The organism is Sphingobacterium corticibacterium, from assembly GCF_004208525.1.
In the GTDB taxonomy this organism is placed as follows: Bacteria; Bacteroidota; Bacteroidia; order Sphingobacteriales; family Sphingobacteriaceae; genus Sphingobacterium; species Sphingobacterium corticibacterium.
Map to the genome: position 1 here is coordinate 57,206 of NZ_SGIT01000006.1, position 111,406 is coordinate 168,611.

General features: G+C 39.7%; 109 protein-coding genes and 1 tRNA gene (1 of these 110 only partly in view). 52 read left to right on the forward strand and 58 right to left on the reverse strand.

The genetic code is table 11. The features are described from left to right. Positions 1-431, forward strand: the 3' portion of a protein-coding gene (locus tag EWE74_RS19870; protein WP_130143412.1) for a YoaK family protein. Its footprint begins 307 nt before the window's first position; the window shows 431 of its 738 coding nt (coding positions 308-738); the start codon falls outside the window, past its left edge; its stop codon occupies positions 429-431. On the opposite strand, the gene EWE74_RS19875 is transcribed toward EWE74_RS19870, so the two are convergent. The 8 genes from EWE74_RS19875 to EWE74_RS19905 form a co-directional block, all read right to left on the reverse strand. Continuing rightward, a complete protein-coding gene (locus tag EWE74_RS19875) occupies positions 428-721 on the reverse strand; it encodes a helix-turn-helix domain-containing protein (protein ID WP_130143413.1) in 294 nt (97 codons plus the stop codon). The two genes, EWE74_RS19870 and EWE74_RS19875, sit on opposite strands and share 4 nt — an antisense overlap. After that, positions 702-1,013, reverse strand: coding sequence for a helix-turn-helix domain-containing protein (locus EWE74_RS19880; protein WP_130143414.1), 312 nt, complete (start codon positions 1,011-1,013; stop codon positions 702-704). The genes EWE74_RS19875 and EWE74_RS19880 overlap by 20 nt, the downstream gene beginning before the upstream one ends. 184 nt (positions 1,014-1,197) lie before the next feature. Further along, complete coding sequence (locus EWE74_RS19885) at positions 1,198-1,362, reverse strand: RteC domain-containing protein (protein WP_449448558.1); 165 nt, start codon at positions 1,360-1,362, stop codon at positions 1,198-1,200. A gap of 19 nt (positions 1,363-1,381) precedes the next feature. Beyond that, complete coding sequence (locus EWE74_RS21470) at positions 1,382-1,516, reverse strand: hypothetical protein (RefSeq protein WP_262708796.1); 135 nt, start codon at positions 1,514-1,516, stop codon at positions 1,382-1,384. Positions 1,517-1,647: 131 nt separating this feature from the next. Next, entirely contained in the window at positions 1,648-3,237 is a 1,590-nt protein-coding gene (locus tag EWE74_RS19890; RefSeq protein WP_130143415.1) for an MFS transporter, read from the reverse strand. Continuing rightward, a complete protein-coding gene (locus tag EWE74_RS19895; RefSeq protein WP_130143416.1) occupies positions 3,237-4,286 on the reverse strand; it encodes an HlyD family secretion protein in 1,050 nt (349 codons plus the stop codon). The genes EWE74_RS19890 and EWE74_RS19895 overlap by 1 nt, the downstream gene beginning before the upstream one ends. A gap of 10 nt (positions 4,287-4,296) precedes the next feature. Then, entirely contained in the window at positions 4,297-5,631 is a 1,335-nt protein-coding gene (locus tag EWE74_RS19900) for a TolC family protein (protein WP_130143417.1), read from the reverse strand. Continuing rightward, positions 5,618-5,878, reverse strand: coding sequence for a hypothetical protein (locus EWE74_RS19905; RefSeq protein WP_130143418.1), 261 nt, complete (start codon positions 5,876-5,878; stop codon positions 5,618-5,620). Before EWE74_RS19905 ends, EWE74_RS19900 begins: the two co-directional genes overlap by 14 nt. A 92-nt stretch (positions 5,879-5,970) precedes the next feature. Between EWE74_RS19905 and EWE74_RS19910 the strand changes: the two genes are divergently transcribed. Further along, a complete protein-coding gene (locus EWE74_RS19910; RefSeq protein ID WP_130143419.1) occupies positions 5,971-6,750 on the forward strand; it encodes an AraC family transcriptional regulator in 780 nt (259 codons plus the stop codon). Positions 6,751-6,835: 85 nt separating this feature from the next. Here EWE74_RS19910 and EWE74_RS19915 read toward each other — a convergent pair whose 3' ends face one another. From EWE74_RS19915 to EWE74_RS19930, 4 genes are all read right to left on the reverse strand, one after another. Next, positions 6,836-7,222, reverse strand: coding sequence for a VOC family protein (locus EWE74_RS19915; protein ID WP_130143420.1), 387 nt, complete (start codon positions 7,220-7,222; stop codon positions 6,836-6,838). A 29-nt stretch (positions 7,223-7,251) separates the two neighbouring features. Beyond that, a complete protein-coding gene (locus EWE74_RS19920) occupies positions 7,252-8,016 on the reverse strand; it encodes a helix-turn-helix domain-containing protein (protein ID WP_130143421.1) in 765 nt (254 codons plus the stop codon). A gap of 170 nt (positions 8,017-8,186) precedes the next feature. Then, a complete protein-coding gene (locus EWE74_RS19925; RefSeq protein ID WP_130143422.1) occupies positions 8,187-8,642 on the reverse strand; it encodes a DinB family protein in 456 nt (151 codons plus the stop codon). A gap of 197 nt (positions 8,643-8,839) precedes the next feature. Next, positions 8,840-9,796: a helix-turn-helix transcriptional regulator gene (locus EWE74_RS19930; protein WP_130143423.1), complete on the reverse strand. Its 957-nt coding sequence runs from the start codon at positions 9,794-9,796 to the stop codon at positions 8,840-8,842. Between the two features lie 87 nt (positions 9,797-9,883). Here EWE74_RS19930 and EWE74_RS19935 point away from each other — a divergent pair, with 87 nt between their 5' ends. Beyond that, positions 9,884-11,056: an FAD-dependent oxidoreductase gene (locus tag EWE74_RS19935; protein WP_130143424.1), complete on the forward strand. Its 1,173-nt coding sequence runs from the start codon at positions 9,884-9,886 to the stop codon at positions 11,054-11,056. Positions 11,057-11,232: 176 nt separating this feature from the next. Here the strand turns inward: EWE74_RS19935 and EWE74_RS19940 are convergent, their stop codons facing one another. The 20 genes from EWE74_RS19940 to EWE74_RS20035 form a co-directional block, all read right to left on the reverse strand. Continuing rightward, complete coding sequence (locus EWE74_RS19940) at positions 11,233-11,394, reverse strand: hypothetical protein (RefSeq protein WP_239018730.1); 162 nt, start codon at positions 11,392-11,394, stop codon at positions 11,233-11,235. A 55-nt stretch (positions 11,395-11,449) separates the two neighbouring features. Then, positions 11,450-11,899, reverse strand: a complete 450-nt coding sequence (locus EWE74_RS19945) for a DUF3872 domain-containing protein (RefSeq protein WP_130143425.1) — start codon at positions 11,897-11,899, stop codon at positions 11,450-11,452. A gap of 11 nt (positions 11,900-11,910) precedes the next feature. Continuing rightward, positions 11,911-12,471 carry a conjugal transfer protein TraO gene (locus EWE74_RS19950; protein WP_130143426.1) on the reverse strand — a complete coding sequence of 187 codons (561 nt, stop codon included), beginning with the start codon at positions 12,469-12,471 and terminating at the stop codon, positions 11,911-11,913. Positions 12,472-12,497: 26 nt separating this feature from the next. After that, positions 12,498-13,391: a conjugative transposon protein TraN gene (traN, locus tag EWE74_RS19955; RefSeq protein WP_130143427.1), complete on the reverse strand. Its 894-nt coding sequence runs from the start codon at positions 13,389-13,391 to the stop codon at positions 12,498-12,500. A 24-nt stretch (positions 13,392-13,415) separates the two neighbouring features. After that, positions 13,416-14,750 carry a conjugative transposon protein TraM gene (gene traM / locus EWE74_RS19960; RefSeq protein ID WP_130143428.1) on the reverse strand — a complete coding sequence of 445 codons (1,335 nt, stop codon included), beginning with the start codon at positions 14,748-14,750 and terminating at the stop codon, positions 13,416-13,418. After that, positions 14,737-15,024, reverse strand: a complete 288-nt coding sequence (locus tag EWE74_RS19965) for a nitrogen regulatory IIA protein (RefSeq protein ID WP_130143429.1) — start codon at positions 15,022-15,024, stop codon at positions 14,737-14,739. Before EWE74_RS19965 ends, traM begins: the two co-directional genes overlap by 14 nt. A gap of 20 nt (positions 15,025-15,044) precedes the next feature. Next, complete coding sequence (locus EWE74_RS19970; protein ID WP_130143430.1) at positions 15,045-15,476, reverse strand: hypothetical protein; 432 nt, start codon at positions 15,474-15,476, stop codon at positions 15,045-15,047. A 10-nt stretch (positions 15,477-15,486) separates the two neighbouring features. Beyond that, positions 15,487-16,110 carry a conjugative transposon protein TraK gene (gene traK, locus EWE74_RS19975; protein WP_130143431.1) on the reverse strand — a complete coding sequence of 208 codons (624 nt, stop codon included), beginning with the start codon at positions 16,108-16,110 and terminating at the stop codon, positions 15,487-15,489. Between the two features lie 22 nt (positions 16,111-16,132). Then, the gene (gene traJ / locus EWE74_RS19980; RefSeq protein WP_130143432.1) at positions 16,133-17,128 is read right to left on the reverse strand and encodes a conjugative transposon protein TraJ; all 996 of its coding nucleotides are present in this window, start codon (positions 17,126-17,128) and stop codon (positions 16,133-16,135) included. Positions 17,129-17,130: 2 nt separating this feature from the next. Further along, complete coding sequence (locus tag EWE74_RS19985; RefSeq protein WP_130143433.1) at positions 17,131-17,763, reverse strand: DUF4141 domain-containing protein; 633 nt, start codon at positions 17,761-17,763, stop codon at positions 17,131-17,133. A 27-nt stretch (positions 17,764-17,790) separates the two neighbouring features. After that, entirely contained in the window at positions 17,791-20,295 is a 2,505-nt protein-coding gene (locus EWE74_RS19990; RefSeq protein WP_130143434.1) for a TraG family conjugative transposon ATPase, read from the reverse strand. After that, positions 20,292-20,621: a DUF4133 domain-containing protein gene (locus EWE74_RS19995; protein ID WP_130143435.1), complete on the reverse strand. Its 330-nt coding sequence runs from the start codon at positions 20,619-20,621 to the stop codon at positions 20,292-20,294. Before EWE74_RS19995 ends, EWE74_RS19990 begins: the two co-directional genes overlap by 4 nt. Positions 20,622-20,632: 11 nt before the next feature. Further along, complete coding sequence (locus EWE74_RS20000; protein ID WP_078677414.1) at positions 20,633-20,938, reverse strand: DUF4134 domain-containing protein; 306 nt, start codon at positions 20,936-20,938, stop codon at positions 20,633-20,635. Between the two features lie 199 nt (positions 20,939-21,137). Beyond that, positions 21,138-22,043, reverse strand: a complete 906-nt coding sequence (locus EWE74_RS20005; RefSeq protein WP_130143436.1) for a hypothetical protein — start codon at positions 22,041-22,043, stop codon at positions 21,138-21,140. Then, on the reverse strand, positions 22,031-24,322 hold the full coding sequence (locus tag EWE74_RS20010; protein WP_130143437.1) for a Piwi domain-containing protein: 2,292 nt from the start codon (positions 24,320-24,322) through the stop codon (positions 22,031-22,033). The genes EWE74_RS20005 and EWE74_RS20010 overlap by 13 nt, the downstream gene beginning before the upstream one ends. 4 nt (positions 24,323-24,326) lie before the next feature. After that, positions 24,327-24,620, reverse strand: a complete 294-nt coding sequence (locus EWE74_RS20015; RefSeq protein WP_072885921.1) for a helix-turn-helix domain-containing protein — start codon at positions 24,618-24,620, stop codon at positions 24,327-24,329. 158 nt (positions 24,621-24,778) lie between these two features. Continuing rightward, positions 24,779-25,414 carry a conjugal transfer protein TraD gene (locus EWE74_RS20020; RefSeq protein ID WP_130143438.1) on the reverse strand — a complete coding sequence of 212 codons (636 nt, stop codon included), beginning with the start codon at positions 25,412-25,414 and terminating at the stop codon, positions 24,779-24,781. 2 nt (positions 25,415-25,416) lie between these two features. Then, entirely contained in the window at positions 25,417-25,692 is a 276-nt protein-coding gene (locus EWE74_RS20025; protein ID WP_130143439.1) for a DUF3408 domain-containing protein, read from the reverse strand. A 10-nt stretch (positions 25,693-25,702) separates the two neighbouring features. Beyond that, positions 25,703-26,113 carry a DUF3408 domain-containing protein gene (locus EWE74_RS20030; protein WP_130143440.1) on the reverse strand — a complete coding sequence of 137 codons (411 nt, stop codon included), beginning with the start codon at positions 26,111-26,113 and terminating at the stop codon, positions 25,703-25,705. 12 nt (positions 26,114-26,125) lie between these two features. Beyond that, positions 26,126-26,893 (reverse strand): ParA family protein, encoded by a 768-nt coding sequence (locus tag EWE74_RS20035; protein WP_130143441.1) that lies wholly within the window; start codon positions 26,891-26,893, stop codon positions 26,126-26,128. Positions 26,894-27,576: 683 nt separating this feature from the next. Between EWE74_RS20035 and mobA the strand changes: the two genes are divergently transcribed. Both mobA and mobB read left to right on the forward strand, forming a co-directional pair. Next, positions 27,577-28,014, forward strand: coding sequence for a conjugal transfer protein MobA (mobA, locus tag EWE74_RS20040; protein WP_130143442.1), 438 nt, complete (start codon positions 27,577-27,579; stop codon positions 28,012-28,014). Between the two features lie 2 nt (positions 28,015-28,016). Further along, positions 28,017-29,300: a conjugal transfer protein MobB gene (gene mobB, locus EWE74_RS20045; RefSeq protein WP_130143443.1), complete on the forward strand. Its 1,284-nt coding sequence runs from the start codon at positions 28,017-28,019 to the stop codon at positions 29,298-29,300. 28 nt (positions 29,301-29,328) lie between these two features. Here mobB and EWE74_RS20050 read toward each other — a convergent pair whose 3' ends face one another. Next, complete coding sequence (locus EWE74_RS20050; RefSeq protein WP_130143444.1) at positions 29,329-29,886, reverse strand: hypothetical protein; 558 nt, start codon at positions 29,884-29,886, stop codon at positions 29,329-29,331. Between the two features lie 214 nt (positions 29,887-30,100). Between EWE74_RS20050 and mobC the strand changes: the two genes are divergently transcribed. From mobC to EWE74_RS20075, 6 genes are all read left to right on the forward strand, one after another. Further along, positions 30,101-32,095: a conjugal transfer protein MobC gene (mobC, locus tag EWE74_RS20055; protein WP_130143445.1), complete on the forward strand. Its 1,995-nt coding sequence runs from the start codon at positions 30,101-30,103 to the stop codon at positions 32,093-32,095. Positions 32,096-32,290: 195 nt separating this feature from the next. Then, the gene (locus EWE74_RS20060; protein ID WP_130143446.1) at positions 32,291-33,169 is read left to right on the forward strand and encodes a helix-turn-helix domain-containing protein; all 879 of its coding nucleotides are present in this window, start codon (positions 32,291-32,293) and stop codon (positions 33,167-33,169) included. An 89-nt stretch (positions 33,170-33,258) separates the two neighbouring features. Then, the gene (locus EWE74_RS20065) at positions 33,259-33,933 is read left to right on the forward strand and encodes a hypothetical protein (RefSeq protein WP_130143447.1); all 675 of its coding nucleotides are present in this window, start codon (positions 33,259-33,261) and stop codon (positions 33,931-33,933) included. A gap of 447 nt (positions 33,934-34,380) precedes the next feature. After that, the gene (locus tag EWE74_RS21150) at positions 34,381-34,551 is read left to right on the forward strand and encodes a hypothetical protein (protein ID WP_165384778.1); all 171 of its coding nucleotides are present in this window, start codon (positions 34,381-34,383) and stop codon (positions 34,549-34,551) included. Further along, positions 34,548-35,144, forward strand: a complete 597-nt coding sequence (locus tag EWE74_RS20070) for a superoxide dismutase (RefSeq protein WP_130143448.1) — start codon at positions 34,548-34,550, stop codon at positions 35,142-35,144. The genes EWE74_RS21150 and EWE74_RS20070 overlap by 4 nt, the downstream gene beginning before the upstream one ends. A 17-nt stretch (positions 35,145-35,161) precedes the next feature. After that, entirely contained in the window at positions 35,162-35,602 is a 441-nt protein-coding gene (locus EWE74_RS20075; protein WP_206365314.1) for a tetratricopeptide repeat protein, read from the forward strand. Between the two features lie 730 nt (positions 35,603-36,332). On the opposite strand, the gene EWE74_RS20085 is transcribed toward EWE74_RS20075, so the two are convergent. Continuing rightward, positions 36,333-37,001: a metal-dependent transcriptional regulator gene (locus EWE74_RS20085; RefSeq protein ID WP_130143451.1), complete on the reverse strand. Its 669-nt coding sequence runs from the start codon at positions 36,999-37,001 to the stop codon at positions 36,333-36,335. A gap of 222 nt (positions 37,002-37,223) precedes the next feature. Between EWE74_RS20085 and EWE74_RS20090 the strand changes: the two genes are divergently transcribed. The 11 genes from EWE74_RS20090 (at position 37,224) to EWE74_RS20140 (ending at position 52,381) form a co-directional block, all read left to right on the forward strand. Continuing rightward, positions 37,224-39,509, forward strand: coding sequence for a TonB-dependent receptor (locus EWE74_RS20090; RefSeq protein ID WP_130143452.1), 2,286 nt, complete (start codon positions 37,224-37,226; stop codon positions 39,507-39,509). A 14-nt stretch (positions 39,510-39,523) separates the two neighbouring features. Beyond that, positions 39,524-39,991: a thioredoxin family protein gene (locus EWE74_RS20095; RefSeq protein ID WP_130143453.1), complete on the forward strand. Its 468-nt coding sequence runs from the start codon at positions 39,524-39,526 to the stop codon at positions 39,989-39,991. A 46-nt stretch (positions 39,992-40,037) separates the two neighbouring features. After that, entirely contained in the window at positions 40,038-40,862 is an 825-nt protein-coding gene (locus tag EWE74_RS20100; protein WP_130143454.1) for an RteC domain-containing protein, read from the forward strand. 563 nt (positions 40,863-41,425) lie between these two features. After that, on the forward strand, positions 41,426-42,565 hold the full coding sequence (locus tag EWE74_RS20105; RefSeq protein WP_130143455.1) for an efflux RND transporter periplasmic adaptor subunit: 1,140 nt from the start codon (positions 41,426-41,428) through the stop codon (positions 42,563-42,565). A 14-nt stretch (positions 42,566-42,579) separates the two neighbouring features. Beyond that, on the forward strand, positions 42,580-45,708 hold the full coding sequence (locus tag EWE74_RS20110) for an efflux RND transporter permease subunit (RefSeq protein WP_130143456.1): 3,129 nt from the start codon (positions 42,580-42,582) through the stop codon (positions 45,706-45,708). 3 nt (positions 45,709-45,711) lie between these two features. After that, positions 45,712-47,115: an efflux transporter outer membrane subunit gene (locus tag EWE74_RS20115; protein WP_130143457.1), complete on the forward strand. Its 1,404-nt coding sequence runs from the start codon at positions 45,712-45,714 to the stop codon at positions 47,113-47,115. After that, complete coding sequence (locus EWE74_RS20120; RefSeq protein WP_130143458.1) at positions 47,116-48,219, forward strand: sensor histidine kinase; 1,104 nt, start codon at positions 47,116-47,118, stop codon at positions 48,217-48,219. A 2-nt stretch (positions 48,220-48,221) separates the two neighbouring features. Further along, on the forward strand, positions 48,222-48,983 hold the full coding sequence (locus tag EWE74_RS20125; RefSeq protein ID WP_130143459.1) for a LytR/AlgR family response regulator transcription factor: 762 nt from the start codon (positions 48,222-48,224) through the stop codon (positions 48,981-48,983). Between the two features lie 421 nt (positions 48,984-49,404). Beyond that, positions 49,405-49,803 (forward strand): DoxX family protein, encoded by a 399-nt coding sequence (locus EWE74_RS20130; RefSeq protein WP_130143460.1) that lies wholly within the window; start codon positions 49,405-49,407, stop codon positions 49,801-49,803. 85 nt (positions 49,804-49,888) lie between these two features. Continuing rightward, positions 49,889-51,145 (forward strand): MFS transporter, encoded by a 1,257-nt coding sequence (locus tag EWE74_RS20135; protein ID WP_130143461.1) that lies wholly within the window; start codon positions 49,889-49,891, stop codon positions 51,143-51,145. Positions 51,146-51,556: 411 nt separating this feature from the next. After that, complete coding sequence (locus EWE74_RS20140) at positions 51,557-52,381, forward strand: RteC domain-containing protein (protein WP_130143462.1); 825 nt, start codon at positions 51,557-51,559, stop codon at positions 52,379-52,381. 9 nt (positions 52,382-52,390) lie between these two features. Here EWE74_RS20140 and EWE74_RS20145 read toward each other — a convergent pair whose 3' ends face one another. Both EWE74_RS20145 and EWE74_RS20150 read right to left on the reverse strand, forming a co-directional pair. After that, positions 52,391-57,769, reverse strand: a complete 5,379-nt coding sequence (locus EWE74_RS20145) for an N-6 DNA methylase (RefSeq protein WP_130143463.1) — start codon at positions 57,767-57,769, stop codon at positions 52,391-52,393. Further along, positions 57,756-58,193, reverse strand: coding sequence for a DUF1896 domain-containing protein (locus tag EWE74_RS20150; RefSeq protein WP_130143464.1), 438 nt, complete (start codon positions 58,191-58,193; stop codon positions 57,756-57,758). Before EWE74_RS20150 ends, EWE74_RS20145 begins: the two co-directional genes overlap by 14 nt. Before the next feature lie 164 nt (positions 58,194-58,357). Between EWE74_RS20150 and EWE74_RS20155 the strand changes: the two genes are divergently transcribed. The 3 genes from EWE74_RS20155 (at position 58,358) to EWE74_RS20165 (ending at position 60,738) form a co-directional block, all read left to right on the forward strand. After that, the gene (locus tag EWE74_RS20155; protein ID WP_130143465.1) at positions 58,358-59,170 is read left to right on the forward strand and encodes an alpha/beta hydrolase; all 813 of its coding nucleotides are present in this window, start codon (positions 58,358-58,360) and stop codon (positions 59,168-59,170) included. 88 nt (positions 59,171-59,258) lie between these two features. Further along, a complete protein-coding gene (locus tag EWE74_RS20160) occupies positions 59,259-60,467 on the forward strand; it encodes a serine hydrolase domain-containing protein (RefSeq protein WP_130143466.1) in 1,209 nt (402 codons plus the stop codon). A gap of 94 nt (positions 60,468-60,561) precedes the next feature. Beyond that, positions 60,562-60,738, forward strand: a complete 177-nt coding sequence (locus EWE74_RS20165) for a histone H1 (RefSeq protein WP_130143467.1) — start codon at positions 60,562-60,564, stop codon at positions 60,736-60,738. Between the two features lie 30 nt (positions 60,739-60,768). Here EWE74_RS20165 and EWE74_RS20170 read toward each other — a convergent pair whose 3' ends face one another. From EWE74_RS20170 to EWE74_RS20195, 6 genes are all read right to left on the reverse strand, one after another. Next, on the reverse strand, positions 60,769-61,620 hold the full coding sequence (locus EWE74_RS20170) for an ORF6N domain-containing protein (protein WP_449448557.1): 852 nt from the start codon (positions 61,618-61,620) through the stop codon (positions 60,769-60,771). A 26-nt stretch (positions 61,621-61,646) separates the two neighbouring features. Then, on the reverse strand, positions 61,647-63,731 hold the full coding sequence (locus EWE74_RS20175; protein ID WP_130143469.1) for a type IA DNA topoisomerase: 2,085 nt from the start codon (positions 63,729-63,731) through the stop codon (positions 61,647-61,649). Positions 63,732-63,737: 6 nt separating this feature from the next. Then, positions 63,738-65,216, reverse strand: coding sequence for a DUF3945 domain-containing protein (locus tag EWE74_RS20180; RefSeq protein WP_130143470.1), 1,479 nt, complete (start codon positions 65,214-65,216; stop codon positions 63,738-63,740). A gap of 99 nt (positions 65,217-65,315) precedes the next feature. After that, entirely contained in the window at positions 65,316-65,606 is a 291-nt protein-coding gene (locus EWE74_RS20185) for a helix-turn-helix domain-containing protein (RefSeq protein ID WP_130143471.1), read from the reverse strand. Positions 65,607-65,617: 11 nt separating this feature from the next. After that, positions 65,618-65,971 (reverse strand): helix-turn-helix domain-containing protein, encoded by a 354-nt coding sequence (locus EWE74_RS20190; protein WP_130143472.1) that lies wholly within the window; start codon positions 65,969-65,971, stop codon positions 65,618-65,620. Between the two features lie 248 nt (positions 65,972-66,219). Further along, positions 66,220-67,065 carry an RteC domain-containing protein gene (locus EWE74_RS20195; RefSeq protein WP_130143473.1) on the reverse strand — a complete coding sequence of 282 codons (846 nt, stop codon included), beginning with the start codon at positions 67,063-67,065 and terminating at the stop codon, positions 66,220-66,222. 510 nt (positions 67,066-67,575) lie between these two features. Here EWE74_RS20195 and EWE74_RS20200 point away from each other — a divergent pair. The 4 genes from EWE74_RS20200 (at position 67,576) to EWE74_RS20215 (ending at position 69,540) form a co-directional block, all read left to right on the forward strand. Then, entirely contained in the window at positions 67,576-68,172 is a 597-nt protein-coding gene (locus EWE74_RS20200) for a hypothetical protein (RefSeq protein WP_130143474.1), read from the forward strand. Between the two features lie 77 nt (positions 68,173-68,249). Next, the gene (locus EWE74_RS20205) at positions 68,250-68,636 is read left to right on the forward strand and encodes a hypothetical protein (protein WP_130143475.1); all 387 of its coding nucleotides are present in this window, start codon (positions 68,250-68,252) and stop codon (positions 68,634-68,636) included. Beyond that, positions 68,555-69,136, forward strand: coding sequence for a CHAP domain-containing protein (locus EWE74_RS20210; RefSeq protein WP_239018731.1), 582 nt, complete (start codon positions 68,555-68,557; stop codon positions 69,134-69,136). The genes EWE74_RS20205 and EWE74_RS20210 overlap by 82 nt, the downstream gene beginning before the upstream one ends. Further along, positions 69,133-69,540, forward strand: coding sequence for a hypothetical protein (locus EWE74_RS20215; RefSeq protein WP_165384779.1), 408 nt, complete (start codon positions 69,133-69,135; stop codon positions 69,538-69,540). Before EWE74_RS20210 ends, EWE74_RS20215 begins: the two co-directional genes overlap by 4 nt. 29 nt (positions 69,541-69,569) lie before the next feature. Here the strand turns inward: EWE74_RS20215 and EWE74_RS20220 are convergent, their stop codons facing one another. After that, the gene (locus EWE74_RS20220; RefSeq protein ID WP_130143477.1) at positions 69,570-70,604 is read right to left on the reverse strand and encodes a LacI family DNA-binding transcriptional regulator; all 1,035 of its coding nucleotides are present in this window, start codon (positions 70,602-70,604) and stop codon (positions 69,570-69,572) included. Positions 70,605-71,060: 456 nt separating this feature from the next. Between EWE74_RS20220 and EWE74_RS20230 the strand changes: the two genes are divergently transcribed. Continuing rightward, a complete protein-coding gene (locus EWE74_RS20230) occupies positions 71,061-72,062 on the forward strand; it encodes a 3-keto-disaccharide hydrolase (protein ID WP_130143479.1) in 1,002 nt (333 codons plus the stop codon). A gap of 42 nt (positions 72,063-72,104) precedes the next feature. On the opposite strand, the gene EWE74_RS20235 is transcribed toward EWE74_RS20230, so the two are convergent. Continuing rightward, the gene (locus EWE74_RS20235) at positions 72,105-73,382 is read right to left on the reverse strand and encodes a hypothetical protein (RefSeq protein ID WP_130143480.1); all 1,278 of its coding nucleotides are present in this window, start codon (positions 73,380-73,382) and stop codon (positions 72,105-72,107) included. 52 nt (positions 73,383-73,434) lie between these two features. Next, positions 73,435-75,822 (reverse strand): TonB-dependent receptor plug domain-containing protein, encoded by a 2,388-nt coding sequence (locus EWE74_RS20240; RefSeq protein WP_130143481.1) that lies wholly within the window; start codon positions 75,820-75,822, stop codon positions 73,435-73,437. A 139-nt stretch (positions 75,823-75,961) separates the two neighbouring features. Here EWE74_RS20240 and EWE74_RS20245 point away from each other — a divergent pair, with 139 nt between their 5' ends. Genes EWE74_RS20245 through EWE74_RS20275 form a run of 7 tightly spaced genes read left to right on the forward strand, consistent with a single transcriptional unit; the run spans position 75,962 to position 83,022 of the window. After that, positions 75,962-77,101: an alpha/beta hydrolase gene (locus tag EWE74_RS20245; protein WP_130143482.1), complete on the forward strand. Its 1,140-nt coding sequence runs from the start codon at positions 75,962-75,964 to the stop codon at positions 77,099-77,101. A gap of 37 nt (positions 77,102-77,138) precedes the next feature. Then, positions 77,139-78,179, forward strand: coding sequence for a YncE family protein (locus EWE74_RS20250; RefSeq protein ID WP_239018732.1), 1,041 nt, complete (start codon positions 77,139-77,141; stop codon positions 78,177-78,179). A 54-nt stretch (positions 78,180-78,233) separates the two neighbouring features. Further along, positions 78,234-79,217 (forward strand): ABC transporter permease, encoded by a 984-nt coding sequence (locus tag EWE74_RS20255; protein WP_130143483.1) that lies wholly within the window; start codon positions 78,234-78,236, stop codon positions 79,215-79,217. Continuing rightward, positions 79,214-80,167, forward strand: coding sequence for an iron chelate uptake ABC transporter family permease subunit (locus EWE74_RS20260; RefSeq protein ID WP_130143484.1), 954 nt, complete (start codon positions 79,214-79,216; stop codon positions 80,165-80,167). Before EWE74_RS20255 ends, EWE74_RS20260 begins: the two co-directional genes overlap by 4 nt. Further along, positions 80,140-80,922, forward strand: a complete 783-nt coding sequence (locus EWE74_RS20265) for an iron ABC transporter ATP-binding protein (protein ID WP_130143485.1) — start codon at positions 80,140-80,142, stop codon at positions 80,920-80,922. Before EWE74_RS20260 ends, EWE74_RS20265 begins: the two co-directional genes overlap by 28 nt. 1 nt (position 80,923) lies before the next feature. Beyond that, positions 80,924-81,871 (forward strand): siderophore ABC transporter substrate-binding protein, encoded by a 948-nt coding sequence (locus tag EWE74_RS20270; RefSeq protein ID WP_239018733.1) that lies wholly within the window; start codon positions 80,924-80,926, stop codon positions 81,869-81,871. Between the two features lie 50 nt (positions 81,872-81,921). Then, entirely contained in the window at positions 81,922-83,022 is a 1,101-nt protein-coding gene (locus EWE74_RS20275) for an L-dopachrome tautomerase-related protein (RefSeq protein WP_130143486.1), read from the forward strand. On the opposite strand, the gene EWE74_RS20280 is transcribed toward EWE74_RS20275, so the two are convergent. The 10 genes from EWE74_RS20280 to EWE74_RS20325 all read right to left on the reverse strand — a co-directional run bounded on the left by EWE74_RS20280 (position 83,017) and on the right by EWE74_RS20325 (position 91,801). Continuing rightward, entirely contained in the window at positions 83,017-83,322 is a 306-nt protein-coding gene (locus tag EWE74_RS20280; RefSeq protein WP_130143487.1) for a Smr/MutS family protein, read from the reverse strand. The two genes, EWE74_RS20275 and EWE74_RS20280, sit on opposite strands and share 6 nt — an antisense overlap. A gap of 18 nt (positions 83,323-83,340) precedes the next feature. Then, positions 83,341-83,733 carry a group III truncated hemoglobin gene (locus EWE74_RS20285; protein ID WP_130143488.1) on the reverse strand — a complete coding sequence of 131 codons (393 nt, stop codon included), beginning with the start codon at positions 83,731-83,733 and terminating at the stop codon, positions 83,341-83,343. 54 nt (positions 83,734-83,787) lie between these two features. Further along, positions 83,788-84,156: an aspartate 1-decarboxylase gene (gene panD, locus EWE74_RS20290; protein ID WP_130143489.1), complete on the reverse strand. Its 369-nt coding sequence runs from the start codon at positions 84,154-84,156 to the stop codon at positions 83,788-83,790. 16 nt (positions 84,157-84,172) lie between these two features. Further along, positions 84,173-85,243 (reverse strand): DUF6695 family protein, encoded by a 1,071-nt coding sequence (locus EWE74_RS20295; protein ID WP_130143490.1) that lies wholly within the window; start codon positions 85,241-85,243, stop codon positions 84,173-84,175. Between the two features lie 2 nt (positions 85,244-85,245). Further along, positions 85,246-86,235, reverse strand: coding sequence for a PLP-dependent cysteine synthase family protein (locus EWE74_RS20300; protein WP_165384780.1), 990 nt, complete (start codon positions 86,233-86,235; stop codon positions 85,246-85,248). A 103-nt stretch (positions 86,236-86,338) separates the two neighbouring features. Then, the gene (locus EWE74_RS20305; RefSeq protein WP_130143492.1) at positions 86,339-87,361 is read right to left on the reverse strand and encodes a cytochrome-c peroxidase; all 1,023 of its coding nucleotides are present in this window, start codon (positions 87,359-87,361) and stop codon (positions 86,339-86,341) included. A 64-nt stretch (positions 87,362-87,425) separates the two neighbouring features. Next, positions 87,426-88,277 carry an MbnP family protein gene (locus EWE74_RS20310; protein ID WP_130143493.1) on the reverse strand — a complete coding sequence of 284 codons (852 nt, stop codon included), beginning with the start codon at positions 88,275-88,277 and terminating at the stop codon, positions 87,426-87,428. 82 nt (positions 88,278-88,359) lie between these two features. Next, entirely contained in the window at positions 88,360-90,348 is a 1,989-nt protein-coding gene (locus EWE74_RS20315) for a TonB-dependent receptor plug domain-containing protein (RefSeq protein ID WP_130143494.1), read from the reverse strand. Between the two features lie 4 nt (positions 90,349-90,352). After that, on the reverse strand, positions 90,353-91,279 hold the full coding sequence (locus EWE74_RS20320; RefSeq protein WP_130143495.1) for a hypothetical protein: 927 nt from the start codon (positions 91,277-91,279) through the stop codon (positions 90,353-90,355). Between the two features lie 225 nt (positions 91,280-91,504). Then, entirely contained in the window at positions 91,505-91,801 is a 297-nt protein-coding gene (locus EWE74_RS20325) for a hypothetical protein (protein ID WP_130143496.1), read from the reverse strand. 345 nt (positions 91,802-92,146) lie between these two features. Here EWE74_RS20325 and EWE74_RS21475 point away from each other — a divergent pair, with 345 nt between their 5' ends. From EWE74_RS21475 to EWE74_RS21480, 8 genes are all read left to right on the forward strand, one after another. Next, complete coding sequence (locus EWE74_RS21475; RefSeq protein WP_130143497.1) at positions 92,147-94,567, forward strand: TonB-dependent receptor; 2,421 nt, start codon at positions 92,147-92,149, stop codon at positions 94,565-94,567. 56 nt (positions 94,568-94,623) lie between these two features. After that, entirely contained in the window at positions 94,624-95,106 is a 483-nt protein-coding gene (locus EWE74_RS20335) for a DUF4625 domain-containing protein (RefSeq protein ID WP_206365315.1), read from the forward strand. A gap of 89 nt (positions 95,107-95,195) precedes the next feature. Further along, a complete protein-coding gene (locus EWE74_RS20340; protein ID WP_130143499.1) occupies positions 95,196-96,221 on the forward strand; it encodes a DUF4625 domain-containing protein in 1,026 nt (341 codons plus the stop codon). 77 nt (positions 96,222-96,298) lie between these two features. Further along, positions 96,299-96,526, forward strand: a complete 228-nt coding sequence (locus EWE74_RS20345; RefSeq protein WP_130143500.1) for a hypothetical protein — start codon at positions 96,299-96,301, stop codon at positions 96,524-96,526. Positions 96,527-96,538: 12 nt separating this feature from the next. After that, the gene (locus EWE74_RS21385; RefSeq protein WP_317125974.1) at positions 96,539-96,772 is read left to right on the forward strand and encodes a GTP-binding protein; all 234 of its coding nucleotides are present in this window, start codon (positions 96,539-96,541) and stop codon (positions 96,770-96,772) included. Continuing rightward, positions 96,772-96,945, forward strand: a complete 174-nt coding sequence (locus tag EWE74_RS21390; RefSeq protein ID WP_239018734.1) for a GTP-binding protein — start codon at positions 96,772-96,774, stop codon at positions 96,943-96,945. Before EWE74_RS21385 ends, EWE74_RS21390 begins: the two co-directional genes overlap by 1 nt. 17 nt (positions 96,946-96,962) lie before the next feature. Further along, positions 96,963-97,958 (forward strand): NAD(P)/FAD-dependent oxidoreductase, encoded by a 996-nt coding sequence (locus EWE74_RS20355; protein WP_206365316.1) that lies wholly within the window; start codon positions 96,963-96,965, stop codon positions 97,956-97,958. Between the two features lie 36 nt (positions 97,959-97,994). Continuing rightward, positions 97,995-98,129: a hypothetical protein gene (locus EWE74_RS21480; RefSeq protein ID WP_262708797.1), complete on the forward strand. Its 135-nt coding sequence runs from the start codon at positions 97,995-97,997 to the stop codon at positions 98,127-98,129. A 255-nt stretch (positions 98,130-98,384) separates the two neighbouring features. Here the strand turns inward: EWE74_RS21480 and EWE74_RS20360 are convergent. The 3 genes from EWE74_RS20360 to EWE74_RS20370 form a co-directional block, all read right to left on the reverse strand. Then, a tRNA-Pro gene (locus EWE74_RS20360) sits at positions 98,385-98,458 on the reverse strand. Between the two features lie 836 nt (positions 98,459-99,294). After that, positions 99,295-99,705, reverse strand: coding sequence for a hypothetical protein (locus tag EWE74_RS20365; protein ID WP_130143501.1), 411 nt, complete (start codon positions 99,703-99,705; stop codon positions 99,295-99,297). A gap of 145 nt (positions 99,706-99,850) precedes the next feature. Beyond that, complete coding sequence (locus EWE74_RS20370) at positions 99,851-102,415, reverse strand: ATP-dependent Clp protease ATP-binding subunit (RefSeq protein WP_130143502.1); 2,565 nt, start codon at positions 102,413-102,415, stop codon at positions 99,851-99,853. Between the two features lie 178 nt (positions 102,416-102,593). Here EWE74_RS20370 and ettA point away from each other — a divergent pair, with 178 nt between their 5' ends. From ettA to ccoS, 7 genes are all read left to right on the forward strand, one after another. Next, entirely contained in the window at positions 102,594-104,276 is a 1,683-nt protein-coding gene (gene ettA, locus EWE74_RS20375; RefSeq protein WP_130143503.1) for an energy-dependent translational throttle protein EttA, read from the forward strand. A gap of 5 nt (positions 104,277-104,281) precedes the next feature. After that, entirely contained in the window at positions 104,282-105,466 is a 1,185-nt protein-coding gene (locus EWE74_RS20380; RefSeq protein WP_130143516.1) for a PAS domain-containing sensor histidine kinase, read from the forward strand. 12 nt (positions 105,467-105,478) lie between these two features. Continuing rightward, positions 105,479-106,549: a response regulator gene (locus EWE74_RS20385; protein ID WP_130143504.1), complete on the forward strand. Its 1,071-nt coding sequence runs from the start codon at positions 105,479-105,481 to the stop codon at positions 106,547-106,549. Between the two features lie 99 nt (positions 106,550-106,648). Continuing rightward, positions 106,649-107,092 (forward strand): Rossmann-fold NAD(P)-binding domain-containing protein, encoded by a 444-nt coding sequence (locus EWE74_RS20390; protein ID WP_130143505.1) that lies wholly within the window; start codon positions 106,649-106,651, stop codon positions 107,090-107,092. Next, the gene (hemN, locus tag EWE74_RS20395; protein WP_130143506.1) at positions 107,076-108,431 is read left to right on the forward strand and encodes an oxygen-independent coproporphyrinogen III oxidase; all 1,356 of its coding nucleotides are present in this window, start codon (positions 107,076-107,078) and stop codon (positions 108,429-108,431) included. The genes EWE74_RS20390 and hemN overlap by 17 nt, the downstream gene beginning before the upstream one ends. A 43-nt stretch (positions 108,432-108,474) precedes the next feature. After that, positions 108,475-110,889: a heavy metal translocating P-type ATPase gene (locus tag EWE74_RS20400; RefSeq protein ID WP_130143507.1), complete on the forward strand. Its 2,415-nt coding sequence runs from the start codon at positions 108,475-108,477 to the stop codon at positions 110,887-110,889. A gap of 86 nt (positions 110,890-110,975) precedes the next feature. Further along, positions 110,976-111,131: a cbb3-type cytochrome oxidase assembly protein CcoS gene (gene ccoS / locus EWE74_RS20405; RefSeq protein ID WP_130143508.1), complete on the forward strand. Its 156-nt coding sequence runs from the start codon at positions 110,976-110,978 to the stop codon at positions 111,129-111,131. Positions 111,132-111,406: the final 275 nt, after the last annotated feature.

Consider the following 111,406-nt stretch of genomic DNA (forward strand, 5'->3'; position numbering starts at 1 on the left):
TATCAATATTCTCGGCAATTACCATTTCAACATTTTTAGTGCCGAAAGAATATTCCGGATTTTCAATGATTTTATCATCTGCTCTGCTTTTCGCTATGGGATTACAAAACGCATTAGTAACGAGGGTATCCCAATCGGTGGTAAGAACAACACATCTAACAGGTTTGTTCACTGACCTGGGAATAGAACTGTCACAACTGTTCTTTTATAAAGACCGCCCAGCACGGATACAATTGAATAAAAGTATCTTCTTAAAGCTGGCGATTATTTGCTGTTTCTTTTTGGGATGTATTATAGGCGGTTTTACTTATGCGTATTTTGAATTACGAACCCTTTTATTTCCAGTAGGATTACTATTTTTCGCTCTGTGGTATGACCGTATACTATTTCGGTATTATTATCTGAAAAGAAAATTGAGAAATCCTCACTAACAGCTTTTTGTTCCGCTATAATTGTCTTCTAGTATCCTTGCTAGATCCGATTGCTTATAAATAATCTTACCCCCTATTTGTATATACGGCAGGATATTGTCATTACGGTATTGCTGTAAAGTCCGTTTGCTGATGTGCAGCAGCTTGCACACATCTTCGCCCGACAGGTATATTTCTCCGTTCATTACAGGGCGGTAGTTTTTCAGTATTTCTTCGATACGGTTTCGCAACCGAATTATCATCTCCTGTTGTTCGATGATTTCTTCGGCTTCATTCGTCAGTAAATCCATTGTCTTTGATATTATACGGTTGTCCGGCTTCAAGCAAAGCCTTTACGTCCGAGCGTTTGTAATAATTCTTGCGGTTCAGCTTGGAATAAGGCAATAGGCCTTTGTCCTTATAGGTCTGTAAAGTCCGTTTAGTAATGTTCATCATCAGACACACTTCCTGGTTGTCGAGCCATTTCTCTTCTTTGAAAATAGACGTAAATTTTCGGGTGGTACTTTCAGTCAGTTCCAAAAGTGTCTTCAGCTCATTTGTCATTCCGTCCAATGCGGATTTCTGTATTGCGATAACTTCCATTTCTGTTTAATTTTTCGATGAAAGTTCAATTTAGAAAGGCTTTTGTACCAGGAGCATAATGTTGTAGCCATTGGCTTTGAGAGGTCGTGTTTGGCAGTTTGTTGTATGACTAAAAACGAAAATAGGATAATCTTTGGGACTATCTGTTTTTATGACTATTTAGTGGTTGGTTTACAAAGTGTTCCTACAAATCTTTGTCCATATATTCTTCCAAAGAAGATTTCAGTTGGTCTAAAAATGCGGTTCGTGAGCCGGCACAGTATTTCATTAGATGGAAAGAATGATGCAAATCTCCTAAGGAAATCTGAAACATTCTTTCTAAAGGCAAACTGATTTTGCGTATTCCTATTTTACCGTGACAAAACTATTCAGACCATCGTGGAAATTGATTTTAAGTATATCGTCATTTGATATGCTTCATTAATTGCATTAGGTGCAGACAGCGAAATGACATTTTCTTTTCGCTGTATCTCCGAGATGATATGATTTAATGAAGATTTCATTTTCTTAGTTTATTTAATATCCTTCTTTTCCAATCTCATTGGAAAGTCGATGTATCCGATTAGCATAAAATTTATGTTTACGATTGTCGCATGAATTATACTGTCATATGATTTTGTCTGCTTTAATAAAATTAATAAGGGATATTACCTTTTCTTAATCTCAAAACAACGTTTTGAATTTGTGGTAATAAGAGCAAAACAACAATTACCAAAATCACACCTGTTAACATCCAATCGTAATAATCTCTGGTGGCACGAGCCAATATTTGATGACCTACCATTTGATTAAAATAACCTGAGGATACTGCTTTTGAAGTATAGATGTCGCTACCGGCATTCGCATATTGATTTTGAATATCCAGTAAGGTAGCTGGTAATTGTGGGTTCGTTTCCGTAACTGCTTCCCGAATCTTTTCGCGAACTCCTGATTTTGCAAATAATTGAAGTTCGTTATTTAGTGCCAGACTTGCTGTAAAACCAGTGAACCTTGCTAAGATGCCAACAAGCGATGCATTGATCGCAATTGCTGGCGGTGCTGATGAAGCGGTAAACGAAACAATCGGAACAAATAAGACTCCTGTTGCCACACCATAAATAAACATCGGTAAAATGAAATCAATTGTTTCGCCCTGCACAGAAACAAATAGTATCATATAAGCATAATAGATTGCCATTATTCCAAAGCCAGCAATAATCATTCTTATCAGGTTGTATCCCATCAGGACAAATCTGGAGGTAATGAACATACTCACTGTAGTTCCAAAAATTACAGACGTCCATATCGGAATGGTGCTCAGTGGGTCATTTCCTAAAATTACTTCAAGATAGCCGTAAGCAAGTCCTGTACTTCCCTTAAAAATATAAAATGTAAAAAGTAGTAATAGCCCAATGACAAAATTCTTTGTCTTGAAAATCTGTAAGTTGATTAATGGTCGTTTAAGCTTCAATTCTCTCATGATGAATAGTGAAAGAATAATTAAATTGATTACACTAAGCGTAACAATCAATGAACTACCGAACCAGCCTAATTGTCGCCCATATACAAGGATGTATCCTAATGTCAAGATAAAAGATATATAAAACAGATAACCTATCCAATCCACCTGATAAAGTGGGATCTTTTTGGTAAATCGAGCTTTACTGTCCATGGTTAGCAATACAGTAATTGTTAGCATGAATAGTATGACAATAAATCCGTAGAACAGCCAGTTAAAATCAAAAAAATGAATGACTAAGCTGGTAAAAATAGAATAAAAAGGAACGGCAATCTGTATGCTGCCATACAGTAGGCTAAAAGCAATCACACGGGCACGTACAGACTGTAATCTTGGAAAAATCAGCTGTAAGACGATTCCTGACATCAATGCACAGGTAATCCCCTGAAAAAACTGGCAAATAACAAACAATGTCCAATCTTTGAAATGAAAACATATTACAGAACATATTGCATTAACGGCAAGGGCAACTAATAAATATTTCCTAGGTGCAAAATATTTTATGATCCGAAAATCAAGTGCCAAGAAAGCTACCGTAGAGCCATAGATAACGACCATGCCATATTGTACATCGGTAGGCTGTATGCCGTAAAAGCCCATCGTTGCAACCGGACTGCTGTAAAAAGCGAAACTAAACAGACAGGTCATCAGAATGGCAAATATAACGGATCTCGCCAACCATTCAGAAACCCAGGATTTGAAGATCGGTATTTTATGTGCTTGCATTATTTCCCTTTTAAAACATAAACATTGGCATTCATTCCGGCAGAGAGTTTTCCTAACTTTTCAGGCGTATCGGTCAGTTTAATTCTTACAGGAATCCGTTGGATGATCTTCACAAAATTACCTGTAGCATTATCTGGAGGTAACAATGAATAACGTGAGCCTGTAGTTGGGGAAAGTGATTCGATGGTACCATTGAATTTTTCATTCGGGAAGGCATCAACTTCTATGGATACAGCCTGCCCGATCTTAAAGCTGCCAATCTGTGTTTCTTTAAAATTGGCCATTACCCATTTTTCCTCGGCATTGTTCACCAAAAAAGCCAATGTTTGCCCGGGTTGTATCAGTTGACCTTCCTGAATGGTCTTTTTACCGATCTGTCCATCAAAAGGTGCGATGATAACCGTATATCGAATGTCCAATTCCTGTCTTTGAACAAGTGTTTCTTTAATTTTTATCTCTGCCTGTATCGCATTATGTTGAGCTCTAAAATCATTCAATTTGGATTCCGCTACTTGTAAAGAAGCTTTAGCCTGATCATAATCTGACTGTGCAATGGATAAAGAAGTGCTGATGTTATCGAATTTCTGTTGTGTGGTAGATTCATCTGCTAGTAGATTTTTATAACGGTCAAATTCTTTTTGCTGCTGGTCCAATCTTGCTTTAGCTCCTGCCAATTGTGCTTTTATAACCTCAATACTTTTAAGTTGCGTTTCTTCGTTAGCCGCCAAAATCGGTAATTTGGCGTGTGAACTCATGAGCTCTGCTGATGCAGCGTCCTTTTTCAGTCCATACTCATCCAGTTGAATGACAACAAGTGTATCACCTTTTTTAACAAGCTGATTGTCCTTGTAATATATTTTGCTGATATAGCCCCCTACCTTTGCGTTTATAGGCGACAAGTAAGCATCTACCTGAGCGTCGTTGGTTTGTTCATAACGATATCCTTTAAGGAAATAGAAAGCTCCCCAAATAATGATCCCTACGAATAATGCAATTCCCAACCATTTGGTTAGGCTTACAACAATTTTATCTGTTTTATTTTTGTTCATAATAGTTGTATTAAAGAATTCCTACAATTGCCAATAGTCTGATATGGGTTACTTTTACGTTTGTTTGTGCTGTTGTAAGATTGAATTTTGCTTCCAATAAAGCATTTTCTGCTTCCAAAAGATCGGTCAGTAGTGATTCTTGATTTAGGTAGCTACTTCTGATAACACGGACAGTTTCGGTGGTTTTAATAATATTTTGTTCTGCCGTTTCCACGCTCTCCAAAGCCTGTTGTTGCTGTAAATAAACTTCTTTTATCTGAAGGGCGATTTCGTGCTTCTTCATTTCTGCTTTTTCTTTAGCCTGATTGCTGACAACCTTGGCACGAGCAATGGTATGTTTGCTTTTGTACAAATTATCAATCGAATACTGTACTTTAATTCCTGTCTGACCAAATCCCCAAAAGTCATTTGAATACGGATAAAAGGAAATCTGTGGATAGTTGTAATTATAGTTAGAGTACAAAGAAACTTTAGGCAATAGCGTAGCTTTCACTTGTTTTACGTTCAGTTCACTCCATTTGATGTCACTACCAGCCATTTTGTATTCTGGGGATTTGTTAAAAGCAATGTCTACATAGTCATTGTAGTCACCGTCTGTGATAGCGTTTAATTCAATTGTATCTTCGTATTTGATTGCTAGCCCCATATCATTTTCACGTCCCATCAGAATATTGAGCCGTTGTTTGGCGATTTCAATCTTTTTCGTAACATCGGAAAGATTAAGTTCCAGTTGAGACAATTTCACGGAGGTTCTCAGTACATCACTCTTTAATACGGTACCGTTTTTATGCAGACTTTCTATCAATCTCAATTGCTTTTTTTCTGCTTCAATCTCTGCATTTAGAAAATCATAGAAATGCAAAAACTTATATAAATCAAAATAAGCAACTGCAACATTATATTTTACACTATGCTTTTGCAGATCAACTTCATATTGTTTTCGTGTCTCTTCTTCCTTTTTCATGGCTACGTTTCTCTTGTCCTTACCTCCGTTGTAGAGGTTATAGTTTAAGTTGTAGCCTACTCCGTACCCATAACCTTTTACAGGCACATCTTGTGGAGAGGAGAATAATCCATTGTCGTAAATCAGAAATTTAGAATTGAGTTTTAAGTCTCCACCTACTGAAAGTTCGGGCAACAAACGGTCTTTGGCTTCCAATATTTCTATTTTACTTTGCTGAAGATTTAGGTCAGATAGTTTCAGTTGTCGATTATTCATTTCCGCAACTTTCCATATTTCTTCCAAACTTGAAGGTTCGACTTTTTCTGTATGCTGAGCGTAAATATGGGGTGCAAATAACAGCATCAGTACACCCAGAACCGGAACTGTTTTATATTGTTTCATTTGTTTTGTTTTTATAAATGATTGGTTTCCTTCTCTTTTTTAACCATTGTTTTAACATCTTTTTCAACTCATCAAAAGCAAAGCTTAAATCGACTATTGGCATAAAAGGGCTGCTATAAGCACAAGCCAGCCGGTAGATGTTGGCTTTATCAATTTCTTCATCTGGATGAGGTAATTTATGTTCAGATTTTCTGAACTGTATTTCAAGTTCAAAATCTTTGTCGGGTTTTATGATTTTATCGTTCATTATGATTCAACTACTATTAACACAGCAAAATTATTAAGTGCATCAATCTATATTTTTATATAATTAGCCTAATATTTGCTATATTTGGCCATATGGAAATTCTTAGCCAATTAATACAAGCTGTGGATCAAAATCCTGATTCCATCCTCGTGATGCGACAGCAGACGGAACAGCGGTTGCCTGCTCATCAGCATGATAAGGCTCAGTTGTTATTGGTTTATGGAGGAATTGCTTACCTCCAAACAGACGAGAAGGATTTCTATATTCCGTCTAATCATTATATCTGGATACCGAAAAATTATCCGCACAACCTGATGTTTAATACACAGGATTTGTACATTATCAATATTTACTTTCCAAACAAAAAAGCGGATAGTTTTTATGATGAACTGGGTATTTATCCTGTTAGTAAGCTTCTGGCAGAAATGCTCTCATTTAGCGAGAAATGGCAAGGTGATTATTACGAAGGTTCATGGGAATTTGAGTTTTTAACTACGCTTAAAAGCGTGTTATCAAAGGAAAATCTCAAAAAATTTTCTATCCAACTTCCTACAACGGACGATCAAAGGCTTAATGCCATAATCGACGGCTTTAGAAATCGATTAAATGAAAGTCTAAGTTTAGATAGTATTGCCCAACAATCTGGAATAAGTGTGAGAAGTTTGACCAGATTATTCCAAACGAAATTGCATATCACTTTTGTTCAATACTTAAAGATGTTACGTATTATAAGAGCAATGGAATTGATTAATGATACAGATTTGAACATGACCGAGATAGCTTATGAAATCGGATATTCGAATATATCGGCTTTTAGCAATAATTTTCATCAACTGACCAACATGAGACCTACTGAATTTAAAACCAAGTAAGAGGTATGGCTAGTAGTCCTAACCATAATCTTCCCTCAAAATATGATTTTAAATTCAGTGGTTTATGGGCTATTGCTTAACTACGTTAGGCAATATTATCCTTAAATGGATTAACACTTATTTCTATCATCAACTTTTCAAAAAAGAAATAGAAACCAAACGTATTCCTAATTTTCTTAGGTTCACTTTCAAATTGTAAGGTAGGTTCTGTTTTTAATTTTTCATAAATATCCCAAACTTCTTGCTCATCCTTCTGATAAAATCCGATGTGGAAATTTTCCGGATATTCAGGTATATTTTCTTTGTGGTTCAATTCCTGCCCCCAAATAACTAAGGCAAAATTATTGCTATTTTCCATAACTGCCATTTTACTGTTTCTATTGACAATTAAACTAAACCCTAAGTGTTGTGTAAACAAATGGACAGCCTTCTCAACGTCTTTTACAACGATATTGATGTGATTCAAATTCATTTTATTCTTGTTTTAATTACAGAACAAAATTACTTTTCGGGCATCAGGCTAAATTGGATAAATCGGTCGTTTTCGTTTTTATTTAAGATAATTGGTTTTACTCCAGCAAATTTTTTCACTTCCCTTATAAAATGTGATTGGTCTGCATAATCGAGTTGGGGATAGAAATCCCCATTTTTTAGTTGTTTTAATGAGTTGGAGAAACGGATAATATTCAGATAAGTTTTAAGCGTTACGCCTAACCATTTATGGAAATAACGGTTCATTTGTCTGCTACTCCAAAAAACATTTTCTTCGAGTTCTTTTACCGTAATTTCTCCTTTAGACGCATAAATGAGTTTAAATAATTTCTTTTTTCGCTCTTCTATTTCTTTGGATAATAACGAAGAAATAACCTTAACAGCTTTATGGTAAAATTGGTTGAAATCGTTTAGATCATCTCTTGAAAATCCCCAGTACCCTGTCTGAAGTGTTTTCTTGGTGTTATTTAAATCCGCAAAAGATTGTTTGAAAATATATTCGGCAGCGATCGGATAAAAGCTGATTGCAAACATTGTAGATTTTGGAAATGGAGGTTTGGTGATAGGAGCAGAACATATTCCGGAAATGAAAATTTCAAAATTTCCATTTTCATCAGCTAGCAGAAATAAATCTATTTTTCCATCCGGAACTATAATGCCTTCTTTTTCTTCATCAGAGTTGTTTTTTACCATCCAGATACTTTTCACGATATGTGTTAGTGATTCATCGGTTTTAAGACAGATATATTCTAATTTATTTACGGGGAAACACATTTTTAATTAGCATAAAAATAAATATAAAATTAATAAAAATAAAAATTTGAGACCTCTTTATAAGGTCTACTTATTTATTACAAATAATCAAAATCATTTGTCAGGTTTTTAATTGAGTAGATATGCTAAAAAATAAAGTTCAAAAAAAATATTACACTAAGAATATTGTTTTACACAAATTTTCTAATACTTAACATATACCCTAAATGCATTCCTTCGTGATAATTATTACATTCAAATGCATCATTAATCGAGGACAAATGGAAGCCAGTACCTGTTATTCGTTCTTTGTAAGTCCTAAAAATATCCTTTTGAAAATCAGCGATTGTTAAATCAATGAGTGAAGTCAATAACTCTTTAAGTTCAGCAGCTTCTTTTTGAGAGACAGGTTCTGTAGGTTTGGTTCCAGACTGATACTTATTAAACAACTCATCTGAAATATATCCTTGTAGGTCAGAACCTCTATAAATCAGTTTTTGTTGTGTTACTATGATATGCCCTATATTCCATATAAGATTATTGTTGAAACCATTTGGAATGTTGTTAAGCTGATCTAATGAATAATTTTCAAAGTAACTTAAATAAATTCTACGACTTGTTTTCCACGTTTTAAATAATGCTTCCATTTTTTTTATTACATTAAGAGCGTATGCTTGTAGAAATTTGTTCTAACAAAAATACTAAATATGATAAAAACTATAATTTTTGAAAATTGAATTGTCAGGAATAAGAAATTTTGAACAATATTAGACCGACTCAATTTATGCAAGTATTGTGTGAGAGTAGTCATTGGCTTTGAAAGGTAATGTTTGGCTGATTGCTATTATTTATTCTGGCTCCACTTCTTTGGTTTCATATTGAAATGTCTTTCAAATAATCTGCCGAAATAACTTAAATTACTAAAACCCAAATGGTAACCAACTTCAGAAACCGATAAATGTTCTTCACGTAATAGTCTTGCAGCCTCTTGCATGCGTAAATGCTGATAATAGGGATACATACCTTTACCAAATACCTGTGTAAAAAGTTTTCTAAGTTTAATGACATTCATACCGCTTAACTTCACTAGCTCTTCCTGGATAAACGGTTTGTCTATCGAAGCTGCGATTTTATCCCGTACGCTGTAAATCGATTCTAGTTCATATTTTGACAAATGCTGATGCGTAACATTTGCTCTTCTTGACAGGTTTTTAAACAAATAGAATAGTAGTTCAAGCGATTTTAGTCTATAGAAAGTATCTGATAACTTATCCGGCATTTTTGTAATCGAAATCTCATTGGCCACTTCTGCTATTTCCGGAGACATGAACTCCTCAATCCAAAGTGTTTTCTCATTATTAAAAAGATAATCGAATTTTTTATGGTCTTTTCCGATAAAGCTTTTCAAATAATCAAGACTTATAATTATGGTTACCTGCTGAATATTTATATCTTTTGGAAAGCAAACGTCACTTTCAACATGCAGCGGGATAATGCGTACGTGTGGCTGTGTTTGTTGTAATTCTTGTATGTCTTTGACAGATGTGTCTGATCGAGAATGAATAATATTTTGAAATGAAATAGATATTCCGTTTTTAAAAGCCGTTATAGGTTTTCTCCGAATGCAGAATGTTTTCTTTGCCACTACAGAGCGAACCATAACTAACATATCGGGCAATAAATCTACGATTTTCAGCTCATTGAGATGAAGCATATCCAATTCAGATCTGGATGGTGTGAGCGAAACGCCTAATCGCTCCACCCAATAATACATCTCTTGTTTCTTTCTATTGTCATTCATTTTATCGGACTATTTTTATTTTTTAATGGGGTATTTTAGCATTAAAAGTATAAATAAATTTGCAATATCAATTTAAAAATAGAAGAAATGAAAAAACACATTTTAATATCCGGAGCAGGGATTGCAGGTTTAACAGCTGCTAACTTTTTGGCAAAACAAGGTCATAACGTTACAGTAATTGACAGATCGCCTTCATTCAGTAAAGCGGGATTTCTTATTTCCCTCAAGAGTTTCGGTGTAAAAATCATGGACGAATTGGGGCTAACTCAAAATCTACAAGCAGAATCATCACCCTCTGAAACAGTTCATTTTGTAGAAACCAATGAGAGAGTCATTCAAAGCATTGATTATGATAAAATGCATACGAATATTGAACGTTCCGTCCTTATAAGTCGTGGTGGATTACATCACGTTTTGTATGAAGCGATCAAAAACGATATAAATGTGCTTTTTGACACAACGATTTCACAACTGGAAGAAAAATCAGATTTGACAAAAGTTATACTTTCAAATGGAAAATCGATACATGTTGATTTAGTAGTTATCTCGGAAGGATTGCGTTCTTCAACAAGAGAACAGTATTTTACCAATTATCAATTAGAAGATTTCAATACGCTTTATGTAGGAGGAAAATTAAAACAAAACCACGAAAAACAAGTTGGTATATTTAAGGTCTATGTAGATGTCAACAGATCACTACATATCTACCCTATAGCAGAGGACGAAATAGCCATTCAGTGTTATATCCGTAGCTCCGAAGACCTTGGCTTTATCAAAGATAATGCTTCATCTATTCTTAAAGATTCTTTTGGTGATTATAATCCGGAAGTAAAACAATTACTGCAAAATCTTTTGGACGATGGCTTGTTTTTCATGGACAAAATGGGCATGGTAAATGCTCCAAACCTGCATAATGGTCGTTTGGTTTTGTTGGGAGACGCAGGTTTCTGTCCGACTGCTTTATCAGGAATGGGAGCTTCCCTGTCTATTTATGGGGCAAAGGCACTGGCGCACTTTATAGCAGAATACCCAGATGACATCTTAGCCGCCTGTGATAGCTATAACACATTGATGCAGCCTATTGTAGAAAAATTTCAGACCAATGCAAAGAATAATGCAGCATCTTTTCTGCCTAAGAGCGAAGCAGAATTAGAGAAATTTGTTAATGGATTCCGGGCTGCTGATGATAAAGCCGTTCAAAAAATAATGACAGAACCAATTCTACTTACAAAAGATCAGGAAAATTTTATACTCAACTAAAGAAGCAATGATATACTTTCAACAGAATTTAGGATAATAGGACTGTCCAGTTTTTTTATCTAAGAATAAATTTCCTAATTTATTGAAGTTATATTTTGACAAGCTGTATTCAGATTATTACATCCCAAGGCTGAATATAAAAGGAAATCTATGTGTTGTAAGGGAGAATAGTTGATTTACAATCTTCTCCCTTTCTTCTTTTTCTTCTTCATTTGGCTTGCAAACTGCTCTTCTTCGTAATCCAAGCCCTGTGCATCAAGTAACAAACTGAATAATCCCAAATCGGAATTAGGTAAGTATTCCTGTGAGATAAATTCAAAGAGTTTTTTCGTTAGCAAATCATCTAGTGTATTCGTTTGAGGCACAGATCTAACCTATATGGCAGGACTTTTTTTAATCACTACTATTAAACTCAAAGCTCAGTTGCTTTTCATTACCGAAGCTGTCCGAAATCCAAACCTCAAAGGACTGTGATACGGTGGACGTGGAAGTGTAATACAATCTAAATTGTTCAGTTGGCAACGAATACAAATCATTCGGCAGGTACGGTTGTTCATCGTAATACTGCAATGTTCCTGTACCGTCAAACTGAAAATAGCGAAGAAAATATTGTGTGTTCGTGTAGTTCCCTGTTCGTTGTATGGTAATGCGTATTTCTACCGTCTGCCCATTGGCAACATCTTTGGGTACAGGCATCACGTTTACCTCAAAAGGAAAATTGTTCTGTATTTCGAGTTCATCATCTTTGCTACAAGATACCAGCGAAATAGAACCTATCAGGATTGCCAGCATTAGGTATATTGACAACATTCCTATTCTGAATTTATTAAATATTGCTATCATCGTTTCAAATTTTAAAAGTTAAACCTTAATCCCACACCTGCGGACGGACGAAACTGTTCCAGATCCGTACCCCACAAAACCTTTGTACGTCCTTGCAGGACTAATACAAAACGGTCTGATAGATAGGTTTCAAAAGTGAGCCTTCCGCCAGCTCCGTAGATAAAGTTGTCTTCACTCAGTATTTTCGATCCGTCATACAACATCGTTTCGCTACGATTGATGTTTTCATAACCGACCACGCCTGTTATTCCGAAGTTTAACGTGATATTCTTACGGGCATCTCCCAACAGGAAGAAACTGTAACCGCCTTCGGCAGTATATGTTTCCTGCGGAATTTTTACGTCTTTATAGTTGTGATATTGATGCGTGTATTCCAATGCCCAAAGCTGATAGTTCCCATTCTTACCGTTTACTGTCATCCCGATATTGATGTAATAATCATTACCTATTTTATCATCGGATAATACACCAATATTTACTTCCAATCCTTTTTGTTTAGGCAACATCCTTTGTGCCTGGCTGGTCGTGATACCTATCACAACAAGCATCACGGTATAGATATACTTTTTCATTTTATTGTTCTTGTTTTAAAAGGTTATTAAAATTTCAGGTGCATATCGTTAATCAAACGAGCCTTAATCAAATCCGAGTTTTCCACCTGAAGTACCTGATGTCTGCCACCATTCTTCTCAAAGATTTCAATCAAAAATACCTTGTCATCGGCAATGGTAAACTGGTCTAAAAGGAATACGTTTTGCTCGGTAGTTTGTCCGGAGATTTCCGTAAGTGGTTTATAAGTACGAAGCGGTATCATCGGTCTTTCCTGTACTACGGTACGTTTTGCTACTTTTTTATCCACCACTTTGAAATTCACAAAATCAATCTGGAAAGGTACATTGGTACGGTTTCTCAATTCCGTATGGAAATAGTATTTACCGTTGTGTATGTAAATTCCCTTCAGGATGAACTGAATGCCAAAACTCTTAGCCCCGATATGCTTTACAATGCGTTTGTCTTTCTTGTAAATGGTTTCCAACAGCAAGCCAGCCAATGACGGTGAGTTGTTACCCAATTCTTCAAAAAGCACATCGTTTCCGTTGGCTTTATCTACTGCTTTCTGCATTGTCAAAAGATCATAGCTCAACGCTTCAGGATAGGAACTGTAATACACATTGAAACTGTAAAAGCGACCGTCATTGGTGATAACAGAAAAATTGGTTTCTGCTTCAAAATCCTTCACGGATGCTTTTACCCGTAAAACATTCTCCGCATCTTCAGCTTTTCCAGCTATCAGGTATTCGCTTCCCAAATCCACATAACGGATAGCCGTCGGGAAAATCAGGTGCGAAGTTTTATCATAGGTTACTTCCATTTTGTAAGGCTCTATCTTGCCTAATGCAAGCGGAGTTCTGGCATTTTCCTGTGCGTAAGACTGTACGGCAAAGCCGAGTATCAGGGCAAATGCCCAAAAGATTTTTAAATGATTTTTCATTGTTTAAAATATTTGAGTTCAACATTATTTTTTTGATACCAAAAAGACCTGATGTCCTGCTTTCAGTGTAACTTTTGGTGTTCTTACTTTTTTGGCGAAGTAGCCTGAAATACCCTGTACTACGCCACGGCTTAAATCTGCGGCAACCTGCTGTCCGGCATTCTGTGTAAGCATTATGCTTGTTCCCGAAGTCTGGCTCATATTACCCGCCATTTCCGTAAGGGCATTCATTTCGGGAGAATACGGAACGTACAAGCCTTGCTGTCCGTCCAGATCATAAATGGTTATATCTATCGGAATGATATTGCCCTCCAATTCAATCGAGGTTACTTTTAGTTGTAAACGTCCCCCTTGATACTTACCGATTGCCGTTAGAACTGTTCCCTGCGGAATGGTACGGCTTGAAGTTTGTGCCGGCTCCAATAAACGCAGTCGTACACCACTTTCACCGACAATGGTCTGTGCTTCGTGAACACAGGCTCTGATACTGTTTTTCGGTTGCACCACCTGCTGCTTAGAACCTGCGGTATAAAAACCCCTGTTACGGGTTTCGCTCCAGTCGGCTAAGAATGTACTGTCTGAAGGTTCACGGTACAAGGCAGAAACCGTATTCTTTCTTGCGGAAGTGAATGCTACAAAATGCTCCTTTTGTGTAGAAGCCGATTGAGCCGGAGCAACCCCTGCACCATTAGAAGGTGAAGTTTCAGCTGAATTTGTATTTGCCGGCAGATATTTTGCCGCCATCTGGTAGGATTTCTCCATCAATGCCAATTGGTCATCTACGGTAACAGGCTTTGGTACACCTTTGTCCGCCAATTGCTCTTTCAGCTCATCTAATTGTCTGCGGAGTTCCATTGTTTCGGTATTGTCATCCTGATAAAACCCTCCCAATGTGCTTTGTGCATTTCGGTAGCTGTTCAGTGCCGTATTGCCTGATCTTACTGAATTTCTTACTGAATTGTAACTTTCATCCTCTTCAGGCATTTTTTCTTCTAAATTCTGCGAGCTGTCTGTGTTCCAGTAATCTGATAGCGTTGTCAGGGCGTTGCGTTTTTCCTGATTTTTCTGTTCGAGCATTTCCTGCTCATACGCTTTTTGCTTATCTGCCTGCAACCCTGCTTCTGTAGCCTGCGGTACGGCATCGTTCAGCCCGATATTTTCGATTTCCTTTTTATCTGAAGACGGTTTAAATATCAGGTACATACAGCCTACGAATACAATGCCCATCAAACCGAATATGAGTGGTTTTTTGAGCTTTTGGGCTTTGTTCTGTGTGCTGTCTTGCAGCATATCAGCGGTTGCTACTGGGCTTCCTTCTGTTACCCGGACAACCGTTTTTTTGTTCTCATTTTCTTTCATAAAACTTATTTTTAAAGATTGTTGTTAATGTATCCTGCAAGGGTGCAGGATGTTCTTTCTTTTGGAGGACAGGGTTTTCAATATGCTCGATTACCATACTGTTATCGGAATTTCCTGCATCGTACCATACTTTGGCGATAACCATTGCGGTGAGTAGTAGATAACCGACAAACAGGTATAGTGTGTACCTATGCTGTTTACGTACAGGCAATGCCCGCCAGCGTTCGTCCAATTGGTCAAAGTACCTGTCCATATTTGCTCTTAATTTTTTCATACTTTAATGATTATGTGTTATCACATCCTAAACCCTCTTTTGCGGGCAGACAACTGTTCTTTCGGTTTTTCAGTCACTTGTGCAATGGCTTCTTTCCTTGTTGGAACCGAATTTGTAGTGAGGTCTGTTAATTTCGATTGCTTCAATAATTGCCCGTACTGATCTATTCTTTCAATATTCATTTTCTGTACATCGAAAAGACCGTCTTCGTACTTTACCCACATATTGCATTCAACCTTTGGCTTATCGTCGCCATTCCATTGCAGGTAGGTTTTCAGCATCATAATATTAGGCAGTATCGGTTTGTCCATTCCGTTGTTACAAGCCTCCAAAAACCTGCTGATGCTGTCTTTTATTTTGTCTGCATAAGCTGCTTCTGTCTGAAAATAGCCATCATACCCTTTATCTGTAAGGGTTTTTGCGAATGTGTATAAATCAAGTAATTGCTTCATATCAAACATTTTAGCGTTCGATGACTTCAATGTCCCTGTTCTCCACCACGGCAAACTTTTCGATGTTGAAACCCTGCGGGTTATTGTCTGAGCGAACAGAATTCACGAGATAGCAGGTAGTAATCAGGTTACGCCGGGTTACGTTGCTTGAACGGATGATGAATTGTTTGGCATAGGTTCGTACAGCATAAGGATGGGTGTCGAAGTTGCACACGACACTATCTACTTCGATGCGTTGCTGTACATTACCCGATATAATACGGTTATAATAACCTTTTTCAGAAAGATCTTTGTAGTAATCAAAGGCACTTTTGTCGGCAAGGTTAAACGCCCGTTTCATATTGCTTTCGATGGCATTCTTATCGGGAGCAAGCGTAAAGAACAGTTCGTGAAACCGCCTTACGTGTTCTCTTGCCTCCACAGGGCGGTTAATGCTGGCATCTTGCGACAAGGCAAGCATCAGTGATTTTCCATTGTCCATTACATAGACTTTCTGGCGTTGTTCTTCTGCAAAGCGATAGGACTGCCATACGGCATATCCTACCACGCCAATGCAGAGAACAGCAAACACGATGGCATATAGCCTGATCTGTCTGAAGCTGTTTTCAATATTTCTCAGTGTTTTAAATTCCATTTTTTTTATGATTTGATTGTTGTTATTTTCCCATTAGCTTGCCACCAATATTCCCTGCGGCTGAACCGGCCCCGGCTCCGGCAATATTTCCGGTTTTCATCGCTGTTTGGTTTACATTTCGTGTAAAGTTTCCTGCTCCGCCTGCCTGGATAACCCAGCCTGTTACCGTCGGAATGGTGAAATAGCCGATAATCCCGATGATCATAAAAATGATGTACACCGTATTTGAGGTATCAGGTATGTATGTCGGATCTGCCAGCATTTCAATATCCCTTTCCAGTATAAGCGATTGTATTCTTGCCAGCATTGAGCTAAACAGATCTGAAACAGGTAGCCAGAGGTAAACACTGATGTAGCGTGTGAGCCATTGCGTGAGCGTGGACTGAAACCCATCCCACACAGAAATGGCAAAGGCTATTGGTCCGAGTATGGAGAGGACAATCAGAAAAAATGTCCGTATGGTATCAATGACCAGAGCTGCCGCCTGAAACAGTATTTCCAGCAGATTACGAAACCAGTCCTTTATGGCTTTTTCTATCTGATAGCCTGTCCTGTCCATATACATTCCTGCCATTGTTCCAATATCGGAGGGTGACCATCCCAATTCGTCCAGCTTCTTATCGAACTCTTCGTCCGATACCATATAGGCAGTTTCGGGATTTCGTACCATCGCTTCATATTCCAATTGGTCTTTTTGCTGTTGCAATTGGTTCAGGTCAAGTACCTGGTCTTCGAGTATAGCGTGTGTTCCTGTAACCACCGGACTTAACACCGCATTGATGGTTCCCAATACTATGGTTGGGAAGAACATAATGCACAGACCTAATGCAAACGGGCGGAGCAACGGAAACACATCAATAGGTTCGGCACGGCTTAAAGCCTGCCAAACCTTTAATGCTACATAGAACAATGCACCCAATCCAGCCAATCCTTTTGCCACTGCCGCCATATCTCCGGCAAGCGGCATCATATCATCATACAGCGAACGCAGGACTTCGTGAAGATTATTCCATTCCATCTTTACCAGTATTTTTGGTTAGCAGTTCCGTAGAGGTCAAGCACTCTTTTGGCATCGTCTTTCTTTTTCGCTCTCAGATAGCTTACAGATATATTTTTGTTGGTGTAATAGCGTACAAGGCTGTGGTATTCCTTTACTTCTTTGTACACACGATCAATAATATCCATACGCTCTTTGTCATTCAGTGAAAGGCTGGAAGAGGAAACGATCTGCTTCAATTCTTTCAGCAATTCGGTACTTTCTTTGAGCAGTGCCGAATAGCCGTTGCCGATAGCGACCAATTCCTGCGGTGTGAAATTTGGGTCGTTCATCATTTTTCCGAAATTCTGTACATACATTTCGGACACATCACCTACCAGGAGAACTGTTTGCTGCACCTTTCTTGCATCTTTTACGAGATTGTTTACGGCTTTCAGCTTGTCGTAATACTCTTTGCCCTGCTTATAGACCTTTTCTACCTCCTTGAAATTCTTCACCACATTACTTACCGTAGAGGAAGTCTGTACGATTTCGTTAGCACTGTTCAGAATGCCTGATGCAAGGTTAAGCGGGTCGGTAACCACAAACTGAGCTTTTGCGGAGGGTGCTACGGCAAGCATTAGTGCCGTACACACCAGTAACATTACTTTTTTCATTGTTTCTAAATTTTTAATTGTTAATAATTATTGATTTGCCTTATCACGCCGCTCGATAGCGATGTGCTTAATGGCGAGTTCGACATTGCCGTCCAGTTCGGCAGCGAGCTGCATCACTTCCATTTTTTCGGTTTCTTCCGTGGTGTATGCGAGATATTCCTCCAAACTAACTTCTGTGGCATATACCGCTGAGTGCGTACCGCCTAAGCCTATCCAAACCTCTTTGTACAGTCGGCTTGGGTCGTTGTTCATATTGATGGATAGTACCTGACCTTTTTCTTTGTCCGTAAGACCGAGCATCGCCTGTATATCATCGAACTTGTTCATATACTTGCGTTGGTCAAGCAGAATCTTACAGTCGGAGTTGTTGATGATACTTTCCTTGACAATAGGTGACTGGATGATGTCGTCAACTTCCTGCGTTACGACAATCGCTTCGCCAAAAAACTTCCTAACCGTTTTAAACAAATACTTTATGTATTCTGCCATACCTTCTTTGGCAATCGCTTTCCAGGCTTCTTCAATTAGTATGAGCTTTCTGATACCTTTTAGTCTTCGCATCTTGTTGATGAACACCTCCATAATGATGATCGTGACTATGGGAAAAAGAATTTTGTGATCCTTTATGGCATCAATTTCAAACACGATAAAGCGTTTGGATAAGAGGTCTAATTGTTTATCGGAGTTTAGCAAGTAATCGTATTCTCCGCCTTTGTAATAAGGTTCGAGTACGTTCAGGAAATTGGCAATGTCAAAATCTTTTTCCCGTACCTGCTTTTCCTCCAGTACCTTGCGGTAATCACCTTTCACATATTCATAGAAGCCGTTAAACGATGGGTATTCGTCCTTTTGCTTGATGCGGTCTATGTAACCGGATACGGCATTGGATAATGCCACTTCTTCCGAACGTGTTGGTGGTTCGTCATCACGTTTCCAAAGCGTGAGTATCAAGGTTTTGATACTTTCCCGCTTCTCAATGTCAAACACGCCATCGTCTGTGTAGAAAGGATTAAAGGCAATAGGATTGTCTTCTGTATAAGTAAAGTAAACCCCGTCTTCGCCTTTGGTTTTTCCTTTGATGAGTTCGCATAATCCCTGATAGGAGTTACCTGTATCTACGAGTAGGACGTGTGCACCTTGCTCGTAGTATTGTCTAACCATGTGGTTGGTAAAAAAAGATTTCCCGCTTCCTGACGGACCCAATATGAATTTGTTTCGATTTGTGATGATACCACGCTTCATCGGCAAATCTGATATATCCAAATGGATAGGTTTTCCGGTCAGGCGGTCAGCCATTTTTATCCCGAATGGCGAAGGTGAATTATGATAATTCGTTTCTTCCGTGAAGAAGCACAAGGCAGGTTCGATAAACGTATAGAAACTTTCCTCACTCGGAAAATCGCCTGCATTTCCCGGCATTCCTGCCCAATACAAAGTGGCTACGTCCGTAGTGTTGTGGCGTGGTTTACATTCCATCAGTGCCAAGGCACTACCGCAATCGTTCTTTAGCTGCTTCAGTTCCGCAGGGTCTTCCGACCACGCCATAATGTTGAAGTGAGCACGGATGGATGACAGCCCGAAGCTGTGTGCTTCATTCAGATACTTTTCTATCCACTCTTTGTTGATTTGGTTGGCACGGCTGTACCGAGCCAAAGAGTGCATATTCCTTGCGGATTTCTCAAACTTTTGCAGGTTGTCTTCGCTGTTATCTAAAAACAAATACTGGTTGTAAATGTGGTTACAGCTAAGAAGCAAGCCCACAGGTGCAGCGAACGATAAACGGCAATCACTACGGTCGGTGGACAGCTTTTCATAACGGGTATCTGCCGATACCGTTCCGGGTAAATCATCCGTATCGGATAAAGTGTGCAAAGACAATTTTTTGTTGCCGATACGCACTTCTTCGGAACCTAAACTAATGTCCTGCATTGGAGTTCCGGTTTCTCTCGAAAGCGTAAGGTACTGCTCCAGTAATCCCTGTGTATCTTCCGTTCCGATAATTTCATCTTCGGTCAGACGTTTCAGGCTTACAAAACCGCTATCGTTCACGATACGCTCAAATTGGGCAACTGCCTCCATAAAGCGGTGTATTGTTTCCTTGTTCCTGATTTCCTTTGGTATAAGTGTACCCTTGCAAAGCGATGAAAAATTGCTTTGCATCCGCATTCTTTCCTTAGTGGTCTTGGTCAGGAACAGATAACAGTAGTGATTTAAGAACGGTCGTTCATTGAAATGGCGTTGGTAAGACTTTGCCAAAAAGCTCTGGTCTTCCTTTGCCATATCGGGAGCATAACTTTCTTTGATGTACCAATCCTGCTTATGAATGACCGTAAAGTCCGGCAAAGTCTTTATGGCTTTGTGCCAGGCAGAGTGCATCGCTTCGTATTCCGCAGATGCTACCGTGAACAATTCCGGTAAACGTACTTCAAAGCAGGCGGTAATGTCTGCATCTTTCGATAGGATGCAGTTGTTTTCTACTGCCAGCAATGGAAATTTGTTTTCCAGTGTTGTTGCTTTAGATACGTTTCTCATAGGGCATTCTGTTTAGGAGTGAATTTTAAATAGCGGCATACAGGCTTGCGGCAAATGATATAGCGGGGATGTCTTTTATTGGCTGCTATCTTCATCAATCCGTGTTCTCCGTATTTCCTGTTCAGCGAAAAAGTCTGCCATATAATGAGCGAAGCACCGCCTGCTCCGAGGAACAGGCAGATATAGGAGTTTACGCCTGCCATATACAGTATCATCACGAAGATGAGCGTACCGAGCAGCCCACCGGCGAAGATGAACAGGTATTGTGCTTTAAGCCCTTTAAATTCTACCGTCCTCCCAATGCCTTTGTTGATATTGTAATTCATAAGGCAAAGGATTAAAGGAAGAATGAACGCAGGATGGTAGCCGCTACGATTAAGAAGATACAGGCTCCGAACCACGAAGCCGCCGTTTTCGATGTATCGGGATCTCCGGAACTGAATTTGTTGTACACCTTAACACCCCCTATGAGCCCAACGACCGCACCGATGGCATAGATTAATTGCGTTGCGGGGTCGAAGTAAGAGGTTACCATTTGGGTAGCCTCGTTGATACCTGCCGAACCGTTTCCCTGTGCGAACACGCCAATTGCTGACAGCATAGCCACGGCTGTCAGCAGAACTTTTTTTCTTTGTTTTTCCATAATTGAAACACATTAATTCGTTACTGTTTATCCCGCACCTTGCGGGCTTTCGGGACAAATGTCTTATGGAAAATGAGGCATTACCGTAAAGTGGCAGTCAGAGGAAGTGTTTGGCTGTGAGTGGCTTTGAAAGCAAAAGGGCATCAGTTAACTGATGCCCATTCAGGTTATTACTTATTAATTTTAGAAAACAATCACATTATGAGTTGTTACCAATTTTTAGGTCATTTAGCAATTCTTTGGGATATCCGAATAATTGCATAATTATCTTTTGAGATGTATTCCTAATTACAGGTATTACATTCCCTAAAAAGCTCAGTCCTAATGCTCCAAAAATTGTAAATGCATAATTATACTTATCTATAAATTTTATAGCCTCTGGACTATAATTTGGAAGTTTAAGAATTGCGTAAACCAACAGTCCAAATAGCATTGCCTGAACTATCCAAGATATATACTTAATTCGATTAATAAAATTTGCATTAAATTTCTTTAAGAGGTCAACCTCTTTTTTGTCAGGAACGTCTTTCAGTAAGAATATCATATCGTAAGCTTTAAGTGAACATAGGATTTGAAAGTCACTTCTGTTCTCAAATAATTTTACGTTTCCGGTTATTCTTGTGTATGTGAAACCTACAAAATCATTAGTCATTAAAGACTGACCATTTATGCTTAAAAACATAAAAACTATTTCTGGTAGATTACTTGTACTATAATAATTTTCATTTAATATATTTTCAAATGTTATTGTTATAGAGTTTCTGTTCCTGATAGAAACAATATCTTTTATCCAAGTTTTATCTAAATTAAATTTTACTATACCTGATATTAAGGAAAAGATTAAGAAATCATCATTAACAAATGGTGCTGGAGAACCTTTGCTCGGCTTACTCTTATTTTTTTTATTATAGTAACTTTCAAAATTCAGTTTATTGTTTGATAAAATAGCATCTATTAAACCATAAAAGATTTCTTCGCTTTCATTAGAGTTTTGACCTGAAGCAGTAATGTAAACTTTTCCAGATAAGAAATCATTGAAAGCTGAAAGCTTGGCATTCTCACTCACTCTTGCCAAATAACCTATTCTTTCTTCTAAAGGAACCATTTCTTTCTTTTTAGACCATAGTTTAAGTTATCAGCATCCCAATTTGGAATATTTCTCATTTTCCCCAAAAGCTTTGAAATGAGATTAGAGTATTTCATTGTCGCAGGCTCTTCGCCAGGTAAAAAACTCCTCCAGGACAAGTATGTGAATGAAAAAATCTGTTGGGTAATATATCCTAAATCATAGAACAGCAAATCATTTAAATCACTACTATTATAATTTCCTTGTGGCGTTCTGATATTTATTAGGACTGGCTTACTTATACCTTGTTTGGCTGTTTTCAATTCATTTGCCCCAAACATTTGTACGATACAAGTTTTCTCATCAAGAAAAACATTACTACCTCTATTGGGTATGTATTGTCCTTTCATAATATTACTGCCGTATTTTGCTATTCCAGATTGGTTTATATCAAATAGCATTGTTGGATGAACAGTACTTATCGTAACGAACGCAAACTTAATCTTGTATTGGGTAATATCACGAACCAACTGACTAATAACATCAAATTCAGTGTTTTTGATGGGCTTGAAGATATGAAAAATTAACCTAACCGTATCTCCATCAGACCATCCTTGTTCGGTGGAAAGTCTTATAATTGATTGCTTTAAACTTTTTAGTAACTCTTCAAAATAGCCCTCAAATGGAACGTCTTTAACTTTATCTCCAAGTAGATATTGACCGTCGCTTGACATAAATGTTGTGATACCCACAACTCGGTTCTGTTCAGCACCGGCATATTGATTTTTTCTCAACCAACTATGACCGATACCAATAATTATTTCTTTATCAACGGAGCGTTGAGAAGGAAGAACCCACGGAGTTCCCCCAAGTTTAGCGTAAATCTGAAGAGCAACCGAATTAAGAATATATTCGTTATGATTACCTATTATCTCAGATGTAACAAACTGTACAGGAATTTCTAATGATAAAAGCTTAGCCTTAATTCGGTAATAAGGGTTTGCTAAATCTGCTTGACGTTTAAAGCTTGCAGGGATTTCTATAATTGCCAAATGCGGTTTGTTTTCATCATAACCACTGATAACATTTAGATATTCATCAATGCTATAAGCCTGTATTTCCCTTATATTAAGTATCACATCCTGCAAATCATATTTTTTCTGAAGTCCTTTTTGAAAATATCGAGATTGAGGTATCCCATCTTTCAAATTCGAGAGAAACTTTGTGAAATTGCCCCTATTATTTCTATTACAAATACAAAGCACGTTAGGACTTTTAATGTCAAAAATTGAACTATCATAAGGTCCATAATTTGACAAGCCTAAGTCTGGATTAGAACTATTTGTTTTAGTTGCTGCGGGGTCAAAAATAAAAGTGGGCGTTTTTAGCTCAATACTATTTGATACCGATAACGGTTGGCTGTCAACTGTAAAACAAAAGCCATCTTTATTGTGAAATAAAATGGGGGCTGCATTTTCGCAAAATAAATGGTTTGATATTTTTAAAATTTCATCGTACAACGCTTTTGTATTGTAAATATCGGAACGTTTACTCTCAATGAGGTTCATTATTTCATCACTTTTCTGTTGTGAAATAGCAAATGATAAATAGTTACCTATATTATATTTGGATTTCTTGATGAACAATTGGTTGAGAGGGTATTCCTTAATTCCTTCGTTAGTCTCAATTCTCGCCTTATCATCAACTATTTCAGCAATTACTCCTAATAGTTCTTCATTAGGAGCGAGAACTTCTGTTAAACCTGGAAGTATCTCCGCATACAGAACATCAACACCTATTAAGTTATAGCCTTCTGAATGCAGTTCTAAACAAGATTTGTTAAATATCCAATTACGTTTTATATTGATAAGAAAACCAAATTGTTTAATTCCATTTATCTCAGTTAGACGTAATTGAACCTCAATCAGTTTTTTATATGCGATACGCTTCCTAAGATTTTCCGGTAGTGCATTGTAAATAATATCATCTTTAGCTTGTGCAGAAAAAAAACGGAATGGATAAAAATCCACCGGAATATAGTTCGGAAATCTTTCTTTGAATGTCCTGAAAAAAAGATGTTTAATCAACGAAGCGGTAACCTGACTATCATCAAATGTTCTCTTAGGTATAATTTCTCCTGTCAGGCTTGTATCTTCTCCTTCTTTGTTTGATATATAGATATAGTCACCATTCCTAAAAAAAGAATGAGTTGCATTATATAATGCCCTTAGCTCCTTAAGCCGTTCTTCTGAATAAGGTTCTGTCTTAATCTGGTATTCTTCAAACTCAAACTTAATTGGAAAGTAGTTTAGTTGCATATCATTACTTCTTTTGTATTCGTTTTTCTGACTTTTTAAGTGCCTTGTATGCCAACGGTTCTTCTTCCAAAATTTCCACAATCTTGTCCGAAAGCCAAATAACTAAAAGTTCATCCACCTCTACATCTAAGACTTCTGCTAATTTGGCAACTTGCTCTCGGTTAGCTTTTCTTTCACCTCTTTCAATTTTACTAATAAGAGCCGTGTCTATTTCTAAAATAGCAGCAACTTGTCTTAGCAGCAGCCCTTTCTTTTCTCTTAGTTTCCTAACTATTATTCCGAAGTTTTGGAGTTCCATTTCAATGACTTGTCACTTTATGTCAAATTTAATGAAATTTTATTAACTTTTTGGTTAGTAAAGATTACAGAAAATAAAAAGGACAAAAGGATAATAAATATTTCCTTTTGTCCTTATAAAGCATCTACTATACAACGTTTAAGAAAAGAATAGATATTTTACACAAACTCCCCAATGTCAAAATCATTCAAATCACTTTTCCGCAAAGTGGAAGAACCGGTTTCCGTTTCAGTAGAGATTGTGCTGTCCAAAAGCTCGGCAATTTTTCGGGAAGCACCCTCAATGGAATTTTCCAACAGGCTGAATAATTCAGTTCCCTGTAATTTTTGAACTATCGCAACCGCTGTTTCCTTCTGGGAGTGTTCCAAATTCTCTTTTTGGAGCAATGCCCCTACGGAGCTTAGTTCGTCATAGGTAACCCCTTGGGCAAGACTGTCATCGCCTCCGGATATTCCGTACCTGTTCCATTCTTCTTCCTCTTCCTCCAAATCAGGTATGTTACTGAAAACTTCGTCCAGTTCTTCCTGCGGAATTTGAATAGCGACTTCTTCGTTCTCGTCGTATTCGATGTCTAAATTATCAGGGTCTACCTCTGGTTCCTCAGTTTGGCTTTCATTGGCAGTGTTTGGCACCGAAAGGCTTCTTACGGGCTTGGGCTGGCCCATAATATCCGGCAAGTTCGGGTTTACTTTTTCCTGCGTAGGTTTCTGCTCAGACCTTTTATGAATGACAATCTTATCCTGCAAGAGCAGGACGATGACGATGAGCAGGCATATCACAATTAAGATTTCCATAATCAAAGAATTGTTTTTTGAGTTTCATTATACAAGGTTTTAATATCCTCTCCACAATCCTGAAAATGTTGTTTCAACACACTATACAAGTAATCTGAAATTGTGATTTTTCCATCCCCGAGCATAAAAACAATACGGGATATGTTCTGATGAAACTCTTCACTGATATAAACAGTTTTGCCATTTCTTGCCAAAAATTCTGTTGGCTGTAAAAAAATGTCCTTGTATTCTTTGATTGTACTGTCAGGCTGTTTCTTTTTCTTAAATAAATTTTTCATAATCAATACTTTATAAAATAGGTTTAAAACGTTCATTGAAATAATCTGTAATATCATCCCCAAACTCTCTGAAGTGTTGTTCAAGGATATTGTCGATGTATGAGTAGAGGGTTGTCTTTTCTTCCCTCGTTAATTGCACTATCCGGAGCAATCTTTCGTGGTATTCGGGGCGTATGTAAACAACCTTACCGCTGCGACCTGACGGAAACCGATTGACCAGGAATGTTTCCTCATAGTCCACTTTTTTTGACGAACTGTTTCGGGCTTTGTCTTTGGGCTTTGTCTTGATTTCCTTTTGTTCTTCCTGTTGCTGATTATTTTGGGGTGGAGCTACCGGCTCATCACCACTGATGATGTTCATTAAATAATCCTCATCAACATCGGGCTTTTTAAAATCTTCGTTTTTGTTATCTGAACTCATAGCTGAATGATTTTAGAGATGCGTAATTTTCAAGAATTCTTCGACAAACAAATCCATTTTGGTTGCTTTCATCAGTTGTGTTTCGGCAGGCAGCAGGCTTGACCTGAACACGTAACTTTCCGTATCGTCCGTTTCTTTTCGGAAACGTTTGCTGTCCATTATCCTCGTTTCCATTATGGGTAGTTTCAGTTGTTTGATAACACTTTGATATGCCTCGTACAAACTTGTTTTTTCCCTTCCATCTACCTGGTTCCAGAATAGCCACAACTCTTGCTCATCGTTTCCTTCAATAGTTTTAGGTAGTTCAAGAAAGGCTTTGGTGAAGCCCAATGTGCTTTCCACCACCAAGCGGTCGGCCGTAATGGGTGAAAAGATATAATCCATCATTTTCAGGGTGGTCAATACCCCCTTGGTATTGGCGGTTCCCGGCAGGTCAAAGAAAATAACATCCGGTACAACTGCCGACTGACTTACATATTCCGATGCTTTTTCCAAAGCATATTCAGCCTTGCTTTTGATAATCGGGTATGCCTTTTTGTTGATGGTCTGGAATTGCTTCATTGCTACCTTTTTATGGTAGTCATTCTGCATAATGGTCTTCTTATCCCGTTCACGCATATTGGTCAGACTGTGTTGCGGAAAATCACAATCCAAAACCAGGACATTAAACCCTAAGCGGTAGTGAAGCACACTTGCCAGCAAGGTGGTCATCGTAGATTTTCCCACACCGCCTTTCTGGGTGGAGAAGCTGATTTTTAAGGTTTTCTTTCTTGTTTCCATTATTTAAAAATTTATTGTTACACACTTTACCTGCTTTACAGGTTTGAATATTCGTGTATTCGAATATTTCCTCGTTCCCATATTCCTGCATTGGTTTTTGGGGATATTCTTATACTGTTTTTTGCTTTCCTTACAGTCTTATTAGGCATATATTTTAGCAAGTGGCAAACCTTACAAAAAGCAAAATGCTTTACCGCTTTTATGCTTTTACACTTTTAAAACCTTACGCTTTTATTCCAAACTGCCTGTTTACAGACCTGATTTGTTTTCTTGTTTAAATACATTTTTTACTGCCTGCCTTAAAACTATAAGGCAAATAAAGCGATTGATTTATCCGGGTTTGGAAGTGTGGCAGTGTTTGGCTTTCAAAGGCAGTGTTTGTCCGGGTATCGCATTGCAATACTCTTTTAAACAGGTCTTTACTTTGTAAAATGATTTTTATTAACGGATTTATGCAAAAGTCTTTTGACATATCAGGGAGTAACGGAAACGGCATCGAACCGTTTTTCCCTGTTACCTTCAATCCGTCCCGAAGGGCGGATTATTGTGTTCACCAGAACACGGCAAGTTGTGTTTTGAGGCACTCGAAACCGAGTTTCGTGCCTCAAAACAACTTGCCCTTTGCAGGGGGCAGAAAAAACCTCCGAAGTCGGTTTTTCGTGTAAATAATAATTGGATTAGTAATGAATGAGAACAGTAACAGCAAGCAGAATAAGGGCGGTCGTAAGCCCAAGCTAAACCCGAGCACCCACCGCCACGTTTTCCGTCTTACAGATGAGGAAAATGCAAAACTTTTATCGCTTTTTGAAGCATCAGGAATGCCCAAAAAAGCAAAGTTTATCATTTCACAGTTATTCGGAAAGGAAATGAAGTCGGTTAAAATAGACAAAGGAACGGTTGATTTTTATATGCGGCTGACTTCGTTTCACAGCCAGTTCCGCTCCATAGGTGTGAACTATAACCAGATTGTGAAACTATTATACAAGCATTTTACCGAGAAAAAAGCAGCAGCTTTTCTCTACAAATTGGAAAAGCAGACGGCTGAAATGGCGATGTTATGTCAACAAATCATTCAGATAACCGAAGAGTTTGAAGCAAAACACCTGAAAAAACAGCGGTAGAAATGATAGCGAAAATCGGTAGAAGCGGAAATTTGTATGGGGCATTGGCATACAATCAGCTCAAAGTGGAGAATGAAAACGGACAGATTTTATTCGCCAACAAGATGATTGAAACCGCCAACGGTCATTATTCCATTGCTCAATTAGCCCAATCATTTGCTCCATATTTGGTTGCCAACCGTAATACAGAAAAGCATACACTGCATATTTCGATTAATCCCGACCCGAAGGACAACGTAAGCGATGATAAATACAGGCAGATGGCAGAACAGTATATGCGTGAAATGGGCTATGGAGAACAACCGTTTGTAGTCTTCAAACATACCGATATTGACCGCAGCCATATCCACATCGTATCAGTTTGCGTGGACGAACAGGGCAAAAAGATTTCGGACAAATTTGAGAAAATGCGGTCTATGAATGTATGCCGCGAATTGGAAAGACAGTACAATTTGATACCCGCAACGGACAAAGAGCGTAATCAGAACGATAAGGTTTTCCGTCCGGTGAACTATCGGGCGGGTGATGTAAAAAGTCAAATCGCTTCGGTAGTCAGGCATATACCTAATTATTATAAGTTTCAGACTTTGGGTGAGTATAATGCCCTGTTATCCTTGTTCAATGTTACGACCGAAAAGATAGAGGGTGAATTGCAGGGACAACTACGGAAAGGCTTATTGTACATACCCTTAAACGAGAAAGGCGAAAGAGCCGGACACCCGTTCAAGGCTTCACTATTTGGTAAAGATGCAGGGCTTCTGGCTTTGGAATTGCATTTTGCGAAATGCAAAACAGATTTGAAAAACCATCCAAACCAAAAGACTTTACAGTCAGCCGTTACCATTGCCCTCCAATCCACAAGAGATGAGTTGAGCTTTAAAAAACAATTAGCGGAACAGGGCATTAATGTTGTGGTTAGGAGGAATGATGCAGGTCGTATCTACGGAATGACATTTATAGACCATAATTCTAAAGCTGTTTGGAATGGTTCACGTTTAAGCAAGGAACTTTCTGCGAATACCTTTAATGATTATTGGAACAATAATATCAAACCGGAAATAAAAGATCCAGTTGAATTACAACCGAAAATATCCGCAACAAACGATGCGAATATTCCACAAGAGGAACCACATCATTTGTTCGACTTCCTGAAGACTGAAAAACACGAAGACGGTTTAATAGAAGCATTGGGAGGTTTGCTTCCCGAAGCACAGGGAGAAGATTACGAAGAACAGGATTTTGCCAATAAGATGAAGAAGAAAAGGAAGCGAAAAAGAGGTCTATAAAGTTATATTGTCAATACACGCCAGTCTATTATAAGGAAATTTTCAACCCCAATGCATAGCTCCAGTGCAAAATCTTTGGGGCGTTTGGTGTTTTGAACTGATAAATTCCATAGACGTATAATAGAAAAAGTACAAATGCACCCCAACTTAACCCGATGCTCCAAATACCTTGTCGTTCAGCCGGATTAAAAAGACCGGCTACCAGTGATTTTACGATATATGCCGGAACAAAACAGCATATTATCACACAGATTGCCCAAGGCAATATCCATAGCTTACGATTATTCACCTTCAATCCGATGATAGTTCCTTTTAAGAAATAAATGATGCAGAAAATAAAGTAGGTAAATATTAAGGTGAACACCCAGATTTTAGGTTTGTCGGCTTCTGCTCCCAACAACTTTTGTGAAAGTAAAAATCCGGTATAAAGGAACACTCCGAATACAGCAAAAATTTTTAAGGCGATAATAAACACCTTACTGATCACAAACATTAGTCCTGTGGCAGATTGACTTTCCCCATTCTTTCGTGCTATATATTCTTCCTCACTTTCTCCCGGATAAGCATCAGGATTATTCCAATTCATATCATTTCTTTTTTAATGTCGATAATCCATATGGATGGAGATAATCCAAGATGATTTTCAAGAGTATAAATTTAATAAAAAATTGTTGCAAAACTGAACCTGATTAAACCCGCTTAACGACAAATACCGCCACACAACGCCATTGAGTGCCACATTCTAATAGCCAATCTTTAGAGCTTTTAAATTCACGCCCGAACATTAAAACTGAATAATAATGCAGGGAGAAGACGATTTAAGAGGCTTAGCCAAGATAATGGCTTTTATGCGGGCAGTGAGTATCCTTTTGATACTAATGCATCTTTATTGGTTCTGCTACGGTTTCTTTATGGAGCGTGGCTGGACACTCGAAACAATCAACAAAATTTTAAGCAATTTCGACCGAACGGCAGGTTTGTTCTCGCATACCTTATATACTAAAGTATTCGCTTTGGTATTGTTGGCGTTGAGTTGCTTGGGTACTAAAGGCGTTAAAAACGAAAAAATAACCTGGTCTAAAATTTACGTGGCTTTGGGTATTGGCTTCGTCCTGTTTTTTCTGAATACACCTTTATTGAAATTGTCATTAGTTACCGCCACCTTCCTTTATATCCTTACCACAGGTTTAGGTTATGTAGCTCTGATGGTAGCCGGAGTGTGGATGAGCCGTTTGCTTCGTACCAACCTGATGGATGATGTTTTCAATAACGAGAATGAAAGTTTTCAGCAGGAAACCAAATTGATGGAAAATGAATATTCCGTCAATCTTCCAACAAAGTTTTATTACAAGAACAAATGGAATGACGGTTGGATAAACATAGTAAACCCCTTCAGGGCAACTATTGTTTTAGGAACACCTGGCTCCGGAAAATCGTATGCCATTGTAAACAACTACATCAAACAGCAGATAGAGAAAGGTTTTAGTATGTACATCTACGATTTCAAATTCGATGACCTTTCTACCATTGCTTACAATCATCTTTTGAAGAACAGGGATAAGTACAAGGTACAGCCGAAATTCTATGTTATAAACTTTGATGACCCACGCAAGAGTCACCGTTGCAATCCATTGAACCCCGACTTTATGACGGACATATCCGATGCTTACGAAGCGGCATATACCATAATGTTGAACCTTAATCGATCGTGGATACAGAAGCAGGGGGATTTTTTCGTAGAAAGTCCGATTATCCTGTTAGCCGCCATTATTTGGTATCTGAAAATCTATGATAACGGCAAATATTGCACATTCCCGCACGCTATTGAATTGCTGAACAAAAAGTATTCAGACGTATTCACAATTTTAACTTCATACCCTGATTTAGAAAACTACCTATCACCCTTTATGGATGCCTGGCAAGGTGGAGCACAAGATCAATTACAGGGGCAAATCGCATCGGCAAAAATTCCTCTTTCAAGAATGATTTCGCCCAGTCTGTATTGGGTAATGACAGGTGATGATTTTTCATTGGACATCAACAACCCGAAAGAACCCAAAATTTTGTGCGTAGGCAACAATCCCGACCGCCAAAATATTTACTCCGCAGCTTTGGGTTTATATAATTCAAGAATTGTAAAGCTCATCAACAAAAAAGGGCAACTGAAAAGCTCGGTCATCATTGATGAGCTACCAACCATTTACTTCAGAGGGTTGGATAATCTCATCGCAACCGCAAGAAGTAATAAGGTGGCGGTTTGTTTGGGCTTTCAGGACTTTTCGCAATTAACAAGGGATTACGGCGACAAAGAGAGCAAAGTAATACAAAATACAGTCGGCAATATTTTCAGTGGTCAGGTGGTAGGCGAAACAGCAAAAAGCCTATCAGAACGTTTCGGAAAAGTATTGCAGAAACGCCAGAGTATGACCATAAACCGAAACGATAAATCTACTTCCATATCCACCCAGTTAGATAGCCTTATTCCGGCTTCCAAAATTTCAACACTTACACAGGGTATGTTTGTAGGCTCTGTATCAGATAATTTTGATGAACGTATCGAGCAGAAAATCTTTCACGCTGAAATTGTAGTGGATAACGAAAAGGTATCCGCTGAAACCAAAGCCTACCAAAATATTCCGGAAATTTTATCCTTTGTAAATGAGCAAGGCGAAGATAAAATGAAACAGCAGATTGAAAGCAATTACCGCCAGATAAAATCAGATATTCTGAATATTGTGGTAAGTGAAATGGAGCGTATAAAGAACGACCCGGATTTAAAACATTTAATGTTATAGTATTATTAATTTTGATAAGTGGGCCTAATACATTACTATGACGCCTCCTCCCCAAATTAAAAGTGGAGTAACCTGTATAAATACCCCCTAATTAATCCTACGTAGATAAATCTTTTGTGCTAATTTATACTATTGTATCAATCATTGATTCTCCTAATTGTTTACCTTTGTTTGTCAATCAATTTACAGTATTTTTTGAATAAACTAGTAACATCAGCACTATTTAAGAGGGAGTATTTGAAAAATATTCCCGAAAGTTTTCAATGGCAGGAAACACCATTGCAGATCTATTCTTTAAGTTTTTTGAGAAATCATCTAAACCTCCCGTTGCCCTATTTACGCAATGACTACAATTTTCTGTTTTACATAAGGGAGGGGAGTTTTGTGAATCAGATAGGCAATGAAGTTTACAGAGTAGAAGCAGATTCCCTTATTTTTATATCGATAGGAACAGTTAGTGCTTTGCAAGAGATTTCCCCTGATTTAAACGGATATTTTATTCTCATTGAAAATGAAGCGATGTCCTTGCTTTTCAACCAGCAAGAATTACTTAACGTTTTTATGATTGACCCTGTGTTGCATTTGAAACTGTCGGAAAGTAACTGGATTGATGCTCTTTGCCGTCTAATTTTCACCGAACTGATATCGCTGACATCGAATAGTCAGACAGGAAACAGTCTGGTACAGGCACTTCTAAATAAGATATTGTACTTGTCGAAAAAAAATAGATCTGTATCCAGAACTCAACAAATGGCTATAAAGTTCAAGCAATCAGTTCATCAAAATTATATTAATGAAAAACAGGTTTCATTTTATGCCAACGAATTGGCAGTTTCAGCAAATTATTTAAATAGATGTGTGAAGACCGTATTTGGTAAAAGTTGCAAGGAAATCATATTGGAAGTGGCTATGCTGAATAGTCAGATTTTATTGGCAGATATAAATAAATCCATCTCAGAAATTAGCTACGAGTTAAACTTTGATGATCCCTCTTATTTTACAAGGATTTTTAAAAGCTTTACTGGTCGTACTCCGTCAAGATATCGCAGCGAAGCAATGCACGATTTATCCTAATTACTGCATAGTTATTCCTATTTTACCTGCATTATCCAATCTAATTTTGCAGTATGAGTTTAATGTAAATCTTTTAGCAAATAAATAATATGGGTAAGTTTCTCAGTTCAGTAGTTATTTCAGTTTTATTTTCAACCACCTTGCTTTATGCTCAAGTTCAAAGCGAAGTAAATAGACCTCCACTACAAAATCCGCCAATCACTATGGAAACAATGGTTGGTAGCAGAGGGGTAATGTATCAATTGCTTGTCAATAAAAAATTTCAAAGTATTCCAAAGCTAGGTTTTTTCAGTGTTACGAATGGAACGGCAACATGGGAAAAAGAAATGACACCCGATATCATGACGCAGGCACACCTTACCTATAGCCTTTTTAAAGGTCTTAACGTATCAGCAGGGATGCAGTATACGCCAGTCTACGGATTTCGTCCAGTGGCAGGTTTAATATATTCGTATGCTAGCAAAGATTGGCTGATTATTGCAAACCCGAAGATAGATTTAGCAAGTGATTTTGCCTCTGAAAACTTGGCGTTAATTGAGTATAAGCCAAAAATCAATAATAAATTTAACTTCTATAGTCGCATTCAGGGACTTTATGGATTCGTTCCTGAGTCAGGGAATCATAATAGAAGTTACATCATGCTCAGAGCTGGTTTGAGCTATAAAGAGTTTACATTCGGTGCTGCTACAAATTTTGATTGGTACGGCCCAACAAAACATAATGAGAATAGCTACGGGATATTTGTTAGTGTATTATTGTTTTAATGATGCTTTTAGCGGTTGAATTATTTAGAAGAAATGCCAATAAAATGCCACTCACCGGCTAAGCATCTCCGTATAATAAAACTATCAAAGGATTAATACTACCCTTTTTACCGGAAGAAAAATGGAATTGAGAGTATATCCTCAAACGTTGAATATTTAGAGAAAGCAAATCGAAATAGTGTTTAGCTAGTAAGATATCAACACAAAATAAAAAGAAATCTCCCACTAGCACTGTGAGACGAGATCATTGAGCATGTATTCCTGTTAATATACAGGAAGGAAAGCCGGAGCCCTAAAAAGCTTCGGCTTTTCTTTTTCTTGTATAAAATGACATTCTCTTTTGGCAAAACCTGTATCCAACCAAAAACAAAATAAACGACCTAATTATTTTGTTAGTTCATACTAACTTATTATTTTTGCTAATCTAATTTTTGTAAATTTCAGAATATGGATTATGTGATAGAATTATTAGAGGAGAACAAGAAGTACCTGGAAAGGAATATCCGGGATAATAAACTGATGCAGACCAATATGCGGAAAGCCACCGAAGAGCTAAGTCACGTAAGTCAATTAAAGAGAGATATTAAAATTTTAAAACTAAAGAACAATAAGAGATGAGAATTACACAAGCATTACCGGAACTTCCGTACGAAAAAAACGCACTGAACCCGATTATTACGGAGGAAACGTTTGATTATCATTACGGCAAGCACCACGCTACCTATGTCAATAACCTTTCAGGGTTGGTAAAGGACACCCCATTGGAAAGTGCATCCATTGAGGAAATTATCTGCAAAGGGTTCACGGAAAACAACGCACCGTTATTTAACAACGCTGCCCAGCACTGGAACCACAGTTTTTTCTGGCACTGCCTTTCTCCGAATGGCGGAAAAGCACCCGAGGGAAAAATTGCAGAGCTGATAGCCCGTGATTTCGGCTGTTTTGAGGATTTTAAAACTAAATTTTCGGAAACAGCCGTCAAGCTGTTCGGCTGCGGGTGGGCTTGGCTCGCTCAGAATGAACAGGGCATACTGGAAATAGTGCCGATGAAAGATGCTTACACGCCACTGACCGAAAACAAAAAGCCAATCCTTACGCTGGATGTTTGGGAGCACGCCTACTACATCGACTACCGCAATGCCCGTCCAAAGTTTGTAGAGGGATTTTGGGAAATCGTAAACTGGGATTTTGCCAATGAAAATTTAAAATAAAAATGAGTGATATCTGTATGAACCACATAGAAAGATATTGGCAGGCATTGACCATTGCCAACAACGAAACTTTCAATAAAGGAGATTTTGAAAAAGCATTGACCGGTTACAAAGATGCTTTGTACAGGGCAGAAGTACTGAATAACCATATTCTGGATTGCATCCGTTTGAAAATCCCGTTCATACAGGTGTACATCATTTCCTGCAATAACCTCGCAAACACCTATGAGGAATTGGGAAAGCTGGAGGAAGCCGAAAATATGCTCAAACGAACGGTCTATTACCTCCTGCATCTGGCAGGTAATAAGAAGCTGAACATTGATGAGATACAATCTGAGCTGAAAAGAGCCGCTCTCAGTTATGTACGGTTTGCAGAAAAAATCAACTCCGGAAAAGTAAAGCAGGAGCAGCTTTTTAAAACGCTTAAACAACAATTAGTAGAAAGTGATTTAATGTAGATATCATGTTGCGACATTTTTTTTGGCACGGACAATGACAATATAATTTGGAAAATCGTTCTTTCTGTTAATATAATGTGGAAATTACTGAATTTACCAAGCAGGAAGCCCTGAGGACAGGAATAGCATTAAAAGAAGAAACAATAAATGTGGCGTTCACTCCCAAACTCATCACAGCACGGCATAGACTGCAAATCATCCTGGAAGAAATAGGAAAAGGAGAGCATATACGGAGCATTGATCGAAGGAGCATACGGACTACTCGTAGGATAAACAAAGCCTAAATCCCCAAAAATAACAAAGCATAACAGGTGGCAAAAGCCTGAAAGCTACCTATGACAGTACGATATCCTATTTTGAAAACCATACCAAGCTATATTGCAACATCAGAAAGTGTTCTGATTGTGATACATGGCAATGATTTACGTGCTTTAATAATATCCCTGATGGGATCTACTCCCGAAAAAAAATTGCAATAGGAAATTGCTATGGGAGAAACCTTAATTTATGTTTGTGACCAACAGATAAATGTAATCAAATTGGGAAAGCCATAATATTACCAGTATGATAATTACCTCGGCAAGACAGTCTTTTCTGTATAACCTGTGCATTGGGAGAGCATTTACTTTGAGCAATCTGGATATTTGCGTGGTGGAAATAATCTCACAATTGGGTAGAGAACCCCAGATTCATTTTTAACAAATACCTATTTTTGAATTCGTCAATTCTTTTATTTCTTCTTACTTTTTTTGCTGACCAGCAGGTTATCGCAAACCTTACTGCTCAGCATTTCATTTTCCTTTTTGCCATAACTTATAGTCATACTCCCGTCAAACGGTTCAAGTTGTTTTATTTTAAGTTCAAGCCCTAAAGAAAGATCACGGCTGGTTAGGAATTTCAATAAATCTTCAGAAGATGGCTGTACCGCCATAAAAGTAACCGTATCTCCGACTTTGCAATCGCTTAATTTAACGTAATTATCCGATGCTATATTTCCGTTGGCATCAGGGATAGGCGAACCGTGTGGATCTACTTTAGGAAAGCCAAGCAGTTCATCCATCTTTTCAAAAAATTCTGGTGCCTGTATATGCTCTATCTGTTCAGCTATACTGTGAACTTGTTCCCAGCCGAATCCCATTTTTTCAACCAGGTACATTTCCGTTAATCTGTGTTTCCTTATAATCAGTGCAGCAAGCTTTCTTCCTTCATCAGTTAATTTCAGCGGTTTGTAACTTTCATAAACAACTAATCCCTTTTCAGCCAGCCTTTTCATCATACTATTAACAGTCGGCATTTTAATATCTAACTGTTTACTAATGTCGTTGACAGTGGCTTCGCCTTTTAAGCTGGTCAAGTTATATAAAACCTTCAGGTAATTTTCTTCCGTATGTGATATCATTAGACAAAAATATTAAATATTAGCACTACCTAACAACAAAGTTAGAATTTATTTTGTTAGTATCGTCTAACTTATTACTTTTGCAAGACTAAAAATAATTTAAAGATAGCACAAACAATATGAGAGATAAAAAACTGCTCCATTACCCTAATAGCCCTTAAAACAATCCAGCTATTAACATTTTCAAACTTTTTCAATAATCATTTAATAATTAAAATATCAATGAAACATTTACTCAGTATAATCTTTATACTATTCACTGTCTGTGCAATAGCACAAACAGGTAAAATATCCGGTAAGATATCAGATGCGGGAGGAACATCTCTCGAAGCAGCATCTATACGCATTCCAAAATTGAAAATCGGAGTGTCTTCTGATGATCAGGGAAATTACGTTTTAGAAAACATACCTTACGGTACTTGGGAAATTGAGATAAATCATCTCAGTTATACCATCCACAAGGAAACTATAATAATAAACAGTGAATCACTTTTCAAAGATTTTGTACTGGAAGAATCGTCTGAAGAATTGGAAGGCGTAGTAATATCTGGTACAATGAAGCCCGTTTCAAAATTGGATAGTCCCATTCCAGTAGAAGTCTACACTTCAAAATTTTTCAAAGCAAACCCGACTCCATCACTCTTTGATGCACTACAAAATGTAAACGGTGTTCGTCCGCAACTAAATTGCAATGTTTGTAATACAGGCGATATTCATATAAATGGATTAGAAGGTCCTTATACAATGGTTCTTATTGATGGAATGCCAATTGTTAGTGGACTTTCGACTGTTTATGGTTTAAGCGGGATTCCTCAATCACTAATAGATCGTGTTGAAATTGTTAAGGGACCTGCATCAACTTTATATGGTAGCGAGGCTGTGGGAGGTTTGATTAATGTAATCACTAAAAGACCAGGCAATGCTCCCATTATTTCTGCCGATATATTTGGTACTACGTGGGGAGAAGTCAATGCTGATATTGCTGCAAAATTTAATGCTGGCAAAAAAGCTCAATCACTATTAGGTATCAATTATTTCAATTACACTAACCCAATCGATAACAATAATGATGGGTTTACAGATTTAACACTTCAAAATCGTATTTCTATTTTTAACAAATGGAATTTTGACAGAAAGGACAATAGAATTTTCACCATAGCAGGACGCTATCTTTATGAAGATCGTTGGGGAGGACAGATGAATTGGAACAGAAAAAATAGAGGTGGCGATGAAGTGTATGCCGAAAGTATTTATACCAGCAGATGGGAATTATTTGGAAATTATCAGTTGCCGATAAAGGAAAAAGTATTCTTTCAATTTAGTTTAAATGGACATGATCAAAATAGTGCTTATGGAGATGAAATATATATCGCTGATCAAAAAATTGCATTTGGACAATTTTTCTGGGATAAAACGATTGGAAGAAATGATTTATTGATAGGTGCGACTTATAGATACACTTTTTATGATGATAATACCCCTGCTACTGCATCTTTTGACAATCCAAACATAAATGAACCATCAAAAACACATCTTCCAGGTGTTTTTGTTCAAGATGAAATCACACTAAGCGAAAATAACAAGTTATTACTAGGTGCACGATACGATTATAATTCTATACACGGAAGCATAATCACGCCAAGAATTAATTACAAATGGAATTCTGCCAATAAAAATAATATTCTTAGAGTAAGTTTTGGTAATGGGTATCGAGTTGCCAACGTTTTCACCGAAGATCATGCAGCTCTTACAGGAGCTAGACAAGTTGTATTTATGAGTGAGTTAAAACCAGAAAAATCATGGAATGGAAATATTAATTATGTTAAAAGGATGAATGTAGGCAGTACATTCATTGGGTTAGATGCAACTGCTTTTTATACCTATTTTACCAACAAAATTATTCCAGACTATCAAACAGATCCCAATAAAATCATTTATGACAATTTAAATGGAAATGCTGTATCTCAAGGTGTATCCCTAAACATTGATGTAGCTTTCGAAAATGGATTAAAGATACTTGCTGGAGGAACAATTATGGATGTATCCTCAAAAGAAAATGGGATACGAGAACGACAATTAAAAACAGAACGTTTCATGGGCACGTGGACCATTGGTTACACCATTAAGGAAATTGGATTGACTATTGATTATACAGGAAATGTTACAGGTCCAATGAAATTACCCTTGTTAAGTGATACAGATCCTAGAAGACAACACTCGCCTTGGTGGAGCATTCAAAATATCCAATTAACCAAAAAAGTTGGTCGTAATATCGAAATTTACGGAGGGGTGAAAAATCTTCTAAACTGGACGATTGGGAAAACAAATCCATTTGTTATTGCTAGATCTCATGACCCTTTTGATAGAGACGTTACTTTCGATGCAAATGGTCAAGCAATGGTTACACCGAACAATCCTTACGGGTTAACTTTCGATCCTGACACATATTCTTATGGACCTAATCAAGGAATAAGAGGCTTCTTGGGATTCCGCTATAATCTATTTTAATTGAGTGGTTAATAATGAGGAGATTTGGACTAGTTATGATTATGATTTTCTGTTTGGGTGGTATCGCTACTGCCCAAACAGAATCTTTTGCTATTGAAGATATCGATAGCATTATGCAAACCCAAAAGAAACCAATACTTATACTGCTTTCAACAGATTGGTGTAAATACTGTCAGATGCAGAAAGGTCAATTGGCAAAAAATAAAGACTTCCAGAAACAAGCGGATAATTTCTATTATATAGTATTCAATGCTGAACGTAAACACTCTATTGTATTTAATCAAAAGACCTTTCAACATAAAGCTACAGGATTATCATCAGGTATTCACGAGCTTGCTATTGCACTGAGCGGATCAGAGAACATAACTTTCCCGACTTGGGTTCTACTGGACAGTAGATATCAGGTTCTATTCAGATACAGTGGGGTATTAAAACCTTTAGAGATAAGGGAATTGCTGAAAGCAATTGAAGAGTCCAGATAAAGCTTCTTAAATGCATTGGTCTATTCTTTCACATTTGATAAAAGCTATGGATATAACCTATAACAGAATACTTCACAAACTTGAACATGATATTCAGGATATTGAAATTGAATCGGATCACTCCATACAACGTATCGAGATCATCATAGAACTTATCATCAACTCTTTGTCTGAAGTAAAAGAGCACGTTTTGAAGAACGGGTTTAAGAATACTGATGTAGAAATTCATTTTTTCAAACATCAAAAGCCAGCTATTGTAGCAAAGCTTATCTACTACAATGCCATTTACAAAATCGAAACAAAGAAACCAAATGATACAAAGGCTGTAAAGAAATACCTTAATGAAGAATTGAGAAAGCTAAAAAGGTATTTTGATAATAATCTTGAATTTTATAAATATTACCGGACTAATAATTCATTTATTGACGAAAAGCTGTTTCTTCGGGGAAAACACGATATTAAACTGACTTTAGATACGGTTTATTTTGAGACCGATCATAGATTTTCCACCTCTCACGACTATAAGGCAGCAAAGATTATAGCTAATGATCTTATACAAGTTTATATTGAAGACCAACTGAACAATACCAATCAACAGAAATCACTTTACCGTTCTTCATTAAACTGGTCAGAGAGCAAAACTGCATTAACCGAATTAATTTATTCACTGCATACACAGGGTGCTTTTGGAAATGCAGATATAATAGCTATTGCCAAAACATTTGAAAATACCTTCAATATTAATTTGGGCGATTTCTATCATACATTTATGGAACTTAAATCCCGAAAAATAAATCGCACTAAATTCCTTGACAGCTTACGTGACGCTTTGGTCAGAAAGATGGATGAAGATGACGAAAGAATAAACTAAAATCCTTGCAATATCCCTTGAGGTTTATGAACATCTTTTGTTCAAATAATGACTTCCAGTCAACAGGAAGGATTTGATTTATCGTAAGATAGATCATCCTATTAAATATCTAAAACCGTATTTGAAACCGCCCTAATCAAATGCGTTATCAACGTGAACAATAACACTTATAGTGCAAGTTATCACGACCAATAACTATAGTAACTACAAGCTGCACTTCCTAGAGTTTTTTATAATACTTTCCCTTTTTTCATTTTGTATTTATAGATTTTGATGACCCTACAAGTGAACCAATAACATCTATCTGGATCATAAATATTTTTTAGGAAGTAATCATCATATCAAACGTTGTTTGTATACTTTCTATTTTGAGACCAATAATAGCACGGGGAAAAAAGAAAAAATGAAAGTGTTCTACAAGACTTAATAGCATCGACAAAAACTTAACTCCCGATTTCCGCATTTCAGTTGCATATTTCCGCATTTCAGCCAGATTCTCCTAATATATAAATAACACCTGTTCTACTTTTGCATTTCATAAACGTCAAATTAAAGAAAATCCGATGAAGCATTTGATAGCAAAAAAGCAAAATGTTCTGATGCTGTTTTTAACAGCTGCACTTTTTATTCAAGGGTGTAAGAACGCCACAAACGAAGTTGAAGACCACGCAGAAACAGTACAGGCAGAGGTGTTTACTTTACAGCCTTCCGACGCAGCCCTCGAACAGACATTTCCGGCTAGTTTGCAGGGAAAGGATAATATCCAGCTCCGCCCACAGATAACCGGTTATATTGACAAGATATTTGTGGATGAAGGGGCTTATGTTAAGGAGGGGCAGCCTTTATTCCGTATTAACGCAAGCGTATACCGCGAACAAAAAAATACGGCTTTGGCTTCTTTGACCATGGCAAAATCACAGCTGGAGTCTGCACAGCTGGAACTGGATAAATACAAGGTTCTAAGTGATAATAAGGTTGTGGCAGACTTTCAATATCAAAAGGCAAAAGCTAATTACGAAAATGCAAAAGCCGCCGTGACCCAACAGCAGGCACTTGTGGCCTCTGCTGATGTTAATCTTGGGTTTGCGGTTGTAAAAGCACCTGTAAGCGGCTATGTCGGGCGTATTCCCAATCGCCTGGGAGCTTTGGTAGGGCCCAATGATACACAGCCCCTGACCACAGTATCGCAGGTAAGCGAAATCTATGCCTATTTCTCTTTGCCCGAAAATGAGATTCTGAAAATAAATGCCTCTCGGCCAGGCTCTAATTTGTTGGAGAAACTGAAAAGTTTCCAGGATATCAACTTGTTGCTGGCAGATGGAAGTGCTTATGGCCATGTCGGTAAAATAGATATGATGGACGGTCAATTCGATCCGAGCACAGGTTCTGTCATGCTCAGAGCATCTTTCCCCAATCCGGAAAGTTTGCTGAGAACGGGGAATACCGGCAGAATCGTTTTAAAATCGACAGAGCAGGATGTTTATAAAATACCGGTTCTGGCTACCTATGAAGTACAGGACAAAATTTTTGTAGGATTAGTGGACAACTCCAACAAAATGCAACGGGTAGCATTAAAAGATTATGTAAAATCAGGGGACTTTTATATCGTAAAATCAGGTTTGAATGCGGGAGACCGGATCATTGCGAATGAACTGGCGTCAGTTCCTGAAAATGCGACTATAACGCCAAAAGTTAACCCATAAAAATTCGTTAAGAGATGTTAAGTAAAATTATAAAAAGACCCGTACTGGCTACGGTTATTTCCATCATAGTGGTGCTACTGGGAATTATAGGGTTATTGCGTATCCCGATGACCCAGTTTCCGGAAATCGCCCCCCCTACGGTTTTTGTATCGGGAACCTATCCCGGTGCCAACGCAGAGAGTGTCATCCGTTCGGTCGTTACTCCATTGGAACAAGCCATCAACGGTGTGGAAAATATGCAGTATATGACCTCCAGTGCTGCAAATGACGGAAGTTTTTCCATCACCATCATTTTTCAGCAAGGTGTTGACCCCGATCAGGCTGCCGTAAATGTTCAGAACCGCGTAGCACAGGTCAATGCGCAATTGCCCCAGGAAGTCATAAGGCTTGGACTGACGACCACCAAACAGCAGACAAGTTATCTGATGATGGTAAATATCAACAGTGAAAATCCTGATAAATATGATGAGGGCTTCCTACAAAATTATGCCAATATCAACCTGCTTCCCGAGTTAAAACGTATTCCTGGAGTTGGGAATGTCAGTTTATTTGGTTCCAAGGAATATTCGGTAAGGGTCTGGATCAATCCGACCAAGCTATCGTCGTATGGTTTAGTGCCCTCTGATGTAGAAGCTGCCATACAGCAATACAGCTTTGAGGCATCGCCGGGAACACTTGGACAGGAAAGTGATGCTACCCTACAATACACATTGCGTTATAAGGGGAAGTTGAGTAAGCCTGAAGAATTTGAAAATATCATTCTACGCTCCAAAACGGATGGTGCGGTCTTACGACTTGGAGATGTTGCACGTATCGAGTTCGGACTGTCCAATTATTCGAGTGACACGTACACCGATGGAAAGCCTTCTATTGTTTTTGCGGTCATTCAGGCCAGTGGTTCCAACGCGAACGATATTGCCGTTAAAGTGAATGAATCGCTTGAGCAGTTTCAGAAAAATGCTCCGGATGGTATCAAATACGAAATCATCCAGAATATGAAAGACCGTTTGGATACTTCTGTTTCGCAGATGAAAACCACGCTGATCGAAGCATTCCTGCTTGTATTCATTGTGGTGCTGGTTTTCCTTCAGGATTTCCGCTCCACGATCATCCCGGCAATAGCGGTGCCCGTGTCCATTATCGGAACGTTCTTTTTTATCTATCTGATAGGTTTTTCCGTGAACGTACTGACCTTGTTCGCGCTGGTACTTGCCATAGGTATTGTGGTCGATGATGCCATAGTGGTCGTTGAAGCGGTACACGCCAAGATGCAGCAGACGGGCGAATCGGCAAAGACGGCCACGGTTTCCGCCATGAGCGAAATCAGTGGAGCTATTGTTTCCATTACCCTGGTAATGTCCGCAGTATTTCTTCCGGTAGGTTTTATGGAAGGTCCGGCGGGAATATTCTATAAGCAGTTTTCCTATACCTTGGCCATTGCGATCCTGATTTCTGCGGTAAACGCACTGACCCTGAGCCCGGCACTGTGTGCTTTATTACTAAAGAACCATCATGGAGGAGAAGAGGCAGAAAAGAAAAAATTCACGCAACGTTTCTCCGATGCTTTCAACGCGAGCTTTGAGAGATTAACGAATAAGTATATCGGTGCGGTCAAGTTTTTAGGAAAGAAAAAGCTGATTGCAATCGCAGCTCTATTAGTGATTTCTTTCGGGGCCTTCTTTTTGATGAACAATGCCCAGAAAGGATTTGTACCTGAAGAAGATGACAATAACCTCACCTTTGTAGTGAATCTGCAGGCAGGTGCAAACCTGCAGTTTATTGCGGCAGAAATGGAAAAGGCAACCAAGATAGTTTCAGAACTTCCCGAAGTAAGGAGTATCAGTACGGTTTCTGGGTTTAACCTGTTTACCTCCGGAACGGCTCCAAACTCCGCAATGGGTTTCATCACCCTTAAAAAGCCGAAAGACCGCGGTGAAATCTCCGATATCAATGAAGTTATGCACAAAATAGAACAGTTGATGCACGGAAAGATCAAAGGCGAGTTTCTGATTTTCCGGAACCCCGCGGTGGAAGGTTTCGGAACAGCCGGTGGAGTGGAATTTGTGTTGCAGGACAGAGCTTCTGGTAGTATCAATGATTTTGAAAAGGTAAGTCAAAAAGTCATACAGGCCATTAACGAACGTCCCGAAATAGGTATGGCGTTCACAACTTTCCGAAGTGATTTTCCGCAGTATGAAGTGGAGGTCAACGAAGATAAAGCACACCAATTGGGATTGACGCCGAAAGAAGTGATGGATGCCCTTCAGCTATATCTAACGGGGTCACAGACAACGGATTTTATCCGCTTTGGAAGATTGTACCGGGTAAATGTACGTTCCGAATCAGATTTTAGGAAAAATGAAGCATCGCTGGAAAATATAATGGTGCGCAATAACCTGAATCAAATGGTGCCGATTGCGACATTGGTCAGCCTCAAAAAAGTTTTCGGTCCGCAGGATATTAGTCGTTACAATTTGTACAACAGTATTCGCGTGAACGTGAATGCGGCAGGGGATGCCAGTACCGGAAAAGTAATGAATGTGATTGATGAGGTACTGAAAGAAGAATTGCCCAAAGGATACAGTTATGAGTATAGCGGATTGGCTTTACAGGAGCGAAATTCTGGTTCGCAGATGGTCTTTATTTTCGGTTTGAGCATCCTATTCATTTATTTTCTCCTTGCCGGGCAATATGAAAGCTACTTGTTACCATTGGCGGTAATATTGTCGCTGCCTACGGGTATCCTTGGCGTATTTATCGCTACAGGATTGGCTGGCGTGGACAACAATATCTACGTGCAGATCTCACTGGTCATGCTGGTTGGCTTATTGGCCAAAAATGCAATCCTGATCGTGGAGTTTGCCGTACAACAGCGAAAGGCCGGACTGTCGGTTTTTGAGGCAGGTATTGCCGGAGCCAGAATGCGTCTTCGTCCTATTTTGATGACTTCGTTCGCTTTCGTTGCAGGGTTGGTACCGCTGATGTTTGCAACGGGTGGAACAGCCATCGGAAATAAATCCATCAGTATCAGTGCTGCCGGAGGGATGTTGAGCGGAGTTGTTTTAGGGGTGTTGATTATCCCCGTCCTTTACATGATCTTTCAAGGCTTACAGGACAGAATTTCAGGCAATAAAAATGCATAGACGATGAAAAAATTAATGATAAAAAATAGCATTGCAGGACTTATCCTGGTTTTACTGACCCAGTCCTGTAAGGTAACCAAAGATTACCAGCGTCCGGAGCTGAACGTTCCCGCTGCATATGAGGATACGTATGCGGCAAAAGATAGCACTTTAGTGGAAATTCCATCCTATACACAGTTTTTTAGTGATCAAAAACTGGTTACCCTGATTGATCAGGTAATGGAAAACAATCCCGACCTGATGATTGCTGCCGAGCATATCTTAGCTACAGAAGCGATACTGAAGACAGTGAAGCTCAATTATCTTCCAGAGGTCAATCTGCAGATCAATGCGGGCGTCCAGCGCCTCTCCAAAAACAGTATGATGGGGTCATTCGCGGGTAACCTATTGTTTGAAGAATATAACTTTGCACCGGCGGTGTCCTGGGATATTGATTTCTGGGGAAAACTGAAACGGCAGAGAGAGGAAGCACTATCCAACTATTTAAGCCAGGCAGAGAACCGAAGGGCATTGCGTGTTCAGTTGATCGCACAGACAGCCCAGGCCTATTACAACCTGCTCAGCCTGGACCAGCAGTTACGCATCACGCAGCAGGTGGAGAAAAGCATGCAGGAAACATTGGATATCCTGCAGGTACAATTTGGTGTAGGCGAGGTAAGTTCCCTGGCAATCAAACAGTCCGAAGCACAACTGGCAGAAACACGGGCGTTGGTTCCAGAAATAAAGGCAAGCATCAAGGCACAGGAAAATGCCTTGCAGATATTGGCAGGAAGCTACCCGGCATCGGTAGAGCGTTTGGCTGATTTGACCGATGCGGCATTTCTAACCTCATTGCAAGCAGGTATCCCTACAGATCTGTTAAAGAACCGTCCTGATGTCAAGCAACAGGAATTATTGCTCCGGGCAGCCAGTGCACGCGTAGGGATTGCCAAGACCGAATTTTATCCCGGTCTGAAAATCACGGGACAAGGAGGTCTGAACGCTATCAAGGCGAGCAATTGGTTTTCTATTCCTGCTTCCTTGTTCGGTAATGCGACTGCAGGACTGACCCAGCCTATCTTCAATAAAAGGGCCATCAGGTCGTCTTATGAGCAGGCATTGCACCAGCATGAAGCAGCGGTGCATGAATTCAGGAAATCAGTCCTGAATGCGGTAGAAGAAGTCAGTACATCCATGAGCAATATTGAACAGATCAAAGAGCAGATCAAAGAAGTCAATAACAGAAAAAAAGCACTGGATAAAGCCATTGCGGATGCGCAGATACTTTATAAATACGGCGAGGCAAACTATCTGGAAGTTCTGACAGTGCAGCAGAATTATTTCCAGACTGAATTGGCGCATACCATGACCGTTCAGAAAGAAATAAATGCTTACATTGCTCTATACAAATCTTTAGGCGGAAATTAAATGAATAATAAATCAACAGCGCTGTACAATCAACAATGGAAACCATTTTTCCATTGGAGTGCTGTGCTTGTTTCATTGGGATTAGCTAACCTCATCCAGTATCTCCTGAATCCCAAGAGCTGTTGGTGGAGTTTCTATACCGAAGCAAAGTGGACCGAGATATCCGGGACTATTGTTGGTGGAATTGCTATGTATGCCATTTTGTTTTGGATCATTACACTGCTGACCAACTGGGCAAATAAGCGCGTAATTTTCGGAAACAATATATCGGTTCACTTTCTTGTAACCACTACGGTGGTTATCGGAGCGATGTTCTTTTTGCTTTATCTTGAAAATATTATCTATGTAACTTTCTGGCCCGAATCATCAGAAGTTGATCAGGAAATAGAGCAGGCGGTAAGACAATATCTTGTGGTAAACATGGTGGTAGCTGCATTCGTGAATAGTTTTTATCACTCCTATTTCTTTTTTGAAAAGTGGAAAGCCAAAGTTATCGAAAGCAATAAACTTGAGCTTCACGCCCATCAGTTAAAGGAAAGTGCTTTACAGTTTGAACTGGAAATACTGAAACTGCAATTGGATCCGCACTTTTTGTTCAACAACTTCAGTATCCTCACCCAGCTGATTGAGACAGACCGGCAGGGGGCACTGGAATTTCTTTCGAACCTTTCCCGGGTATACCGTTATATTTTAACAACGGGTAAGAAAGATACGGTTGTTTTACAGGATGAGCTGAAATTTGTAGAGATGTATTTTCATCTGATCAAGATACGTCACGGAAATACCATTTTTCTGGACATCGACATCAGTGAATCCGATAAACGCAGAGGCATTCCCCCGGTTACTTTACAACTGCTGATAGAGAATGCCATCAAGCATAATATTTCTACTTTGAAGAAGCCGTTGTCCATCGTTATTGAAAGTGGCAAAGAAGGATCAATTGTCGTAAAAAACAATCTCCAGCCCATCAACATAGACTATAAAAGTACGGGAATGGGACTGACGAACATCAAGGAAAGATACCAGTTGTTATATGGTAGGTTACCGGAAATCAGGACAACGGAAACAAGCTTTGAAGTAAGGTTACCTTTGTTAAATTTATAAGTATGATTATGAATTACCTTATCATAGAAGATGAACAGTACAATGCAGAACTGTTAAAAGGATTGGTTGAGAAGTATGATCCTGCGATGAACCTGTTGGCGGTCTTGCCAAGCATTCAGGAGAGTGTAGAATGGCTAGGTTCCCATCCTCACCCTGACGTGATATTTATGGATATAAGGCTCGCAGACGGTCTCTCATTTGAAATTTATAATCAGGTGTCTATTCAATGCCCTGTCATTTTCACTACGGCTTATGACGAATATGCCCTGCAGGCATTTAAAGTCTATGGAACAGCTTACCTGTTGAAACCTATTGTACAGGAAGAATTAGAAGAGGCATTGGATAATATCAACGAATTTCGTGTGATGACTTCCCCGGAAGATGTGCATGGAATTCTGGAGATGTTGAGAACGCAGCAAAAGACCTACAAAACCCGGTTCTTGTTGCATTACCGCGATGATTATAAAGTCATACCTGTGGAACATATTGATTATGCTTTTCTGGAGCATAAGAACGTTTATTTCAAGCTCGTGGACGGTTTTTCGATAGCAGTACCTTACAGTCTCGAAGAATTGGAAGAACAACTTGACCCGAAGTTTTTCTTTCGGGTGAACCGTCAATTTATCCTACACATCAACAGTATCGAGAGTATCCATAAATATTTCAATGAAAAAGCAAAGATAATCTTAAAAAGAGACCCAAACACGGAAGTCATTGTGAGCAGGATTAAAATGCCTCTATTTAAGTTATGGCTGGACAAGTAAAATAGGTGCTCAGAACATTGATTTCAATTATATTGAACAATATGTCGTTGATACGTAAAAGGAATATCCTAAAGTATTAACTAAAAATAATGAGGAAAAAAAATAATAACATAGACCTTATTTATAGAGGAAGATCAGGTTTGGCTGCGGCCCTTACCGAATAAAACGGATACCATATTCGGTATTTCCAGAACCGAACATACTTATCTTACCGCCTTGTCCACATGTTAAATAGATTTGTTCCTAATTTATGGGAATCTAAAAAATCGGTAGCCGAGGTAAAAGATATAATAGCAGATCAGAAAATTGATTATTTGATTTACAATGTCGGTGTCCGGGGAGCATCATGCCCTAACTGAAGGCTTTGATTTTTCGAAAACTCGTACTTCAGAAATCATCCTGTTAAACTTAAAAAAATAAAATGAAACAAACAAATTTGGGATTATTAATAGTAAGGTTATCCATTGCTGGACTCATGTTACTGCATGGTGTGAGCAAATTAATATCAGGCCTTGATATCTTGCCTGAAATGCTTAAGGATGTAGGTCTGCCGTCTTTTTTGGCATACGGAGTTTATGTCGGAGAAGTAATTGCTCCCCTCTTGATGATTATTGGATTTCGGACAAGATTAGCGTCCATGATTTTTGTCATCAATTGTTTGTTCGCCATTTTCCTGGTTCATTCTAGTGAGATATTTAGTTTAGACGGTAACGGTGGTTGGGCCATTGAGCTTTTAGGGTTGTACTTATTTGGTGCACTGGCTTTAGTATTTACTGGAGCAGGAAATTATGCTGTATCAACAAACAACAGATGGGATTGACCTTTATGGAGAGAACAATGTTGAAAATGAGTGGAGTAAATAGATAGACTCCTGTATATAGTTTGATGTAATACTGAAATTTAAGATGGATAAAAGCGATTTATTGGAATTAGAAAACCCTGATGTAAACGAAAATGATGAATGGAAAGTTAGGTATTGGACAATTTTTATTGGACAATCATTATCCCTTTTAGGCTCATCACTAACACAGTTCGTACTGATGTGGTGGATTACTGATACAACAGGAAGTATATCTTATCTTGCGATAGCAGGAATGGCTGCGCTATTGCCGCAAGCATTATTAAGTCCATTAGGTGGTGTACTGGCAGATCGGTATAACCGTAGACTTATCATGATTGTTTCCGATGCCATCAGTGCTCTTTGTATGGCGGTATTGATATTCCTTTTCTTAAATAATAGCATAGAATTGTGGCATACATTCGTGATGATGGCCATAAGGGGAGCTATGCAGGCATTTCAAAGTCCTGCCAGTGCAGCCAGTACGGCGATGCTAGTTCCAAAATCATTTATCATAAAAGCAGCTGGATTAAATCAGATGATGCAAGGCGTGACCATGGTTGGCAGTGCTCCTTTAGGTGCGTTTGCTATTAGTTTTATGCCTTTAGGTTGGGCTTTAAGCATCGATGTCATTACGGCTATCTTGGCCATTACTCCTTTATTTGTATTTACTATTCCACAAATACGCCAAATGAAAGCGTCCAATTTAATGGGTACGATCAAAACTGAATTTTTGGAGGGACTATCCTTGGTTTGGCAAAATCAGGGATTGAAAAGATTGTACGGATTGCTGGGCTGTGTTGTACTCATTGTTATGCCTTCTTATACATTTGTTCCTTTATTAGTGAAGGAATATTTTAATGGGGGAGCAAGAGAAGTAGGTATAATGGAGGGATTAGCTGGGGTAGGAATGCTTTTAGGCGGTGCAATTGTGACTGCAATGGCGCCCAAGCGAAAAATAGTATGGATATTGATCGGCTCAACAATTACCTGCTTATCGCTATCTTTTGTCGCGTTCACTCCTTCGACATTATTTTGGGTAGCCGCGATGTGGTGGTTGATAAACGGTATTGCTTTTATTTTTCTCAATGCACCACTAACGGCATTATTGCAAACTACCATACCGAATCAACTTCAGGGACGTGTACTTTCCCTGCTCAATACCATCATGGCTTTGGCAGCGCCTATCGGGTTGGTATTAGCTACTCCTTTAGGAGAACTAATCGGTATTCGATGGCTGTTTGCAGTGGTGGGTATAGCGGGCGGTATGGTCAGTTTATTCGGTTTCTTATCACCTTCTTTGAGAAATTTGGATCGCAAATAATCCTATTATTTTAAACCTAAAACAAGTACGATAATGCCCGATTCGCTTAACTGCTTTAAAGCTTGCTGATTGTTTGTTCATACCACGGGCAAATTATGAAAGTTCTTCGGATCTTCTTATCTGGTTGTTCTTTTAGAATTGTTTTTTATATCGGAAAATACAATTCCAATACTGGAAGCCTTGCATTCTTTTCAAACAAATCTGTCTTGGAAGAATACCTGACCGGTTCTCCTTTTTCATTTTAGAGAATTTACAAAAGAAAATGAAGAGAAAAAAGAATAAAATAATAATAGATATGTGTGACATGTTTCTAAGATTACTTCATCAACGAACAAGTTAAGGAGTATGTAAGATTTCAAGTTGTCGGGCTATAGCCTTAATCAATACTCTTGACCTAAACCAAATCGCCGTATGGAAAATTTTTATAACACAACGGTTTCTAATCTGAAAGCAAAAATTAATGAATTGGAGGTTGAAATGCCATGTTCTTTGCAGAGAACAGAGATTATTATCCAACATATTAACAATTGCTTATCCGAAATAAAGGAACTCGTATTGCACAAAGGGTTTAAGGATGAAAATGAGGAGATATTTTTCTTTAAATATCAAAAACCTGCTATTGTTTCTAAACTGATTTACTATAATGCCATTTATAAAATCGAAACAAAGAAGCCCAATGATTCAAAGGCTATTCGGAAATATCTCAATGAAGAATTGAGAAAGTTGAAAAGATATTTTGACAACAATCTCGAATTTTACAAATACTACCGAACAAAAAATTCATTTATTGACAATAAGCTGTTTCTTCGGGGAAAACACGATATAAAATTGAGCCTTGATACCGTTTATTTTGAAACCGATCATAGGTTTTCTACTTCACACGATTATAAAGCAGCAAAGATTATTGCTAATGACCTGATACAACTCTATCTAGAAGATCAGCTAAATAATAATAATTATAGTAATCGGAAAAAATCTAACACTTCCCCTTTAAATTGGAAGGGCAACAAAACAGCTTTAACCGAGTTGATTTACGCACTGTATTCACAAGGTGTATTTGGTAACGCAGACATCAAAGTCATCGCTAAAACGTTTGAAATTGCATTCAATATAAGTTTGGGCGATTTTTACCATACGTTTATGGAACTTAAATCCCGAAAACTAAACCGCACTAAATTCCTTGACAGCTTGCGTGATGCTTTGATTAGAAAAATGGATGAAGAGGACGAAGTTTAACCGAAACTATTACAATATTCCACGGGGTAAATGAACGCCTTTCGTCCGTACAATACTCTCCGAAATACTTGGAGTTTCTTTTTGTTTTTCGGCTAGTTCCATAGTTTCTCCTTTACTTTCGGGCATGATAGAAAACTGTATTTTACGTTCAACAGCAGCCAATTCCGTTTTGAGTTCGCTCAAACGACTTTCTTTGCTCCATGTATCTTTAAGCATTTCTTGAAGAACAGGTAAATCTTTTTGTATTTCTACAATTTTCTTTTGTTCCTGCTCGATATAGCCGGGCAATTTCTCCAGTGCATTAAGGAAGTTCATAACTGCCAGTTTTTCATCTTTAGCAATCAGACCGTTGTTGTAGGTATATCTGATATTGCCCTCACCCTGTATCAAAAAACGGTTTACTCTTATATCGAGACCGTCTTTTTCAGACATTTCGGTTTTGACCAATAAGGTAAATCCGTACAGGCTTCCTATTTCTTCATACTGACCTCCGGTTCGGGCTTTGTCCGCAAGTTGGTTGAGCTTTGCACCGATTTGTTTTATATCCGCATTGGGTGGTAAGCCATCCAACTGTACAGGATTTGCAATTGTACCGTCCGAATGTTTTTGTATCCGTTGCTGTAAATTTACCCAATCAAGGCTCATTCGGTTTAAACGGGATTGAGCACTTTCAAGCAACTCCGTAAAGTCTTGCAGTTTGTATTTGGTACTGAATTTAGAACGGTTGAACGCCTGTTTTTCGCTTTCCATTCCGGCAATTTGTTTTTCTAACTTTGCTTTGTCCAACAAATCGGTATTACCCGAAAGGATAGCTACATACTCCGAAAAGTTCATTCCCGATTTTTCATCCATACTGCCCTCGTCAATCGTTCGTTTGCCGAGATTGTTATTTTTTAGCTGGTCTATGAATAGCTGTTTATTGTACAACAGGTTAAACTTATAGCTATCCAATGATTTTTCCACGGCATAGATAATTACATCTACTTTATTATTGGCAAAGAATTTGGCAATCTCATTACCTTTTCGGACAGCCCTGCCGTCACGTTGGGCAAGGTCGCTTGGTCGCCACGGCGTATCAAGATGATGAACGGCAACGGCTCTTTTCTGTGCGTTTACGCCAGTTCCGAGCATACTCGTAGAACCGAACAGTACACGGATTTTACCCTCGTTCATTCCTTTGATAAGTTCCTTACGCTGCTTATCATTTTTCGCTTCCTGAATAAAACGGACTTCATGTGCGGGGACACCGTGGTCCTCCACTAGTTTGCGTTTGATTTCAGCATACACATTCCATTCGCCGGGCTTGTATGTTCCCAAATCGGAGAAAACGAACTGCGTTCCTTTTTGTGCGTTGTATTGGTTGTAATACTTGACTATGTTTGCCGCACAATGCGAAGCCTTATTGTCGGGATGGTCTGCATAAATACCGCTTACCATACGCATATCGAGCGACATCTTGCGGGCATAATCTGTAGCGATGAGCATCTTTGCTTTTTCTTCTGTCGGACTTAAAGGAGCTCTTCCCAATAAAGTCGCATCACCCGATTTTGCAAATTGCATTAAACTTTGAATAAAATGATCTTGATCTGGTGTTGGCGGAATATTGTACAAGATCTCATTTTTATTCGGGCGATCAATCCCAATATCTTTCGCTGTTCTGTAATCTGTAATTTCAGAATAGAACTGAGCAAGTTCAGGCACTTTGATAAAGTAACGAAAGCGTTCTTTTGCGACGATATTATTCGCCACCGAAAACTCATAATCAGTTGTTTTTCTTGCATAAATAGCTGCCCATGCATCAAAGGAATGAATGCCCTGTTTTTCCATTGCTCTTGGTCGCAGATATTTGAATAAAAGATATAATTCGGTTAAGGAATTACTGATGGTTGTTCCTGACAGAAATGTAGCTCCCATATCTGCATTGGTTCTGTCCTGTATGGTACGAATAGCAAATAACAAATTCATTGCTTTTTGACTTCCATCTACATTTCCTAATCCAGCAACTCTGGAATGACGTGTGTTGAACATCAGATTTTTAAATTGGTGGCTTTCATCCACCAATAAATGGTCAATACCCATCATTTTAAAATCCACCACATCATCCTTTCTATTATCAATGTCATGTTGCAGGGTTTTGAGCTTTACTTCAAGATTTTCTTTTCTTTTGATTACCCCGGCAAGCATTCCTCTGGTTACTTCTTTACCTTGTGCTTGTAGTGCATCAAGATTACGCTCCACACTGTCCAATTCAATGGTAAGGATTTCCTTTTGTATTTCGGGTGACTGCGGTATCATCCCGAATTGATCGTGAGTAAGTATCACACAATCCCAATCATTGTTTTTAATGTCGCCAAAAATCCGCATACGCTTTTGAGGCGTAAAATCTTCTTTGCCTGGAAACAAGATTTTAGCGTGTGGGTAAGCAGTGCGGTAGGCTTCAGCAATTTCGTGAACATTGCTTTTCAGCCCAATAATCATAGGCTTATGGGCTAACCCCAAACGCTTCATTTCCCGTGCAGCCGTACACATTACCAACGTTTTTCCTGCACCTACTTCGTGGTCGCAGATAGCACCGTTGTTCAGCTTTATCATCCAAACGGTGTCCTTTTGGCTGGAATACAGGTCTTCAATGCCCAATGCCTTACGGTCTAATCCCGGAAAGTCCTGATGGCTGCCATCATAGTTCGGACGGACGAAGCAGTTAAACGTATCGTTATATTGGTCGGTCAGCCTGTTTTTAAACTCATCGTTTTGGGCGTGAAGCCAATCGGTAAAGGCGGTACGGATTTCATCAATCTTGGTGTTCGCCATTTGTATGGCTTCCATATCCCGTACTTTGACTTCCTGGTCGCCAACCGTGATTTTCTTTGTAATATCCGGTGTGGTATTGACCAAAGCATGTTTGAGTAAAGCAATGCCGTCAAAGGTTCTACTTTCAGACTTTACTGCATATTTTTCCCAGATGTGCATATTGCCTCGTTGGGCAGTAACCGAAAAATCATCGGAACTGTCGGAATAATGGATATTTACTTCCGTATCAAAAAGATGTGAAGCAAAACGGGCGTAAATGCCTGTGGGTATCCATCGTTCACCCAAATTGAAATCGAGTTCCTCAAATTCAATTCGTCTTGGTCGGGCTTCTTCCAATACAGTAAGGCTACCTTTGGCTTCGGTATCATCCGGATTGTTTTCGAGATACGTTTTTACGTCGGTTGCTTTTTCTACGACATTTCCTGCAATCCAACGTTCGGATATTTCATATTCCTTTTGCAGTGGATTGTAGAAAATACGACCGTGTAAGGCTTCTTTCAAAGCATCATCGGTCATACCGCTTATTTCGGACATATAGTCCAAATCCACGCTTCCGTATTTGTTCAGCGAAGCCGCTAACGCTTCTTCGGGATTATCCGTTGCTATGGTTATGGTAGAAAAACTAACAGGTCTGCTGAATATATCGGCTTTGTGTACAACACCGCCAACGACACGCTCCAAATAAGGGATTTCCTTACCTGCACTGTCGGTTTTGATGAGCTTAATATTATCGGCACTGTTAAGGTTGCCATACTTTTTGACAAAGGCATCGTATAGACGGTTCAGGGTTTCCCTTTCTTCCTTGTGTTCTCTCTGTTGTTTTGCTTCCTTGGTGTAAAGTTCTTGATAAACATCACGCACATTAATGTACGCTTCGGCTCTTGTCCGCTGTGCGGAAGACAAATTAAGGGGGTGGAAAATTGCAGTACCATCTGCTGTATCTATATCTTGCAGATGACCCACCCAGCCATTATCCACCACAAGGCAATCGTTACGGTGGAACGATTGGAGTTCGCCACTAAAAGGAGCACGTTCGGGAATGGTGTCGGGAACGGTTGGCTTTTCAGCTTGTCCATTCCCATTGATACTTGAAAATAGGTCGCCGGCAACCTCCTTTTTTTTGTCATTGGCTGATGTATTTCCATTGGTAGCTCTATTGATAACAGGAGGCGTATAAGGTTGCTGCATCGCACTGAACAGGTCGGTTTGGCTACCTATTGCACGGCGGTTGGTTTTAGTGCTTTGCCTTTTGGCTTGTGTACTTTTTTGGGGAGCAGTAATCATTACAGGCTCGTTCGCATTTTCAAACAGGTCGAAGATGCTTAGTTGCTTTAATTCCTGGGGGCTTTCCCGATGTGATATAGGTTCTATAACCAGAGGTGCAACCGTTGGCGTTATCGGAGGTTGTATTACAGGTTCATCGTTCCGTTCGCCTTTGTACAAATCTAAATTCAGTTGCTTTTCAAAATCTTCGGAAAGCATTTGTTTTAAATCTTTGGCAATTCCCTCAACGCCGCCTTTATGCGTATAAATAAGTGCAGGTTGTCCGTAAGGGTCGGTATCTAATTTACGGTCGGTATGCACAATTCTTGTGCTGTCCTGAAAGAGTGCATTGCCCGGAGTGTTGTATTCCGTTTGCCTGCTTTGGCAAAACAGTTCTTCGACTTCGGTCAGATTTTGTTTTGCCGTATTCTTTTGCAAGAGAATCAGGTCGCTTCCGACTTCCGTACCTGCATATTCCGTAAACAGGTTGTTGGGTAAACGAACAACCGAAACCAGATTATTACCCTGCATCAACGCCCTGCGTATTGGCTCATTCTTCGGGCTATTGAGAATGCCCTGCGAAGTGATATACGCCAATAAACCGCCCTCACGGAGCATATCAGCACCTTTTAGAAAGAAATAATTGTGTATGCTTCGGGCTGCCTGTACTTTTGCACTGTCCTTGCTTCGGGAATAGGATAAATCAAAGACGGAAGTATCGCCAAATGGAATATTGCTGGCAATTACATCATAGCTGTTTTGTTCCTTTTCGGGTATGTCCTCAAAACCGCTTATACGGATATTGCTTTCAGGATAAAGCTGTTTTAAAATCTTGCCTGTGAGCAAGTCTTTTTCATAAGCGGTAACACTTTGTTGGTTTTCCGAAAAGGATTGTATGAATGAGCCTATACCTGCGGAGGGTTCAAGGAATTTATCAATGTTCAGACCCCTTTCACGCAAGGTTGCGGAAATCGCATCTATTACCTGTGGTGGTGTATAAAAAGCCGTCAGTACGGAGCTTTTCATACTGTCCACATACCTGCGGTATTCCTTTTCGTCTTCGGAATTTTCTTTGAGTAGCTGGTGGAGTTCCTGTGTAATCGGGAAAAGGTCGTGTTCCGTTTTTCTCCAATTATTGATGTCTATTTCATTTGCTATGGGGTTCAGAACGAATTTAAGACCGCCAAATCCGCTGTATTGCATCATTAGCAGTCTTTCGCCTACGGTGGCTTGTCGTTTCTCCTTTTCCAGTTTAAAAGCAATTCGTAGGGCATCAATATTCTGTTGGAGATGTTGCTTTTTACTGAAGCCCATTTTCCTCTATCCATATTGCGATGGTTCCTGTTATTTCGGTATAGAGCAGGTCAAACTCATAACCATAAGCGAAATCATCGGTTAGTTCATAGCCGGAGAAAACAGGCTCACAAACAGGAGACATTTTAAGGGCAAATGATCGCAATTCCTCGTCTGCCATTATGGTATCAAACTCATTGCATACCACTTGAAATACGGTGTCGAATTTGGAGAAGTGCAAACCCTCAAAAAGAATATAATTGGCTATTTCATTGCATTGCTCAACCGTGTTTCCCGAAGTAAAAGCACCCTCATAAGCATTGGCAGCCCACGAAGAACGTTGGTCGATAAATTTTTGGTCGTGTGCCTTTTCGGGGAAGCTGGTGTTTAATAATTCTTGCAGTCGTAATCTGAAATACGACAGGTCTTTTTGCTGTGTATCCATGCTATAATCTTGTTTTACATTTTATTAGAAACCTAAAATTATAGCAGATAAGCTCCGTATTTAGAGAAGTGGCAGGGTTTAGCGTTTAGAGGTAGTATTTGGCGTAAGTATATTAATAGAGAGGGATTTAATTTGTATTTTTACCAAAGCAAATTTCAAAAAATATGAAAAACATTTATTTCGCTTTCCTCACAGTAATTCTATTTCTTACAAGCTGCTCAAACGTTTCACAACCGAACGACCCGATTCCGGAACACGAAACTTTTAAAATTCAATCCAAACAAGTTGGAGAGGAACGAACCATCAATGTATGGACACCAGATGACTATAAAACGACTTCCGACGCTCTATCAGTTATGTATATGGCAGACGGTGGAGTTAAAGAAGATTTTCCGCACATTGCAAACACACTGGCTAAACTTATTAAGGAGAAAAAAATAAAACCGCTTATTCTTGTAGGTATTGAGAACACAGAACGAAGAAGAGACTTGACAGGCTTTACCGAAGTGGAAAAAGACAAAGAAATTGCACCTGTTGTGGGAGGTTCTGAAAAATTCAGAGCTTTTATTAAAGAAGAACTTTTTCCCGAAATCAATAAAAAATACAGAACTACAAATGAAAAATCGATCATTGGCGAATCAGCGTCAGGGCTTTTTGTAATGGAAACTTTCTTCCTGACACCTGAAATGTTTGATAACTATATCGCATTTGACCCTTCACTTTGGTGGAACAATCATTATTTGGTAAGAACTTCAAAAGATCATTTGGCAAAATTTCCAATTACAAAAAAACGAATTTGGTTTGCAGGCTCTAACGCAGAGGATATTTCGCCTTATACGAAAGAATTAGCAGGCATTTTTAAAACAGAAAATTATCCAAATATCAAATGGAATTATTCTGACGAACCTAAAGAAAAGCACAATACCATTTTCAGGGCGACGAAAGAAAAAGCAATCGTTTGGACTATGAACCAATAAGCAACGACAAATTTTTTTTTATATCTTGATACTCTAATAATGATTGTAACAAAACTAAAATGTCTTCGTCTTTGATGAAAAATTAAATATGAAAAATATACTTTTAATCCTAATCTCTACAATTTTACTAATTTCTTGTAAAACCATTCGACAGAATAAAACCCAAAATGATGTACTAACCAAAAAATTAGAATTAACATATCAAAAAGATGCGATTAAAGGTTTTTCTGTTTCTGTTGTAAGCGATAAGGGATTGATTTATGATAAAGGTTTCGGATTTGCAGATATTGAACAAAATAAAGCATATAACTCAAGTACAACTCAAAACATTGCTTCAATTTCCAAAACACTTATTGGAATTTCTTTACTCAAAGCTCAAGAGTTAGGAAAATTAAATCTAAACGACCCGATTAATAAATATCTACCTTTTAAGATTATCAATCCAAATCATCCAGAAGTTCCTATATTAATTAAACATTTGGCATATCACACTTCTTCAATTACTGACCTTGATGAAATTTATGCAAAATCGTATGTTTTGACAAAAGACAAACACGATGAAAATGAAGGCGTTTACAATTACTTCCAAAAACCAGAAACCAATATTTCATTATGTGAATTTATACAGAATAGTTTAGTTGAAAATGGTACATGGTATCAAAAAAACTCATTTTTAAATTCAAAACCAGGTGAAAAACGTGAATATTCCAATATTGCTGCTGCTCTTTGTGCTTTGGTTATAGAATCTGCAACAGAACAAGATTATCGCACATTTACACAGAACTACATTCTGAATCCTTTGAAAATGAATAACTCTGGATGGACAACAAAAGATATTGACACTACAAAACGCTCTAGATTATTTGCATACAAAGAAAAAATGATAGCTGAATATTCTCTCATAACATATGCTGATGGAGGCTTTATCACATCGAGTAATGATTTAGGAATATTTTTATCTGAACTCATAAAAGGATACAACGGAAATGGGAAGTTATTAAGTAAAGAAAGCTATAAAAAGCTTTTTGAAAAACAGAAATTCGTAGAGGAGAAAAAAACAAAATATTATGGAATTTTCTTTGAATTTCGAGATGGTTTTCTAAATATTAAAAATGATTTGGTTGGTCACAATGGTTCTGACCCCGGAGTTTTCACTGCAATGTATTTTAACCCTACAACTAAGATTGGCAAAATAGTTTTGGTTAACACAGATACTGATTTTACTGATAATGTATGGCCCGAAATTGAAGAAATATGGAAATCTTTATCAGACTACGAGAAAACAATTAGTAAATAAAAGCCACTCTACAGGCAATGTCATATAGATGAAAATTGTAATTTCATAAATATTTCCTTTACTTTTACTCAGAAATTTTTAACCCAATATCATAATGAACGAACTAATCGAAAAAATCAATGCAAGCTTTGAGACATTAAAAGCTGATGCAGATTTACAGGCAGAAAAAGGAAACAAGGCAGCAGGTACAAGAGCTCGCAAAACTTCTTTAGAGTTAGAGAAACTCTTAAAAGAATTTAGAAAAGCATCTTTAGATGCGTCTAAAGCTTAAACATAAGACCCTTCAAATTCGAAGGGTTTGTTATTTGTTAAGTATCTGAAGCATTTTGCCTACCTCAATATCCATTCTGGAAAAAGCAAACCATTTTTTGCCCAAATCTTTCAGTGATGCTCCGATGTGGTAAAGCTCCGTATCATCAATGATTAAAAAACGGTCATGGGAATCGTTAAACAACTCAACTTCAATCGGAGGATACTGGGTATTGTACCGTTGTAAATCGAGCCTTAGCTGATTGCTGATATTTTTGGTATAGATAGTGGCAGTTACATTGTCATTGCGTTTGCCCAATAACGTTAGTACCGTGTCATCTACATAATTATCCAGCAGGATAATGGAACATTCGGCACTTCGGATAATATCGGAAACAAAGGCATAGGCATCAAAAACCTGCCCGTTGTAGAAAATACCTTTTTCGCTGTGGAGTTTGTCGCTTTCCATAGCCTTAAAGATTTCTTCAAATTTTTGATCGGCTTGTAATTGCTTCAATTCAATGTTATCTAAACGATGAAACAAAGAAGCATTGCTGATAAGCATTCGTCTCATTTCTACAAAGGCTTCCATAATTTCAACACTGACTTTAACCGCTATATCTGAACGGAGTATAGCAGAAGACATTGCGACCCCTTGCTCGGTAAAAACATAGGGCAAATAACGTCTCCCTCCATAATTCAAACTTGAGGTTCCAATTTGGAACCTCAAGTTTTGGGTTTCCTCTTCAGTCAGTTGAAAGCAAAAAGAGGCTGGAAACCTTTCAATATTTCTTTTTACGGCTTTGTTCAAGTTCTTTGTTTCCACGTGGTATAAGGAAGCGAGGTCACTATCAAGCATCACTTGCTTGCCACGTATGGTATAAATCAGATTCCTGATTTCCATTGAGCTAATGCTAGGTTTATTTTCCATTACTTTTTGTAGCTTTTATTCTTAGCAAATTCAAAGGATGTAGTGTAATCTTCATTTAATACGATATGAGCATCGAATTTCTTTCCGGCTTTGCTTTTCATTCCTTTAATGAGTGAAGTTTTCTTTTTATTAACAAGGTTTTCAATATCGGCTATGCTGATTTGTATGCCGCATACATTTCGGAACTGTACCCAGCTACACACTTCATCGGAACATTTGACAATCTTATCACGGATAATGAGTTGCTGACTTTTACATTTTGGGCAAATCAGTTTAGGGAGGTTATTTTGAGCGATAGATGTTTGTAGTAACTCATCAGTGATGGATTTGGCATAGGTCTCCATTTCCTTTTGAAAAGCACCTGCATCCGCTTCGTTGTTCTCAATTTTCTGCAATGCGAGTTCCCATTCGGCAGTCATTGCCACGTCCGCAATTTTCCGTTCTTTAACCAATTCATACACTTGCAATCCCTTTTCGGTCGGGATTAAGGATTTCTTTTCCCTTTGGATATAGTTACGGGTAAACAGGGTTTCGATAATGGCGGCTCTTGTAGCCGGAGTGCCGATACCGATATTTTGCAGGGCTTTTCTTTCGTCTTCGTTTTCGATTTCCTTTCCGGCACTTTCCATAGCCGACAAAAGTCCTGCTTCGGTATAAAGCACAGGCGGTTTGGTTTTCTTTTCCAAAACGGAGGCATCTTTTATTTTAAGTTCATCGCCTTTATTCAGTTCGGGCAAATCCTGCATAGGTTCGGTATCCTCATCGGAGAAACTACCTTTAATTCCTCGCCAACCAGCTTCTATAATTTTACAACCTTTTGTGGCAAAATCGTAATGTAAAACTTGTAAACTTACATCGGTTATCTCTTTTATACAAGATTGTGAGAGAGCTTCGAGCAATCGAAAAGCAATCATATCATAAACGGCATTTTCTGTTGCAGATAGTGCGGATGGGATTTTATCTGTAATTAACAATCCATGGTGATCTGTGACACGTAAATCGTTTACGATGCGTTTATTGAAACGTCCCCATTTCATTTTGGCTACAGCTTGTTTACAGCTCTCCTTATCCTGTAGAGCCCTAACGAGATTGGGGATTTCTGCCCACAGATCTTCAGGAATATATTTGCTTCCAGTTCGTGGATAAGTGATAAACTTTTTTTCGTACAAACTTTGGGCAATATTGAGCGTTTCTTCGGCTGAAAGGTTCAGTTTTTTATTGGCTTCCTTTTGCAATCCAGTAAGGTCGAACAATAATGGAGCTTGCTCTGTAATACTTTTGGTTTCTACCGATGTAACTGTTGCAGTATTGCATCGTTGAATAGATTTCAGCGTATCATCAGCTAGTTTTTGATCTTCCCATTTGGTTTTTGAAAGGCTTTTAAAGTCGATAAATTCTTTGTTGTGGAATAACTGTATTTGCCAAAAATTCTTTACTGCAAAATTCTTATTGTCAAGGTAGCGTCTACATATCAAAGCCAGCGTTGGCGTTTGCACTCTTCCGAGCGAATAAATACCGTTACCAGCGGCAATACTTAATGCCTGTGTTGCATTGATACCTACGAGCCAGTCGGCACGGCTTCTCCCTTGTGCTGCATAGTATAGTCCGTCAAATTCTTTTCCATCTTTGAGGTTATCAAAGCCTTGTTTAATGGCTTTTTCGGTAAGTGAACTAATCCAAAGGCGTTCAAAAGGTCTCGTACATTTCAGATATTCATAAATATACCGAAAGATGAGTTCGCCCTCACGACCTGCATCGGTAGCAACGATAATACTTTCGCTTTTATTAAAGAGTTGTTCAATAATTTTCAGTTGTTTTAATGCTCCTGAATCCGTAGCATATCCCTTGTCTTTTTTGACCTTACGAACGGTGAGCAAAAAAGGTTTAGGGATTATCGGTAAAACGGATGGATCAAATCCTGAAATGCCATAATCTTCGGGCATTCCCAATCCTATTAAATGACCGAATGCCCACGTAACAAAATAGCCGTTCCCTGTCAGGTAGCCGTCTTTTTTATCAGATGCTCCCACAAGTCCGGCTATTTCCCTTGCTACGCTTGGTTTTTCTGCAATAATTGTTTTCATACTTAATTACCTTTTTACGCCTTTGGACTTTGCAGGAGCTTTGGGTTTTTCCTGTTGTTCTTGCTGTTGTTTGTTTGTCGGTCTTTGCTGTCCCGACTTCAAAGGCTCGTTGATGTTTTTGGTCGCTTCGTTGGTTTTGCCCTCCGAATTGACGGCAGTCTGCGTTTTGTGGGCTTCGGTAGGTTTTGCCTGTGCCTTAACCTGGCTTGGAAATTGGAAGTTCGTTTTTCCGGTTTCTGCATTGAAAGTGATATAACCCTGATATGGTTGCCCTTTTTTATCCCTCAATCCGTCAATGTAAACGGTTTGCCCGGCTTTGAAATCCTTATGCTGCTCATCGGTCAGTTCTTTGCCCCTGAATGTTTTTGGAGCTTCCTGCGGCTGGCTTTGCTGATTACTTTGTCCGTTGTTTTGGGTTTGACCGTTGCTTTGGGTTTGCCTTTTGGAATTATTGCGGTCAAACAGGAACTCCACATAACGCTTGTCAGCATTGAACTGTACCGTTGCCGAAAACTCCGTTCCTTTAGTGGAAATCATACCCTCTAACTTTAGCGGTTTACCCTCCAATAAAGTTTGCTTTTGGGCATCGTCCAGTTTCACACCCTTAATTTCATCGGGAATTTTTATAAACTCCGTCCGTAATGCAATTACATCATTGGTCAGCTTGTCTATACTGATAATGGACGGCATTAGTTCGCCTGTTTTGGTGTTTTTCAAATCAACCACACGCCCCATATTGCCCGTTTCGAGCAGGTTTTTCTTGTCCTCATCCGTAAATTTGTGTCCGAAAAATTCAGAGTGTAGATTAGGTTCTTTTTTGATACCGTGTATTCCTACTACAACTTTTCCGTCTTCGGCTTGCTGTAAAGACAGGCGGGCATCCGTACGGAGAATAGTACCACCGAGGTTAACGCCAATCGGTAGGAGTTCATTGGTTTTATAACCTTTCAATAAAGGTTCAAGCAGGTTTCTCTTTTCAAGGTATTCCTTACTTAATCCGAGATTGTTCATTGTGTCCCAATCAATCTGCTCCGGCTTGTAGCGGTATTGGCTGGCTTCCGGTGGTGTTGTTTGTGCTGTTTCCATATCATTTTTATTTTCTTGCTTTTTATCCTGTTGCGGTTCTGTTTTCACTTCGTGTTCTTTCATCACTTTTTCGCCTTCAGGGGTTGGCTTATCCACCTGCTTTTGCATTTTCTGTGCTTTATCTACGGCTTCATCAGCCGATACCTTGAAGAATGAAAAATTGGTAGGGTTCTTTAACTGGCTGAAAAAATTGGAGAAGAAGTTGGAAAAGAAATCGCCGCTTTTGTCCACACGCATAAATTGGTTTTGGTTTTTCATCGTGGGGTCAACGGTTTCCATTTTCCCGTTTTCATCAATGCTTTTTACGGCTTGGATTTTCATTTTCTCTTTATCCAGCACCAGCAATATGTCCGATAATTGTTCGGGCATTTCCTGTTTGTTTGTGATTTCTTCGCTCATAATCTGAAAAATTTTAAAGTTTACCGCCGAATGTAAAGTAAGCGTTGGCTGTATTGCCCGAAGTGGCACTCAAAGGCAGTCTTTGTCTTTCATTGGCGTTCATTTTGAGGGCGGGTTAAAGCTCTCCCTTATGAACTGATGCACATCGGACAGTTTGTAATACAGTTTTCCGCTTATCGTATAATAGGGCAACTTCCCGATGGAGCGATACCTTTGGAGGGAACGGTTGCTGATTTTCAGCATTTGAAGCAAATCCTGATTGTCGAGCAATTCCTCGCCGTCAATGCTGTTGCGTTTCTTTTGCAAATCATCAATATGGTCGCTAAGCATATCAAGGCGGTCAATTATACGTTGCATCCACGCCAAAAATTCCATTCTGTCAATATTCATAGGGACACATTTTATTGTTTACCGGATTTTAACTTTCTGCCTTTTTCGATATAGCTTTTGCCTTTTACCATAAGCTCCTGCACATACTCATCACTGCTCTGTACGGCATTGGCATTGAGCATATCCTTAATTGCTCCAATGGTGTAGAAGTATTGCCCGTAGATTTTTGAATAAGCAATCTCGCCTTTGGTACGCATACGCCATAAGGTCTTTTCGCTGATGTGCAGGTATTGGCATACCTCGTGGTTATTGAGCCACAGGTCATCATAGCTTGTATTGTCCAATCTTTTCAGGTAGTCAGCAATGGCGTTGATACGGCTGTTGAGCTGTTGCCACGCTTCTTCTTCGATAGTTATTATTTTCATTGCACAGCTTTTAAATGTTCACTATGCAAAACTCCTAAAGGTGGCAGTGTTTGTCTGCCAATCCTTACCCATTGGTTTGGCGGTTTTTTGAATTTTTTACAAATCAGCAAACCCCTTGTTTAATAAGGGTTTATCGTGTTTTCGAATATTTTGTAATGAAGTTTAAGAGCATTTGCCAATTGGCATATATGGGCAAAGAAAAAGCAGTACATTTTGTGTACTGCTTTTAAATTAATGTATCGTATTAGCTAAAGGTCTTTATCCATATATTCTTCGAGTGATATTTTAAGCTGGTCTAAAAATGCAGTTCGGGAACCTGCCCTTGTTTTCATTCTGTGGAAAGAGTGGTGTATATCGTTTAAGGGAGCTCGGAATAATACCTGAAAAATCAATGCTAATTTTCTTATACCAATTCTTCCGTATGCAATAGAATTTGAAGCATAGAGAGCATATATCAATTCGATAAGTGCATTTTGAGAATTTGTCCACGAAATGTCCTTGTTTGCATCTCCATTTAGTAAAATTGCATCTGGATTTTCTTCGGGATTGATTTTAGTAAGTATGTAGGTGTAAAGTAATTCATTCGCAATAATGTGGGCTATCTTGTTGTCATAGTACGTTGAGAAACTAAGGTCTATTTCAAATACGCCACTCTTTAAGCCATCGTGGTAGTTGATTTGCCCGAGCCTGAAAAAAGAATGATCTCGGTCAATCCTACCTGTACGATAGTACCTGTAAAAATCTTCATTGCAGATACTCTCTTTATATTCTGATTTGAGATTTTTTAATAGATTCTCATAATAGTTTTGATGTATTTTGCCATTGCTGACGGGGCAGGTTGTTTCAATGCGGAAGACTTTGTTATAGTAGATGAGTTTCCCTAAAACTTGCGGTTTGATATTTTTGAAAAATTCTATCTCTTGCTGCTCATCTGTAAATCCAGTCTGTAAGACTTGGGCTTTTATGGAACACAACATTTCATTAAGGAATAAGGTCATTTGATATGCTTCTTCCGATGTTGGCAACATTTGAGAAGAAAGTTTCTCTTCCTTATGATGAATTTGCGATAATATTTTACTCAACACGATTTCCATAGCATAGTCGTTTTGAAGTTAGCACTATTTGTTTCGGAGTTACACCTATCGTTGGCATGTCAAAATTTGGAAATAATATTGAAAGCAATATCACAGGCTCCCCCCAATGGGGGAATTTTATAGCGAATTAAAGTTGAAAGGAAAGGACGAGAAAAAGGTAAAGCACTAATGTACTTTACCCATTATTTATTACATTTGCATTAATGATTTACAAGGTAATCAAATGAAAGCAAGTGCAGTAAGCACCATTACTAAATCGTTACCGATAGTGTTTCCCTCTCTTGTAAACTACTCTTTATTAGCCACTTTGTGCTAAATTAATCTTTTTTAATAAAAAAAGGATTTTAAGAAACGCCTTTTTCCTTCGCAATCCTTCATGATCATTCGCAAGGTGCTGAACATCATTGTTTTATGAAAAATATTCCAAACCTTTGTTTCGTAAGGCAGACGAATGGGTACCCGAAAGTGCTTACACAGAAATAGTTTTTTAACGAGTAAAAATTTAGAAAAATGGCAAAATCAAGAGACAATGTCGTGATGCAGGGTGCATCAGGCAAAGTGGGAAGAAACCTCGTGTTTCGCCAAAGAGGAGATCAGACAATTATCGCGAAACGTCCCCGCGTTACAGCAGGAGGCCGCGAGGTTACCGAAAAGCAACAACAGGTACAGAATCGCTTCCTGAACGCTTCCCTATACGCCAAACAGGCCATTCAGGATCCGGAACTGAAAGCTGCCTACAGCAGGAAAGCCACGGTAAACCAGACAGCTTACAACGTAGCATTCAAAGATTTCTTTGCCCGCCCGGAAGTACGGCTGTTGAACGATAGTGGATATCTGGGAAACGTAGGAGACGAAATCACGTTTTTGGTCAGGGATATCCTGAAAGTGACCGCAATAGAATTTGAGATCCTTGATCAGGATGACACAGTTGTGGAAGTCGGACAGGCAGAACCCACCGACGAGGAAAACACGGGGTGGAAGTACACAGCTAGTACGGAGAATATAGATTATACGAATGCTATATACCGGATCACCATGCTGGATACGCCGAAGAATACCACCGAGGTGATCAAAGCTTACGGCGCGGATAGGGATGTAAATCCTTAACCAGGTAGGGGTAGACCACTTGGTCTGCCCTTATTTTCTGAATGTATATGGAGAAAATTAAATCATTAGTAAGAAATATGAAAACACTTCAATCGAACACACCTTGGCTCATCGAGGATCTGGCAGGGGAATTATCTGGCAAACACAAAATCGGAATCGCGTTATTACTATTAACGGCACTATTCCTGTTTATCGGAGCGATCTTGCAAATAATCGATCCCACGGCCGGTGTGCTGGACATCGGTATCTTATCGGTACTGCTTTTTGGATTATTGACCAGCATAGCGGCTATTTTCTGTAGCCTCTGGTTGCAGGAAATCCTTTGGCAACCTTTCAAGACGTTCCGTAAAGAATTTAATTACCACTTTAATCAATTGACATCATGGCAACAATGTATCATCTATTTCTCGGTGTTCTTTTTATCGTTATATGCGGTATTGTGGGCGCTGGCCATCATACTGTAGGGATGAAGCGTCCACTATTATGGCAGGAAATAAAGGACAACAGCCTAAGGCAAAAAATCACCGATATCGCCTCGGGCGAAATCGGTGTGCGCGAGGCGACAGGCAACAACGATGGGAAAAGGGTAGAGGAGTATCTGCAATATACAAATCTAGGGAAAGGCTATGCCTGGTGCAGCGCATTCGTAAGCTGGTGTTACGGTCAAGTCGGATTACCCGAACCGCGCAACCCGTGGAGTCCGGCCTTGTTTCCAAATGCCCGAACGTATTGCAGGGGCGACGCTTGCCGTGGTCCCATTACATGGCTAAAGATAAATCCTGCGGATATCTTCGGTATCTATGGGCAGAGTGCCCGACGCATCGACCATGTGGGATTGGTGGAAAGTGTTCAGGATAGCTACCTGATCACGATCGAAGGCAACAGCAACAACCGGGTAGAATCTAGACGGCGACATCTGTCTACGGTATACGCTTTGGCAAATTGGGTAGGAGGTGGGAAATGAGAAAGTTGGTGATTGTACAGGAGATAGCGTGCCTGGCGTTATTATTAACATCATCGTGCTATACGCTACGTAAAAGGATGAACAACGCGGAGCAACATGGATTTTCCTACACACATACGACTTTCGCCTCGGATAGTGCTTTTCGGTATTGGTACTTTGCTTCCGATTCCGCCTTTGCCTACCATCCCGATAGCGGATTACGCACGCTCTCGGGTCGTTTGTTTGGGTGGGAGTACCTTGTAAACCATCGATCAGAGGAGCACACAGTAGACAGCGCCAGCAGCTATCAATATAACGCGAAGGAGTCGACCCGGAATAGTGCCCACAATTGCTTGCTGTGCTATGCTGTATTTTTATTGCTGATGGTGAGCTTTATTATAGCCTATCGGATGATAAGACGATGAGAGATATAGGTAAACTGTTTATAGTTGGTTTAAACTTCTGTGGACTTTCGATAGATTGTAGTTGCCTGAAACATGAAATTCCCATAGACCATATCCCGCCGGTCTTGTTGTTTGTCAATGAGCTTTATTAATAACTCCAGCGCTAGCCGAGCCATCTCTTGTGTAGGTTGTCGGATGGTGGACAACGCCGGATTTAAGTAGTTTGCAAGATTGGTATTGGTGAAACCGATCACGGCGACATCCTGCGGAACAGATAGATCAAGCTCTGCCAATATGCCTAACACCTTAACGGATAAGGTGTCCGTGCCACCAACGATGGCGTTCGGCATGTTATCCATTGTTTGAAGTTTTTTGAAGACTTCCTTTAGTTCATTGTCAATATTTTCAGTTGGATCTTGATAATCTGCGTGAATGACATATTCTTCCCGAAATGGGATGGAATAGTTATGAAGTGCATTCTTGTAGCCTCGGATGCGGTCTTTTGTGTTACCAATATCTTTGCCACAGAGAAACGCAATTTTTGTACGCCCCTTCTTAATCAGTTCTTCTGTAGCATTATAGGTTTCCAAACTATTGTGGATGCCGATCTTATAGGTGTCCAGATCATGCTGTATGCGATCAAATAGGATGACGGGACAATGGTCGTGATGAATGTTTCGTAGTAACTCGGTGTTGGAGTTTTCAAAAGCTGGTGAAATGATGATTCCGGCTACATTTTGACGAATGAGAAAATCTAAAGCTTCTTTTTCCATTTCCTCGCCATTTTGTGTCTGGAAAGGAAGTAGCGTGTAATGTTGTGGCCACGCTAGTTTATATAACTCATCAATAAATTCCAAAAAGAACGGACTGGATAGAAAGGGAATGACCACGCCGATGAGATTTGTTTTCCCCGTTTTGAGATGCTTTGCAGAAGGGTTGGGTCGATAGTTATGTTCCTCCGCATAGGCTAAAACCCGCTGTTTCGTCTCCTTTTTAATTTCATAGCTGTCGTTCAATGCTCTGGAAACGGTCGCCGGAGATAGATTAAGTGCTGCCGCAATAGACTTTATATTGACTTTCCCCATGATAACCTACTCATTGTTTTTGGCTAAATTATCGATTTATTTCCATATAATGGGATGGTTAACGGAATAACTAGCGCATTGATTGGTAGGCCCTCGTTGCTTTGGCTTAGAATTTGCGTGTAATTGCAAAATAAGAGATTGGATATGAAAAGAATATTGGGGTTTTTAACGGTAGCGTTATTGTTATTCGCGTTTTCGTCTTGTTACTCACACCGACATCCTCACGGACATTTGCCGCCGGGGAAGGCGAAAAAAGTTTATGGGGATAAATCGGCTAAACGACATGCCCCAGGTCAGAAAAAGAAAAAATATAAGAAAGCCAAGAGGGGGAGAGGACATTATAAACATGATGTATTGCTTCATTTTGGAAGATGATCAGTTTCTCTTTCGTCCAGAAAAGATTGTATAGCGTTATTTTTTTGTAGATTCGTATCTTCAAAACTCTAAACTAAAGTTATGCTAAAACAATATGTTGGCTATAGCGCATTGATGTGTTTATTAACAGCTGGTGTGGTTTCGTGCAACAATGGAACAACGGAACAGAAACAGGAAGAAGAAATACATAATGCTGCTACGCAAGTGGTACCTGAGGAAGCAGAGGGATTAATAGGGCGTTGGGACATTACCGTGGATAAAGACGGTAAAGCAGCACCTTCATGGTTAGAAGTGAAGTTGTCTGGGTTTAACGTATTGGTCGGATCGTTTGTAGCAGATGCCGGCAGTGCGCGTCCTGTTTCTCACATCCAACTGAAAGATGGTAAGTTTTCGTTTCAGATTCCACCACAATGGGAAGGAGGAGATGGATTTTTTACGATTGAAGGTGAGCTGGCGGGAGATGGAATCAAAGGTACGATTACAACTAATAAAGGGAACAAATTTGATTTCACCGGGGTGAAGGCGCCTTATCTTGTCCGTACGGGTGAAGCCCAATGGGGTGAACCTATAGAGCTGTTCAATGGAACAGACCTGACGAGCTGGAATGCTTCGGGCGATAACAGCCAGTGGGTGGTTGAAGAGGGTATCTTAATCAATAAAGAAACTGGCGCAAATCTGATTAGTGAACAGAAATTTGATGACTTTAAGTTAATCGCGGAATTTCGTTATAAGGAAGGGGCGAATTCGGGTATCTACCTGCGCGGACGCTATGAAGTGCAGATTGAGGATTCTCCAAAAGACAGACATCCAGGTTCGTTGTATTTTGGCGGTGTATATGGATTCTTATCACCGAGCGAAATGGCAACTTTGGGTCCGAATGAATGGAATAAGTACGAAATAACGCTACGTGGGCGTATGGTAACGATTGTGGCGAATGGCAGAACTATCATCAGCAATCAGGAGATTCCAGGTATTACCGGAGGAGCTTTGGATAGCAGGGAAGGTGAGCCGGGACCGATTTACTTGCAGGGTGATCATACAGGTGTAGAGTTTAGGAAGATTACGGTTATCCCGGGTAAATAAAAATATAAAAAAAGGACTCGATTCGAGTCCTTTTTTTTAGGGTTAATTTCCAATATTCACTTTGTGTAAACCAGAAACAGATCCGCCGGAAGTTACCTTGAACAATTCCGTCGCTGAATTTGTCGAGGCATTATATTCAAAATAGCCGTTTTTGCTGCCGTCTTTTGTTGTAACACGCAGTAAGATCTTGTCGTCAATCTCGATGGCACCATATGCAGCACCAGGATTGGTTACAGCAGGCACACCATTGATTTTTGTGCGTTCTTTACTTGCAATATCAATGCTGTAAAATTCCCAAATATCTTCGAAGTTGATATTGCCAGTTGGTCCGCCCACGATACGTTCTTTCGGGATCACCGTAATTATTTTTCCGTCTTTCGCGAAAACGGAAACAAATTTACCACCATCCATGATATCGTCCATGTTTAAGTTCCATTCCGGATCAATATCCGTTTCGTTAGCCTTAATACGGACGATTTTCGATTTACCACCTTCGCCTCTAGGGTGTACGCCTTGTGTTACGATGTATAAATCTCCATTGGTATCAAAATCATACATATTGTTGTCGTTGATATACGCAATAGCACCAGTATCTTCTATTTTAATGGTTTTGTCATGTGTACCGGAAGCAATATCAATTACAGCAATATACACATCATCATAAAAATCATCCCAGAAACCTTTTTGGGTACCGTTTGTGGTCGCATACGTAATATTGGCAAATAACTTTCCGCCTTTTACGGCTAGGAATTTCTGACCGATAGCACGGTATAGAATTTCTGCTTCATCTGCGCCACGTTGGTTAACAACATCTGCCAAATCAATATCTCCAGTTCTGGACATGGTTGTTGGGTTAAATATCTGGATTTTTAAAGGAGATGCACCGTCCCAATAGTAACCTTTGTTTTCGTCCACAATAACAAAATTTCCTGTTCCGTTGGTCGTATTGTCTCCCGCTATAAACTGTCCGGATGTTACATCACCGTTTGCATTTACTTCCAGCCGCTCGATACCAAGGGTGTTGGGGGTCTCTGTAGCAAACATTTTGAATAACCAATTGCCATAGGGACGCCAGCCGCCAAATCCGAAACCTTGCAAAGCATTGCTGCCATTGTTCGCGATATTGCCGGAAGGCAACTCATCGAATGCGGTAGCATAACCGGGTTTTTCTAAAACATTACTGCTCATAGTTATCAAAACATATTTGCTTTCCTGATTATCGTCCGGATCAGGTTGCGGATCATCGTTGTCACTGCATCCGACAAAAAGCATCCCCATTGCCAGTGCAAGTATTCCTGCTTTAAGTTTTAAAGTTTTCATTTTTTCTAAATTAATATTCATGTTGTCTTCGATTTAAAAGTTATATCCATGATTATAGTCCATAGCTTACTTTCAGATGAAAGCTTCTGCCGGGACGTTGTATCCGATAATAGTCATACAAATCCTTGTCCAATAGATTCCGCACTTCTGCACCTAAATTGATACGCCCTGACGATACTTTATACGTAAAGCCCGCGTTCAGCAGGTGCTGGTCGGGGATGCGGAGATTCGAATTGATATTCGCTTGTCCGGATAAGCCTAAAAACCCTCCCGGTTCTAGGTCTTTTCGTATCGTTTCCAGATAAAATTCCCGAAGAAAATTATAGTTTACAAATACCTTTAAATTATCTTCATGGGCGAAAACGGCATCATAATCGGACTGTATTCCGGCATTGGCGAAGAAATAGGGCGTATTTCGTAAACGCGCATCGTTTTTCCATTGATCTGTTTCGTGTGTAATACCAAATAGGCGAAGATTCTGCCAGGTGGCATTTCCACTAAGGGTATAATGTGTAGCAAAACGATAACGCATATCTAGGTCAAAACCAAAGCCTTTGACGTGCTCTTGATTTTGATATTGCGCATTTGGTGCCTGGATGGGCACTAATAAAATGAGTCCTTTCGTGCGACGGTAAAACCCATTGGCTTCTACCGTGAAGTTGCCATCAAAAGTCTGTTGATAACCCAAACTCGCATTGAAACTCTTTTCGGGATTTAGCTCAAAATTCGGTACAATAAAAATGTTGTTTCCAAATAACTCTTCCCGTTCCGGAAGGCGGTAAGTGTATTCCAGCGAACCTCTAACAAAGGAGCTTGGTGTGATGCGGTAGCGTAATGCTTCCGCGACGCCCCAATAATTACCGGATTGCTGGCGTTTGTCCGCATCTGTTACACTAGTAGAAAACCAGGTGTTTTGAATACCGGATGCACTATAGCGGTAAAACTTAGCCATTAATTGGTTATGAAGTTTTTCGTCCATCCAATATTTGTCGAGCGATAATCCAAATACCTGCTTTTGGTAGGTTGACGTCAACGAGAGGACGTCGATATCGGTGCCGGCCAGCCGTTGTCCATACGGATCTTCACCGTCCCTATTCGCATCTGTAAACACATAGTTGAAGTCTAAGCTTGTCGTAGGATTAATTTGATAGCCTATATTCGTGCGTAGTATGACCTGGCGTTCGTGAATTTTCGAGAGGGAGGGTAAGCGGCTTTCCCCCGGAGTTGTTTTTGGTGTGAATTCACCGTACCAGTCGTATCTCCCCATCAAGGTATCGATACGACGTGTCTGCAAATTGTTATAGGCGGCAAATTGGTCGATCGAAAGTTTGCCGTCCAATAATTTTTTCTTGTAGCGCAGGCTCGGTACTACAGTTTGTTGTTTTCCTAATACAGCGCCATAAGCGTCGGTCATCAGCGCCGGATGTTGCTGTTCCCGTTCCAATGCGAACGCTGTCAGGCTTAAGCGGAGCTCATCCACCCAATTTCGGTTTTGTAGATTTACATATGCTTCGCCATAGTAACTCTGGAAAGCGTTGTGGAACAAACGCATATCCCTGTATTCTAGGTTGGCTGTATTGGGATTGCGAACACCTACAAAAGCATCATAATCGTTGTCGGAATGATTAAAGAAAAGTTCGGTGCCATAGGACCATTTTTGGTTTTTCGTTTCATGTGTTGCGGTGACGCCAGCCCGATGTGTATTGAAGGATCCTATTTCGTAAAAAGCGTGCATGTGTGATCCTCTTCTTCTTGCGGTAACAAGGTTGACTGCACCTCCTAGGGCATCTGCTCCTAATGAAACTGGAAGTACACCTTTAAAAACTTCTATTCGCTCTAACGCTTCCAACGGTAAACTGGCAATATTATAGCCGTCCCCCATATAGTCTAAAGGAATACCGTCTTTAAAGTACTTAATCGCCTTGCCTTGAAACCCATTAATCGATATTTCCGGACGGCTGCCTAATCCGCCATTCTGCCGGATGCGTACACCGGTGCTCCTGTTCATTAAATCGGTTAATGTGGTCGCTCGTGTAGAAACAGCTCTGGTATCCACGACTACCGCTCGAATGGCTTGCTCCCTTACCTGCTGCGTTTCGGATTTACCTACCACCGTGACCTCTTGCAAGACCTTATCATCTTTAGACAAACGAATCTGTAATGCCAAATTTTCATGCGCTAATTTGACAATAGTATCTTGAAAAGCGGCGTACCCCACCGCAGATACCACCAATAAATGTTTACCCGTCGGGATGTTTTTAAGACTAAAATAGCCGTTGGAAAGTGCCGTCGTACCGTAATTTCCTATTTGTACCGTAGCATCTCCAAGCGGAATTCCATCTTCATTGTGCACATACCCTGTTAACACATCGGTTGTTTGTGCCAACATAAACTTGGACAAAAAAAGCAAAGCCGATAGCATGTATATCTTATAGCGCATGGATTATTCTCTATAATAATTGCTGCAAATATAAGGTAATTTAGATTAAATTCAGATAATGCTTGTTATTTGTTTAGAATCTATCTAAATTAGCGCCAATTTATAGTTTCATTTAGCGCGAGTGTTAAATTTTCTACGCATGTCAAAAAAAACATTTACGGTCGTCGTCCATATTCTGAATAACAGCAATAGTTTTGTTGGTGAGCAGTGTTATTTGGCAAGTAATGTACGTAATTGGCAGGTGGATGCGCATCCGGCAGGTGTAATCCCGCCACTTGGTAAAAAAACAAGTGTGGTACTTGAGGGTTTGGAAGAAAGTGAATTGGAATTCAAAATCACCCGGGGTGGTTGGGATACGTTAAGCAGTACGGCAGACGGCGAACTTCTTGCTCCCTACCGTATCGATGCTAGTCGCGATACAGAAGTGGAGGTGACCATTGAGGGATGGCGTGATAAATTTCCTTTATCTACAGCTAGTCCGCAGGTACATGTCATGGCAGATCAGTTTTACTTTCCACATCTGGACACGCATCGTAGGATATGGATTTATTTGCCGGAAGAATATCAATATACCGATAAACAGTATCCTGTATTGTATATGCACGATGGGCAGCATCTTTTTGATGAGGCGACATCGGTGGGAAGAATGGGACCGGTCGAGTGGATGGTTGATGAAACTATCGACGCCGCTAACCGGCAAGCGATTGTACTTGGTATAGAACACCCCGCAGAAATAGCGGATAGAGCACGTGAATTTTTACTTTTTCCATTCGGGGAGATGACGGAACCGAAGGGGCATTTATACTTGCGCGATATCGTAGAAGTATTAAAACCCTACGTAGATAAACATTACAGAACATTAGCAGATAAGAAGCATACCGGTATGGTGGGGAGTTCGTTTGGCGGTTTGCTGACGCTCTATGCCGGGTTGCTCCATGCAAACGTATTTGGTACCCTTGGCGTATTTTCTCCGTCGATTTGGACGGGTAAAAAGGAATTAGAAGGTTTCTTCGCCGAAAAGCTAAAGGAGAACGCTTGCCTACTTTGCGGACAATGCTATTATTTTTATGCCGGGGGCAGGGAAAAACGTAGAAATGCACCGGAGGGGCAGGGCGATATGCGCGCGGATATGTTGGACTTTATTGATGCTCATAAAAAAGCGATGTGTGTGAAGATCATGATTGATATAGATGAAGAAGGGAAACATGGAGCGCTATATTGGCAAAAAGCGTTTACTCGTTTTTATGGACGCTGGCAAAAAGAGATTTCAGGCAATTAACATATATATAATAGGTTACTTAATTACAATAAACTTTATGGTTACGAATAAATCTTTAAGAAAAAGCAACAGATCAAGTCTCTTGTTGCTTGCGGGGTTAGCCGCTTTACCGGCTTTAGAGGTATCTGCTCAGCAGGTTGAAAAATCTGCACCAGCTGGTCGTGGTGTATATGAGGCTGTGATTAATCAACAGGATGGTTTTTTGTATGTTACAGGCGCGGGATCCCGGACCAGCCCAGGAGGTGCGTTATATAAAATCGACCGCACAAACCTTTCGATAGTAGACAGCATCAGCTTAGCAGAAAATCCGCCTTTTGGAATTGGTATCAACAACAAAACACAGACGGTTTATACCACCAATACCCGAACAAATTCCGTCAGTGCAGTTGATTTGAAATCGGGTAAACTGATTGCGACGTTTAATCACGGTGGTGAAAAATCCCATACCCGTGAAGTGCTCGTTGATGAGGATAACAATCTCGTGTATGTAAGTGATGTGGGGGATCCCAGCAGTATTTGGGTGATAGATGGCAAGACAAATACGTTTTCGCATCTGATTGAGAATCTCGGTAAAACCTTAACGGGCATGGCTTTCGTCGGAAGTAAGGATAAGATATACGCGACGATTATGGGTACAAACAGCGTTGCGATAATCAATACAAAGACAAAAAATATAGAGAAAACTTTTCCTTCTGGTGGAGAGGCGCCTGTAAATATTATTAGTGACGGTAAACGCTTGTTTGTGACCAACCAAAAGTCGGGTACACTGACTGTTTTGGATACAGATGGAAAGCTGTTGAAAACTATTGAAACAGGTGCTGGTGCCATTGGTGTAGCGTATGATCCGGTTAAAAATAGAATATACTCTGCAAACCGCCAAACGGGTACAACAACGGTTATTGATGGGGATTCCTATGCAGTATTAGCTGACTTACAGACAGGTTCTCATCCTAATCACGTGAAAATTGATGCGCAGGGAATAGCCTACGTTATCAATAAAACAAAAGGTGGAAGACCTGTGGAAGGCCAGCCGGTTGTCGTAGACACCAATGGAGATACGGTGACAAAAATAAATTAATACCTTTGTATCTAAATAGGATTTCTGTAGAGACGCAACATGTTGCGTCTCTACATGTATAAACGAATTAAGTTGGGAACAAACAACCGGACGATAATCTACTATACCGTTTCTGTATGCTCTATCCTGCTATTAGCATGGATTTCTTTGTTTACAGGGGTTAAGGATATTCGCGTAATAGATTTGTTGGGCGATGAGGATAAGCTTATCGTTTTTTTAATAAGCCGTATTCCACGTACATTGGCGTTGATATTAGTCGGTGCAGGGCTTAGTATTGCGGGTTTTATCATGCAGCAGCTTTCGCAAAACAGGTTTGTGTCTCCCACCACTTCGGGAGCGCTGGAAGCGGCTAAAATGGGAATCCTCTTTGCTTTGGTGTTTTCGCCTGAAGCCTCCTTGATGGTTCGGATGCTTTCTGCTTTGGTTTTTACGTTTCTATCCGCTCTTCTTTTTATTTGGTTTGTAGAACAGGTCAAAGATAAAAACACGGTCTTTATTCCCTTGGTTGGAATTATGTTCGGTAGTATTTTAGCTTCTATTTCGACCTTTTTCGCTTACAAAAATAATATCGTTCAAAATACGCAGGAGTGGTTATTGGGAGATTTTTCGGCTGTTATGCAGGGGCAGTACGAAGCGATTTATATCATCCTGCCGATGGTGCTGATTAGTTATTTATACGCCGAGCGATTCACCATTGCCGGTATGGGTAAAAGTTTCGCTACAAATTTGGGACTATCCTATCATACGGTTGTCAATATCGGACTGATGGCTGTATCACTCGTTGTCAGTGCATCTGTGGTAACCGTAGGGGCGATTCCTTTTGTGGGGCTTATCGTGCCTAATGTGGTGAGTATGCTCATCGGTGACAATCTCCGACGTGCCTTGCCGCTAACGGCTTTTCTGGGTGCGGTGCTTTTATTGATTTGTGATATTATCGGCCGATTACTGGTTTTCCCGTACGAAATACCCATCGGGATGACGGTTGGTATTGTTGGTGGTATAACCTTCTTTTTACTGATCTTAAAAAAAAGTAGATGAAGCAGGGGCGCAAGGTTATATGGCTAGTGGCATTGTTAGTGGTATCCATCCTATTGTTTATGATGTATAATACGGGTAATAACCTCGACTATGTATTAAGTCGTCGTGGTATCCGGTTGGCAACCATGGCGATTGTGGGGGTGAGCGTGGCTTTTTCTGCGGTTATTTTTCAAACAATTACAAACAATAGGATATTAACGCCCTCTATCATGGGGTATGAGTCGATCTTCATCCTCTTTCAGACGTTGATCGTATTTTTTTATGGAGATAAGGCGTTTAAGGTTATCTCACAGCAGGAAAATTTTTTCTATGCGGTACTCCTAATGCTCGGTTTTTCCGTGTTTATGTATTTTCTGATTTTTGGGAGGCAACAGAAAAACATCTTCTATTTATTGTTAATGGGAATGGTGATGGGAACGTTATTCAACACGTTGAGCCAATTTCTCCATGTCGTAATCGATCCGAACGAATTTTCCATTGTACAGAATTTTATGTTCGTGTCTTTTGCTAAGATGAACGTTAAATTATTAGGAATAGCGGCAATAACGTTGATGGGGACACTTGTTCTAACACTTCGTTATTTAAAGTATTTAGATGTGATTGCCCTGGGGAAAGATCATGCGATTAATTTAGGTTTGGACTATAATAAGTTGATCCGGACATTTATGCTTATTATTGCTTTGTTAGTATCCGTTTCGACAGCGTTGGTGGGCCCCATTACGTTTTTGGGTATTCTGGTTACCAACTTGACTTACGAGCTATTTAAGACGAACAAACATGCACACACAGTATGGCTTTGCAGTGCGGTTTCGTGCATATGTTTGATTGCGGGACAGTTTTTTGTGGAACATATTTTAAGCTTTTCCACCACCGTGAGTATTGTTATTAACTTTGTTGGGGGGCTGTATTTTATGTATTTAATATGGAGTTCGAGAAAGAAAATAAGTTGATTTTCCAAGGTCTTGTTAAAGAATATGGAAAGAAACGTGTCATTGATGGGTTAGATGGTAAGATAGCGGACAGCCGTATTACCTCGCTTATCGGACCGAATGGAGCGGGTAAAAGTACATTGCTTTCTATCCTCAGCCGTTTACTCAAACAAGATGGGGGAGAGGTTTCTTTTATGGACAGGTCGCTTCCTGATTACAAAAGCAATGAGCTTGCTAAAAAGCTCTCCATTCTAAAGCAATCAAACCAAACGGATGTGAAGCTCACTGTCAAGGATCTGGTCGCATTCGGTCGCTTCCCTTATAGTAAAGGAAGAATGACAGATGCAGATTGGCAAAAAGTACGAGAGGCGATTGTGTTTTCCGATCTCGAAGACTTGACAGATGCTTATATTGATGAGTTGAGTGGAGGACAACGTCAGCGTGCGTTTATTTCGATGATTATCGCACAGGATACGGAGTACATATTATTGGATGAGCCGTTAAATAACCTCGACATGAAGCATTCTGTACATGTAATGAAGACACTGCGGAGGCTGGTAGATGAGTTAGGGAAGACCATTGTGATTGTTATCCATGAAATTAATTTTGCTGCACAATATTCGGATCATATCATTGCGATGAAAGATGGCAAAATACGTTATAGTGACGAAGTAAATAATATTATCAGACCCGAAATTCTTAAGGAGATCTTCGGTATTGAATTTGATATTATCGAGAAAAATCAAAAGAAAATTTGTAATTATTTTAATCTTTGAAATGAACAATATATTTAAATCAACACTCGTTTTCTCATGCTTTTTGTTTTGCTTGATGCAGATGGGCTGTAATTCTAATTCCCAAAAGGAACAGCTTTCTGGCAATCAGCTGGAGATCGAACATAAACTGGGGCCTACCATGGTTCCCCAAAATCCCTCGCGTATTGTGGTGTTAGATATCGGAGCGTTGGAGACTTTAAAAGAACTTGGGGTTACACCCATTGGAATTCCAAAGAAGTATATGCCGGAATATTTGGATGACCTTAAGAATAATCCGGATATTGCGGATGTAGGGTCTGTAATCGAACCCAATTTCGAAGGAATAAACGCATTGTCTCCTGATTTGATTTTAATGTCGACCCGTCAAGAACGTTTCTATGAAGAACTGAATGATATTGCTCCGGCTATATTTATCGGAACAGATAATAAAGATTATTTACCGTCTTTCAGACACAATGTCATGCTTTTGGCGAAAATAGTGGATAAAGAGAACGTGGCTGAGGAAAAGCTCTATACACTGGAAGAAAAAATCAAGAAAGCACAGAAAGACTTTGAAGTAAATCCTGGCAAGGCACTTTTTTTAATTTATAATAATGGTAAATTCAGTGCTTTTGGTGAAGGAAGTCGATTTGGCTTTATACATGATGTGTTACATATCAAACCGGTTATGGAATTGCAGGATGAGTCTGTGCACGGACAGCGTGTGTCGAATGAGCTTATCGCTGATGCTAATCCGGACTATCTTTTTATCGTGGACCGGAACGCCGCCGTTGTCGGAAAAAAAGCGAATTTACGTGAAGTGGAGAACTTGCTTATACAGCAAACCGATGCGTTTAAAAACGATAAAATATTTTACCTTGACCCTGAATTGTGGTTTATATCAGGAGGTGGATTGACTTCTGTTGATTTGATGGTAGACGATATTGTGGAGCGGTTTGCGAAAAAATAATAAACCAAAACCTATTTATGGTGTTTGAAAATATAGGTAAACATCATATAATGGTCAGGAATTTAATTTTTATCTATTTATGTACGATGAGTTTCCATGTATTTTCCCAAGGGATAAAAGACGCACGTTTAGAGGTTGTCGCGTCGTTCGGAAAATCGCAGCCCATCGGCGTGAGCGTTTCAACGGATAACCGGGTGTTCGTATCTTTTCCCAAAAAAGAACCCTATGCCATGGGGCTGTCTGAAATAGTCGATGGTGAACGTAAACCTTATCCGGATAAGGTTTGGAATGTGAAAGAAGGAATGCCGGATAGCCATTTTGTGAATGTGCAGGACATCTATATTGATACGGAGAATCAACTGTGGGTATTGGATTCTAAACCTTCTTCTGGGGCTTCTGTATTTGGAAAGGACGGTTCAGCGGAAAGCCTGCAAGGACAATTCAAATTGGTGCAGATAGATCTAGCAAGCAACAAGGTCGTTAGACAATATTCCTTTGATGATTTGGATAAAGCGAAGTCAGGGTTAAATGATGTTCGTGTGGATACCGATAAAAATCTAGCCTATCTTTCTGACCCTGGACAGGCGGGTATTGTGGTGTTAGATTTAAATACGTCGACAACAAGATTGGTACTGGCGGATTCTCCATTTACAAAAGCGGACCCTAACGTGGTGTTAAGTTATGCTGGGCAGGAGATGCGAGACAGCAAGGGTAATCCGTTCCGTTCTAATGTGAACGGTATTGCATTGACAAAGGACAACAAATATTTCTATTTCAAACCGATTAATTCAACCAAACTTTATCGGATAGAAACGGTTTACCTCGCAGATGTATCTTTAACAGCGGAGGAATTGAAATCAAAGGTCGAGGACTTAGGAGAAACGGTGATTACCCATGGTTTAGTCGCCGATGTAAAAGGGAATATCTATTTAACTTCTTCGTTGGACTATAGTATTAAACGGTATACACCGGATGGTAAATTGGAGACGGTAGTACAAGATAGTCGTTTGATCTGGCCGGATTCCTTGGGCGTCGGAAGTGATGGTTATCTGTATTTTTCTTGTGCTCAGGTGAACCGTTTGCCGCAATGGAATGACGGTCAAGATAAGGCTTCTTATCCTTACGAGGTGTATCGTGTAAAAGTGTTATAGACCGATATTAACGACCACGATATCTTCATTGTGATAGGAGGGGTGATAGCTGGCAATGGCGGCGCTCTGTCTATACTGTGCTAATTCGTCATAAACGGCTTGACGCAATATACCCTTTCCTTTCCCGTGGATAAAACGTATTTCGGTGTAATCCCAATAGATGGCTGCGTCGAGCATCTCTCGCATTAATTCCAGTGATTCTGCTAATAACTCATTGGTCTCATAGATGTCGAGGTTAGCCAGAAAAGCTTCGGCATGTAAATCTACTGTCTTTGGTGGTTTAGATAGTGTTCTTGCCATGTTAAAAATGAATCTACGTTAGAGCAAGGGCTTGAAAGGCGATTGTCGGATATGATCAAGTTTTACCTGGAATAAAGCGGCCATTTTGCGGCCTCGACTTTTAGCCTCTTCGGCAACAGCCCCCTCGAATAGATCATTTACGGTCTTGTCAAAAAGCTGTAACCAGCGCTCGAAGTGTTCTGCTTCGATGGGCAATTGGGCATGGGGCGGAAATGGTCGACCTTGGTAGGTGTACTCATCAAGAAGGATTGTTTGCCAGAATGTATACATCTTTTCCAAATGCACCGGCCAGCGACCATCCAATTTGCTGTTGAAAATCGGACCAATACGATCGTCTTCTTGTACGCGACCATAAAAAGTATCGACCATCAATTTAATATCCTCCAACGTCCGTATATCTGCTTTTGCCATAACTTACCTCTAAGTTACAAAGTTAAACAAGAAATCAGAGAAAAAATATTCTTATTAATAATCGTACTTTTCGACCGACTTGATTTTGTTTTCGCCCTCTGTAAAGACGAGTGTAGGTTGATATGTATCTGCTTCTTCTGGCGATAGTTGGATAAAAGAAAGAATATGTACCGTATCACCCAATGTGGCATGAAGTGCTGCACCGCCATTCATACAAACTTCACCGCTACCTCTTTTTCCGGGTAGCACATAGGTCATGATACGGCTGCCACTGACCGCATTGTTAATATAGACTTGTTCATATTTTTTGATACCGGCTGCATCGAGTAAATCGGCATCGATTGTAATAGATCCATTGTATGCTACATTTGCCTCCGTAACCTTAACGGTGTGAATTTTTGCTTTTAAAATTGTTAATTTCATCTATATAAATTTATTATTATAAAATAGCTTTTATGTTTTCTCTATTGTCATCTGCTTCTTGAAAGGCTGACCTTGCTGAAAATATGTAAAGATTATCGTCCTGTAAAATGGAGTAGCTGCTATGTAGGAAGTTGAAGGTAAAAGTATAGGGACGATTGATATCGAAATTTTGGATACAGGTCGTTTGTATTTTATATTCTAGATTTCCGGAAACAGCATATTTATAAATCACAAATATGTTTTCACCTTGGAGTTGCTCTAATCGGAACCAAGCGCCCTCACCAATACCGCCGATCCATTGCGCATGTGGAGGTACAAGGGGTGGACATGGCGGGGCCGATATCATGCCAGGTATTTGGTCTGATGCCAAATTCTGCGATCCTTTTTTTGTGAAATTATCCTTCAACAAGCCGAATTGGAACAACAGGGAGTCTTTTCGTTTCATTTTCCATTGTTTGAGTATACCTTGCTCGTAACAAAAAACCTCTTCGTTAGGAGCGGCATTAACAACGTTACTCGTCGGGCTTGCTTTTAGGCATTCGGGATAAAGTATTTTACGCCGTCTTTTATCATCTGCGTCCATTCCTTCTGTTACTACTTGGGCTACAAATCGGGAACAGCTGTTGTTATTTTTTGCCAAAGCCCCATATAAAATAGGTCCTTCGGCTACCAATTTTTCCGCATAGGCGACACATTTTGAAAAGGAAACTTTTTTACATATCGAGAAGACTGTACGTCCACCCCCATGTGTCGCCTCTTCTTTTTTACAAAGTTCTCTCAAAATTTCTTCTATGTTCTGGATCTCGTCTTGTGGCGTAATAACTGCTTTTGTGAATATTTCCAAACGTGGATCAAAAAGAGTAGATCTTGCTCTTCCATAACCCCTTGGGGACAAATAACGACCGAAATCGAAATAACGTATGTTGCCACTATTTCTTTCGATAAGTAATAAGGCCGCATGTCCTACTTTAAAATGGAGATTTTTTACAAGGCCTATCTGCTTTAAAAATATCATCCATTTTTCATCACCCAATGCAGTTTTATCGGGCCAAGAAATTGGAATAGCGATATCGGTAAACGTATACATATTCAAAAGTTAAAATGATCTGATGTTTGAAGAGGTGAGGGATGGTGAACTCTCTCGTTATAAAGTTTGCTCATATATCTACTCCCGTGATCCGGAAAGAATAGAACAACGATATCTGTTTTAGTAAGGGGTATTCGATCTCGATACCTTTCTAGAGATGCTAGTACGGCAGCGCTGGAAAACCCCGCTGTAAAGCCTGTTTGAGTATAATATTCGTTTGCGATGTGTTTCGTTTCCTGGTAATCTACCTGAAAGATGTGATCTATATAAGCCGCATCAAACGATCCTGGAATGAAATTTCTGCCGATGCCCTCAATCTGGTCAAAAGCTACCGTCTGATCGGGAAGCGTGCGATGTTGGAGAAAATGACTGAGAATAGAACCTCTGGGCTCTACTCCCCATACTTTAATCTTGGAGTGTTGCTCTTTTAAAAAACGTCCCGTGCCAGATATTGTGCCGCCTGTTCCGATGCCCGCTATGAAATGTGTAATGTTACCTTCTGTTTGTTCCCAGATTTCTGGTCCCGTTGTTTTGTAGTGCGCTCGGATGTTCTGGGAGTTATAGTATTGATTCGTAAAGTATGCATTAGGATGGTCGGATGCAAAGGATTGTGCCCGAAACTGCGTAGAATTGAAGTCATGTAAACCGTTTGAGTTCTCACAAATTTCGATGTATGCACCCGCTTTTGTCAAAAGATCAATCTTCTCTTGTGAACAGCTTTGCGAAACGAATATTTTAGCACAGTATCCTAATTTTTTGGCTATCAACGTAATTCCCAGTCCCGTATTACCGCTGCTCGCCTCTACAAAAATTCCACCAGGTTTGATTTTGTTTTTAGCGATAGCATCCTTAATCATAAACAATGCGGGTCTATCTTTTGCAGACATCCCAGGATTATGAAATTCTTCTTTAATAAAAATGTTGGTGTGATATCGAGTGGAGAGAGCATCACAGCGCCGAAGTGGAGTATTGCCTATAAATTTGCTAATCAAAATATTGTCTTTCTTAATTATGCCATATCTATAACGAAGAAATAGGTGTTATAGCATATCCTAAGAACAAATATTAGGTTCAATTTGGGAAACAATTGGGAATTTATTTTCCTATAAATGTGCTGTCGCTTAATGTTTTAATGAAAGAAATAATATCATCCTTTTCCTGTTCGCTTAAGGGTATTCTATTATTGTTCTCTTTTAAGATAGGATCTAGGTTGTCAGCATCTAATACGCCATTATCGAAATAATCCAAAACGGCTCTTAAAGTGGGGAACTGGCCAAAACTACCATATGGTGCCGTGTATTCAGCATTTCTTAAAGATGGAACTCGAAAACTCATATAATCGCTAGAGACCCCTGTCACTCGCGCACGTCCTGCTTCTTCCGTACTAGGGTTTAATGGAAATCCTACATTTCTAAAACGTTGATCGGTAAACAGCGCTGTACTATGGCAGCTTTCACATTTAATCTTAAACGCTTCATATCCCCTTGCCTCACGTTCTGTAAATACCTCTCCTTCGTTTCGCTTCACTTTATCATACTTGCTGTTAGCAGAGATCAGTGTATATTCATACTGTGCAATACTTTTGTAAATTCTGTCAGGCGTAATATCTTCATCGCCGAATGCATTTTTGAATAAGTACTTATATTCATGGTCATCCTTTATTTTTCCAATGACTTCCATAATGGAGGAATTCATTTCCTCGTGTGTGATGATGGGGACTAGCGGCTGGCTTTCTAGCGTGAGTTTGTTGCCATCCCAATTATAAAACTTCATAAAGGCCAAATTTTGAATAGGGGGGGTATTCCGTAGCCCTACTCTCCCATAAATTCCTATAGCCTGAACGTTATTGTCTGCAAAAGCACTCGATTGATGATGGCAATCTGCACATGAAATGGTATTATTCCCGCTGAACTTTTTCTCGTGGAATAATTTTTCGCCTAGTTCCACGCCATATTTTGTGGGTCTGTTCTGACTTACGGATGAATTTAGTGCCGGGAATCCGTCGGGAACGTATAACGAAATCTCTGGATTGTCGTGTGCTGTGAGTTGTGCAGTATCATTTTTTGAACAGGACAGCAGTACGAGTAGAATACATGATAGTATAGTTGCCTTTCTCATCGCTATAGGAAATCTAAATAAGAGCTGCCGTTGTTAGCACAGGTTGGCAGCTCTTTTCAATATACTAGTTTTGAACGCTTTCAACAGAAAACATACCGGCGATATCACTGGATCCATTGCCGCCTAGGTTATCGACAAATAACACCATATTCGCAGCTGTATGTACGCTCGGTGTAGCATTTCCTGCACCAAGTTCAATTGTGTTTGTCTTTCCGCTTAGTAGTTTGTCAAAGTCCGCCTTGATGGTGATTTTAGGAACATTGCTGCCAATTACTGCTTTATTCGGGAGCGTTAAGGTAATCTCTCTGTAAGCATCAACGCCTTGCGTGTAAGCGCCTTCTTCACCTTCTACTGTACTTCCGGTATGGATAGATAGTTCTTTGTCGTCGGTGTCGTAAAAACCCTCTATTTTTCCGAAACGATATCCCGTTCCCCATTCCCAGTGCATTTTGGTATCGTTAGCACCAGCTTCGCCATAAAACTTCGGAAATCTCACCTGATCGAGTGTATTCAGTTCAGGTTTAACGCCCAACCCGAATTTGATCTGCTTATATTCACCTACAGGAATATTGGTCAATACATAATCTAACGTTTGTGGTTTTGCATGATTGATGACCGTTGCTCCCTTATCTAAATCATTGATGTTATAGGGGATTTCATTACCATCCACTTTTACCAGGCGAATGTTACTTATTACGTATTTCAGCTCTGAGAAATGATGGACTTGTCCTTCTGCGGAGGTGTTTTTTGTAGCTGTTGAAGATGTGGCATCTCCAAGGACAATCGTCTTGTCCTTAAAAGTGTTATGGAAATGCAACGTGATATTGTTGGCAACAGGGGCGTCGTCGTTCTTGCTACAGGCTGTAACTGCAAGTGCACATACCGACAATAATAGATAGTTTTTAAGTGTTTTCATCTTTTTTGATTTTAAGAGATTGTTTAAAATGTTATTTGAAATTTTTGCTCTCGTTCTGAGCATCAGCGAAGAATCTTTGTTTTTAAAAGTTGAATTTTAATGAAGTGAAAATGTTACGTCCCATTCTCGGTATATTCCCCCAATCGGCATACGTACTGTAGTATTCATTGAATAAATTTTCAGCACCGATCTGCACAAAGGCTCTATAATTGTTGAGATTGAAAGTATAGTCGGCAGAGATGTTCCAAATTTGATAAGCGGGGGTGGGGTCTTCGCCATATTCCGGACTGTAATTATCCTGTGCAAAATCACCATGCAAAGACGTTTGAATGCCAAATTTGTGATGCATAAAATGAAGGGATGTTTGATAGGTCAACGGACGGATGAAGGGTAGATTCCCATGTTGGTCGTCTGTTGCCCGCGCATAGCTAAGGGTTCCTTTCCAATGCAAGTGTTTTAGGATATCGTAGTTAGCATTCAAAGCCATGTTGAAAAGTTTAGCATAATTCAAGGAGGTATACCCCTTCACACCGACCGACTGGTAGTTCATCGGGCTTCCCAAACTCAAGATTTTTCCAACGATATAATTTTGGATATGAAAGTAGTTTGCTTTAACTTGTATACCTATTCCGTCCTTTTTAAATTCTGTGCTCGCATTAACTTCATAGGATATTTCATTCTTCAGGTCGGGGTTCCCAATATAATCGTATCGGTCGAAGCTGTTATATATATAGTAACCATATCCTTCCGAAACAGATGGTGCTCTATGTCCGTAGCCCGCTCCCACGGAAAAATCAAACTGCCGGATATTTAGCTGATAACTTGTGTGCAAAGCTGGCAATATCCTGTTTTTTTCCTGCGGAGTACCGGGATAGAAAATCCAGTTAAATTCCACATATTTCGAGTGGTTGTAATTCAAGCCCAAAGATCCACCGAAATTTAATCGGCTGATTTCTGAAAAATCCCAAGAATTATTTATTGATAAGCCTGCGAAACGAGTGGTAACCCAAGGCCAGCTGTATGCAAACATAGTTTTATTGCTCCGGTCTTGTGGATACATAGTCATTTCCGCAATAGAAAGATTATCATAAGCATTTAACTGAATCTCTGCGCTATAAGCATGTCGTTTTAAATTCGCACGCGAAACTAGTCCGTAAGTAGTACTCCAGCCCGGCATATCCATATGGACTAAATTTTCAGGCCGTTTCGTATCGTCCATATAATGTTCCATCGTATTGAAATATAGCTTGGTATCCCAGACGCGTACAATTCCCTCTTCAAACAATTGTTTATAAGCGGCTGACGTGATCAATGCACGGGAAAGCCATAAATCCATGGGTAGGGCAGGAAAGCCGACATCCTCTGCTTTGTCATATATAGCATCTACCCGAACGGAGGAAAGCGGTCCCGTTTTATAGGCTAGTCCTAACGAAGTATTAAATTTGCGGTATTGCGAGTGATTTACTTCAGTGTTGTTTCCGTCAGAATAGTTGCCAGCTTTTCGGAAAGCAACACTTCCATCCGCTACAAACTTATCGCTTGAATAAGACAGGTTCCCTAGGTTGAAAAACTGTTTGTTATTGGTCTCAAAACCAGTTTGATAACCACCACTCCATGTTTTTTCCATCCCGAATGGGGTACTTTTTCTTTTCAGATCGATGCTTCCCGCAATCGTCGCGCCATGTATACTTCCCTCTTGACCCGATGTAATATCGATTGTGGAAAGGTTGTTACTTTCTACATACGAGGTGACGGGATCCATTTTATCTGTACATGCACCGAAAACATGCATCCCATCGATCGTAATGGTAGAGCGTTCCGTACTCATGTTGTTCAGTAGGGGCTCCCATGCGTATGCTCCGCGTTTGATGAAACTGATATTGTCAGAAGAGGCTAAAAATTCATCTACTGAAACCGCCATCTTCATTTCGTTTTCTATTTTTTTCTTAGCGGTGGCGATAACTTTCACTTCTTCAATTTGCTGAATACTATCGCGCTGGATATGCACCTGTTGTGCTTTAGCATTTATTCCAAGAAAAAGAATTCCAAAAATAATATGTAGCTTCTTCATATATTTAGAATAGAATGTCAATATGCAGTTCACTTTTTAGACCCTCGACTCCTGGCGTAAAATCTGTAGGCACTTCGGTCCCTTTGATAATATTTCCACTTTGATCCAGCATGATGAAATTCAATGTCCAGTTTCCGGTCATCGTGTAATTGACCACGCCATGGTACAGACCGTCGTTTTGTGGTGTTAAATCTTTATTGTTGGGTGACGAATGATTGCCCATAGAGGGTTCTGGCATGCGGGGATCTAGCTTTAAAGTATAATCGTTTACTTCAGTGTATGAAAACTTTGAAGGGTCCGGATAATCGTCTGAGGATGCAATTATCGGCTTGTTAAATTTGTAAATTCCCGCAATCAAATTATTTTCGCCGACCTTCGGTTTTTGTGGAGAGACCAATGCGATAACGTATTGGTTATTGTCTTTTCCAGTAAAGGTAGCCATATTCAGATTTTTGTTAGTCTGTTGTTGAACAGTGATGGCTTGTCTCATGGTGTGGAGTTTATTACCAATGGTGAAGTTGATATAAAGCTCCCATTGTTCGTCCAGACTACTTTCATGCGTAAATACGACATACCCCGAAAAATAGTTTTCTGCTGTTATATAAGCCAAATCGTATTGATGAGGGCAGGAAGTATTGTTTTCCTCTCGATCTGTTCTGATGGGAAAGAAGGTAGCGGAAGAAGCCGTTTTTTTTTCGTTCGTTTGGCTATTCGTAATCTTTAAACGGATTTCATTGTAGCCCTTATAGAACGTTCCATTTAATGCTTCAATGCTGATGTCATAATCTCCGTTATGGATATGAATAGCTTCCTTAAATTCATCGTATGTTGGAACGACGACATCTATTTCTGCTTCGTAATCTGTTTTTTCTTTTGTACAGGATAAGATCGCAACGCATGCTGCGGCAAGAAAAAATAGTTTTCTTCTCATTATGATAGACAATTTTTTCGTTAAAAGTGATTGAAATCTAGTAGCTTGTTAATGGAATTGACATATCAAGAATCGGAACCAACATGTTATATGGGGTGAATAAGGCACTTCCAATTGTCATCATTTTAAAATGATGCTTGGGTTTCCTCTCAGCTAAGAAATGAATTGTATCCAAATAACAAGTAGCGTCAAGTTGATGTCAGGGCTACGCTCCACTGTTGTAGATTAGCTAATTGGGGGATGGAATACAGAGGTGTTGTAGTTAAATAGATAATCAATCAGATAAGGTGAGAAATGGTTTGGACCGATTTCTTCTTTCGGCTGATACATCGTATGTATGGTGCTCTCTTTATGCAGATAGAGTGCATTATATTCATATACTACCAGATTCTTTTTTGTTTCTTCTTTTTCTTTTTCGCTTATTTTCTGCATCAATATACATTGACCATCACAGTGAAGCTGCGGCCGGTCCTTGTTTACACATTTTGCGAGATAATCGGGTAGATGTATCTGATATTCCATTGTCATAATACTGCGATAGAATGATTGCAGTGTCAAAGCGAGTAATAGAATATAGGTACAAAAACGTATCAAACCTTTTTTTCTTAATGGATCTCAACAAAGATACGGAAAGAATATCTTCTAGAAATGATAAACATCACTTTTGTGAATTATTTACCCTTTTTTCTAGCGAACTATTCACTGTATTACGCTATCTATTTATTACATACCAAGGGTTGAGATTTTTGGGAGTGGATCTAGATTAACACGGATATAAAAATAAAAGCAATAAAGTTGCTTTTGATATTTATGTATTTTATATTTGCATCTTTGTTGCTTTTAAAGAGCTAATAGGAACGCGAATTGATGAAGTATAACATTATCTGCTTGTTTAACGTATTATTAACGACATTTATTTACGCACAGGAAAAAGAATGTACGCTTTCAGGTGTGATAATTGATGCTGATTGCAAGACTTTGCCTAATGTATCGATTGTGATCGCTACATTAGGACATTCCTCGAAATCGGATCATACAGGAAAGTTTTCAATAGCTGGTTTACCTCAGGGTAAACATGTCGTCGTACTCAGTCATGTAGGTTATATACCGGAAGAGAGAACAATAACGATTGAAAGTACCCCAATTGATTTGGGAACTATCGTTATGAAGAAGACCAATTATGCGATAAAACAAGTTGATGTCCTGGGAGAGATTTACGCCACTACGCCTGCCGGTGCGCTGAATAAAGAGCTTGTCGATCAGCAGTATATCCATCGGCATCTGGGTGGAAGCTTAATGCAGACACTTTCACGACTTCCAGGGATAAGCAATATCGGTATCGGATCTGGGCAGTCAAAACCTTTGATCCGAGGTCTCGGTTTCAACCGCGTCGTAGTCGTAGAAAAGGGCGTCAAACATGAAGGACAGCAATGGGGCGCCGATCATGGACTGGAAATCGACCAATTTGCTGCCGGAAATATCGAAGTGATCAAAGGGGCGGCGTCTTTCCTGTATGGCTCCGATGCTATCGGCGGTGTCATTGACATAAAGCCAGAGCCTTTGTCCGAAAAGGAATCGCTTTCGGGATCCCTGAACCTCATTGGCAAATCGAATAACGACCTCTACGGTGTGTCTGCAAATGCACAGGGTAGGACAGAAAACTGGATCTATGGAGGAAGGGTTACCTATCAGCGTTATGGCGATTATCGGGTTCCAACGGATACCGTACATGTTTATGACTATCCGGTGCGCCTTCACAAAAATAAGGCTCGGAATACGGCGGGAAAAGAACTGAACTTCCACTTCAATGGAGGGTATGCTACCGAAAATTTCGAGACTATTTTCTATATCAGCAACAATTCGAACAGAAGTGGTTTCTTTGCTAATGCCCATGGACTCGAACCGCGAAGAGTCGATACCGAACTGCACGATACCTCCAGCCGGGATATGCAAATGCCGTATCAACAGGTGAACCACTTCAAGGTTATTAACCGAAGTTCCTTAACGATAGGTTTCCATTGTATAGAAATGGAAGCCGGATTTCAGCATAATTTCCGTCAGGAATACAGCAAATATGTAAATCATGGCTACATGCCACCTGTATATCCGGACAGCATGAAAATGCCTTCAGACCTTGAACGGCAATATGACAAAAGGGTTTATTCTTTGAATCTTCGTGACAGGTTTTCCATAGGACAGCACACTTTTGTAGCCGGAATCAATGGTGAGTACCAGCACAACCGGATTGACGGATGGAGTTTCCTCATTCCCGGTTTTAATCAACTTTCAGCCGGCGCTTTTCTATATGACCGATACCGGTTAAGTGACAAAGTTTCGCTGTATGGAGCCTTACGATATGATTATAGCCATATCGAAACCATAAAATATACAGACTGGTTTCCGTCTGTCGTTTCAGAGGAGAACGGCAACTCGGAAACTGCATATCTCACGCGGGCCGCAAATCTTCAGCGCACCTTTAACAGCTTGGTTTGGTCTTCGGGAGCCACATACAATGAAGGAGATTTTTCAATGAAGGCCAATGTTGGTAAAAGTTTTCGCGTACCGATAGCCAAAGAACTGGCTGCAAATGGTGTCAACTATCATTATTTCAGTTACGAACTTGGGGATCCGGCGCTATCGCCCGAACAATCGTATCAATTTGATGCGGGACTCAGCTACAGCAAAGAAAAACTCAGTTTAGAACTGAATCCTTTCTATAACTACTTTAGTAACTATATATACTTAAACCCCACGCCCCGCCACGACCATTTTTATGGAGCCGGGAACCAGATTTTTGAATATACACAAAGTCGGGTACAACGTTATGGCGGAGAAATCAAAATAGGTTACCGGTTCTCGGAAGTCTTCCGTACAGAGCTGCTCGCCGAATACGTAAAAGCTGAGCAACTCTCGGGGAGCAAGAAAGGATATCCATTACCATTCTCGCCGCCGGCCTCCTTCCTCGCCAATATGAGCTGGCAACCGAATACGGGTTCCCTAAAGAATTCTTACTTCTCTGTTGATTTGCGGTTGGTGGCTCCGCAGAACGAAATCGTCCCTCCGGAAAAGAAAACTCCGGGATATGAACTTGTAAACGTTCAGGTTGGTCATCCATTGATGATCTATGGTAAACCTATACAGATAAATCTGCAGGTGCAGAATCTCTTTGATACCAAATATTTGGACCATACCAGTTTCTATAGGCTGATCGAAATGCCCGAAGTAGGAAGAAATATTGTGCTTTCGCTGTCTGTACCCTTTGACTTCTCCCGCAAAAGAAAATCATGACGATGACTATAACATGTTAAATAAAACAAGTAATGAAAAAGACAAAAATTAGATATATGAAATCATTTAAAAAGCTATGCTTATTTATTATACTGGGAATTTTTTCTTTCTCTGGCTGCAAAAAGGACAACGATGAAACAACTGTCGATAATCATGCACCCGTTATTGACCTTACTGGTGATGCTTTTCCCGTTCAATGCAGCACGTTGAAGAGAGGCGGGAGTTTTACCTTTAAAACGAAATTCAGCGACAATATTGAACTGGGTACCTACAGCATAGATATCCACCATAACTTTGATCACCACACCCACAGCACCGAGTTCGAAGAATGTGAACTGCAACCTAAAAAAGAGCCTGTAAAACCTTTTTTGTTTATCAAGTCCTACGATATACCATCCGGTCAAAAAAATTATGAGGCCGTACAACAGATCGAAGTATCTGCCGACATCGACCCTGGCGACTATCACTTTATGATATCCATATCCGATCATGTTGGTTGGAGTACTATAAAAGGACTGAGTATACAGATTGTGGAATAATATGCTTGCTGGGGGACCGATATGTCATAACAGCTATACGAATTGAAGAAATAATATCAATAATTTATCATAATTAAAATTAAGTTAACATGAAAAAAACAAACATTTATCTATTCTTATTCCTTCTATTAGGAATATTCGGCACATTGAGTTCCTGTAGTAAAGACGATGATGAGATCCCTGTTGGAAAACCTGTAATCAACCTCTCTGAAGTGGGGCTTGAAAACAGTAGAACTGCCGTTGCAGGTTCAGACTTACATCTGGAGGGGGATATCCTCGCAGAAGGTCTGATTGCGAAGATCGACATCGAAATCCACCAAGAAGGCGGCGGAGAATACAAGATTGAAAAATCTTGGACTGAAGGCAAATATATAGGTGTGAAAAATACCACGTTCCACGAGCATCTGGATATTCCTGCTGACGCACCCGCTGGAGAATATCATCTGCATTTTGCCGTGACGGATCAACTTGGAAATACAGCAACAGTCGAGTCTGAATTGACTATCGAAAGTGCTGATGTGCCTGTTGCCTATCAATTACAATTTACCGAATCAGCGGGTTATGCACACGGCAATCATTTCCATGACTTGGCAGACAAAGAAGGCGCAGAAACAATTACGGTGAGCTTTGATGCGCAAGGATCAGCTATTATAGGAGGACACCTGCATTTGGATCCTCACGGAATCTACAAAGTCGAACTGAAACAATTTGATGATGCCGGAAATGAGGTGCAGGGAAAATATATCGAGAGTGAAGACGTAGCTAAATACTATAAGGCATTTTTAATCGGCGGAGATTTCATACTTAATTCTACTACTGAAGATGAAAGCGGCGCGATCTTCCAGCCAAGAGAGACAAAATATGGCGACGGAACTGACGTTACCGGAGCAAGCGGTACAGGTACAACGGGAACAATATTCTACTTTACAGTGGGACATGCCAATGAGGGGGAGAAAGATGTGACGTATGTATTGAGAAAATTCTCGTCTGCATCAATAAAACCAACCATCACACGTGAGCAGTGGAACTTGACCGACTATGCAACCAAATTTGCCGGCGAAGACGTCATCAAGCTGTCGTTTGAAATACATGCTGAAGAAGGACACGACCATTAACCGTCCTTACCACATGGCAGGAAGGAATCGGACATCTTTTTGTCCGATTCTTATTTTTGGTTCAAAATGAGAGAACAATGAGTGTCATTCCACAAAATTTTGAAGACTGGAAGGTCTGCATTGAAAAGAAATGCGGCATCCCTTTGACCCTGGAATTTGCAAAAAAACGTCTGGCTGTATATGAAGACGAGACACTGGCCGAGACACGCAGGTTCATCAAACTATACGGGCATGAGCATCTGCAACATATCAGAGAGTGGTTCCGGCAGATCGTCCGTGAGGAAGGAATTAAAATAAGGTTTTAATAAAAAATAGCAATGAACAGAAAATTACCCGTTACCGTTTTAAGCGGCTTTTTGGGAGCCGGAAAAACATCTTTGTTGAACCATGTGCTGCATAACAAAGAGGGGCAGAAAGTGGCCGTCATCGTAAATGACATGAGTGAGGTGAATATTGACGCGCAGGCGGTTGAACGTGAGAACGTACTATCCCGTACCGAGGAGAAACTGGTTACCAGTATCCCGCCTACGCGGAGATACGGAGCGATCTGATGAAACGCTGGCACCCCCAATGGGAGGATAGAAAAAATGAACTGGTGTTCATCGGTCAGAATCTGGAAAAGGAGAAGTGTGTAGCAGAACTGGAAGCCTGTCTATTAACTGAAGAGGAAGCCGATGACTGGCGCTTTACATGGTGGAAGGATGAATTTCCAAAAAATATTTAAAACCTAACATAACGGATATGAACAGAAGGGAATGGATAACAAGCAGCGGACTCGCCTTGCTGGCTTGGAATACTCCTTTTATCGCCCGTTCAAATATAGAGAACATGGAAAAAAAATCGCATTTTGACGTTATTATTGTTGGCGGAAGTTATGCCGGTCTCTCGGCTGCAATGGCTCTCGGTCGTTCGCTGCGGAATGTCCTCGTCATTGACAGCGGCTTGCCGTGTAACCGTTTTACGCCACATTCGCACAACTTTATTACGCATGATGGTTCTATCCCGAAAGATATCACAGATAGAGCCAGATCACAGGTGCTTGCGTATTCTACGGTAGCGTTCTGTTCGGGACGTGTCATTAGTGCCCATAGGGCGACGGATGGCTATAGTATACAAGTGGAAGAAGGTACTTTATATACGGCACGTAAACTCGTGCTAGCTACAGGTGTACGCGATCTCCTCCCTGATATCCCCGGCTTTGCGGAAAGTTGGGGGAAATCATTAATACATTGCCCCTATTGCCATGGCTACGAATTTAGAGAAAAAAAAACTGGTATTATAGTAAATGGGGAGAAAGCACTCCATCTGGCTTCGCTTGTGAACAACCTTACGGACAACGTAACGATACTGACCAACGGAAAGGCAGATTTTTCTGAAGAGCAGACGGCAAAATTGATTTCGCATGGCATCGGCATTGAACAGGAAAAGGTCGTATCAATTGAACAGGTAAACGGAAATATCCATGGTGTCACCCTAACCGACGGCCGTACCCTGGATTTCGAAGCTCTGTATGCTGCACCCTCGTTCGAGCAACATTCCGGTATCTATAGCGATCTGGGCTGCGAGCTGACAGAATCCGGCCATATCAAGGTAGACCAATTCCAGCAGACTACCGTAAGCGGTGTGTTTGCGTGTGGAGATTGCTCTGGGATGTTGCGCTCGGTAGCTTATGCCGTTGCAACGGGCAATATTGCTGGTGCGATGGTCAACCACCAGATGGTACAGGACGATTTCTAGACGTAATAACAGCGATATCGCTACCGTGAATGCGGCATGACAAAGGCACTCAGTCCGTTGCCAGACTATTACAAAGCAGAACTGGGCAACCATCACATGGATGGTGCAGTACTGCTGTTTTCTGGGATATGTGAAGGATGTAGAAAACATGGAAAGAGCAGAAAAAGGTAGCTGACTTATGACGCATAAATAATCATAACCTTTTATTACCAAAAGGTTCTTGGACGAAAAAATATGATACAGGAAAAAGATATACTGCCCGTAACGATACTGACCGGATTTTTAGGCTTGATCCCAACTTTTCAGCTTGATCCGAAATTATATGCTTAAAAAGCATTACCCCCCCCCCAAGAATTCGGTATGATCCAGCTTTTGTCCGAAATATATCCGAAAATAGAAAAAGCCACTGATTATCAGTGGCTTTTGTCGGGGTGGCAGGATTCGAACCTACGACCTCCACATCCCAAATGTGGCGCGATACCGGGCTACGCTACACCCCGAAAAGATATCACCTTTGATTTTGTGTGGCACAAATATACGGTATATTTGATGGTTGTCAATATGTTTTTTCGTTCAGTGACTTAAATGATTGATAATATGATGAATAATATTTTTTCATTCAAATGCGTAGGTTTACATCGATGAAGCAGACATGGATGAATTAGTGAAGGTCTGCTTTGAGTTTGTCTTGTAGTTCAACATTTTCTATACCAACAAGTGTATTTTAAAACCATCCAAATGGTAGCTTAATATGTAGTAACGCTCATTTGCAACAAACACAGGTGCGATTACGACAAGGTGTTTTGTCTCTATTATGATGTGCAATAAATTTAAGTGTATATACTATATATTTGTTTTGGATAATATATACGCAGCCTTAAATAGGCTTGAGTTTACGCTTATGCTACGTAACATGCGTTTAACGAAATGTAATTTTACCTATAACTGCATGTTATTTAATGTAAAGTATAATTAAGTTGCGATAAAGTGTCTGTAGTGCGACACGTAGCTGAGTATGGACGAAAAGAAAACAAGTGTGGAAGGGGATATGTAGGCTGCATTTATGTTTTAAAAGGCTGAAGGCGGCGCAAAGAGCCTTATAGTAGCAAAATAATTTCCTGTGACGCTAAAAAATCCGACATGCATAATCGCTTCTACGGATGGCGTCGTTTCCAAAAATGTTGTAGCTACGACAAAGTACATTGCACTCGAAACTATGTTACGTAGCAAAAAGAACAGCCATCTCTTTAATGTACTTACCCCAAAAAGTTAGACATCATTTGGGATAATCCATATTGGACATGGCCGTTATATAAATTTAAACTGCTAATTAAGTTTACTCTACATAATCAGCTTCAGTTAGAGAAACTTTAACGACCACTGATTGTGGGATACGATTTAATACATTCGTCCCGGCTGCGTAGATCCTTATCAAACCTTCACTATAATCAAATCGGTATGTCACTCCATTGTGAATAGCTCCATTCGTATGGTAGGTATCTTCATTATCAAAACTAAGAGCGATATTAACAATTCCTTGTTTTATGTAGTAATCTGTCAATTCGGGAACGTCTAAATCTGTATAGGCATTACTAGAGCCATCTGCTATCCAACTATTACCTGTGACAGTATATACTGCTGTAATACTCGGGATCAAATCATAGTTCTCATAGTACTCCTTCGTACAGCTGCTTGTCGAAGCTAAGGCAGCTGTGCCAATTAAAAAGGCTAATAAAAATCTTTTCATGTGTATCGTATTAATGGTTATTAAACTTTGTTCATATTCAATAAGACGTTAAAAAACGTTAATAGTTTAAATAAAGCAAAAAATAAGCCAAATAAAAAGCGCTATATCTCTCGATATAGCGCTTTTTTAATTTTGATTGAAAAAGCTATTCCTTTTCTTTATCGTTGGATTCTGAAACATCAGATTCAATGGAATCACCAGATGGCTCCTTCGGATTGACACTACTAACAGTGATCTCCTTTTTATCGTCATCGTAATCGATGTTCAGTTTTGAACCATTTTTAACCTCGCCTTTCAGTATTTCTTCAGCAATTGGATCCTCTAAATACTTTTGGATAGCCCGTTTTAATGGGCGTGCTCCGAAGTTACTATCATACCCTTTTTCGGCGATAAAGTCTTTCGCTTTATCGGTAAGTTTTATATGATAACCTAGACTTTCGATTCGATGGAATAGTGATCTTAGTTCAATGTCAATTATCTTAAAGATATGCTCTTTAGCCAATGAATTGAACACAATAACATCATCGACACGATTCAAGAACTCCGGTGCAAAAGCACGTTTGAGCGCTGTTTCAATAACTCCTCTGGAATGTGAATCCGCTTGTGTTGCTTTTGCAGCTGTGGTAAACCCTACACCTTGTCCGAACTCTTTCAGCTGACGTGCACCGATATTTGAAGTCATGATGATAATCGTATTGCGGAAATCTACTTTTCTACCCAAGCTATCTGTCAGTTGTCCCTCATCCAATACCTGTAATAATAAGTTAAATACATCCGGGTGTGCTTTTTCGATTTCATCGAGCAATACTACTGCATAGGGTTTGCGACGTATCTTCTCCGTTAGCTGTCCACCTTCTTCATATCCTACATATCCTGGAGGCGCTCCGACTAAACGTGACACCGCGAATTTTTCCATATATTCACTCATGTCAATTTGGATCAATGCATCTTCCGAATCAAACATGAAACGAGCTAACTCTTTCGCTAATTCAGTTTTACCTACACCCGTAGGACCCAAGAAAATAAAGGAACCGATAGGTTTCTTCGGATCTTTCAATCCGGCGCGAGTCCGTTGTATAGCTTTCACTAATTTTTGTACGGCGTCGTCTTGACCGATAATACGGCCTTTAACCGCTTCCGCCATGTTCAGTAGTTTTTGGCTATCCGACTGGCTAACACGTTGAACAGGAATGCCTGTCATCATGGACACCACCTCAGCTACGTTATCTTCCGCCACTGTGTAACGTTTGGATTTTGTTTCCGCTTCCCAAGCAGCTTTTTCCTTTTCAAGTTGGTCAAGTAGTTTTTTCTCCGTATCCCGTAGCTTTGCTGCTTCCTCATATTTCTGGCTGCGCACTACTTTATTCTTTTCGACCTTAACCTCCTCGATTTTTTCTTCGATATCTAGAATAGACTGGGGAACATGGATGTTATTTAAGTGTACACGTGAGCCAGCTTCGTCCAGCGCATCAATAGCTTTATCCGGTAAGAAACGGTCGGTAATATAGCGGGTAGTTAGGGAGACACAGGCCTCAATTGCATCCGCTGTATAGGTGACATTGTGATGTTCCTCGTATTTATCTTTGATACGATTCAGAATCTCTATCGTTTCGTCATGCGAAGCAGGCTCGACAACGACTTTCTGAAAACGACGATCTAAGGCACCATCTTTTTCGATATACTGACGGTATTCATCTAATGTAGTAGCACCGATACATTGGATTTCACCTCGAGCCAATGCCGGTTTGAACATATTCGAAGCATCCAAAGAACCTGAAGCACCACCTGCTCCTACGATAGTATGGATCTCATCGATAAATAAAATTACATCGGGCGATTTTTCCAGTTCGTTCATCACGGCCTTCATCCGTTCTTCAAACTGACCGCGATATTTTGTGCCTGCTACTAAAGAGGCTAAATCCAAGGTGACCACCCGTTTGTTGAATAACACGCGAGATACTTTGCGTTGCACAATGCGTAGCGCTAAGCCTTCGGCTATAGCCGATTTACCAACCCCCGGCTCTCCAATTAAAATCGGGTTATTTTTCTTGCGGCGCGAAAGAATCTGTGAAACACGCTCAATTTCTTTCTCACGACCGACAATAGGATCCAACCGGCCTTCCTCTGCCGCCTTGGTTAAATCGCGTCCGAAATTGTCCAATACAGGTGTTTTTGACTTGATGTCAGAAACTTTCTTCGGTGCTGTAAATTGTTGATCGTCGTCTGCAAAATCATCATCTCCTGTAGACGAACTCGATGCTTCGTCTGTAATGGTTGTTCTGTTTTGCTCAACTTCGCTCTTAAATATGTCGTACGTAATGCTGTATTGTTGCAAGACCTGTGACGCGATATTTTCCTCGTCTCGTAAAATAGCCAATAGTAAGTGTTCCGTGCCAATTACATCACTTTTGAAAATCTTAGCCTCCAAATACGTTATTTTCAGTACTTTCTCGGCTTGCTTAGTCAACGGCATATTTCCGATAGGCGCACGAGACATCGACGACCCTTTTACGGCATCTTCGGTAGATTGACGGATTGATCCTATATCGACTCCAATATTTTTCAAAATCTTTATCGCCACTCCATCGCCTTCACGAATCAAGCCGAGTAAAAGATGTTCCGTGCCAATATAATCATGGCGGAGTCTTAACGCTTCTTCTCGACTATAAGAAATGACATCTTTTACGCGTGGTGAAAATTTTGCTTCCATTATTAACCTTTCCTGTTTTAATGATAGGATGATATAAATGTATAAAAATAAATTATAAATCCTATGCTATGTTCTGTCAGATTTATCAATAATTACGCCATAGCCCCGAAACTATCAAAATGGCAGTCCTTCCGAACTAAAAATGACTATATTTGTACAAAACAGGAATACGAATCTTATGTCTGACGAGAAAATTATTTTTTCAATGGCCGGTGTAAATAAGATATACCCGCCGCAAAAGCAAGTCCTTAAAAATATCTATTTATCTTTTTTTTACGGAGCAAAAATTGGTGTCATCGGATTGAATGGGTCTGGCAAATCTTCTTTGCTTAAAATTATTGCCGGTATAGATAAATCCTATCAGGGAGAAGTTGTCTTTTCACCGGGTTATTCTGTTGGCTATTTGGCGCAGGAACCTGAGTTGGATACGGAAAAAACTGTAAAAGAGATCGTAGAGGAAGGTGTGGCTGAGACGACAGCAGTCCTAAAAGAGTATGAAGAAATAAATGAGAAATTTGGTTTGCCCGAGGTATACGAGAATCCGGACGAAATGGATAAGTTGCTTACGCGCCAGGGCGAATTGCAAGATAAAATTGATGCTACGAATGCCTGGGAATTGGATACGAAATTGGAACGCGCAATGGATGCTTTACGTTGTCCGGAACCAGATGCCAAAATTGCCAATTTGTCGGGTGGAGAGCGTAGAAGGGTGGCACTTTGTCGGTTGTTGCTTCAAGAACCGGATGTTTTACTCTTGGATGAGCCTACCAATCACTTGGATGCGGAATCCATTGATTGGTTGGAACAGCACTTACAACAATATAAGGGCACGGTTATCGCCGTTACCCACGACCGATATTTCTTAGATAATGTTGCTGGATGGATTCTAGAGTTGGATAGAGGAGAGGGAATCCCCTGGAAAGGAAATTATTCGTCTTGGTTAGACCAGAAAGCAAAACGTTTGGCACAGGAGGAGAAACAGGAAACCAAACGCCAGAAAACACTTGAACGGGAATTAGAATGGGTGCGTATGGCGCCGAAAGCAAGACACGCGAAATCTAAGGCTCGTTTACATAATTACGAAAAGTTAGCGTCTGAGGAAACGAAAGACAGGGAAGAAAAGCTAGAACTATTTATTCCTCCAGGTCCACGCTTAGGGAATACAGTAATTGAAGCCGATAATATTGCTAAAGCATATGGTGATAAATTATTGTTTGAGAACCTTAGTTTTTCGTTGCCGCCAGCCGGTATCGTGGGTATTATTGGGCCAAATGGTGCTGGTAAAACGACCTTGTTCCGGCTAATTACGGGACAGGAACAACCCGATACGGGAACTTTTAAGGTCGGGGAAACCGTCTTATTAGGGTATGTGGATCAAAACCATGATGACCTGGATCCGAATAAAACGGTATGGGAGAATATTACCGAAGGTAACGATAACATCATGCTTGGGAATAGGTCGATAAACTCGCGGGCATATGTGTCAAAGTTTAATTTTAACGGAGCCGACCAACAAAAGAAGGTCGGTGTGTTGTCAGGAGGAGAGCGGAATCGTGTCCATCTCGCCATTACGTTAAAAAAATCTTCCAATGTATTATTACTCGATGAGCCGACCAATGATATCGATGTAAATACATTACGTGCGTTGGAGGAAGGATTGGAGAATTTTGGCGGCTGCGCCGTTATCATTTCTCACGACCGCTGGTTTTTAGATCGTATCTGTACGCATATTCTAGCATTTGAAGGTGACTCTCAGGTTTATTTCTTCGAAGGGAACTACACCGAGTATGAAGAGAATCGTAAGAAACGTTTGGGTGATACAGGGCCAAAGCGTATCAAGTATAAAAAGTTGGTGAAATAGCGATGATTGATTCTGCTAGGCTTCTTGAGGCTATTATTGAAAACGCTATTGACGGGATTATCACCATTGATAGTGGTGGTATCGTGGAATCTATCAACCCCGCAGCATCTAGGCTTTTCGGATATAGCCCAGAAGAAGTGATTGGTAACAATATTTCCATGTTAATGCCTGAACCAGATCACAGTCGGCACGACGAATATATTGAGCGATATCAGAAAACGGGTGTCAAAAAAATAATTGGAATTGGCCGAGAAGTTCGTGGATTAAAGAAAGATGGCACCACCTTTCCGTTTCGATTGGCCGTCAGTGAAGTACATTACAAAAACAAAAATATCTATACTGGTTTTATACATGATCTTACCAAAGAACGTGCTGCCGAAGATGAATTAAGGAAACATGCTGATGAGCTGGAAGAAAAGGTAAGGGAGCGGACGAAAGATTTGATTAAGTTAGTTTCTGAGTTAGAGAAGGCAAAGTCAGATGTTAGTCTATCATTAGAAAAAGAGAAAGAGCTTAATCAAATGAAATCCCGTTTTGTCTCCATGGCTTCACATGAGTTTCGTACCCCATTGAGCTCTGTGCAATTGTCAGCCTCATTGATAGAGAAATATGCTGAGCGCCCTGATCTTCCGAATATCATGAAACATACCAATCGTATCCGCGGAGCTGTTCAATTATTAAATAATATTCTGAATGATTTTCTCTCCTTAGAAAAGTTAGAAGCGGGTAGGGTAGTGGTTAATAAAGCGGATATTAACTTGGTGCAGTTGGCTGAAGAGATAACAGAGGAGATGCAGATGATCTGTAAAAAGAATCAACACATCGTTTATCAACATACAGGTGCAGTAGGTATGTTTTATTTGGATGCCCATCTGATTAAAAGCAGCGTGATCAATTTAATATCGAATGCTATAAAATATTCTGGAGAAAATACCTTTATCGAGTTTTCTACCGAAATAATAGAGGATATTTGTATTATCTGTATTAAAGATAACGGTATTGGGATTCCGATAGAGGATCAGAAAAATCTATTCGAACCTTTTTTTAGGGCCCATAATACAGGCAATATACCTGGAACGGGATTAGGTCTTAACATTGTTAAACGCTATGTCGAATTAATGGACGGAAATATGGAATATCATTCGGCAATAAATGAAGGCGCAATGTTCAAAATGAGTTTTCAGCAATAAGTATATTGGAAAATGTCTAAAACTATATTGATAATTGAAGATAACTTCGAAATCCGGGAAGGAACGGCAGAAATACTATCATTGACTGGCGAATATAAGGTATTGACAGCAGTCGATGGAAAAGAGGGGGTAGATATGGCTTTTAAGCATCACCCGGATCTTATCCTATGTGATATTATGATGCCGGAACTCGATGGATACGGTGTATTGTATATGTTGAGCAAAAACGAAACGACTGCCGATATCCCATTTATTTTCCTAACGGCCAAGTCGGAGAGAACAGACATCCGCAAGGCAATGGAAATGGGGGCTGATGACTATTTGACAAAGCCATTTGACGATATTGAACTGCTCAATGCGATAGAAAGCCGTTTTCGTAAGCGAGAGAAGCGCATTGTTAACCAATTAATTACTGATTCGTCGAAAGTAGCAACTTTACAACTGAGTGAGGAAGAGCAAAATTATCTGTTACAAGGTTTGGTAAAAGAGGCGCGTGTGAAGGCTTTAAAGAAGAAACAGCATATTTATGAAGCAGGAGATACGCCACTTTTTATCTATTACTTGCTTAAAGGTAAAATACGTAGTTTTTTATTGTACCAGGATGGGCGTGAATTATCAACGGGTATTTACGTAGATGACAGCTTTTTTGGTTATGGAGCACTGCTGCTTAATGAACAATATAGCGATAATGCGGAAGCTCTTGAAGACTGTGAAATCGCATTGATCCCGAAAGAACGTTTTTTCGAATTGCTTTACAACAAACCAGCTATCGCGAGTAAGTTTATTACGTTGCTTTGTGGCAATATTCGGGAAAAAGAAGAACAAATGTTGGGTTTTGCTTACGATACGGTGCGTAAACGTGTAGCAAATGCATTAGTGAACGTGGCAGAAAAATCCGCACTATCCAGTAAGGATGGCGAAATTATGATTCGTATTTCTAGAGATGACCTTGCTGCCCTAGCAGGTACAGCAAATGAAACTATTAGTCGTATGCTGGCAGATTTCAAAGATGAGAGGTTGATCACGAAAACCGGTAATGCGATTATTATCCCATCTGTAGCTAAATTAAAAGCAGTTAGGTAATTAAGTGACCAATATCATTTTCTAACTTGATGCTGTGCATCCTAATCTTCCAGAGGTCTTATTATTTTTGTATCGTTTACTTTACAGAAATTCGACCCCATGAAAGCTGTCGCATATAATATTAAGGACTATGAGAAGGAATCGTTGGCGATTGCGAACGGGAAAGTTCATGATTTAACCTTGATTTCCAATTCGTTAAATCTTAGTACAATACACTACGCACATGGCAAGGAAGTGGTTATTGTTTCGGAAGATGATTTTTTGGACGGTAAATTACTGGAAGAATTGCAGCGGGCGGGCGTACAGAAAATAGTTACCCGTTCCATAACCACAGATCATATTGATTTGCATCGAGCATACGATCTGGGAATCCAAATCGCAAATACCCCCTATGAAGACCGTACCCCAAAAGGTATTGCGGAGCAAACCATCCGTAACCTAAACCTTTGGGGTAATGGAAAATGCGTAGGTCAAGCTTGTTGTTGTGTGAAGGAATGTAACGTCGTAAACCCAAACCAGATAAAAAATGACACCACAAAATAGCTTGATTGCCAAATACAATGTAGCTGCACCGCGCTACACCAGCTATCCGACGGTTCCGTTCTGGGAGAATACTATTTTTAATCCAGAAGAATGGCTGAGCCGTATAAAAGCAACTTACAGCAAGTCAAAAAATGACGGAATAAGTTTGTATGTCCATCTTCCGTTTTGCGAAAGCCTATGTACGTATTGTGGATGCAATACCCGGATTACCAAAAATCATGGTGTAGAAACCCCTTATATTAATTATATACTCCGGGAATGGGAAATGTATAAAGCCTTTATTGACGGCGAGATTGTTATCAGCGAAATACATCTGGGCGGAGGAACCCCTACTTTTTTTGAACCAGCCAAACTGGAACGCCTGATCTTGGGTTTATTAGATGGCGCTGTTGTGAAAGAAGGAGCCTCTTTTTCATTTGAAGCCCATCCGGCAAACACCACAAAAGAACATCTTCGAACACTGTATAGTCTAGGTTTTCGAAGATTAAGCTTGGGCATCCAAGATTTTGATCCACATGTGCAATATCTCATTAATCGGCACCAAACGGTGGAGGATGTACAACGTGTTATGGATGAGGCTCGTGAAATAGGATATACCTCTATCAACTTTGATTTGATATATGGCTTGCCACTACAGACACAAACGACCGTACGGGATACGATAGAAAAATCCTTGCGTATGTCACCTGATCGTATATCTTTTTATAGTTACGCACATGTGCCTTGGATAAAGCCCGGACAGAGACGTTTTACGGAGCATGATTTACCTGTTGGAGAAGAGAAGTTAGCACTTTATATACTGGGCAAACAAATGATCGAGGAACTAGGTTATAAGGATGTAGGTATGGATCATTTTGCCAAACCCGAAGATGAGCTTTTCAAAGCTGCCCTATCGGGAAATTTGCATCGTAATTTTATGGGCTACGCGGATCGGTATACGCCTGTTTTAATTGGATTGGGAGTGTCATCTATCAGCGACGCTTGGAGTAGTTTTGCACAAAACGTAAAGAAAGTAGAAGAATATTATAAGCTGTTGGATGAAGGACGTCTACCCGTAGTAAAGGGACATTTATTGCATGAGGAAGATAAGGTAATACGTCGTTATATTCTGGATATGATGTGTAGAGGAAAAGTAGAGCTGAAGACTGGTTTTTCGCTTAATGATGTTATTGTTGGTCGATTGCGTCCTTTAGAAGAAGATGGTCTAGTGGAATACGTGGACGGTCATATTACAGCTACTCCAATTGGGAAATCATTTTTGAGGAATATATGTATGGTATTTGACCAGCGATTGCAATTATCAAAAGAACAAGAACAGTTATTTAGCCAGGCGATTTAAGAGCAATCGCACATAATATATCACGAGTCACGAAACACTAAAAATGCCGGAATCAGAACAAATCGTTAAGGAAAAAACATGCTTCCATTGCGGAGATAAAGTAGACAGCATACCTTATGTGTTGGATAACCGAAACTTTTGTTGCTTGGGATGTCAAACTGTATATCAGGTATTGAACGAGAGTAATCTACATAATTATTATCGCTACAATCAACATCCTGGGAAATCTCAAAAAGGACCTAAGGCAGATTTGAGTTATCTCGATGAACCTAATATTGTTGCCAAGCTCGTTGATTATAAAGATGAGGATGTAACCATGATTACGTTCTATATTCCGGTCATCCATTGTAGTTCCTGTATTTGGCTTTTGGAGCATCTCTATAAATTGCATGTTGGTATTAAAAGTTCGCAGGTTGATTTTATGAAGAAGCAAGCGAATATCACATTTAAGCATCAGGAGATTTCCTTACGCGAATTAGTGGAATTACTGGTGCAGATTGGTTACGAACCTAAAATTACGCTTCAAGACGTCGTAAAAGAAGGGAAGAAACTTAATCAACGGGGGTTGATAGCTAAAATAACCGTGGCCGGATTTTGTTTCGGAAATTCCATGATGATTAGTTTTCCGGAATACTTTGGAATGGCTGCATTTGAGCAGCAATATGCAAGTTTCTTCGGTTATATGAACTTGGCATTTGGTATTCCGGTGCTACTTTATAGTGCCTCGGATTATTTCAAATCGGCGTGGTTAAGTTTGAAACAAAAGCGGCTGAACTTGGATGTGCCTTTGGCATTGGGGATTTTCGTTTTGTTTTTTCGGTCGGCATTTGAAATCCTCACGCAAACAGGCCCTGGCTTTATGGACACCTTATGCAGCTTAGTTTTTTTTATTCTGGTTGGTAAATGGGTGCAACAACGGACATACTACCATATCTCGTTTGAACGGGATTATCGTTCTTATTTTCCGGTTGCGGTAACTGTAATTGAAGAGGAAAGTGAAAAACCTATACAGATAGCTGATTTGAAAGTAGGTCAACGCATCTTGGTGCGTAATAATGAAATCGTTCCGGCAGATGCTATTTTATTAAAGGGGAATGCCTCGGTTGACTTTAGTTTTGTAACAGGAGAATCGAAAGCTGTTGATAAAACATTGGGAGAGATTATATATGCAGGAGGTAGACAAATTGGGGAGGCGATTGAGTTAGAAGTTGTGAAACCTGTATCTCAAAGCTACTTGACGAGATTATGGAATAACGAGAGTTTCAAAACTCAGGAGAAGAAGTTTGATACCTTTATTGATTTTATAAGTAAATATTTTACTGTTGCGTTGATCAGTATAGCTATTGTCGCTTGTATTTTCTGGCTCATCGGTGGCGATTCATCAAAAGCATGGGGTGCTTTTACAGCCGTATTGATTATTGCTTGTCCTTGTGCGCTGGCTTTGAGTTCGCCTTTTACGCTTTCCGCTGCACTAAGTATTTTCGATCGGAATAAGTTCTATATAAAAAATACAGCTGCTATTGAGCAATTATCGGCGATAGATTGCGTGGTGTTTGATAAAACAGGAACCATTTCTTCTCCGAAATCTTCCTTGATGCTATTTGAAGGCGAATTGGATGAAGATGAACGTTCTTTGGTTTCTTCGGTATGCCGAAATTCTAATCATCCGTTAAGCAGAGAGATTGTCAAATGGATTGGTCATACGGTTATTCAGACAGCGGACGTCTTTAAAGAGATAACAGGTAAAGGTATGGAGGCTCTATTTGACACAACCGAGGTAAAAATAGGTTCTGCATCTTTTCTAGGTATTAAAAATGAGTATCAAGATGGTTCTGTGGTGTATATTATGATAAATGAAATGGTGAAAGGATATTTTACGCTGGAACAATCGTGGCGACAGGGATTATCCGAGGTGGTAGGCACATTAAACAAAGGGGAATATGATTTACACTTGATTTCGGGAGATAATGAAAGACGCTCTGATGCCTTGAAGCTCATTTTCCCAAGCAACGCTCGTTTATTATTTAATCAGAGTCCATCGGATAAACTGCACAAGATAAATTTTTGGCAAGACCGCGGAAAACAGGTGTGTATGTTAGGTGATGGACTTAACGATGCGGGGGCATTGCGGAAAGCGAATTTAGGAATAGCGGTTTCTGATGACATTAACAACTTTTCGCCCGGCTGTGACGCGATTTTAGATGGAGATTCCTTTGCTAAATTACCGTCGTTTTTTGCTTTTGCTAAAGATGCAGTCAAAGTTATACATATGAGCTTTGCCATATCTTTAACGTATAATGTGGTGGGATTGAGCTTTGCAGTACAAGGAACAATGTCTCCGTTATTTGCTGCGATTCTAATGCCGATCAGTACGGTAACCATTATTTCATTTACCAGTCTGACGACACGTTGGTTTGCCAAACGAAGGAAATTGTTGTCTAAACCTAAACTAGGTTAAGCTATATAAAGCAATATTTAAATTCGTATCTTTAAAGATCGGGCTATAGATAGCTGTTTAAATACACACTATTTAATACTATAAAAATGAGCATTATATTCTTTTTAATCGGTTGCAGTGTTTTCATCGCCTTAATATTTTTAGGTGCGTTTTTCTGGGCAAATAAAACCGGACAGCACGAAGATACATATACACCTTCTGTACGAATTCTTTTTGACGATGAAGTAGAGGAAGAAAAGTGAAAAATATCTTACAGTCCTCCAGTGTTTTGCGTTTTGTCGGGCCGAAAAAGGAAGAAAACTGTTGGAGTGTATTGTTAAAGTTTCTACCTTTGCACCACTCCGCGAGGGAGGGCGTCCTGTTTACAGGATATGTTGAACGGGGATAGGTAAAAAAGAAAATATTTTTTTTGTTATTCCGAAAAACATCCCTACCTTTGCAGTCCCTTCGGGAACGAGGGGTACAGAAACAGAAGATCGACGGCCTATTTGGTCGGCAGATATAAATGCCAAAGCGC

Bases quoted from the DNA above. Each gene is read 5' to 3' on its own strand.
- EWE74_RS21385 (WP_317125974.1), top strand. From the start codon at position 96,539: ATGAACAGAAAATTACCCGTTACCGTTTTAAGCGGCTTTTTGGGAGCC.
- EWE74_RS20265 (WP_130143485.1), top strand. From the start codon at position 80,140: ATGGAGTTCGAGAAAGAAAATAAGTTGATTTTCCAAGGTCTTGTTAAA.
- ettA (WP_130143503.1), top strand. From the start codon at position 102,594: ATGTCTGACGAGAAAATTATTTTTTCAATGGCCGGTGTAAATAAGATA.
- EWE74_RS20340 (WP_130143499.1), top strand. From the start codon at position 95,196: ATGAAAAAAACAAACATTTATCTATTCTTATTCCTTCTATTAGGAATA.
- EWE74_RS20115 (WP_130143457.1), top strand. From the start codon at position 45,712: ATGAAAAAATTAATGATAAAAAATAGCATTGCAGGACTTATCCTGGTT.
- hemN (WP_130143506.1), top strand. From the start codon at position 107,076: ATGACACCACAAAATAGCTTGATTGCCAAATACAATGTAGCTGCACCG.
- EWE74_RS20170 (WP_449448557.1), bottom strand. From the start codon at position 61,620: ATGGAAATCAGGAATCTGATTTATACCATACGTGGCAAGCAAGTGATG.
- EWE74_RS20085 (WP_130143451.1), bottom strand. From the start codon at position 37,001: ATGATATCACATACGGAAGAAAATTACCTGAAGGTTTTATATAACTTG.
- EWE74_RS20220 (WP_130143477.1), bottom strand. From the start codon at position 70,604: ATGGGGAAAGTCAATATAAAGTCTATTGCGGCAGCACTTAATCTATCT.
- EWE74_RS20320 (WP_130143495.1), bottom strand. From the start codon at position 91,279: ATGAGAAGAAAACTATTTTTTCTTGCCGCAGCATGCGTTGCGATCTTA.
- EWE74_RS21150 (WP_165384778.1), top strand. From the start codon at position 34,381: ATGGATTATGTGATAGAATTATTAGAGGAGAACAAGAAGTACCTGGAA.
- EWE74_RS19935 (WP_130143424.1), top strand. From the start codon at position 9,884: ATGAAAAAACACATTTTAATATCCGGAGCAGGGATTGCAGGTTTAACA.
- EWE74_RS20325 (WP_130143496.1), bottom strand. From the start codon at position 91,801: ATGGAATATCAGATACATCTACCCGATTATCTCGCAAAATGTGTAAAC.
- EWE74_RS20275 (WP_130143486.1), top strand. From the start codon at position 81,922: ATGGTCAGGAATTTAATTTTTATCTATTTATGTACGATGAGTTTCCAT.
- EWE74_RS20095 (WP_130143453.1), top strand. From the start codon at position 39,524: ATGAGGAGATTTGGACTAGTTATGATTATGATTTTCTGTTTGGGTGGT.
- EWE74_RS19875 (WP_130143413.1), bottom strand. From the start codon at position 721: ATGGATTTACTGACGAATGAAGCCGAAGAAATCATCGAACAACAGGAG.
- EWE74_RS19900 (WP_130143417.1), bottom strand. From the start codon at position 5,631: ATGAAACAATATAAAACAGTTCCGGTTCTGGGTGTACTGATGCTGTTA.
- EWE74_RS20155 (WP_130143465.1), top strand. From the start codon at position 58,358: ATGAAAAACATTTATTTCGCTTTCCTCACAGTAATTCTATTTCTTACA.
- EWE74_RS20245 (WP_130143482.1), top strand. From the start codon at position 75,962: ATGTCAAAAAAAACATTTACGGTCGTCGTCCATATTCTGAATAACAGC.
- EWE74_RS20200 (WP_130143474.1), top strand. From the start codon at position 67,576: ATGGCAAAATCAAGAGACAATGTCGTGATGCAGGGTGCATCAGGCAAA.
- EWE74_RS20260 (WP_130143484.1), top strand. From the start codon at position 79,214: ATGAAGCAGGGGCGCAAGGTTATATGGCTAGTGGCATTGTTAGTGGTA.
- ccoS (WP_130143508.1), top strand. From the start codon at position 110,976: ATGAGCATTATATTCTTTTTAATCGGTTGCAGTGTTTTCATCGCCTTA.
- traM (WP_130143428.1), bottom strand. From the start codon at position 14,750: ATGAAAGAAAATGAGAACAAAAAAACGGTTGTCCGGGTAACAGAAGGA.
- EWE74_RS19925 (WP_130143422.1), bottom strand. From the start codon at position 8,642: ATGGAAGCATTATTTAAAACGTGGAAAACAAGTCGTAGAATTTATTTA.
- EWE74_RS19970 (WP_130143430.1), bottom strand. From the start codon at position 15,476: ATGAAGCAATTACTTGATTTATACACATTCGCAAAAACCCTTACAGAT.
- EWE74_RS19950 (WP_130143426.1), bottom strand. From the start codon at position 12,471: ATGAAAAAGTATATCTATACCGTGATGCTTGTTGTGATAGGTATCACG.
- EWE74_RS20305 (WP_130143492.1), bottom strand. From the start codon at position 87,361: ATGAGAAAGGCAACTATACTATCATGTATTCTACTCGTACTGCTGTCC.
- EWE74_RS20215 (WP_165384779.1), top strand. From the start codon at position 69,133: ATGAGAAAGTTGGTGATTGTACAGGAGATAGCGTGCCTGGCGTTATTA.
- EWE74_RS20240 (WP_130143481.1), bottom strand. From the start codon at position 75,822: ATGCGCTATAAGATATACATGCTATCGGCTTTGCTTTTTTTGTCCAAG.
- panD (WP_130143489.1), bottom strand. From the start codon at position 84,156: ATGAAATTAACAATTTTAAAAGCAAAAATTCACACCGTTAAGGTTACG.
- EWE74_RS20010 (WP_130143437.1), bottom strand. From the start codon at position 24,322: ATGCAACTAAACTACTTTCCAATTAAGTTTGAGTTTGAAGAATACCAG.
- traJ (WP_130143432.1), bottom strand. From the start codon at position 17,128: ATGGAATGGAATAATCTTCACGAAGTCCTGCGTTCGCTGTATGATGAT.
- EWE74_RS20345 (WP_130143500.1), top strand. From the start codon at position 96,299: ATGAGTGTCATTCCACAAAATTTTGAAGACTGGAAGGTCTGCATTGAA.
- EWE74_RS20335 (WP_206365315.1), top strand. From the start codon at position 94,624: ATGAAATCATTTAAAAAGCTATGCTTATTTATTATACTGGGAATTTTT.
- EWE74_RS20250 (WP_239018732.1), top strand. From the start codon at position 77,139: ATGGTTACGAATAAATCTTTAAGAAAAAGCAACAGATCAAGTCTCTTG.
- EWE74_RS20025 (WP_130143439.1), bottom strand. From the start codon at position 25,692: ATGAAAAATTTATTTAAGAAAAAGAAACAGCCTGACAGTACAATCAAA.
- EWE74_RS20365 (WP_130143501.1), bottom strand. From the start codon at position 99,705: ATGAAAAGATTTTTATTAGCCTTTTTAATTGGCACAGCTGCCTTAGCT.
- EWE74_RS20015 (WP_072885921.1), bottom strand. From the start codon at position 24,620: ATGGAACTCCAAAACTTCGGAATAATAGTTAGGAAACTAAGAGAAAAG.
- EWE74_RS20105 (WP_130143455.1), top strand. From the start codon at position 41,426: ATGAAGCATTTGATAGCAAAAAAGCAAAATGTTCTGATGCTGTTTTTA.
- EWE74_RS20005 (WP_130143436.1), bottom strand. From the start codon at position 22,043: ATGGTTCCTTTAGAAGAAAGAATAGGTTATTTGGCAAGAGTGAGTGAG.
- EWE74_RS20030 (WP_130143440.1), bottom strand. From the start codon at position 26,113: ATGAGTTCAGATAACAAAAACGAAGATTTTAAAAAGCCCGATGTTGAT.
- EWE74_RS20255 (WP_130143483.1), top strand. From the start codon at position 78,234: ATGTATAAACGAATTAAGTTGGGAACAAACAACCGGACGATAATCTAC.
- EWE74_RS20195 (WP_130143473.1), bottom strand. From the start codon at position 67,065: ATGGAAATCGTGTTGAGTAAAATATTATCGCAAATTCATCATAAGGAA.
- EWE74_RS20050 (WP_130143444.1), bottom strand. From the start codon at position 29,886: ATGAATTGGAATAATCCTGATGCTTATCCGGGAGAAAGTGAGGAAGAA.
- EWE74_RS20185 (WP_130143471.1), bottom strand. From the start codon at position 65,606: ATGAATATTGACAGAATGGAATTTTTGGCGTGGATGCAACGTATAATT.
- EWE74_RS20285 (WP_130143488.1), bottom strand. From the start codon at position 83,733: ATGGCAAAAGCAGATATACGGACGTTGGAGGATATTAAATTGATGGTC.
- mobA (WP_130143442.1), top strand. From the start codon at position 27,577: ATGAATGAGAACAGTAACAGCAAGCAGAATAAGGGCGGTCGTAAGCCC.
- EWE74_RS20120 (WP_130143458.1), top strand. From the start codon at position 47,116: ATGAATAATAAATCAACAGCGCTGTACAATCAACAATGGAAACCATTT.
- EWE74_RS21475 (WP_130143497.1), top strand. From the start codon at position 92,147: ATGAAGTATAACATTATCTGCTTGTTTAACGTATTATTAACGACATTT.
- EWE74_RS20310 (WP_130143493.1), bottom strand. From the start codon at position 88,277: ATGAAAACACTTAAAAACTATCTATTATTGTCGGTATGTGCACTTGCA.
- EWE74_RS20230 (WP_130143479.1), top strand. From the start codon at position 71,061: ATGCTAAAACAATATGTTGGCTATAGCGCATTGATGTGTTTATTAACA.
- EWE74_RS20295 (WP_130143490.1), bottom strand. From the start codon at position 85,243: ATGTATACGTTTACCGATATCGCTATTCCAATTTCTTGGCCCGATAAA.
- EWE74_RS19890 (WP_130143415.1), bottom strand. From the start codon at position 3,237: ATGCAAGCACATAAAATACCGATCTTCAAATCCTGGGTTTCTGAATGG.
- EWE74_RS20390 (WP_130143505.1), top strand. From the start codon at position 106,649: ATGAAAGCTGTCGCATATAATATTAAGGACTATGAGAAGGAATCGTTG.
- EWE74_RS20090 (WP_130143452.1), top strand. From the start codon at position 37,224: ATGAAACATTTACTCAGTATAATCTTTATACTATTCACTGTCTGTGCA.
- EWE74_RS19920 (WP_130143421.1), bottom strand. From the start codon at position 8,016: ATGTGTTTCCCCGTAAATAAATTAGAATATATCTGTCTTAAAACCGAT.
- EWE74_RS19930 (WP_130143423.1), bottom strand. From the start codon at position 9,796: ATGAATGACAATAGAAAGAAACAAGAGATGTATTATTGGGTGGAGCGA.
- EWE74_RS19895 (WP_130143416.1), bottom strand. From the start codon at position 4,286: ATGAACAAAAATAAAACAGATAAAATTGTTGTAAGCCTAACCAAATGG.
- EWE74_RS20070 (WP_130143448.1), top strand. From the start codon at position 34,548: ATGAGAATTACACAAGCATTACCGGAACTTCCGTACGAAAAAAACGCA.
- traN (WP_130143427.1), bottom strand. From the start codon at position 13,391: ATGAAAAATCATTTAAAAATCTTTTGGGCATTTGCCCTGATACTCGGC.
- EWE74_RS20205 (WP_130143475.1), top strand. From the start codon at position 68,250: ATGAAAACACTTCAATCGAACACACCTTGGCTCATCGAGGATCTGGCA.
- EWE74_RS19880 (WP_130143414.1), bottom strand. From the start codon at position 1,013: ATGGAAGTTATCGCAATACAGAAATCCGCATTGGACGGAATGACAAAT.
- EWE74_RS20315 (WP_130143494.1), bottom strand. From the start codon at position 90,348: ATGAAGAAGCTACATATTATTTTTGGAATTCTTTTTCTTGGAATAAAT.
- EWE74_RS20145 (WP_130143463.1), bottom strand. From the start codon at position 57,769: ATGGGCTTCAGTAAAAAGCAACATCTCCAACAGAATATTGATGCCCTA.
- EWE74_RS20000 (WP_078677414.1), bottom strand. From the start codon at position 20,938: ATGGAAAAACAAAGAAAAAAAGTTCTGCTGACAGCCGTGGCTATGCTG.
- EWE74_RS19990 (WP_130143434.1), bottom strand. From the start codon at position 20,295: ATGAGAAACGTATCTAAAGCAACAACACTGGAAAACAAATTTCCATTG.
- EWE74_RS20210 (WP_239018731.1), top strand. From the start codon at position 68,555: ATGGCAACAATGTATCATCTATTTCTCGGTGTTCTTTTTATCGTTATA.
- EWE74_RS19945 (WP_130143425.1), bottom strand. From the start codon at position 11,899: ATGATAGCAATATTTAATAAATTCAGAATAGGAATGTTGTCAATATAC.
- EWE74_RS19910 (WP_130143419.1), top strand. From the start codon at position 5,971: ATGGAAATTCTTAGCCAATTAATACAAGCTGTGGATCAAAATCCTGAT.
- EWE74_RS19905 (WP_130143418.1), bottom strand. From the start codon at position 5,878: ATGAACGATAAAATCATAAAACCCGACAAAGATTTTGAACTTGAAATA.
- EWE74_RS20165 (WP_130143467.1), top strand. From the start codon at position 60,562: ATGAACGAACTAATCGAAAAAATCAATGCAAGCTTTGAGACATTAAAA.
- EWE74_RS19995 (WP_130143435.1), bottom strand. From the start codon at position 20,621: ATGAATTACAATATCAACAAAGGCATTGGGAGGACGGTAGAATTTAAA.
- EWE74_RS20190 (WP_130143472.1), bottom strand. From the start codon at position 65,971: ATGAAAATAATAACTATCGAAGAAGAAGCGTGGCAACAGCTCAACAGC.
- EWE74_RS20270 (WP_239018733.1), top strand. From the start codon at position 80,924: ATGAACAATATATTTAAATCAACACTCGTTTTCTCATGCTTTTTGTTT.
- EWE74_RS20385 (WP_130143504.1), top strand. From the start codon at position 105,479: ATGTCTAAAACTATATTGATAATTGAAGATAACTTCGAAATCCGGGAA.
- EWE74_RS21480 (WP_262708797.1), top strand. From the start codon at position 97,995: ATGACAAAGGCACTCAGTCCGTTGCCAGACTATTACAAAGCAGAACTG.
- EWE74_RS20125 (WP_130143459.1), top strand. From the start codon at position 48,222: ATGATTATGAATTACCTTATCATAGAAGATGAACAGTACAATGCAGAA.
- EWE74_RS20020 (WP_130143438.1), bottom strand. From the start codon at position 25,414: ATGGAAATCTTAATTGTGATATGCCTGCTCATCGTCATCGTCCTGCTC.
- EWE74_RS20110 (WP_130143456.1), top strand. From the start codon at position 42,580: ATGTTAAGTAAAATTATAAAAAGACCCGTACTGGCTACGGTTATTTCC.
- traK (WP_130143431.1), bottom strand. From the start codon at position 16,110: ATGGAATTTAAAACACTGAGAAATATTGAAAACAGCTTCAGACAGATC.
- EWE74_RS19965 (WP_130143429.1), bottom strand. From the start codon at position 15,024: ATGAAAAAATTAAGAGCAAATATGGACAGGTACTTTGACCAATTGGAC.
- EWE74_RS20370 (WP_130143502.1), bottom strand. From the start codon at position 102,415: ATGGAAGCAAAATTTTCACCACGCGTAAAAGATGTCATTTCTTATAGT.
- EWE74_RS21390 (WP_239018734.1), top strand. From the start codon at position 96,772: ATGAAACGCTGGCACCCCCAATGGGAGGATAGAAAAAATGAACTGGTG.
- EWE74_RS20140 (WP_130143462.1), top strand. From the start codon at position 51,557: ATGGAAAATTTTTATAACACAACGGTTTCTAATCTGAAAGCAAAAATT.
- EWE74_RS20035 (WP_130143441.1), bottom strand. From the start codon at position 26,893: ATGGAAACAAGAAAGAAAACCTTAAAAATCAGCTTCTCCACCCAGAAA.
- mobB (WP_130143443.1), top strand. From the start codon at position 28,017: ATGATAGCGAAAATCGGTAGAAGCGGAAATTTGTATGGGGCATTGGCA.
- EWE74_RS21470 (WP_262708796.1), bottom strand. From the start codon at position 1,516: ATGAAATCTTCATTAAATCATATCATCTCGGAGATACAGCGAAAAGAA.
- EWE74_RS20160 (WP_130143466.1), top strand. From the start codon at position 59,259: ATGAAAAATATACTTTTAATCCTAATCTCTACAATTTTACTAATTTCT.
- EWE74_RS19915 (WP_130143420.1), bottom strand. From the start codon at position 7,222: ATGAATTTGAATCACATCAATATCGTTGTAAAAGACGTTGAGAAGGCT.
- EWE74_RS20280 (WP_130143487.1), bottom strand. From the start codon at position 83,322: ATGGCAAGAACACTATCTAAACCACCAAAGACAGTAGATTTACATGCC.
- EWE74_RS20175 (WP_130143469.1), bottom strand. From the start codon at position 63,731: ATGAAAACAATTATTGCAGAAAAACCAAGCGTAGCAAGGGAAATAGCC.
- EWE74_RS20075 (WP_206365314.1), top strand. From the start codon at position 35,162: ATGAACCACATAGAAAGATATTGGCAGGCATTGACCATTGCCAACAAC.
- EWE74_RS20150 (WP_130143464.1), bottom strand. From the start codon at position 58,193: ATGGATACACAGCAAAAAGACCTGTCGTATTTCAGATTACGACTGCAA.
- EWE74_RS20355 (WP_206365316.1), top strand. From the start codon at position 96,963: ATGAACAGAAGGGAATGGATAACAAGCAGCGGACTCGCCTTGCTGGCT.
- EWE74_RS20130 (WP_130143460.1), top strand. From the start codon at position 49,405: ATGAAACAAACAAATTTGGGATTATTAATAGTAAGGTTATCCATTGCT.
- EWE74_RS20180 (WP_130143470.1), bottom strand. From the start codon at position 65,216: ATGAGCGAAGAAATCACAAACAAACAGGAAATGCCCGAACAATTATCG.
- EWE74_RS20400 (WP_130143507.1), top strand. From the start codon at position 108,475: ATGCCGGAATCAGAACAAATCGTTAAGGAAAAAACATGCTTCCATTGC.
- EWE74_RS20235 (WP_130143480.1), bottom strand. From the start codon at position 73,382: ATGAAAACTTTAAAACTTAAAGCAGGAATACTTGCACTGGCAATGGGG.
- EWE74_RS20065 (WP_130143447.1), top strand. From the start codon at position 33,259: ATGGGTAAGTTTCTCAGTTCAGTAGTTATTTCAGTTTTATTTTCAACC.
- EWE74_RS20100 (WP_130143454.1), top strand. From the start codon at position 40,038: ATGGATATAACCTATAACAGAATACTTCACAAACTTGAACATGATATT.
- EWE74_RS19985 (WP_130143433.1), bottom strand. From the start codon at position 17,763: ATGAAAAAAGTAATGTTACTGGTGTGTACGGCACTAATGCTTGCCGTA.
- mobC (WP_130143445.1), top strand. From the start codon at position 30,101: ATGCAGGGAGAAGACGATTTAAGAGGCTTAGCCAAGATAATGGCTTTT.
- EWE74_RS20135 (WP_130143461.1), top strand. From the start codon at position 49,889: ATGGATAAAAGCGATTTATTGGAATTAGAAAACCCTGATGTAAACGAA.